General features: G+C 61.8%; 92 protein-coding genes, 3 tRNA genes and 2 pseudogenes. 64 read left to right on the top strand and 33 right to left on the bottom strand.

Annotated elements, in window-relative coordinates:
• Window positions 1-192, bottom strand: a 192-nt coding sequence (locus RCH91_RS13090) for a hypothetical protein (protein ID WP_306534746.1), incomplete at its 3' end; no start/stop codon positions are given.
• 318 nt (window positions 193-510) lie between these two features.
• Entirely contained in the window at window positions 511-1,566 is a 1,056-nt protein-coding gene (locus tag RCH91_RS13085) for a low specificity L-threonine aldolase (protein WP_306535401.1), read from the bottom strand.
• A gap of 273 nt (window positions 1,567-1,839) precedes the next feature.
• Here RCH91_RS13085 and RCH91_RS13080 point away from each other — a divergent pair, with 273 nt between their 5' ends.
• The 11 genes from RCH91_RS13080 to pruA all read left to right on the top strand — a co-directional run bounded on the left by RCH91_RS13080 (window position 1,840) and on the right by pruA (window position 17,424).
• Window positions 1,840-2,595, top strand: a complete 756-nt coding sequence (locus RCH91_RS13080) for a basic amino acid ABC transporter substrate-binding protein (protein ID WP_306535400.1) — start codon at window positions 1,840-1,842, stop codon at window positions 2,593-2,595.
• Between the two features lie 3 nt (window positions 2,596-2,598).
• On the top strand, window positions 2,599-3,387 hold the full coding sequence (locus RCH91_RS13075; protein ID WP_373694392.1) for an amino acid ABC transporter permease: 789 nt from the start codon (window positions 2,599-2,601) through the stop codon (window positions 3,385-3,387).
• A gap of 10 nt (window positions 3,388-3,397) precedes the next feature.
• On the top strand, window positions 3,398-4,120 hold the full coding sequence (locus tag RCH91_RS13070) for an amino acid ABC transporter ATP-binding protein (protein WP_373694391.1): 723 nt from the start codon (window positions 3,398-3,400) through the stop codon (window positions 4,118-4,120).
• A gap of 82 nt (window positions 4,121-4,202) precedes the next feature.
• Window positions 4,203-5,591, top strand: coding sequence for a hypothetical protein (locus tag RCH91_RS13065; RefSeq protein WP_306535397.1), 1,389 nt, complete (start codon window positions 4,203-4,205; stop codon window positions 5,589-5,591).
• Between the two features lie 87 nt (window positions 5,592-5,678).
• Window positions 5,679-5,966 carry a hypothetical protein gene (locus RCH91_RS13060; protein ID WP_306535396.1) on the top strand — a complete coding sequence of 96 codons (288 nt, stop codon included), beginning with the start codon at window positions 5,679-5,681 and terminating at the stop codon, window positions 5,964-5,966.
• A 37-nt stretch (window positions 5,967-6,003) separates the two neighbouring features.
• Window positions 6,004-7,194 carry an ABC transporter substrate-binding protein gene (locus tag RCH91_RS13055; RefSeq protein ID WP_306535395.1) on the top strand — a complete coding sequence of 397 codons (1,191 nt, stop codon included), beginning with the start codon at window positions 6,004-6,006 and terminating at the stop codon, window positions 7,192-7,194.
• A gap of 697 nt (window positions 7,195-7,891) precedes the next feature.
• Window positions 7,892-9,199, top strand: a complete 1,308-nt coding sequence (locus RCH91_RS13050) for a TolC family protein (protein WP_306535394.1) — start codon at window positions 7,892-7,894, stop codon at window positions 9,197-9,199.
• Window positions 9,196-10,482 carry an efflux RND transporter periplasmic adaptor subunit gene (locus RCH91_RS13045; protein WP_306535393.1) on the top strand — a complete coding sequence of 429 codons (1,287 nt, stop codon included), beginning with the start codon at window positions 9,196-9,198 and terminating at the stop codon, window positions 10,480-10,482. The genes RCH91_RS13050 and RCH91_RS13045 overlap by 4 nt, the downstream gene beginning before the upstream one ends.
• 73 nt (window positions 10,483-10,555) lie before the next feature.
• A complete protein-coding gene (locus RCH91_RS13040) occupies window positions 10,556-13,660 on the top strand; it encodes an efflux RND transporter permease subunit (protein WP_306535392.1) in 3,105 nt (1,034 codons plus the stop codon).
• Between the two features lie 55 nt (window positions 13,661-13,715).
• Entirely contained in the window at window positions 13,716-14,057 is a 342-nt protein-coding gene (locus RCH91_RS13035; protein ID WP_306535391.1) for a P-II family nitrogen regulator, read from the top strand.
• Window positions 14,058-14,409: 352 nt separating this feature from the next.
• Window positions 14,410-17,424 carry an L-glutamate gamma-semialdehyde dehydrogenase gene (pruA, locus tag RCH91_RS13030; RefSeq protein WP_306535390.1) on the top strand — a complete coding sequence of 1,005 codons (3,015 nt, stop codon included), beginning with the start codon at window positions 14,410-14,412 and terminating at the stop codon, window positions 17,422-17,424.
• Between the two features lie 116 nt (window positions 17,425-17,540).
• On the opposite strand, the gene RCH91_RS13025 is transcribed toward pruA, so the two are convergent.
• Entirely contained in the window at window positions 17,541-18,851 is a 1,311-nt protein-coding gene (locus RCH91_RS13025; protein ID WP_306535389.1) for an ATP-binding protein, read from the bottom strand.
• Between the two features lie 342 nt (window positions 18,852-19,193).
• On the opposite strand from RCH91_RS13025, the gene RCH91_RS13020 reads away from it, so the two are divergent.
• From RCH91_RS13020 to nrfD, 11 genes are all read left to right on the top strand, one after another.
• Window positions 19,194-20,069 carry a branched-chain amino acid ABC transporter permease gene (locus RCH91_RS13020; protein WP_306535388.1) on the top strand — a complete coding sequence of 292 codons (876 nt, stop codon included), beginning with the start codon at window positions 19,194-19,196 and terminating at the stop codon, window positions 20,067-20,069.
• 6 nt (window positions 20,070-20,075) lie between these two features.
• On the top strand, window positions 20,076-21,002 hold the full coding sequence (locus RCH91_RS13015; protein WP_306535387.1) for a branched-chain amino acid ABC transporter permease: 927 nt from the start codon (window positions 20,076-20,078) through the stop codon (window positions 21,000-21,002).
• Window positions 21,003-21,014: 12 nt separating this feature from the next.
• Complete coding sequence (locus tag RCH91_RS13010; RefSeq protein WP_306535386.1) at window positions 21,015-21,785, top strand: ABC transporter ATP-binding protein; 771 nt, start codon at window positions 21,015-21,017, stop codon at window positions 21,783-21,785.
• A gap of 15 nt (window positions 21,786-21,800) precedes the next feature.
• The gene (locus tag RCH91_RS13005) at window positions 21,801-22,505 is read left to right on the top strand and encodes an ABC transporter ATP-binding protein (protein WP_306535385.1); all 705 of its coding nucleotides are present in this window, start codon (window positions 21,801-21,803) and stop codon (window positions 22,503-22,505) included.
• Window positions 22,502-23,392 (top strand): DMT family transporter, encoded by an 891-nt coding sequence (locus tag RCH91_RS13000; protein ID WP_306535384.1) that lies wholly within the window; start codon window positions 22,502-22,504, stop codon window positions 23,390-23,392. The genes RCH91_RS13005 and RCH91_RS13000 overlap by 4 nt, the downstream gene beginning before the upstream one ends.
• 105 nt (window positions 23,393-23,497) lie before the next feature.
• A complete protein-coding gene (locus RCH91_RS12995) occupies window positions 23,498-23,710 on the top strand; it encodes a GSU3473 family protein (RefSeq protein WP_306535383.1) in 213 nt (70 codons plus the stop codon).
• Between the two features lie 129 nt (window positions 23,711-23,839).
• Window positions 23,840-24,532 carry a peroxiredoxin-like family protein gene (locus RCH91_RS12990; protein ID WP_306535382.1) on the top strand — a complete coding sequence of 231 codons (693 nt, stop codon included), beginning with the start codon at window positions 23,840-23,842 and terminating at the stop codon, window positions 24,530-24,532.
• A complete protein-coding gene (locus RCH91_RS12985) occupies window positions 24,529-25,164 on the top strand; it encodes a carbonic anhydrase (protein ID WP_306535381.1) in 636 nt (211 codons plus the stop codon). Before RCH91_RS12990 ends, RCH91_RS12985 begins: the two co-directional genes overlap by 4 nt.
• Before the next feature lie 141 nt (window positions 25,165-25,305).
• Window positions 25,306-25,788 (top strand): cytochrome c3 family protein, encoded by a 483-nt coding sequence (locus RCH91_RS12980; protein WP_306535380.1) that lies wholly within the window; start codon window positions 25,306-25,308, stop codon window positions 25,786-25,788.
• Window positions 25,781-26,554 carry a 4Fe-4S dicluster domain-containing protein gene (locus RCH91_RS12975; RefSeq protein WP_306535379.1) on the top strand — a complete coding sequence of 258 codons (774 nt, stop codon included), beginning with the start codon at window positions 25,781-25,783 and terminating at the stop codon, window positions 26,552-26,554. Before RCH91_RS12980 ends, RCH91_RS12975 begins: the two co-directional genes overlap by 8 nt.
• A gap of 5 nt (window positions 26,555-26,559) precedes the next feature.
• Window positions 26,560-27,813 (top strand): NrfD/PsrC family molybdoenzyme membrane anchor subunit, encoded by a 1,254-nt coding sequence (gene nrfD / locus RCH91_RS12970; RefSeq protein WP_306535407.1) that lies wholly within the window; start codon window positions 26,560-26,562, stop codon window positions 27,811-27,813.
• A 164-nt stretch (window positions 27,814-27,977) separates the two neighbouring features.
• Here nrfD and RCH91_RS12965 read toward each other — a convergent pair whose 3' ends face one another.
• The 10 genes from RCH91_RS12965 to serS form a co-directional block, all read right to left on the bottom strand.
• Window positions 27,978-28,415, bottom strand: a complete 438-nt coding sequence (locus RCH91_RS12965) for a GSU0071 family protein (protein WP_306535378.1) — start codon at window positions 28,413-28,415, stop codon at window positions 27,978-27,980.
• Between the two features lie 471 nt (window positions 28,416-28,886).
• Window positions 28,887-29,540 carry an isoprenoid biosynthesis glyoxalase ElbB gene (gene elbB / locus RCH91_RS12960; protein WP_306535377.1) on the bottom strand — a complete coding sequence of 218 codons (654 nt, stop codon included), beginning with the start codon at window positions 29,538-29,540 and terminating at the stop codon, window positions 28,887-28,889.
• Between the two features lie 86 nt (window positions 29,541-29,626).
• On the bottom strand, window positions 29,627-30,544 hold the full coding sequence (locus RCH91_RS12955; protein ID WP_306535376.1) for an NAD(P)H-binding protein: 918 nt from the start codon (window positions 30,542-30,544) through the stop codon (window positions 29,627-29,629).
• Window positions 30,545-30,615: 71 nt separating this feature from the next.
• A complete protein-coding gene (tadA, locus tag RCH91_RS12950) occupies window positions 30,616-31,131 on the bottom strand; it encodes a tRNA adenosine(34) deaminase TadA (protein ID WP_306535375.1) in 516 nt (171 codons plus the stop codon).
• 23 nt (window positions 31,132-31,154) lie between these two features.
• Window positions 31,155-32,255 carry a hypothetical protein gene (locus RCH91_RS12945; RefSeq protein WP_306535374.1) on the bottom strand — a complete coding sequence of 367 codons (1,101 nt, stop codon included), beginning with the start codon at window positions 32,253-32,255 and terminating at the stop codon, window positions 31,155-31,157.
• Window positions 32,256-32,487: 232 nt separating this feature from the next.
• A tRNA-Arg gene (locus RCH91_RS12940) sits at window positions 32,488-32,564 on the bottom strand.
• A 7-nt stretch (window positions 32,565-32,571) separates the two neighbouring features.
• Window positions 32,572-33,063 (bottom strand): DUF2155 domain-containing protein, encoded by a 492-nt coding sequence (locus tag RCH91_RS12935; protein ID WP_306535373.1) that lies wholly within the window; start codon window positions 33,061-33,063, stop codon window positions 32,572-32,574.
• Between the two features lie 48 nt (window positions 33,064-33,111).
• A tRNA-Ser gene (locus RCH91_RS12930) sits at window positions 33,112-33,204 on the bottom strand.
• Window positions 33,205-33,230: 26 nt separating this feature from the next.
• A tRNA-Ser gene (locus tag RCH91_RS12925) sits at window positions 33,231-33,316 on the bottom strand.
• A 142-nt stretch (window positions 33,317-33,458) separates the two neighbouring features.
• Window positions 33,459-34,736, bottom strand: coding sequence for a serine--tRNA ligase (gene serS, locus RCH91_RS12920; protein ID WP_306535372.1), 1,278 nt, complete (start codon window positions 34,734-34,736; stop codon window positions 33,459-33,461).
• Between the two features lie 90 nt (window positions 34,737-34,826).
• Here serS and RCH91_RS12915 point away from each other — a divergent pair, with 90 nt between their 5' ends.
• Window positions 34,827-35,876: a CapA family protein gene (locus tag RCH91_RS12915; RefSeq protein WP_306535371.1), complete on the top strand. Its 1,050-nt coding sequence runs from the start codon at window positions 34,827-34,829 to the stop codon at window positions 35,874-35,876.
• A gap of 22 nt (window positions 35,877-35,898) precedes the next feature.
• Window positions 35,899-36,435, top strand: coding sequence for an RNA 2',3'-cyclic phosphodiesterase (gene thpR, locus RCH91_RS12910; RefSeq protein ID WP_306535370.1), 537 nt, complete (start codon window positions 35,899-35,901; stop codon window positions 36,433-36,435).
• Window positions 36,436-36,509: 74 nt separating this feature from the next.
• On the opposite strand, the gene dnaJ is transcribed toward thpR, so the two are convergent.
• The 5 genes from dnaJ to hemW form a co-directional block, all read right to left on the bottom strand.
• On the bottom strand, window positions 36,510-37,619 hold the full coding sequence (gene dnaJ / locus RCH91_RS12905; protein ID WP_306535369.1) for a molecular chaperone DnaJ: 1,110 nt from the start codon (window positions 37,617-37,619) through the stop codon (window positions 36,510-36,512).
• A 105-nt stretch (window positions 37,620-37,724) separates the two neighbouring features.
• On the bottom strand, window positions 37,725-39,641 hold the full coding sequence (gene dnaK / locus RCH91_RS12900) for a molecular chaperone DnaK (protein ID WP_306535368.1): 1,917 nt from the start codon (window positions 39,639-39,641) through the stop codon (window positions 37,725-37,727).
• A gap of 82 nt (window positions 39,642-39,723) precedes the next feature.
• Window positions 39,724-40,296, bottom strand: a complete 573-nt coding sequence (gene grpE, locus RCH91_RS12895; RefSeq protein ID WP_306535367.1) for a nucleotide exchange factor GrpE — start codon at window positions 40,294-40,296, stop codon at window positions 39,724-39,726.
• Window positions 40,297-40,316: 20 nt separating this feature from the next.
• Window positions 40,317-41,348, bottom strand: a complete 1,032-nt coding sequence (gene hrcA, locus RCH91_RS12890; RefSeq protein ID WP_306535366.1) for a heat-inducible transcriptional repressor HrcA — start codon at window positions 41,346-41,348, stop codon at window positions 40,317-40,319.
• Between the two features lie 108 nt (window positions 41,349-41,456).
• A complete protein-coding gene (gene hemW / locus RCH91_RS12885; RefSeq protein ID WP_306535406.1) occupies window positions 41,457-42,608 on the bottom strand; it encodes a radical SAM family heme chaperone HemW in 1,152 nt (383 codons plus the stop codon).
• A gap of 126 nt (window positions 42,609-42,734) precedes the next feature.
• Between hemW and RCH91_RS12880 the strand changes: the two genes are divergently transcribed.
• The 7 genes from RCH91_RS12880 (at window position 42,735) to ybgF (ending at window position 48,350) form a co-directional block, all read left to right on the top strand.
• Window positions 42,735-43,514, top strand: coding sequence for a carbon-nitrogen family hydrolase (locus tag RCH91_RS12880; protein ID WP_306535365.1), 780 nt, complete (start codon window positions 42,735-42,737; stop codon window positions 43,512-43,514).
• Between the two features lie 112 nt (window positions 43,515-43,626).
• The gene (gene tolQ / locus RCH91_RS12875) at window positions 43,627-44,301 is read left to right on the top strand and encodes a protein TolQ (protein ID WP_306535364.1); all 675 of its coding nucleotides are present in this window, start codon (window positions 43,627-43,629) and stop codon (window positions 44,299-44,301) included.
• Between the two features lie 10 nt (window positions 44,302-44,311).
• Window positions 44,312-44,731 carry a protein TolR gene (gene tolR / locus RCH91_RS12870; RefSeq protein ID WP_306535363.1) on the top strand — a complete coding sequence of 140 codons (420 nt, stop codon included), beginning with the start codon at window positions 44,312-44,314 and terminating at the stop codon, window positions 44,729-44,731.
• Complete coding sequence (locus RCH91_RS12865; RefSeq protein WP_306535362.1) at window positions 44,728-45,483, top strand: energy transducer TonB; 756 nt, start codon at window positions 44,728-44,730, stop codon at window positions 45,481-45,483. The genes tolR and RCH91_RS12865 overlap by 4 nt, the downstream gene beginning before the upstream one ends.
• Window positions 45,480-46,763 (top strand): Tol-Pal system beta propeller repeat protein TolB, encoded by a 1,284-nt coding sequence (tolB, locus tag RCH91_RS12860; protein WP_306535361.1) that lies wholly within the window; start codon window positions 45,480-45,482, stop codon window positions 46,761-46,763. The genes RCH91_RS12865 and tolB overlap by 4 nt, the downstream gene beginning before the upstream one ends.
• A gap of 108 nt (window positions 46,764-46,871) precedes the next feature.
• On the top strand, window positions 46,872-47,453 hold the full coding sequence (gene pal / locus RCH91_RS12855; RefSeq protein WP_306535360.1) for a peptidoglycan-associated lipoprotein Pal: 582 nt from the start codon (window positions 46,872-46,874) through the stop codon (window positions 47,451-47,453).
• An 81-nt stretch (window positions 47,454-47,534) separates the two neighbouring features.
• Window positions 47,535-48,350 (top strand): tol-pal system protein YbgF, encoded by an 816-nt coding sequence (gene ybgF, locus RCH91_RS12850; protein WP_306535359.1) that lies wholly within the window; start codon window positions 47,535-47,537, stop codon window positions 48,348-48,350.
• 51 nt (window positions 48,351-48,401) lie between these two features.
• Here the strand turns inward: ybgF and RCH91_RS12845 are convergent, their stop codons facing one another.
• Window positions 48,402-48,740 (bottom strand): TatA/E family twin arginine-targeting protein translocase, encoded by a 339-nt coding sequence (locus RCH91_RS12845; protein ID WP_306535358.1) that lies wholly within the window; start codon window positions 48,738-48,740, stop codon window positions 48,402-48,404.
• A gap of 240 nt (window positions 48,741-48,980) precedes the next feature.
• On the opposite strand from RCH91_RS12845, the gene nadA reads away from it, so the two are divergent.
• Together nadA and RCH91_RS12835 are read left to right on the top strand one after the other, a co-directional pair.
• Window positions 48,981-49,895 carry a quinolinate synthase NadA gene (gene nadA / locus RCH91_RS12840; RefSeq protein WP_306535357.1) on the top strand — a complete coding sequence of 305 codons (915 nt, stop codon included), beginning with the start codon at window positions 48,981-48,983 and terminating at the stop codon, window positions 49,893-49,895.
• Window positions 49,896-49,926: 31 nt separating this feature from the next.
• Window positions 49,927-50,460 carry a gamma carbonic anhydrase family protein gene (locus tag RCH91_RS12835; protein WP_306535356.1) on the top strand — a complete coding sequence of 178 codons (534 nt, stop codon included), beginning with the start codon at window positions 49,927-49,929 and terminating at the stop codon, window positions 50,458-50,460.
• 75 nt (window positions 50,461-50,535) lie between these two features.
• On the opposite strand, the gene RCH91_RS12830 is transcribed toward RCH91_RS12835, so the two are convergent.
• Window positions 50,536-51,426: a pentapeptide repeat-containing protein gene (locus tag RCH91_RS12830; protein ID WP_306535355.1), complete on the bottom strand. Its 891-nt coding sequence runs from the start codon at window positions 51,424-51,426 to the stop codon at window positions 50,536-50,538.
• Window positions 51,427-51,686: 260 nt separating this feature from the next.
• Here RCH91_RS12830 and RCH91_RS12825 point away from each other — a divergent pair, with 260 nt between their 5' ends.
• The 4 genes from RCH91_RS12825 to RCH91_RS12810 are packed head-to-tail and all read left to right on the top strand — an operon-like array spanning window position 51,687 to window position 58,634.
• Window positions 51,687-53,141: a PLP-dependent aminotransferase family protein gene (locus RCH91_RS12825; protein WP_306535354.1), complete on the top strand. Its 1,455-nt coding sequence runs from the start codon at window positions 51,687-51,689 to the stop codon at window positions 53,139-53,141.
• Window positions 53,138-56,614, top strand: a complete 3,477-nt coding sequence (gene mfd / locus RCH91_RS12820; protein ID WP_306535353.1) for a transcription-repair coupling factor — start codon at window positions 53,138-53,140, stop codon at window positions 56,612-56,614. The genes RCH91_RS12825 and mfd overlap by 4 nt, the downstream gene beginning before the upstream one ends.
• Window positions 56,615-56,671: 57 nt before the next feature.
• A complete protein-coding gene (locus RCH91_RS12815) occupies window positions 56,672-57,613 on the top strand; it encodes a peptidylprolyl isomerase (protein WP_306535352.1) in 942 nt (313 codons plus the stop codon).
• Between the two features lie 55 nt (window positions 57,614-57,668).
• Window positions 57,669-58,634 carry a peptidylprolyl isomerase gene (locus RCH91_RS12810; RefSeq protein WP_306535351.1) on the top strand — a complete coding sequence of 322 codons (966 nt, stop codon included), beginning with the start codon at window positions 57,669-57,671 and terminating at the stop codon, window positions 58,632-58,634.
• An 83-nt stretch (window positions 58,635-58,717) separates the two neighbouring features.
• Here the strand turns inward: RCH91_RS12810 and RCH91_RS12805 are convergent, their stop codons facing one another.
• Window positions 58,718-59,611, bottom strand: a complete 894-nt coding sequence (locus RCH91_RS12805; RefSeq protein ID WP_306535350.1) for a DnaJ C-terminal domain-containing protein — start codon at window positions 59,609-59,611, stop codon at window positions 58,718-58,720.
• Window positions 59,612-59,773: 162 nt separating this feature from the next.
• On the opposite strand from RCH91_RS12805, the gene hemG reads away from it, so the two are divergent.
• The 3 genes from hemG (at window position 59,774) to RCH91_RS12790 (ending at window position 64,330) form a co-directional block, all read left to right on the top strand.
• Window positions 59,774-61,183, top strand: a complete 1,410-nt coding sequence (hemG, locus tag RCH91_RS12800) for a protoporphyrinogen oxidase (RefSeq protein WP_306535349.1) — start codon at window positions 59,774-59,776, stop codon at window positions 61,181-61,183.
• A gap of 210 nt (window positions 61,184-61,393) precedes the next feature.
• Complete coding sequence (locus RCH91_RS12795; protein WP_306535348.1) at window positions 61,394-62,221, top strand: PstS family phosphate ABC transporter substrate-binding protein; 828 nt, start codon at window positions 61,394-61,396, stop codon at window positions 62,219-62,221.
• Window positions 62,222-62,230: 9 nt separating this feature from the next.
• Window positions 62,231-64,330, top strand: coding sequence for a diguanylate cyclase (locus tag RCH91_RS12790; protein WP_306535347.1), 2,100 nt, complete (start codon window positions 62,231-62,233; stop codon window positions 64,328-64,330).
• Between the two features lie 51 nt (window positions 64,331-64,381).
• On the opposite strand, the gene def is transcribed toward RCH91_RS12790, so the two are convergent.
• The 12 genes and pseudogenes from def to rpmH form a co-directional block, all read right to left on the bottom strand.
• A complete protein-coding gene (gene def, locus RCH91_RS12785; protein WP_306535346.1) occupies window positions 64,382-64,888 on the bottom strand; it encodes a peptide deformylase in 507 nt (168 codons plus the stop codon).
• A 4-nt stretch (window positions 64,889-64,892) separates the two neighbouring features.
• Entirely contained in the window at window positions 64,893-65,459 is a 567-nt protein-coding gene (locus RCH91_RS12780) for a glycine cleavage system protein R (RefSeq protein ID WP_306535345.1), read from the bottom strand.
• A 224-nt stretch (window positions 65,460-65,683) separates the two neighbouring features.
• Complete coding sequence (locus tag RCH91_RS12775) at window positions 65,684-66,034, bottom strand: phage holin family protein (RefSeq protein WP_306535344.1); 351 nt, start codon at window positions 66,032-66,034, stop codon at window positions 65,684-65,686.
• A 334-nt stretch (window positions 66,035-66,368) separates the two neighbouring features.
• Window positions 66,369-66,743 (bottom strand): annotated as a pseudogene (gene ybgC / locus RCH91_RS12770) (tol-pal system-associated acyl-CoA thioesterase); the annotation flags it as partial.
• A gap of 63 nt (window positions 66,744-66,806) precedes the next feature.
• The gene (locus tag RCH91_RS12765) at window positions 66,807-67,547 is read right to left on the bottom strand and encodes a glycine zipper family protein (protein WP_306535343.1); all 741 of its coding nucleotides are present in this window, start codon (window positions 67,545-67,547) and stop codon (window positions 66,807-66,809) included.
• A 222-nt stretch (window positions 67,548-67,769) separates the two neighbouring features.
• Entirely contained in the window at window positions 67,770-68,429 is a 660-nt protein-coding gene (rsmG, locus tag RCH91_RS12760; protein WP_306535342.1) for a 16S rRNA (guanine(527)-N(7))-methyltransferase RsmG, read from the bottom strand.
• Between the two features lies 1 nt (window position 68,430).
• On the bottom strand, window positions 68,431-70,305 hold the full coding sequence (gene mnmG, locus RCH91_RS12755) for a tRNA uridine-5-carboxymethylaminomethyl(34) synthesis enzyme MnmG (RefSeq protein ID WP_306535341.1): 1,875 nt from the start codon (window positions 70,303-70,305) through the stop codon (window positions 68,431-68,433).
• A 150-nt stretch (window positions 70,306-70,455) separates the two neighbouring features.
• Window positions 70,456-71,829 carry a tRNA uridine-5-carboxymethylaminomethyl(34) synthesis GTPase MnmE gene (gene mnmE / locus RCH91_RS12750; protein ID WP_306535340.1) on the bottom strand — a complete coding sequence of 458 codons (1,374 nt, stop codon included), beginning with the start codon at window positions 71,827-71,829 and terminating at the stop codon, window positions 70,456-70,458.
• Between the two features lie 7 nt (window positions 71,830-71,836).
• Window positions 71,837-73,444, bottom strand: a complete 1,608-nt coding sequence (yidC, locus tag RCH91_RS12745) for a membrane protein insertase YidC (protein ID WP_306535339.1) — start codon at window positions 73,442-73,444, stop codon at window positions 71,837-71,839.
• A 19-nt stretch (window positions 73,445-73,463) separates the two neighbouring features.
• On the bottom strand, window positions 73,464-73,673 hold the full coding sequence (gene yidD / locus RCH91_RS12740) for a membrane protein insertion efficiency factor YidD (protein WP_306535338.1): 210 nt from the start codon (window positions 73,671-73,673) through the stop codon (window positions 73,464-73,466).
• A complete protein-coding gene (gene rnpA / locus RCH91_RS12735) occupies window positions 73,667-74,017 on the bottom strand; it encodes a ribonuclease P protein component (protein WP_306535405.1) in 351 nt (116 codons plus the stop codon). Before rnpA ends, yidD begins: the two co-directional genes overlap by 7 nt.
• Before the next feature lie 56 nt (window positions 74,018-74,073).
• Window positions 74,074-74,223, bottom strand: coding sequence for a 50S ribosomal protein L34 (gene rpmH / locus RCH91_RS12730; protein WP_306535337.1), 150 nt, complete (start codon window positions 74,221-74,223; stop codon window positions 74,074-74,076).
• Window positions 74,224-74,501: 278 nt separating this feature from the next.
• On the opposite strand from rpmH, the gene dnaA reads away from it, so the two are divergent.
• The 24 genes and pseudogenes from dnaA to RCH91_RS12610 all read left to right on the top strand — a co-directional run.
• The gene (gene dnaA, locus RCH91_RS12725) at window positions 74,502-75,854 is read left to right on the top strand and encodes a chromosomal replication initiator protein DnaA (protein ID WP_306535336.1); all 1,353 of its coding nucleotides are present in this window, start codon (window positions 74,502-74,504) and stop codon (window positions 75,852-75,854) included.
• A 224-nt stretch (window positions 75,855-76,078) separates the two neighbouring features.
• Window positions 76,079-77,200 carry a DNA polymerase III subunit beta gene (dnaN, locus tag RCH91_RS12720; protein ID WP_306535335.1) on the top strand — a complete coding sequence of 374 codons (1,122 nt, stop codon included), beginning with the start codon at window positions 76,079-76,081 and terminating at the stop codon, window positions 77,198-77,200.
• A gap of 94 nt (window positions 77,201-77,294) precedes the next feature.
• Window positions 77,295-78,380: pseudogene (recF, locus tag RCH91_RS12715) on the top strand (DNA replication/repair protein RecF); the annotation flags it as partial.
• A gap of 10 nt (window positions 78,381-78,390) precedes the next feature.
• Window positions 78,391-80,778 carry a DNA topoisomerase (ATP-hydrolyzing) subunit B gene (gyrB, locus tag RCH91_RS12710; RefSeq protein ID WP_306535334.1) on the top strand — a complete coding sequence of 796 codons (2,388 nt, stop codon included), beginning with the start codon at window positions 78,391-78,393 and terminating at the stop codon, window positions 80,776-80,778.
• Between the two features lie 96 nt (window positions 80,779-80,874).
• Window positions 80,875-83,439, top strand: coding sequence for a DNA gyrase subunit A (gene gyrA, locus RCH91_RS12705; protein WP_306535333.1), 2,565 nt, complete (start codon window positions 80,875-80,877; stop codon window positions 83,437-83,439).
• A 74-nt stretch (window positions 83,440-83,513) separates the two neighbouring features.
• Window positions 83,514-85,091, top strand: a complete 1,578-nt coding sequence (locus RCH91_RS12700; protein ID WP_306535332.1) for a HEAT repeat domain-containing protein — start codon at window positions 83,514-83,516, stop codon at window positions 85,089-85,091.
• A 41-nt stretch (window positions 85,092-85,132) separates the two neighbouring features.
• On the top strand, window positions 85,133-86,140 hold the full coding sequence (locus RCH91_RS12695; RefSeq protein ID WP_306535403.1) for an NAD(P)H-dependent glycerol-3-phosphate dehydrogenase: 1,008 nt from the start codon (window positions 85,133-85,135) through the stop codon (window positions 86,138-86,140).
• 37 nt (window positions 86,141-86,177) lie between these two features.
• Window positions 86,178-88,472 carry an ATP-binding protein gene (locus RCH91_RS12690; protein WP_306535331.1) on the top strand — a complete coding sequence of 765 codons (2,295 nt, stop codon included), beginning with the start codon at window positions 86,178-86,180 and terminating at the stop codon, window positions 88,470-88,472.
• Window positions 88,469-89,995 (top strand): response regulator, encoded by a 1,527-nt coding sequence (locus RCH91_RS12685; protein ID WP_306535330.1) that lies wholly within the window; start codon window positions 88,469-88,471, stop codon window positions 89,993-89,995. The genes RCH91_RS12690 and RCH91_RS12685 overlap by 4 nt, the downstream gene beginning before the upstream one ends.
• Window positions 89,996-90,018: 23 nt before the next feature.
• Complete coding sequence (locus tag RCH91_RS12680; RefSeq protein ID WP_306535329.1) at window positions 90,019-91,119, top strand: ATP-binding protein; 1,101 nt, start codon at window positions 90,019-90,021, stop codon at window positions 91,117-91,119.
• 3 nt (window positions 91,120-91,122) lie between these two features.
• Window positions 91,123-92,808 (top strand): ATP-binding protein, encoded by a 1,686-nt coding sequence (locus tag RCH91_RS12675; RefSeq protein WP_306535328.1) that lies wholly within the window; start codon window positions 91,123-91,125, stop codon window positions 92,806-92,808.
• A gap of 6 nt (window positions 92,809-92,814) precedes the next feature.
• Window positions 92,815-93,738 carry an ATP-binding cassette domain-containing protein gene (locus RCH91_RS12670; RefSeq protein WP_306535327.1) on the top strand — a complete coding sequence of 308 codons (924 nt, stop codon included), beginning with the start codon at window positions 92,815-92,817 and terminating at the stop codon, window positions 93,736-93,738.
• Window positions 93,738-94,493, top strand: coding sequence for an ABC transporter permease (locus RCH91_RS12665; protein ID WP_306535402.1), 756 nt, complete (start codon window positions 93,738-93,740; stop codon window positions 94,491-94,493). The genes RCH91_RS12670 and RCH91_RS12665 overlap by 1 nt, the downstream gene beginning before the upstream one ends.
• 88 nt (window positions 94,494-94,581) lie before the next feature.
• Window positions 94,582-95,652: a radical SAM/SPASM domain-containing protein gene (locus RCH91_RS12660; protein ID WP_306535326.1), complete on the top strand. Its 1,071-nt coding sequence runs from the start codon at window positions 94,582-94,584 to the stop codon at window positions 95,650-95,652.
• 158 nt (window positions 95,653-95,810) lie between these two features.
• Window positions 95,811-96,833, top strand: a complete 1,023-nt coding sequence (hemE, locus tag RCH91_RS12655; RefSeq protein WP_306535325.1) for a uroporphyrinogen decarboxylase — start codon at window positions 95,811-95,813, stop codon at window positions 96,831-96,833.
• 77 nt (window positions 96,834-96,910) lie between these two features.
• Window positions 96,911-97,114 (top strand): SlyX family protein, encoded by a 204-nt coding sequence (locus tag RCH91_RS12650; RefSeq protein ID WP_306535324.1) that lies wholly within the window; start codon window positions 96,911-96,913, stop codon window positions 97,112-97,114.
• A 13-nt stretch (window positions 97,115-97,127) separates the two neighbouring features.
• Window positions 97,128-97,955, top strand: a complete 828-nt coding sequence (locus RCH91_RS12645) for an alpha/beta hydrolase (protein WP_306535323.1) — start codon at window positions 97,128-97,130, stop codon at window positions 97,953-97,955.
• A gap of 71 nt (window positions 97,956-98,026) precedes the next feature.
• The gene (hemH, locus tag RCH91_RS12640; RefSeq protein WP_306535322.1) at window positions 98,027-98,980 is read left to right on the top strand and encodes a ferrochelatase; all 954 of its coding nucleotides are present in this window, start codon (window positions 98,027-98,029) and stop codon (window positions 98,978-98,980) included.
• 3 nt (window positions 98,981-98,983) lie between these two features.
• Entirely contained in the window at window positions 98,984-99,172 is a 189-nt protein-coding gene (locus tag RCH91_RS12635) for a hypothetical protein (protein ID WP_306535408.1), read from the top strand.
• 7 nt (window positions 99,173-99,179) lie between these two features.
• Entirely contained in the window at window positions 99,180-99,998 is an 819-nt protein-coding gene (locus RCH91_RS12630) for a MoxR family ATPase (RefSeq protein WP_306535321.1), read from the top strand.
• Between the two features lie 190 nt (window positions 99,999-100,188).
• Window positions 100,189-100,326, top strand: coding sequence for a hypothetical protein (locus RCH91_RS12625; protein WP_306535320.1), 138 nt, complete (start codon window positions 100,189-100,191; stop codon window positions 100,324-100,326).
• Between the two features lie 4 nt (window positions 100,327-100,330).
• Window positions 100,331-101,122, top strand: coding sequence for a DNA repair protein RadC (radC, locus tag RCH91_RS12620; RefSeq protein ID WP_306535319.1), 792 nt, complete (start codon window positions 100,331-100,333; stop codon window positions 101,120-101,122).
• Window positions 101,119-101,994, top strand: a complete 876-nt coding sequence (locus RCH91_RS12615) for a DNA methyltransferase (RefSeq protein ID WP_306535317.1) — start codon at window positions 101,119-101,121, stop codon at window positions 101,992-101,994. Before radC ends, RCH91_RS12615 begins: the two co-directional genes overlap by 4 nt.
• A gap of 47 nt (window positions 101,995-102,041) precedes the next feature.
• Window positions 102,042-102,121, top strand: an 80-nt coding sequence (locus tag RCH91_RS12610) for a transposase (RefSeq protein WP_306534530.1), incomplete at its 3' end; no start/stop codon positions are given.

Below are 102,121 nucleotides of genomic sequence, written 5' to 3'. Positions count from 1 at the left end.
CGAGAAGAGCCCCTTCACCATGGAGCCGAGCAGCATGACTGCCGGGATGGTCTGGAAGGCGATGACGGCGGCGCCCAGGGCCAGGAACAGCGGAGCGAGGAATCCGCCTTCGTCGGCGGCTGCGCCGCTGGCGGCAAGGGCTGAAGAAGCGGTTGCTATCGTAACGATCAGTGCGTTGGCTATGGCTTTCATGACATCCTCCTTGTTTTTCGGTGAGAACTGGTTGCTTTGTATTTTTTAATTGCACCGGGTGTGCCATGTGCGTGGCAAAAAGTTTATATTTTATAACTAGCTGTAATGGCTAATTTATTTGTTTCGGACTTCGGGCGGGTCATGCGTAGTGAGAGGGTGAATGTATAGGGAAGGCATACAGAAGCGGGAGGGGTAAACTCCCCCTCCCGGGGGACAATTCACTCAACACATTGATATTACGAAATAATAAATATCGAACCGAGTGCCTGAAAAAAGAATACGCTTGATGAATAAAAACGGCAGGAGCTTTGGGAGCGGTCAGCCTTCACAGGTAGCTGACGCGAGGAGGTCGGCCGCCAGGAGATCCACGTCCTCCTCGGTCGTCTCCCAGGAGCACATGAAGCGGGCCCCGCCGGAGCCGATGAAGGAATAGAAGTGCCATCCCCGCTCCCGGAGCCCGGCGGCCACCTCCGGAGAAAAGTCGGCGAAGACCGAGTTGGCTTGACGGGGGAAGCGGATGTCCACCCCGGGAATCTCCCGCAGTCGGGCCTCCAGCCGGGCGGCGCAGGTGTTGGCGCTGGCCGCCCGGGTGAGCCAGGCCCCGCTTTCAAGCATGCCGATCCACGGTGCAGCAAGGAAACGCATCTTTGAGGCGAGCTGCCCCGCCTGCTTGCAGCGGTAGTCGAATTCCCGGGCCAGGTCGCGGTTGAAGAAGATGATCGCCTCCCCCACCGCCATGCCGTTCTTGGTGCCGCCGAAGCAGAGGACGTCCACCCCCGCCTTCCAGGTGAGCTCGGCCGGTGCCGTCCCGAGGGCCGCAACGGCGTTGGCGAAACGGGCTCCATCCATGTGGACCTTCAGATCAAGGCGCCGGGCCAGTTCCCCAACAGCCTGGAGTTCCTCCACCGTGTAGAGGGTGCCAAGCTCCGTGGCCTGGGTGACGCTCAGGGCCTTGGGCTTCGGGTAGTGGATGTCGACGCGGCGTTTCACCGTGTGCTCCACGGCCTCCAGGTCCACCTTGCCATGTTCCCCCGGCACAAGGAGAATCTTGGTTCCGTTGGAGAAGAATTCGGATGCGCCGCACTCGTCGGTCTCCACGTGGGAGGTCTCGTGGCAGATGATGCTGTTGTAGGAATGGCAGAGGGAGGCCAGGGCCAGGGAGTTGGCGGCGGTTCCGTTGAAGACGAAAAAGACCTCGCAGTCGGTCTCGAAGAGATCCCGCAGCAGCCGGCAGGCCTTCTCGGTCCAGGGGTCGTCGCCATAGGAGCAGGCATAGCCCCTGTTGGCGGCCTCCATGGCCTGCCACGCTTCAGGGCATATCCCCGCGTAATTGTCGCTGGCAAACTGGTAGCGGCGCTCGGTGGGCTTGCTCATGGCGGTCTGTCTCCTCTGAAACTGAGATTGTATTATGCCGGGGGGTTATGGCGCTGAGTCGTCTCACGGATTCGCTCGGGGTCCGGCCGAAGTGATGTATTTTTGAACAAGTTTGATACTCTTAAACATTCTCCTGAAAAAAGTAAACGAAAATGGTTTCAGGGCCGAATTTGCCCACCAAAAAGATTGACATACCGCCAAAATCCATATAATTGTGGCCACATTTAAGCCTGACTAAAATTGATTTGACCAATTTACACCACGGGAGGAAACATGAAAGTACTCCGTCGCGCCCTGACACTGATCGCCCTGGCCGCACTGACCATCGCCACAGCCGCGCCGCTGCATGCGGCCGCCGCACGGTCCATCACCGTCGCCACCGACGCCACATGGCCTCCCATGGAGATGGTGGACGCCTCCAAGAAGGTCGTCGGCTTCGACATCGATTTCATGAACGCCATCGCCAAGGAAGCAGGCCTCGCCGTCCAGTACAAGAACACCGCCTGGGACGGCATCTTCGCCGGCCTTGGAGGGGGGCGCTACGACGCCATCATCTCCTCCGTCACCATCACGCCTGAACGGCAGAAACAGTTCGACTTCTCCGACCCCTACATCAACATCGGCCAGATCCTCGTGGTCCCCAAGACCGACGTCAAATCCAGTAAAATCGCAGACCTGAAGGGGAAGAAGGTGGGGGCCCAGATCGGCACCACCGGCGCCTTCGAGATCAAGAAGGTTCAGGGTGTCGAGCTCAAGAACTACGACGAGATCGGCCTCGCCTTTGAGGACATGGCCGCCGGCCGCATCGCCGGCGTGGTCTGCGACGAGCCCACCGCCGCCCACTACGCCCTCCAGAAGGCCGAGTACAAGGCCAAGTTCAAGATCGTCGGCAAGCCGTTCACCCAGGAGGCCTACGGCATCGTGGTGAAGAAGGGGAACAAGGCCCTCGTTGACCAGCTCAACAAGGGGATCAAGGCCGTCAAGGCCAAGAAGGTGGACGAGCAACTCCGCAAGAAGTGGCTGCGGTAAATGATGGTCCACGACGGGAAACGGCCCGCCATCGTTGAGGTGGGCGACGGAGCCGCCATTCCGAGCAAAAGCGACATCGGTCTTTTCACCGCATGGCGCTTTGCCTTTTTCGGCGCTGTCATCCTTCTGGCCTATCTGGCCCTGTCAAAGCCCGATCCCTACCAGACTATTCTCACGTTCATCCCCGACGGCATCCTGGTCACCTTCCAGGTTACCGTCGGCTCCATCATCCTCGCCCTGGCCATCGGCCTCGTGGCCGGCCTGGGGCGCATCTCCTCCAACCGCTTCATCAACGGCATCGCCTCACTCTATGTGGAAGTCATCCGGGGCATCCCGCTCCTGGTCCAACTCTTTTACCTCTACTACGCCCTGGGACGCTTTGTCCATGTCCCCGACATCGCCAGCGCCATCATCGCCATGGCCGTTTGCTACGGCGCCTACATGGGCGAGGTCTTCCGGGCCGGCATCCAGTCCATCCCCAAGGGGCAGATGGAGGCGGCCCGTTCCCTCGGCATGACCAAGGCCCAGGCCATGCGCCACGTGATCATCCCCCAGGCCTTCAAGGTGGTTCTTCCCCCCATCGGAAACGAGTTCATCGCGCTTCTGAAGGACTCGTCCCTGGTATCCATCCTGGCGGTGGCCGACATCCTTCGCCGGGGGCGAGAGTTCGCTTCGGAAACCTTCGCCTACTTCGAGACCTACACCGTCATCGCCCTCATTTACCTGATCATCACCCTCTTCTTCTCGAAACTCATCGGCATCATGGAGGAACGGATCAATGCCGGCAACTGACGGTCGCTGCATGGTCGAAGTCCGGGAGGTGGTAAAGCAGTTCGGGCAGCTCCGGGCCCTGGACCGGGTCAGTTTCGACGTCCGGGAAGGGGAGAAGGTGGTCATCATCGGCCCCTCGGGCTCCGGGAAGAGCACCCTGCTCCGCTCCATCAACAGGCTTGAGGAAATCGACGGGGGACGAATCATCGTTGACGGCATCGACCTCTGCGACCCCAAGACCGACATCAACACAGTCCGCGAAGAGGTGGGGATGGTCTTCCAGTCCTTCAACCTCTTCCCTCACAAGACGGTGCTGGAGAACATCACCCTGGCCCAGCTGGTGGTGCGGAAACGCTCCCGTGAAGAGGCTGGCGAGAAGGCCATGACCCTGCTGCGCAAGGTGGGGCTCGCCGAGAAGGCCGACGCCCACCCCGGCAAGCTCTCCGGGGGGCAGCAGCAGCGGGTGGCCATTGCCCGCTCCCTGGCCATGGACCCGAAGCTCATGCTGTTCGACGAACCCACGTCGGCCCTGGACCCGGAGATGATCGGCGAGGTGCTCGACGTCATGAAGAGCCTCGCCCGGGAGGGGATGACCATGGTGGTCGTCACCCACGAGATGGGGTTCGCCCGGGAGGTGGCCGACCGGGTCATCTTCATGGACGCGGGCCGCATCGTGGAGGAGGGGACCCCGGAGCATTTCTTCAACAGCCCGTCCCACGACCGGACGAAACTGTTTCTCAGTCAGATTCTTTGATTATGCCGGGGCATGCGCCACGGGCGCGTGTCTAATAATCACTGTAACACTTGCAATCACATCACACAGAAGGAGGAAGTACATGGGAATCACCAAGAAGACGCTTATGATCACGGCATCGGCCGCCCTGACCGTTGCCACCGCCGTCCCGGCCCTGGCCCTGGAGAACGAGTTCCACGGGATGTTCAGGCTCAAAGGGGTAGTCAACAATTTCAATGCAACACCTGTCATCAATAGCCCTGAAGGTTCCCCCTACGGCTTCTACCTCCCCGCAGGCATCGACAAGGACGCGCCTACGGCCACGTACCTCGAGCAACGTGCTCGGCTCATGTACATCGCCAAGGCCAACGATGACCTGAAGCTGGTCACCCACTTCGAGATCGACTCCCGCTGGGGTGACGCCTCGTACACAAACAGCCGGAACAAGGGCGGAGCCATCGGGGCAGACACCGTCAACCTTGAGACCAAGAGTGTCTACCTGGACTTCAACTGCCCCATCACCGGCGCCAATGTCAAGGTTGGCATGCAGCCCTACGACGACGCCTTCAAGGGGGTCCTCTTCGGCGCCGACATGGCCGGCCTCCTCGTGTCCCGCTCCTTCGGCCCCCTCGACGCCTCGGCCGGCTTCTTCCGGTTCGACGACAGCGGGCTCCCCGGCAAGAGGGCCCGGGACATGGTGGCAGCCACCGCCAGGTACGCCGTAACCAAGGACATCAAGGTCGGTGGCGCTTACTACTTCATTGGCGACGACCGCAGCGAAACCGATACATTCGTACGGGACTACCTCTTCCAGCAGCAAGGCGAAACTAACACCTTCCACAACCTGGGCATCAACGCCGAGGCGAACCTCGGCCCGGTAACCATCGACGGCTTCTTCCTCTACCAGTTCGGAACCCTTGAAGATATCGCTGCCATCAGTGGTCGCGACCGCGATGTCAGTGCCTTTGCCGGTAACGTAGGCGCCCGGGGCAAGATTGGCCCCGGCACCGCCCGGGCCGAGTTCCTCTACGTCTCCGGCGACACAGGGGGGGGAAGCTCAACTAACTCTTTCCAAAGCATTCAGGACGAGCATGGCTTCTACAACGGCAACCTGCAACTCCTCTTCCGCGATGCCTATGCCATGACCATCGACAACGCCGTTGTCTACACCTCCAACAACAAGGACCAGGGGGTCATCGCCGGCTTCCTCGGCTACGACCTCCCCATCACCTCCAAGCTCTCCTCGAGCTTCAACGCCGGCTTCGCCTCCGTCGCCAAGGAGAACAGAAACACCACCCTCGACACCTCCAACGGCAAGTACCTGGGCACCGAGGTGAACGCCTCCGTCGACTACAAGCTCTTCGACAACATGACCGCCAGCGTCCGGGGCGCCTACGTCATCCTGGGCGACTATTTCAACGACGTGGCAGAAGGCGGAAAGGACCCCGACGACCCCTACATGGGTTCCGTCATCCTCAACTACGCGTTCTAATTGTTTCGCCGCAGCCGGGGGAGGAACCCTCTCCCGGCCTCACGGTAGAAGACTCCATCATCAGGACACCAACAGGAGGTTTTGTATATGAAAAAACTGGCCCTTATGCTCATGACTGCCGTAGCCCTCTCTGCCACGGTCCCGGCCATGGCCCAGGAAATGACCAAGGAAGAAAAAGATATGTGCCTCCTCGCCTCCAAGAACTGCGCGGGCGAGGTTGACACCCTCCAGAAGAAGGTCAAGAAGCTCCAGGCCGAAATCAAGAAGGGGAAGAAGGTCTACAGCGCCGAGGAACTGAAGAAGCTGGAGCAGAAACTGAAGGAAGCCAACGAGATGGTTGACGTGCTGATGAAGCAGGGTGGCGGCGGCAAGTAGCCGTTCGCCTGATCCTTAACGATCAAGGAGGATATTTATGAAGATGAAAAAAATCGGTTCCATGCTGATGACTGCCGCCGTTGTGGCCACCCTTGGGGCCGGCGTCGGCTGCAAGAAGAAGGAAGAGGCCCCCGCCGGTGCCCCGGCCGCTGCGGGCGATACCGTGAAGATCGGCTTCCTCGGCGCTCTCACCGGCGACGTGGCCATGTTCGGCAAGCCGACCCTCGACGGCATGAAGATGGCCGCCGAGGAGGTGAACGCCGCCGGCGGCGTCAACGGCAAGAAGATCGAGATCGTGGAGGCCGACAACCGCGGTGACAAGCAGGAAGGGGCCTCGGTCACCCAGAAGCTCATCAGCCGCGACGGCGTCGTGGCCATCGTGGGGGATCCCACCACCGGCATCACCAAGGTTGCCGCCCCCATCGCCCAGAAGGCCCAGGTGGTCCTCCTCTCCGCCGGGGCAACCGGTCCCGGCGTCGTGGAGACCGGCGACTTCATCTTCCGCAATACGCTTCTGGACAGCGTCGCCATCCCCGCCTGCATCGACTTCTTCGCCAAGGACATGGGGTACAAGAAGGTGGCGGTCATGACCTCCGACAACAACGACTACTCCGTGGGCCTCTCCCAGACCTTCCGGGACGCCGCCAAAACCAAGGGGATCGAAATCGTTGCCGACGAGAAGGTGAAGGACGGCGACAAGGACTTCAGCGCCCAGATCACCAACATCAAGGCCAAGAAGCCCGACGTCATCTTCTTCTCCGGCTACTACACCGAGGGTGCCCTCATCATGAAGGAGGCCCGGAAGCAGGGGATGAAGGCCAATATGTTCGGCGGCGACGGCCTCTTCTCGCCGAAGCTCATCGAGCTGGGGGGGAGCGCGGTTGAAGGAACCATGGCGGCCCTGGGCTTCTCCCCGGAGCAGGCATCTCCCGTGACCGCCAAATTCGTGGAGGCCTACAAGAAGAAGTTCAACGGCGCCGAGCCGGGCCTCTTCGACGCCCAGGGGTACGACGGCGTCATGATGATCGTGGACGCCATGAAGCGGGCCAACAGCACCGACCCGAAGGTGTTCAAGACCGCCCTCGCCCAGACCAAGAACTACGAGGGGGTTTCCGGCACAATCACCATCCGCGCCAACCGCGAGCCCATCAAGACCCCGCTGGCTCTTCTGGAAGTCAAGGGCGGCAAGTACGCCCTGAAGGCCAAGGTTCCGGTCAAGCTGGACTAAGCGGGTTCACCTCTTTTTGCACAAACAATGACTCCCCGTGGGAAATCACGTCTCGCGGGGAGTCATTGTTTTTCAAGGTGATTGCATCACTTCTCCGCTTGGACGTAAGGTCTCGCGAGAGCTTCCCGTTCCGGCTTTGCACTTGCCTATTGACATGCTCAACAATGCCCGATTATGATCTTTCAACTAATGAAAGCGTTACCTGAGCATATGCAACCAACCCTGCTTCAAAAAATCATAGCCGTTGTGCTCCTCATGGCTGTTATAGCCATCGCAGGCAATGGTCGCTGCTTCGCTCAGGATGTAGACCATTCCCTTCAAGCATCATACGGCAAAGCCGACAGGACTGCTCTCAAAGGGAACTGCGGCGAAGAAAGCCCCTGCAGCCACGATGATAACGGAGCCACTGCAGACCATTGCGGCGCCTGTTTTTCTTGCCCTTGTCATGCCCCTTTGAATATGCACGGGACACAGATTGCATATTCCCCCACTATTGCCAGCATGTCTTTTCATGACTACCTCAGCACCCCATCCGACGTTTATCGCTCCATCTTTGTCCCCCCGCAGAACCTTGTCTAATACGCTGAAGTAACAGCCCTCACCGCTGTTCGAGGATTCTTGCGTCCTGCGCCTGAATTCCTGCCGCTTCAGCATCCCCACAATTCAATCAGCAAAAAGTACTGCAAGGAGGTCTGACTTGACACGAGCATATCGTTTCGTGCCGGGAGCGGTCCATCTGCTCTTGGCGTTCCTGTGCCTTGCCCCCCGTGGGGCTTCTGGCGAAGTACGGTCGTTGACGCTGCCCAAGGCAGTCGAGTACGCCCTGGCAAACAATGGTGAACTGAAGGCGCTGCGCGCCGAAAAAGAGGTGGCCCGGGCAGGTCTGGAGCGCGCCGTGCTCTTTCCCAATCCCACCCTGGAACTGGCGGGCGATACCGGTGCACTGACCGGAAGCTCTGACGAAAGCACCGTCTCCATCGGGCTTTCCCAGGAATTCCTGACCGGCGGCAAGCGCGCCAAGCGCCTGAGTGTCGCCGAACGGGAGACGGAGGCGGTCCATCACCAGATCGCCGACCAGGAGCGGCTGCTCACCCTGGAGGTGAAGAGCACCTTCTACGAGCTCATGCTGGCGCAAAAGCGGCGGGAGCTGGCGCAGCGAGCCATCGACCTCAACGGCAAGCTTCTGGAGATAACACGGGAGCGTTTGGCTGCGGGCGACATTCCGGAGCTTGAGGTGAATCTTGCCCGGGTCGAAGTGGCCCGAAGCGAGGGGAGAAAAATCGGGGCCGAGCGCGAGTTCAGCCCGCTTCTGGCCAGGCTGCGGACCCTGCTGGGGTTCCCGGTCGGTGACGATGTCAGTTTCGACGGTACCCCCGAGCGGCGGCCGCTTGCAATTACTCCCGACGAACTCACACGTCTCGCCCTGGAGAACCGGCCCGACCTGAAGACGTTTGAGGCGACCCGCGCCAAAGGGGACGCCGCAGTTGAGCTGGCAGAAACAGAGCGTATCCCGAATGTGACCCTTGGAGTCGGCTACACCCACGAGCGGAGCGTGGATGCCACCGGCGTTGAGGATGAGAAGACCAGCGACAACCTCCTGGGGGTGAAAATCTCCATCCCGCTCCCCCTCTTCGACCGGAACCAGGCCGGCATCCGCGAGGCCCGGGCCAGGAAGCTGAGCGCCGAGAATCGCCTGGAGTTCGCCCGCACGAGCGTGGCACGTGAGATCGAAGGAGATTACGCCCGGCTTGCGGCGGCCGAGAAAGCCCTCGACCTCTACGCCACCGGCATCCTCCCCCAGCTTGAGGAGAACCTGAAGCTCGTCCAGGAGGCCTACCAGCTCGGCGAGGTCGGCATTCTCTCGGTCATCGAGGAGCAGAAGAAATACATCGAAGTCCACGACGGCTACCTCGTCGCCCTTGCGGACCGGCAGATTGCCCTGGCGCGGCTCGAAGCCTCGGTGGGAATCGACTTTCAGAACAAAACCAGCGGAGGTGCGCAGTGAAACGCAAGGGGATCATCATCGGCATCATCATCGCTCTCGCCCTGGGCGGGGGGATTGTGTACAGGTTTACCCATCTGACCACCGGCGGAGGCGAACACAAGGAAGAAGCGGGACATAACGAGGCCGGCCATAAGGAAGAAAAAGCCGGCGGCCATGAAGAAGGCAAGGAACATACGGAAGAGAAAGAAGGCCATGAAGGTCACGACGAGCATGGCGAGACCGGCAGCGTCAAGATGACCGCCGAGGTGCAGAAGCAGAATGGCGTGGTCGTCACGCCGGCGAAAAAACAGCGCCTGGCGGGGGTCATCAGCGCCACCGGCAAGGTGGAAGCCAATGCCGACCGCATCGCTCATGTTTCACCGCGCATCTCAGGCAAGATCGTCGCCGTCAGGGCCTCGCTGGGGGACAGCGTTGCCGCTGGTCAATCCCTGGCGACCCTGGATAGCGTTGAACTGGGGGAAGCCCTCAACCGCTACCGCCAGTCAAAAACGAAACTCGCCCTGGCCCAATCAAATATGGACCGGATCAAGGCCCTGGTGGAAAAGAAGATCGCCGCCCGCAAGGATATCTTTCAGGCAGAGACCGATTACAAGACCGCCCAAACCGAGCTGCATACCGACGAAGAGCGCTTGTTGCTGTATGGCATTTCTACGTCTGAACTTAAAGGAGACAGCCAAAAAAAGCCGCTCCTGCCGGTCCGCTCCCCCATCGGCGGCATCATTACCGAAAAACATGCCATCGTCGGCGAGCTGGCCGACCCTTCCACGAGCCTCTACACGGTTGCTGACCTCTCGTCGGTCTGGGTGCTGGTGGACATCGGCGAAAGGGACCTGGCCAAGGTGCGTAAGGGGCAGCCGGCAACGGTCACGGTCGGCGCATACCCTGACCAGAAGCTGAAAGGTCGTATCACGTACATCGCCGACCTGGTTGACGAAGCCACCCACACGGTAAAGGCACGAGTCGAGGTTGCCAATCCCGGCCGCAAGCTGAAACCGGAGATGTTCGCCACCGTCGAATTGGCGCTGGCGGGTGACGCACCGCCGGTTCTGGTGGTTCCCGAAGATGCCATACAGGATCTGGATGGGAAAAAGGTGGTGTTCATCGCGGAAACTGAAACTGAATTCGCGGCGCGCCAGGTCCAGGCGGGCCGGGCGGCAGGCGGCATGGTCGAGATTGTTTCCGGGCTGCAGGAAGGTGAGCGCTACGCGGTCAAGGGGGCGTTCATTCTCAAGTCGGAAATAAAGAAGGGTGAAGTGGTTGACGAGCATGGCCATGGGAAGTGATCTGTAGGGGCGCTGCTTGCCGCGCCCTGATTGGGCGAAGCAAGCGCCGCCCCTACCTGGGGGAGAAAAAACGATGCTGGAAAAAGTGATTGCCTATACGTTACGGCAGAAAGGGATGGTCATATTCCTGTCGTTGCTGATTGTTGCGTTCGGATTGTACTCATATCTGCGACTGCCGATTGATGCCTTTCCGGACGTCACCAACATTCAGGTTGAAGTGGTAAGCCACGCCGATGGCCTGTCGGCAATAGAGATTGAGAGAAATGTAACCTATCCGATCGAGATGGCCATGCGCGGCCTCCCCGATATCGAACAGATGCGTTCGGTCACCAAGTTCGGCCTGTCGATTGTCACCATTGTATTCAAGGACACGGTGGATATCTATTTTGCCCGGCAGCTGGTGTTCGAGCGACTGGCGGAGGCGCGGGAAAAGGTTCCCAAGGGGGTCGAGGTCGCCATGGGGCCCATCGGCACCGCCATGGGCGAGATCTACCAGTATACGCTTGAAGGGAAGATGCCCGATGACCCGCAGCAGAAGATTGCCTACCTTACCAACCTGAGAACCATCCAGGAGTGGATTGTCACGCCGCAGTTGAAAAGTGTTGCCGGCGTAAACGAGATCAACTCCTTCGGCGGGTACTTCAAGCAGTACCAGGTGATTGTGTCACCGGAGAAGCTGCTGAAATATGCCATAACCGTGGATGATGTCTATTCCGCCATCGGCAACAACAATGAAAACGTCGGCGGCAACCTCCTCGAACGGGGCACGGACCAGTACATCGTCCGCGGGGTCGGTTTGATAAAGGATGTCAGCGACATAGAAACCATTGTCCTGAAATCTGCCGGTGGGACTCCGACGTATATCCGCGACGTCGCCCAGGTAAAGGTCGGCGAGGCAGTCCGGATGGGGGCCGCCATGAAGGACGGCAAGGATGAATGCGTCGGCGGCATCGTCATGATGCTGCGCGGCGAAAACAGCCGCGACGTTGTGCGCCGGGTTGCGGATAAAGTCAGGGAGATGAATGAAAACAATGTGCTCCCCGAAGGGATCAAGCTGGTTCCCTTTTACGACCGGAGCGACATTGTGAAGGCGAGCGTCAGCACGGTCAACAAGGCGCTGCTGGAAGGTTCCATTCTGGTGCTGATCGTGCTGTACCTTCTGCTGAACAGCTTCCGGGGCAGCTTTGTCGTCCTTATAGCCTTGCCCCTTTCGCTGCTGGCGACATTCATTGTCATGAAACTTGTCGGCATAACCGCAAACCTGATGTCCCTCGGCGGGCTGGCCATCTCCATCGGCATGATCATCGACACGACCATCATCCAGGTGGAAAACGTCCAGCGACATCTGAGCGAAGAGGGGGGGCAACATCCCAAATTGCTGACCGTGCTGAAAGCGGTCATGGAAGTCAGAAAGCCGAGCATCTTCGGCGAGCTTATCATCGCCCTCACCTTCATCCCCATTCTTTCCCTGGAAGGGATCGAAGGGAAGATGTTCAGCCCGCTGGCCATAACAGTGGCGATTGCACTGCTTGCGTCTCTGTTCCTCTCAATATTCGTTATTCCGGTCCTCTGCATCCTCTTCCTGAAACCGCACCCGGAAAAAGAGAGCTTCATCATGAAGCATGCAAGCAGGCTCTATCTGCCGCTGCTCGACTATGCCATGAACACGAAACGCGTGGTTCTGAGTGTTGCCGGAGTTCTCCTGATTGCCTCGCTCTTTCTGGTAACACGGCTGGGAACGGAATTCATCCCCATCATGGATGAAGGCTCGTTTGACATGGATGTCGCCATGCTTCCCGGTGTTTCCCTGGCAAAGGCGATGGAGGTGAATCAACTGGCCGCGGCAAAGCTGATGCAGTTTCCCGAACTTGATACTATCGTGGGACGAACCGGTCAGACCGGGGTCGCCCTGGACACCAGAGGGTCGGACAAGACCGGCTATGTGGGGATCTTCAAGCCAAAGAGCGAATGGAAACGTGATATATCGAAAGAAGAGCTGACCAATGAGATGCGGGAGTCCCTGGAATCGGTTGCGGGAATAAACTTCGGCTTCAGCCAGCCGATCCAGTGCCGGATTGACGAACTTGTCGCCGGAACCCGGGCGCAGCTGATTCTCAAACTGTTTGGCGAAGATATCACCGTGCTCAGTGAAAAATCGGCCGAAATCGCCAAGGTTCTGTCCACGGTAAAGGGCGGTACCGATCTGAATGCGGAAAAGGTTACGGGGCAGCCATACCTGACCGTCAACATCGACCGGGCGAAAATTGCCCGGTATGGCCTTAATATCAGCGATGTGCAGAAGGTTATTGAAATTGCCGTGGCCGGTAAAGCGGCATCACAGCTGTACGAAGAAAACCGCAGCTTCGATATCACTGTTCGCTTGCCGGAAGAAAAAAGGAACTCCCTGGAAGCGATCAAGAATCTGATGATTACCACGAAAACCGGGATCAATGTTCCGCTCGAACAGCTGGCAGAGGTGGAAATGATCGAAGGCCCGGCTCAGATCAGCCGCCAGGACGGGGTGAGAAGAATCGGGATCGAGATGAACATTACCGGCAGGGATATCGGCAGTTTCGTTGCCGAGGCAAAACAGAAGATCAAAGAGAATGTCAAACTGCCGGCAGGTTATTATCTCACCTGGGGCGGGCAGTTCGAGAACCAGCAGCGTGCCATGAAAAAACTGATGATCATCGGACCCGTTGCCATCGGCTTGATCCTGCTTCTGTTGTACGTCACCTTCAGGTCAATCCGCCTGGCGCTTCTGGTCATTTCCAACCTCCCCTTTGCCTTGATCGGCGGCGTCTTTGCTCTCTTCATCTCCGGTCAATATCTGTCCGTTCCGGCGTCAGTGGGGTTTGTCGTCCTGTTTGGCGTTGCTGTCCTGAACGGGCTTGTCCTGGTTTCGCGCATCTCGCAACTGCGCGATGAAGGCCTTGAATTGCAGGAGGCAATCAGGAAGGGGAGCCTTGACCGGTTGCGCCCGGTACTGATGACTGCATCCATCGCGATTTTCAGCTTGATGCCGATGCTGCTGGCCAGCGGAACCGGCTCTGAAATTCAGAAACCGCTCGCTACGGTTGTTGTGGGAGGGTTGGTAACCTCGACCCTGCTTACGCTGTTGATTATTCCGTCAGTGTACAGCTGGTTTGAAAAGAGAAGAGTCGAGGAAGAGATGTAATTGAATCTGCCTTTGAGGGCATCTCACAACAAAAGGTCAGGCCAAGGAGAATTTTATGAAAGAGATAAAAGCCATAATAAGACCATCGAAATTATTGGAAGTATCCGAGGAACTTCATGAAATTGAAGGACTGCCGGGAGTGACCGTGTCCGAAATAAAAGGATTCGGCAAAGGCCGAGCCAAAAACGCACAAGATAAAGTTACTTACGAGATGGTTGAGTTAATTCCGCGCATACAACTGGAAGTCGTTGTCGATGATGCGATGGTTGATGATGTTGTCAACGTGATCCAGAAATATGCCCATACCGGCAATACCGGTGATGGGAAAATATTCGTATCTACTGTGGATGAAATAGTAAAGATCCGAACAAATGAAAGGGGCAGAGATGCTCTTTAGCCGAACTGGTAACGGAAGCGTTCAGGTATAGAGAGGGTCTTACAGATATTTTCTTCCCAAAGGGGGACGTTAGAGCGTCCCCCTTTGTTGCATACGCTCGTTGAACCGCCGCACGTGAGCCTTGGCCAACTCCGTCCCCCCTGCCCATGCTGCCACGGTCATCTCCGCCAGGGCCATGTGAAGCTCCTCTCCTTGAATATCCGATTCTGCCTTGCCGTGCGAAACATGAGATTTCCTTCCCGTTGCATCATCATGATACAGAACTACAATGGTTGAACCGTCATGACACTTCAGACAAGTCGCCCGACACGACGGTCCATTGCCTCACAGGAACGGGGAAAAGGAGCGCGCAATGCTTAGCAGCGAACTGAACGCACGGATCATCGGACGCGGCAAGGAATTTTTCGGCAGCATCTCCGGCGAGAAACCCTCCCTCTTCAACAAGGGGGCCTGGATGGGCAAGGCCATGGACTGGAGCATGCAGAACGAGCAGTTTAAGATCCAGATGTTCCGGTTCGTGGACGTGTTCCCCTCGCTTACCACCAGCAGGCTCCTGACAGAACACATCCGCGAGTATTTCGGCAATGAAGAGGCAATGCCCCCGTTCATGTCCACGGGGGCCAAGGTGGCAGGGATGCTCGGCTCCTTCGGCGTTGCCGTGCTGAACAAGGTGCTCACCTCCAACATCGAGGAGATGGCCCGCCAGTTCATCGTGGGGGAGACCACGAAGGAAGCGGTGAAGAACCTGGAAAAGCTCCGCAAGGACGGCTTCGCCGCCGTGGTGGACGTTCTCGGCGAGGCGACCCTCTCCGAAGAGGAGGCCGAGGCCTACACCAATACCTACCTGGAGTTGCTGGAGGCCCTAAAGAAGGAGCAGGGGAGCTGGAAGGGGCTGCCCGGGAAGGGGGGCGATCCAAATCTCGACTGGGGCCACGCCCCCAAGGTGAACGTGGCGGTGAAGCCGACGGCCCTCTACTGCCTGGCCAACCCCCAGGATTTCGAGGGGTCGGTGGTCGCCATCCTGAACCGGATGCGCCGCATCTTCCAGAAAGTGGTGGAGCTGAACGGCTTCCTCTGCATCGACATGGAATCGTACCGCCACAAGGAGATCATCCTGGAGGTCTTCCGGCGCCTGAAGCTTGAGTACCGGGACTATCCCCACCTGGGGATCGTGCTCCAGGCCTACCTGAAGGATACGGACAAGGACCTGGACGACCTCCTGGCCTGGGCGAAGGAGCAGAAGGTCCAGATCTCCATCCGCCTCGTGAAGGGGGCCTACTGGGACTACGAGACGGTCAAGGCCAAGCAGAACGACTGGGATATCCCGGTCTGGACCATCAAGGCAGAAAGCGACGCCGCCTTCGAGCGCCAGGCCCGCAGGATCCTGGAAAACCACCCGATCTGCCACTTCGCCTGCGCCTCCCACAACATCCGCTCCATTTCGGCGGTCATGGAGATGGCGAAGGAACTGAACGTGCCTGATGAGCGCTACGAGTTCCAGGTCCTCTACGGCATGGCAGAGCCGGTCCGCAAGGGGATCCTCAAGGTGGCGGGGCGGATCCGCCTCTACGCTCCCTACGGGAACATGGTGCCGGGGATGGGGTATCTGGTGCGCCGGCTCCTGGAGAACACCGCCAACGAATCGTTCCTGCGCCAGAGCTTTGCCGAGGACGCCCAGATCGAGCGGCTCCTGGAAGACCCGGTCGTGACGGCGGAGCGGGAGCGGGCCGCCCGGGCGGCGAAGCCCAAGAAGGAGCGGAAAGGCCCCGGCGGGCTCCCCGCCTTCTATAACGAGGCGATGGTGGACTTCACCCGGGCCGATCACCGGGCAGCCTTCCCGAACGCCATCGCCCAGGTGCGGACCCAGTTGGGCAAGACCTATCCCCTCTTCATCAACGGGAAGGAGATCCGGACCACCGACCTCATCCCCACCGTGAACCCCAACAGGCCCTCCGAGGTCCTGGGCCAGATCTGCCAGGCCGGGACGAAGGAGGTGGGGGACGCCATCGCCGCCGCCAAGGCCGCATTCCCGGCATGGCGCGACACCGATCCCCGGACTCGGGCCGAGTATCTCCTCAAGGCGGCCCAGGCGACCCGCAAACGCGCCTTCGAGCTCTCGGCCTGGCAGATCCTGGAGATCGGCAAGCAGTGGGACCAGGCCTATGCCGACGTGACCGAGGCCATCGACTTCCTGGAATATTACGCCCGTGAGATGATCCGGCTGGGAGAGCCCCAGCGGGTGGGACACGCACCGGGAGAGCTGAACCACTACTTCTACGAGCCCAAGGGGGTGGCCGCGGTCATCGCCCCCTGGAACTTCCCCCTGGCCATCAGCATGGGGATGGCGTCGGCGGCCATCGTCACCGGCAACTGCGTGGTCTTCAAGCCGTCGGGGATCACCTCCATCATCGGCTGGCACCTGGTGGAGCTCTTCCGGGAGGCGGGGCTCCCCGAGGGGGTCTTCAACTACACGCCGGGGCGCGGTTCGGTCATGGGGGATTACCTGGTGGACCACCCGGACGTGAGCCTCATCGCCTTCACCGGCTCCATGGAGACGGGGCTGCGGATCATCGAGCGGGCCGCCAGGGTCCATCCGGGCCAGGCCAACGTGAAGAAGATCATCTGCGAGATGGGGGGGAAGAACGCCATCATCATAGACGACGACGCCGACCTCGACGAGGCGGTCCCCCATGTCCTCTACTCGGCCTTCGGGTTCCAGGGGCAGAAGTGCTCCGCCTGCTCCCGGGTCATCGTTCTGGACGCGGTCTATGACAAATTCATCGAGCGGCTCGTATCCATGGCCAGGGCCACCAAGATTGGCCCCTCCGAGGACCCGGCCCACTACATGGGGGCCGTGGCCGACGACAAGGCCCGGAAGAGCATCAGGGAGTACATCGAGATAGGGAAAAAGGAAGGGCACCTCCTCTACGAGAGCCCGGTGCCGGCCGGCGAGGTGTACTACGTCCCCATGACCATCATCGGCGGCATCCGGCCCGAGCACCGTATCGCCCAGGAGGAGATCTTCGGCCCGGTCCTGGCGGTCATGCGGGCCAGGGACTTCGACGAGGCAATCAACTGGGCCAATTCCACCAAATTCGCCCTCACCGGGGGGATCTTCAGCCGCAGTCCCGAGCACCTGGCCAAGGCCCGGCGGGAATTCCGGGTGGGGAACCTCTACATCAACCGGAACAACACCGGCGCCCTGGTGGAGCGGCAGCCCTTCGGCGGCTCACGCATGTCCGGGGTCGGCACCAAGGCGGGGGGGCCCGACTACCTCCTCCATTTCATGGACCCGAGGGTGGTCACCGAGAACACCATGCGACGCGGCTTCGCGCCCCACGAGGAGGATGACGACTGGGTGGAGTAAAACAGGGCTTTGCGGGGGGCGGGAGAAATCTCGGCCCCCCTTCTCATCCTGAAAACGGCAGTTGCCGTAAGCCCTTCGGAGCGAAGAAGGGCTTACGGCAACCGCCGAATATAGGATTATTCCGGTTGCCTGAGCAGATATTTGAAGGCCGGGATCAGCCGTAGCATCTTACCATCCGCCGAAAGTTCTTCCTCTTCCTCATAGGTGATGATCTCACCACACTCCAATCCGGTTTCATCCAGGGCTTTGATCAGAGAACGCAATTCGCGGTTGCGTGTTCCTTCGTCACCCATGGCATGCACGACCTGGATCAACTGCGTGATCTTGCCACCGGTACAGCAGGCGAAATCAACCTCAAGGCCATTACCGGTCTTGTAGTAGTAAAGTTCATGGCCTTGGCGTTTCAGCTCCAGATAGACCTGGTTCTCCAGCAGATGTCCAAGATTTTCACTGAAGCTGAATCCCACGGCACCGGCCATCCCTGTGTCAATAGCGTAGACTTTTTTCGGGCTTTTGATTTGTTCCTTCACGGAAAACGCAAAGGAATCGAGGGTGAACAGCAGATAGGCATCGCTGAAATACCCCAGATACTCCTTCACGGTTTTATCGTTGAGGCCCACCAGCGCCGCCAGCTTGTTGAAGCTGTAGAGAGAGGAGATATTCGACGCCAGGTAGAAAAATAGATTCTCCAGATCGACGGCCTTCTTGATGGAAAACCGGGGTGCTATATCCTGGTAGAGGATGTTTCTGGCGTACATCACCAGAATCTCTTTTTTTGTTGCCGGCAAGTCCACAGCGCTGGTTTCCGGGAACCCGCCAAAACGAAGGTAGTCGTCGAGAAGTTTGCGCAGCCGGTTACGATGCCTGGTCACTGCAACTGCATCGGAGATGTTCAGCCCATTGGCTGCGATAAACTCCGGGAACGAAAACGGATACACCTCCACCGGCATCGCCCGACCAGAAAGAAGGGTGATGAACTCAGAAGTAAGAAGGTGCGAGTTGGACCCGGTGACGATGAACTTGATACCCTGCTGCTCGTACTTTGCCTTGACGAAAACCTGCCATTCAGGGAAGAAATGCACCTCATCGAGGCAGCAGTAAACCGGTCCCACCGGTGCAACCAGCTTCAGATAGTCATCATACGCCCGTTCAAGGTAAGAGACATCGGCGCGGTGACGGCTGAACTGGGGATTTTCCAGATTGAGGAAGAGTATGTTCCGGGGGGGGACCCCTTTGTCGCGTATCAGGTGGTTAATCGTCTGCCGCACCAGGGTGCTCTTGCCGGATCGACGCACACCGACCAGAGCGATAATGTGGGGCAGTTCCAGATAACCCTTTACCTTATTGAGAATGCTGCGTGAGACCCCTTCCTGGTAGAGAGTCCCATCCCAATGGGGATTCTGGTCAACAATTACAGACTCAAACATATTAACTCCGAACTAAACGTGTATAGTTCGTATTATAGCGCGAACTGAATACATTTCAAACAGAATTGTCAACCCCACCAAGTTGATCTGCATTGTTTAGAGCATCCTGTTACTACTGAGGGGCGGGAGAAATCCCGCCCCCTTGTTTTTCCGTGAAACCATACTAACATTTCAAAATATCAACAAATTCCCTATCGAAACGCTTGCACAATCTTTTTTTCCTGTGGTATACAGGTCAGACCTCTTGGGGCTACCTGTCTCCAACCGCCCGATGCCCCGCCTCTTCTGCAGCACCCCCATTACCGTAATCGAAACAACGTCTCGCACCGCAGAGAGGAACCCATGCTCCTGCAACAACTTATCAACGGGATAGCCCTCGGCAGCACCTATGCGCTCATCGCCCTGGGCTACACGATGGTGTACGGCATCATCACCCTCATCAACTTCGCCCACGGCGAGATCTTCATGGTCGGGGCCTTCGTGGGTCTCTTCCTCGTGACGGTCCTCAAGCTCAACATCTTCGTGGCCATGGCCGGCGCCATGGTCTTCTGCATGGTCATGGGGGTGGTGATCGAGCTGATCGCCTACCGTCCCCTGCGGAAATCGTCCCGGCTGTCGGCCCTCATCTCGGCCATCGGGGTCTCCATCTTCCTCTCGACCCTGGCCCTCATGGTCTTCGGGGCCGATGCCAAGGGATACCCCGACGAGGCCTTCCCCGTGCGGCAGATCAACATCGCCGGGGCGGAGATCTCAACGCTCCAGCTCCTCATCATCGGCGTTTCGGCATCTCTCATGCTGGGCCTGGAATTCATCGTCAAGAAGACTAAAATCGGCAAGGCGATGCGGGCCACCTCCGAGGACTACAACACGGCGGCCCTCATGGGGATCAACGTGAACCGGGTCATCTCCTTCACCTTCGCCCTCGGCTCGGCCCTTGCCGCGGCGGGCGGGGTTCTGGTGGGGCTCCTCTTCAAGGCCGCCAGCTTCAACATGGGGCTCATGGCGGGGCTCAAGGCCTTCTCGGCCGCGGTCCTCGGGGGCATCGGCTCCATTCCCGGCGCCATGCTCGGGGGGCTGCTGCTGGGTGTGGCAGAGGTCATGGGAGTGGCGGCCGGCTACTCCTCCTACCGGGACGCCATCGCCTTCGCCATCCTCGTCCTCGTGCTCCTGGTGAAGCCCACGGGGCTCCTGGGGCAGAAAATCCAGAAAAAGGTGTAACGATCCATGGCTGAGGCCCTGCAGAATATCGTCAACCTGGTGGACCCCTACCTCCTCCAGATCCTGGTCAACATCGGCATCGCCATCATCATGGCCCTGGGGCTGAACATCATCACCGGCATCACCGGCCAGCTCTCCCTGGGCCACGCGGCCTTCATGAGCATCGGCGCCTTCACGAGCGCCCTCATCACCATCAAGCTCGGCCTCCCCTTCGGCCTGAACCTCCTCCTGTCGGGGATCGTGGCCGCCGCTATCGGAGCAGCCATCGGCTACCCGATCCTGCGGCTCACCGGCGACTATCTCGCCATCTGCACCCTGGGCTTCGCCGAGATCGTGAAGGTCGTCTTCCTCAACCTGGAAATCACCAACAAAGCCCTGGGCCTCTCGGTCCCCCCCCTCAAGTCCGCGATTCCAATGCCTTTCTACGTCTGGGGGGTCGCCATCCTCTCCATCGTCCTCGTCTGCTTCATGAAGGAGTCCCGCTTCGGCCGGGCCCTCAAGGCGATCCGGGACGACGAGATCGCCGCCGAGGCCATGGGGATCAACATCGCCCGCTACAAGGTCCAGTCCTTTGCCATCGGCTCCTTCATGGCCGGGGTGGGGGGCGGGCTCTACGCCCATTTCCTCAGCTACATCAACCCATCTGACTTCGGCTTCCTGAAGTCCGTCGACATCCTGAGCATGGTGGTCCTCGGGGGTCTCGGGAGCATCGCCGGGACGGTCTTCGGCGCCTCGGTCCTGGCCGCGGCCCCGGAGTTCCTCCGCTTCATGTCCCAGTACCGAATGCTCGTCTACGGGGGGCTCCTGGTTTTCATGATGGTCTTCAGACCCAATGGCCTCCTGGGCGGGGTCAACTTCACCGACCTGGTGCTCCGCGCCATCGGCAGAAAGCCGGCCACGGCCGAAATCGCCGAGAGACACCAGAAAAACTAACGGAACCGAACCATGTCGCTTCTGCAACTCGATAACGTAACGATCCGCTTCGGCGGCCTGGTGGCCGTGGACAGCGTCAACCTCACCGTGAACCAGGGGGAGATCCTGGCCCTCATCGGCCCCAACGGCGCCGGCAAGAGCACCATGTTCAACCTGATCACCGGCATCTACACCCCCACGGAGGGGACCATCTCCTTCAAGGGAAAGCAGGTAAGCGGCAAGAAGACCCACGTGATCGCCGCCGCCGGCATCGGCCGCACCTTCCAGAACATCCGCCTCTTCGCCGAGCAGTCGGTGCTGGACAACGTCCTCATCGGCGCCCACACCCGGGGGAAATGGGACCTGACCGGCGCACTCATGAAGATTGCCCCCTGGGTGAAGAAGGAAGAAGGAGAGCTGACCGAGTGGGCCATCGAGTGCCTCAAGCAGGTGGATCTTGCCCACCGGGCCTACGAGATGGCCGTGAACCTCCCCTACGGCGAGCAGCGGCGCCTGGAGATCGCCCGGGCCCTGGCCCTGAAACCCGACATTATCCTCCTGGACGAGCCGGCAGCCGGCATGAACCCCCAGGAAAAACAGGTGCTCCTGGAGATGGTGATGAAAATCCGGGCCACCGGCGTCACCGTCTTCCTGGTTGAGCACGACATGAAGTTCGTCATGGGGCTCTCGGACCGGATCGTGGTCCTCGACTACGGGGTGAAGATCGCCGAAGGGAAGCCCGAGGAGATCAGAACGAATCCACAGGTCATCGAAGCGTACCTCGGCAAGGCGGCAGCCCACTAATTCAAGGAACCATCAATGCTTGTCGTCGAAAACCTCTCCGTCAACTACAAGGCCATCAAGGCCCTCGTGAACCTCTCCTGCCGCGTGGACCAGGGGGAGATCGTGGCCCTCATCGGCGCCAACGGCGCCGGCAAGACCACGACCCTCAACACCATCTCCGGCATAGTGCCGGCCGCAGCGGGGCGCATTCTCTTCGAGGATGAGGACATCACCAAAGTTCCCCCCCACCAGATCGTCACGCGGGGGATCTGCCAGGTCCCCGAGGGTCGGCGGGTCTTCGCCAAGATGAGCGTCCTGGAAAACCTGGAGATGGGGGCCTACATCCGGAGCGACCGCAAGGGAATCGCCGAGGAGATGGAGCGGATTTTCCACCTCTTCCCCCGCCTGGCGGAGCGGAAAAAGCAGCTGGCCAAGACCCTCTCCGGCGGTGAGCAGCAGATGCTCGCCATGGGGCGGGCCCTCATGTCCCAGCCCCGGCTTCTCCTTCTGGACGAGCCCTCCATGGGGCTGGCGCCGATGCTCGTGGAGAAGATCTTCGAGATCATCCAGGAGATCAACAAGACCGGCACCACCATCATGCTCGTGGAGCAGAACGCCCACATGGCCCTTTCCATCGCCCACCGGGCCTACGTGCTGGAGACCGGCCAGGTGGTGCTCCAGGGGCCGGCCAGGGAACTGGCGGACAATCCCGAAATCAGAAAGGCCTACCTGGGAGAATGACCGACCAGAAGCCCATCATCAACCCCTACCTGGCCGTCCTGGTAGGGGTTTTTGCCGTCTCCTTCTCGGCCCTCTTCGTGCGCCTGTCAAGCGCGCCGGCCATGATCATCGCCACCTACCGGCTCCTCTTCACCTTCCTCCTCCTGGCCCCCTTCTCGGCCCACGAGCGGTTTGCCGGCGTTCGCCAGATGTCCCGCCGCCAGATAGGCCTCTCGGCGGCCAGCGGGGTCTTCCTGGCACTCCACCTGGTCACCTGGTTCATCTCCCTCCAGTACACGAGCGTCGCAAGCTCCGTGGTCATTGTCACCACCCAGCCGGTCTTCGTGGTTCTGGGCTCCTGGCTCTTCTTCCGGGAGAAGGTCCCCCGACCCGCCCTCCTGGGGATAGCCCTGGCCCTTTCCGGCAGCTTCGTCATCGGCGCCGGCGACTTCCAGGTGGGGATGCGGGCCTTTGTGGGCGACCTTCTCGCCCTGGCGGCGGCGATCTTCGTTTCCGGCTATCTCCTGATCGGGCGAAGACTACGGGGGAGCGTGGCGCTCAACGGCTACACCTTCGTCACCTACGGCTCCAGCGCCCTCGCCCTCGTGGCGGCGAGCGCCCTGGCCCGGGTCCCCTTCTACCCCTACCCGTCCCGCGACTGGCTCCTCTTCCTGGCCCTGGCCGCCGTCTGCACCGTCCTCGGCCACACGGTCTTCAACTGGGTGCTCCGTTACGTACAGGCTTCCGTGGTGTCGGTGAGCATCCTGGGCGAGCCGATAGGCGCCATCATCTGGGCCGCCATCTTTCTGGGGGAAAACCCGACCCCGCGCCAGCTGGCCGGCGGAGCCCTCATCTTCACAGGCCTTTTTCTCTTCACCCGGGTTACGGCCCGCCCCGTGAAGGAATAACCATTCTCTGCCTCCCTCCCCTCCCATTTGACAGACGACCTCTCGCTGCTAAAATGTGACCATAGTCGACCATTCCGACCGAACTCTTTGCAGGAGGTGGCACGGATGCTCATACGGGTCAAGTATCAGGACAACACCTATGACATGGTGAAGGCATGGCGTCTCGAAGAGTACATAGCCGCGGGGAAGATTTCCGCCTTTCACCGCGGTGACGGCTGGGTGTCCGTCGGCCGCGACCAGCTCCGCCACAGCGGCGACAAGGTCTACGCCGGCCCCGAGCGACGGCAACGGGAAAACAATCTCTCCCGGGCCGCCTGACCGAAATCCGCCGATGACCGGTGCCCGCGGGGCGCCGTTTGCACTTTTCAATCCAGGCCGACACCGGACGACTCCGCGGCAGAGCGCGGACAAGGAACGCGCGTTTCGGCCCTGCCCGGGAGGCGGCCCATGAACGGCAACGAGGCGACCCTCACCATTGAGCTTCAGAAGGATCTTGACGCGCTGCGACAGGGATACCTGGAACATGCGCCCCCCGACGTCGTCGCCACCATGGGGAAGGCTGCAGAAGAACTCATCCGCTCGGGGATCGTGGAACGGACCGTGCCGGTGGGTTCCCCTGCCCCCGACTTCGCCCTCCCCAATGCCGTGGGGCGGGAGGTGCGCCTCTCGGCCGTGACAGCCCGGGGCCCGGCGGTGATAACTTTCTACCGTGGGGCCTGGTGACCGTACTGCAGCCTGCAGTTGCGGGCCTATCAGAAAATACTCCCCCAGATAAAGCGCCTCGGAGGAGAACTCCTCGCCATATCCCCCCAGACCCCGGACAAGTCCCAGGCCACCCTCCTCAAGAACTTCCTCGAATACGAGGTCCTGAGCGACGTGGGGAACCGCGTCGCGCAGAGTTTCGGCCTCGTCTACCCCTTGGGCGCCGAGGTGCGGCGGATCTACCTGGGTTTCGGCGTCGATCTGGCCGAGTACAACGGCGACGATTCCTGGGAACTCCCCCTCCCCGGTACCTTCATCATCGACCGGACCATGACCATCCGGCTGTCATTTGCTGATGCAGACTATACTCGACGCCTGGAGCCCGCCGCGATCCTTGACACCCTCCGGGTCATTCGCGATGAAGGGGGTGCCCCGTGATTACCACACTCCTGGAAGGAAACCGGCGCTTCGTGGCCGAAACGTTCGAGAAGGAGAAGGAGTTGTTCTCCGAACTGGCCCGGGGGCAAAAACCCACGGTCCTCTGGATCGGCTGCTCCGACTCGCGGGTGCCGGTCAACACCATCACCCAGACAAAAGCCGGTGAGGTCTTCGTCCACCGCAATGTGGGAAACATCGTCGCCGCCAACGACTGGAACCTTTCCGCCGTCCTCGAATTCTCCATCAACCATCTCAAGATTCCCGACATCGTCATCTGTGGCCACTATGGCTGCGGCGGCATTCAGGCCCTCGACGAGGATAACACCGACGACAAGTACATCCCCATCTGGCTCATCAATGCCTACAAGGCGAAGGAGCGGGTCGACGAGAAGCTCCGGGCCCTCCACATCGACATCCCCACCGAGCAGCGGATGAAGCTGATCGTGGAGGAGAACGTCCGCCTCCAACTGGAACATCTGCGGGAATACCCCTTTGTCCGCAGGGCGGTGGTGGACGGCAAACTGACCCTCAACGGCTGGGTCTACGACATGGGTAACGGCGAGATAAGGATAGTCGCCACTGAGAGTGCCGCACGGTGCGGTGTCGTGCCCGGCGATCGCAGAAAAAAATAACGGCGTTATTAATTTTTACAAAGACACTCAAGAATATATTGCAAACTCCTTACTTCATTTATAGTATAGATAAAACATTGTATCATTATACGGATACAGCAACTGTAGCCCTGTGCACACCCAGTCAAGGAGGCCATCCCGGTGAAAAGTCATGTCTGGCGCCCCCTCTTCGTAGCAATCGGTCTTGTCCTGCTCATTATTGTGGTAAGGTCCTTCCTGGTACCCGATGATTTCGGCGTCTGGGAGCGGGGTTACATGTACGGCTTGCATCGCAAGGGAAACGAGGCGGAGTGGAAGAAGGTCACGGTCAAGTACCGGACCAAGGCGTACTGCAAGGAGTGTCACGCGGAAAAGGTGGAGAGCATCGACCGCTCGCCCCACGGTATTATCCCCTGCGAGAACTGCCATGGTCCGGCCATGAACCACCCCGAGGATCCGCCGACCCTCACCATTGACCACAGTCGCGAGCTCTGCATCCGCTGCCACGCCAAGCTCTTCACCCCGTCCAGCGGCCGGTCAAAGATCCGCGGCATCGATCCGGTGACCCACAACCCCGGGGCCGAGTGCAGCCTCTGTCATGATCCCCACCACCCGAATCTGGAGGCACTGAAACGTCATGAATAGACGAGAGTTTCTCAAACGGAGCATCGTGGTGGTCGCCGGGATGGCGGTGCCGACGGCGGCCCTGGAACTGATCGACCCGAAGAAGCTTCTGGCGGCCAAGCCGGAATTACGCTGGGTCTTCCTTGTCGACACGCACAGTTGCGTGGGATGCGGCTTCTGCGTGAAGGCATGCAAGATCGAGAACGAGGTCCCCTACGACGCCAACGTGACCCGAACCTGGGTTGAGCGGTACGTCATCACCAAGGATGGCAAGACCCACATCGACTCGCCCAAGGGGGCCCTCAACGGATTCACCTCCAAGAAGATCGACATCGGCCAGGGGCACACCAAGGAGATCAAGGATGAGGAGATCGTGCAGTCGTTCTTCGTCCCCAAGCTCTGCAACCAGTGCGAAAATCCCCCCTGCGTCCAGGTCTGCCCCGTTGGTGCCACCTACCAGACCGCCGACGGGGTGGTACTCGTGGACCGCACGTGGTGCATCGGCTGCGGCTACTGCATCATGGGGTGCCCCTACGGAGTCCGTTTCTTCCATCCGGTCTACCGTGTGGCGGAGAAGTGCAACTTCTGTTATCACCGCATCTCCAAGGGGATGAAGACGGCCTGCGTCGACGCGTGCCCCTTCGGTGCCCGCAAGGTCGGCAACCTGAGGGATCCCAATGACCCGGTGACGAAGATCATCATGACCGAGCGGGTCGCGATCCTCAAGGAGGAGTACGGCACCAAGCCGCAGGTCTACTACCTGGGTCTTTCCAAGGAGGTCAGATAGCCATGATGGTGCACGGAGAAGCCTGGACCATAAAGGAGTTCTTTACCTACCCGAACGAGTACATCTACTGGACCATCCAGATCGTCATGTATCCCTTCATGACCGGCCTGGTGGCGGGGGCCTTTGTCCTCTCATCCCTCTATCACGTCTTCGGGGTCAAGCAACTGAAGGACATCGCCCGTTTTTCCCTCGTCTTCTCCTTTGCGCTGCTGCCGACGGCGATGATGCCGCTCATGCTCCATCTGCAGCAGCCCCAGCGGGGGATCGAGGTCATGATGACCCCCCACTTCACCTCGGCCATCGCCGCCTTTGGCATCGTTTTCTCCACCTATGGGATGATCGTGGCAGCGGAGCTCTGGTTCGTCTATCGCCAGTATTTCGTGCAGACGGTTCACGAGCTGAAGGCGAAGCCGGACAGAACCGCCTGGGAATCGATCCTGATTCCGCTCTATTCGGTCCTGACCATGGGGGCCTGGGACATCAGCGAGCACGCCCTGGAAAAGGATGAGAAGGCAGTGAAGATCCTGGCCGGTATCGGGATCCCCGTTGCCTGCTTCCTCCACGGCTATGCCGGCTTCATCTTCGGGTCGGTCAAGGCCAACGCCCTCTGGATGACCCCCCTCATGCCGGTCATCTTCATCTGCTCCGCCGTGGTGTCGGGAATCGCCCTCTGCATCATCACCTATGTGGTCTGCATGGAGTTGAGGAAGCTGATCTTCGCGTGGAAGCGCAAGCAGAATCCCGACCTTCCCTCCACGGAGGAACTGAAGAGCGTCGAGGTCAACGTGGTGACCATGACCGTCAAGTACCTGATCATGTTCCTGATCCTGGCAATTACGCTGGAACTGCTCGACCTTATCTTCCGCGGCTATACGGCGGTGAAATCCTGGGATATCCTGCGCAGCGTCATCTACGAAAAGGACTTCACCAAGATATTCATTCTCCAGTACGGCTTCGGCAACCTGATCCCCTTTATCCTCCTGCTCATGCCGCGGCTCACTATCCGCAGGGCGGTGGTCGGAACCCTCATGGTGCTGCTCGGAGTGTTCATGATGCGGTGGAACGTCGTCATCGGCGGCCAGGCTTTCTCGTCCTCGTTCGCCGGTTTCATGGAATACCATCTCCCGATCTGGCCCCACGACATGGAGACCTTCAAGGAGGGTTTTTTTGGCGCTCTCATGGTAGCCGTCACCCCCTTTGTCCTCTTCTTCTGCCTTTCCCGGATTCTGCCGGTCTTTGGCCAAAAGGGTGGCCACTGACGCCATTGGACTGTTTCGCTGAAAACGGGAGGTGAGATCCGCAATGGCGATGTCGCCTGCCGTTTTCCGTTCCACGCACCAAAGGCTCCCCGTCGAACAACGGGGACAAAAAAAGGGCGACCATAGGCCGCCCCGGAGAAAGGAAGTGTGTCTATCAGATAGCGTCAGGCCAACGTCTTGGCCTCACCCTCGACGATCTCGATGATCTCCCGGTAGATGGCGATCATGACGCCGATCTCGCGCCACTTCTTTGCCACCATCCGGATCAGGGAGCAGGCATGGACCAGGGTGCCGGAGAAGATGAAGATCCCGGCGATGCGGGAATCCTCATTCCCCATCATGTAACAGGACACAACCCCCACGGTGATCATGGAGGCAAACCAGGCCAACTCGGGGCCCTTGAAGGGATTCTCCATGAGTGTCAGGAAATCCACGTAGTATCGGGAGAGTCCCCGCACCTTTTTGAGGAATTCCGTCAGCTCGTCCCCTGCATATTTCAAATATGCATAGGAGATGAACCGCTCCGCAGCCGACTTCCTCCCTGTCTTCATCCGCTCGTTCACGTACTTGTCGATTGCCTCGTCAATGACTGTCGTGTCCATAAGCCCACCCCTCTGTCTACTTTTCTCATACAGTGCGCAAAATGAGTCGGGATCATTCCTTCCCCAACTGGCCGTAAGTGCAATGGATTGGCCCGGTCGTGCTCCAGTTCCATCCCTTTCGTATCCACTTACCCAAACATTTTACACATAGTGTGCCAACTGCTTCATTTTTCACAGTTTGCGGCAATTTTTCAGGGGTTTACATAAGATCAGACTATCTGGCTTACATGTATAATATTTTACTACTCTTTTCGCCTCATGCGCGGAGATCATGGGATATTTTTTCTGAAGACCAACGGGACTCAGTTCTACGGGGGTGATACCGGAACGAAGGAAGAGTGGCCTTGACGTGGCAATTTTTGCATTTGTGCAACAAGTCAGTCATATTTTCGTCGTTATGCGACGAAGAGGAACAATCTGCCGGAAGGGAGCAGGTGCTGCCTACCATTCCGGCAGGAGGTGAAGTTTCGCTCAAGCCATGTCGATGACCGCCTTAACCGCCTTCTCGATCCCCTCGGCAGCCTCGGAGATGCGGTTGGCGAGCATGTAGGCCGGTGTGCTGACGATCCGGTTCTCCCGATCCACCACGAACTCCGTGACGGGACAGTTGACATGTTCGCTTCCAGTTGCGGTAATGGCAGACGCAGTGCCGGCATCTGTACCGATGGTGACCTTGGGTCTGTAATCTCGGCCAAGGGTGGCGGCAATAAGAGTCGGAGCGATGCAAATGGCTCCGATGGGCTTCTTCGCCGCGGCCATCTCCCGGGTGAGTCGGGCGACTTCCGGATGAATGGACGCGTCAGCTCCCTTCTCGGCAAAATTGCAGAGATTCTTGGCCGCCCCATAGCCGCCGGGGAAGATGACGGCATCCAGGTCGGCCGCCGTAACCTCGGCTATGTTCCTGATCCTCCCCCGGGCGATTCGGGCGGACTCCACAAGGGTGTTGCGGGTTGCGCCGGTCTCCTGGGAGGTGAGATGATTCACTTCGCGGAATTCCATGTCAGGGGCCAGGCAGACCGCCTCGGCACCGTTACGGTCGATGGCGAGCATGGTTAAAACCGCCTCATGAATCTCGCTGCCGTCGTAAACGCCACAGCCGGAAAGGACAACACCGATCTTCTTCATACATTCCTCCTTGCTTTTGATAGCGGGATGTCGGAACCCGTAAATGTCTGAGCAGAATCGAGGGAGAACGTGCCCCCACGGTGCAACTAAGTGTAATCACTCCCTCCCGCTTCCGCAAGAGCGATTTTCACTGCCTCGTCGTAGGGGGTGAGTGGAAAGGGAATCAGCTCGCGAATCCGGCTGTCACGGCAGACAACCTCGTTCCGGAGACCTTCGATAAGGGGAATGGCGATGGAGGGGCGCACTGGCGTCACGAGCCCCACCCAGTAGGAGGAAAGCTTCGGCGTGAGGATAGGAAGCGAAAGGATCATGGTGAACTTGTTCTCGACCCGGCCGAACCTCTCCATCATCTCCCGGTAGGTGAGGACATCGGGGCCGCCGATGTCGAAGGTTTCGCCGGCAGTCCGCTCATCCCGGAGACAGCCCGCCAGATAGCGGATCACGTCTCCAACGGCGATGGGCTGACAGCGGGTAGAGACCCAGCGGGGAGTGATCATGATCGGGAGCCGCTCCACGAGGGCACGGATCATCTCGAAGGAGGCTCCACCGGCGCCGACGATGATAGCGGCCCGAAGGGAAGTGGTCTTGAAGGTCCCCTTGCGCAGAATGCTCGCCACTTCAAGACGGCTTGCCAGATGCTCAGAGAGGTTGTCTCCGGTTTCGCCAAGCCCCCCCAGATAGATGGCCCGCCGAAGCCTGCCCCGGTTGCCGGCAGCCACAAAATTCTCTGCCGCCTCCCGGTCCCGTCGTTCGAATCCAGCCCGCCCTCCTCCCATGGAATGGACCAGATAGTAGGCTGTGTCGATACCGGCAAAGGCAGCGTCGAGACTTGCCGGCTCCAGGAAGTCTCCCACGGCCCGCTCCGCACCATCGGGAAGGGGTGCGTCGGCCCGCCGCACGAGGCAGCGGACCCGGTATCCATCGGTGGACAGCCGACTGACGAGGCGCTTGCCGATAAATCCGGTCGCTCCTGCTACGAGAACGGTTCCTTCGCCGGGGTCCATGGTACCTCCGCACTGGAGCAGTGACGCTAAGGCTACGCCTTAATTGTACACACTCCTGCGCGAAGGCAAGGTCAGATATTCCGTTTAGCCATCTCCCGTGCCATTTTTTTCCGCGTGCGCAGGTCGGTAAAAAAGCCGCTCAGAATGGCGGCACACTCCTCTTCACGCACCCGCGGGGTGAGCTCAACCTTGTGATTGAGCCTCCTGTCGCCGGAAAGGTCGTAAAGGGAGCCGGCCGCTCCACCCTTCGAGTCGTAGCAGCCAAAGACCACCCGGTCGAACCGGGCGAGAATGATGGCCCCCATGCACATGAGACACGGCTCCAGGGTCACGTAGAGGACGGCCCCGGTGAGCCGCCACTGATCGAGACGTTTCGCAGCCTGACGGATGGCGATCATCTCGGCGTGGGCGGAAGGGTCCCGTTTCCCTTCCCGAAGATTGTACCCCCGGCCCATGACCACGCCATCCTTCACGATGACCGCACCGATGGGGACCTCGCCCCGGTCGGCGGCCTTCTTTGCCTCCCGCAGGGCCTTCCCCATCCAGTAGATGTCGTCGTGAACTGCCTTGGCTTTTCGGCGAACCATCCTATCCGATTCCTCTTTGGCGCTTATTGATACTGGATGTACAGGGGCTTCGGATTAAGCTTGAGCACTTCGCGGGGAGTCATGAGCGGATCCCCCTTCTTGGTGTCATTGTGGTAGAAGAGCTTGAAACCGGCATACTGTACCGGCTCAGACACGATATAATCCTCATACGAATCCCGCTTCAGCGGAGGTGCTCCCCAGCCGTCCATGTGCATGACGACTTGTACTTCGGGCCGCAGGGAGATGTTTCGGGCATTGGTGACGCCGTTGCGGGTGAAGCGATGCACCGTCAGCACTTTGGGAGGAAGGTTGTGGGTCTTCACCAGATTGCTGAGATATCCGGTGACGTAGTTGATGTCCGCAGCGTCATAGGTGCCGATTCTGGTCCCCGGTTTAGCCCCGCTTTTGACGAGGTTGAATTCGGGGTCGATCCCCAGATGCACATCCGGATTTTTCAGGATCCACTCGAAACGCGGCAGGAGCGTCCTGATATCCTCATGCCCCGTCTGGATATCGATGAACATGAGGGCCTTTGCCTCCCGTGCCCAGCCATGCACCTGGTTCACCACATCGTCCGGCATGACCATGCGGTATTTTCCGCTCTTCCCCGGCTCTCCCTGGGCCACCACCGCAATAAGATGAAGGGCCGGCTGAACCGTAATCGCAGGATCGGCCTTTTCCCAGCGGCCCGCCTCTTCCTTCAAGCGCCGCAGCATCTCATCCTTCTGGTATTCGCCCAGCGCCCCCATTCTTTTTGACAGTGGGTTACCGTAATAGGCCACAATCCGTTTACCGGGAAGAATCGCCCCCGGCAGCGATGGGGGACTATGCACGGGCCACCCAGACCGCGTGGCGAATTCAGGATCTTCACCCGCCCTGTATTTGGTGGCGGGTGCCGGCGCCTTGGCGCTGGTGATGGCGTCAAAACGCGATACCGTCGGTTCAGGGGGAGGCACGTCGTTGCTGTTACTTACTGACTCGGTCACGACCGTGTCATCGGGCCGGGCATCCGACTGATGCGCCTTGTTGAACTTGCATCCCGCCAGCCCCAGCGACAGCGCAAAAGTGGCACACAGCACGAGAACGAGGCAACGATAGGTAACGAATGGAAGGATAGATTTCACAAACTGCTCCGACAAGAGATTTATGCAACTACGGAATGATATTCCCATTATCAATGGAAAGCAGGATTTATACCATTATTAAAACCTGAAGAAAATGGTTCTGCCAAGCCAAATTCATCAGCCGAGGGGAAGAGCCTTTCAAACAGAAAAAGGACATGCTTGTATCCGACCAGCACTTTTCCTTGAAAAAAGTAAAGGGGCTACAGCACATGCTGTAACCCCTCGATTTTGTTGGCGCGCTCGGAGAGATTCGAACTCCCGACCCTCAGATTCGTAGTCTGATGCTCTATCCAGCTGAGCTACGAGCGCGTATGGTTCAACTGGCGGGGATGAAATCCACCAAGGTGAAACCGTATTTCGGGTGGTTGAACGAGTGGGTGGTCGGATACAGGGAAAAGAGCCACCCTTTGAAAACCTCTTTACCCCCCTCAATGATTCGGATCTGCGCAGCAGGGTTCTTCGGCTCATTGGACTGGGATGTCAGGGTCGTTCCATCCATGGTAAAGTGGGGAAGGAACGTGTCCACAACAATTGAAAGCCCCGAACCGGGAATGGCGAAATCGGAGCCGATATTCACCGTGTAGATGGTTTCCTTGTTGGCGTCTTTGTCGGTGACAGCAATCTTGACTGCTTTCCACTTACCTTTGACACTTTCGGGTACGACGATGACCGATTCCTTCTTCTTCGTCGCCATCTCGCCATGGGGTGATGCCATTCCCTCAGGCTTCGGCTCTTCCTTTTTACTGCAACCGGAAATAGCAGCCGTTACAACGACGATAACGGCCAACAGCCTGACAACCGAACCCACAACGCCTCCTCAATCCTATCGCGCCGGCCTTGCCGTCGCGCAATCAACTGGCGGAGAGAGAGGGATTCGAACCCTCGATACCGGTTTCCCAGTATACTCGCTTAGCAGGCGAGCGCCTTCGACCTACTCGGCCATCTCTCCCATTAATGCACAAATCTTAAAATATATGGCGGAGGAGGTAGGATTCGAACCCACGGAACTTTCGTTCAACGGTTTTCAAGACCGCCGCCTTAAGCCACTCGGCCACTCCTCCGGGAGTCCAGCCGATTCCATCAAGCCCGCCCCCGTCCGGCTTGAGCAGGGCGGAGTATTCCTCTCATGCTCACTCCGACAATACGGAACGTACTGTTTAACACACTTTACCGAGGTGCGCAATTATTTTTTGCTTCGCCTGCTCAGGCTGCAGACCCTATGACTGCACGACCTCCCATGTAGGGTCTGAGTACCTCGGGAACCACAACGGTTCCATCTTCCTGCTGGTAATTCTCGAGAATTGCCACCAGGGTCCGACCAACCGCCAGTCCGGAACCGTTCAGGGTATGGACAAATTCGGGCTTGGCTTTGTCGTCATCACGGAAACGAATCGACGCCCGGCGGGCCTGGAAGTCCTCGAAATTGCTACACGAGGAGATCTCCCGATAGGTGTCCTGGGCGGGAAGCCACACCTCGATGTCATAGGTCTTGGCGGCAGAGAATCCCATGTCACCGGTGCAGAGTTCCACCACACGATAGTGGAGCCCGAGCTGGCGGAGCACCTCTTCGGCGTGGGCCAGGAGTCGCTCCAGCTCGCCATAGGAGGTGGATGGATGGGCGAATTTGACCAGCTCCACCTTGTTGAACTGATGTTGCCGGATCAACCCCCGCACGTCCTTGCCGTAGGAGCCCGCCTCCTTCCGGAAACAAGGGGTGTAGGCGGTGTAGGAGAGGGGGAGGTCGCTCCCCTTCAGGATCTCGCCCCGATGGATGTTGGTCACCGGCACCTCGGCGGTGGGAATCAGGTAGTAGTCGGTGCCTTCCATGCGGAAGAGGTCTTCCTCGAACTTGGGGAGCTGGCCGGTGCCGGTCATGCTCTCGCGGTTCACCATGAACGGCGGGAGGGTCTCCACGTAGCCGTGGCGCTCCGTATGGAGGTCGAGCATGAAATTGATGAGGGCCCGTTCCAGGCGCGCTCCGGCGCCCCGGTAGAGGGTGAAGCGGGCGCCGGTGAGCTTGGCCCCCCGCTCGAAATCGAGGATGCCGAGTCCTTCCCCGATCTCCCAGTGGGGCTTGGGGGTGAAACTGAAGGGGGGGGGCTCTCCCCATTTCCGCACTTCCCGGTTGTCGACCTCTGACGTGCCGATCGGCACCGATTCGTGAGGGATATTGGGGATCGTCAGGAGAACCCCCTGGAGTTCGTCATCGACTCCCCGGAGCTCCTCGTCAAGGGTCTTGATTTTGGCGGAGACTTCGCGCATCTCGACGATGCGTGACTGGGCCTGGCTCTTGTCCTTGATCCGGCTGATCTCCTCGGAGGCGGCGTTACGCACCGCCTTGAGAGCTTCCGCCTCCCTGAGGAGCTCGCGCCGGCGGGAGTCCAGCTCCCGGAAACTGCCCAGGGTCACCGCGCCGCCGCGGGTGGCAAGACGCTGTTCGACGGACTCGAGATTTTCCCGCAGGTATTTGGGGTCAAGCATGGATAATTCCTTTACTTTTCAGGCATTAAAGCTATAGTTCTTAACACTCGTGCCCCCAAGAGTCAACCGTTTTTCCCCCACGGAGCCGCCATGCGCCAGGCCCGGCAGATCGTTGCCGCCATAACCCTCCTCCTCGCCGTCCCGGCCTTCGGCGCAGAGGGAATCGTCGTCACCTGCGTCGGCGACATCATGCTCGCCGGCAGCGCCACCCCCACCCTCGCCCGGACCGGCTACGACTACCCCTTCGCCAAGACGGCCCGGGAACTGCGGCGGGGGGACATCGCCATCGGGAACCTGGAAGCCCCCCTCACGGAGCGGGGAGACGAATACCGGGACAAAACCTACCGCTTTCGTGCAGAGCCTGCCGCAGCGGCGGCATTGAAACGGGCTGGCTTCTCGGTCCTCACCCTGGCCAACAACCACATAATGGATTACGGCGACGTGGGGCTCCGGAACACCCTGGCAACCCTCGCCCGCCACGGTATTGCCCACACCGGCGCCGGTTCTTCACTGGCCGATGCCCGCCGGGAGGCGGTGGTCATGGCGCGGGGGAAGCGGGTCGCCTTCCTCGCTTACTCCCTCACCTTTCCGGCCGAGTTCTACGCCGGCGCGAAGCGGGCCGGCACCGCCCCCGGCTATGCCCCTCATGTGCGGGAGGATATCAGGAGGGCAAAGGCAAAGGCCGACTACGTGGTGGTGTCGTTTCACTGGGGAGAAGAGCGGACGGAATTTCCGAAGCAGTACCAGATTGAGACAGCCCGGCTGGCCATCGACGCCGGCGCCGACGCCATCATCGGCCACCACCCCCATGTGCTCCAAGGGATCGAATTCTACCGGGGAAAGCCGATCCTCTACAGCCTCGGCAACTTCGCCTTCGGCAGCCGGAGCACCGCCGCCGACCGGAGCGTCATGGCGCGGCTGACCCTCACCGATGACGGGTGCGCGGTGGAGCTGATCCCCCTGAACGTGCTCCATGGGGAGACCCGCTTCCAGCCCACGATTCTCACGGGGAAAAAGGGGATGGAGGTCATGGAGCGCCTGAACCGGCTGTCGGAGCCCTTCGGCACGGTGATTTCCGGTTCGGGCGGTCGCTTCACGGCCAGGGTCTCCGGAAACGACCAGCGCATCGCTGCCCGCTGACGGGGCGGAAAGGAGATCTGTCATGCGCCTGTTCGTGGCAATCGATCTTCCCGACGACATCAGGCAATCGGTGGCAGACACCTGCCGGGGACTGCCCGGCGTACGGTGGCTGCCGCCGGACCAGCTCCACCTGACGCTGCGGTTCATCGGCGAGGCTGACGATGCCGTCGACGCGGCCATCCGCAGCGGCCTTGCTATAATCACGTCCCCCGCCTTCCCCCTCTCCCTCCAGGGGGTGGGCTGCTTTCCCTCCCCTCGGCGCCCCCGGGTCCTCTGGGTGGGGCTCAACGGCGGGGAGCCTCTCATGCAGCTTCAGCGAGAGGTGGAGACGGCGGTGGTGACGGCCGGGATTCCGCCGGAAGAACGCCCCTTCTCCCCCCACATTACCCTGGCCCGCCTGAAGGATCATCGGGAGGGTGACGTGGCGCCCTTCCTGGCGCGAAATGCCTCCTTCCAATGCGAGCCGTTCACCGTCGACGCATTCCACCTCTATTCAAGCATCCTCACGGCAAAGGGGGCCATCCACCGGCGGGAGGCGAGTTATCCCCTTGCGGGGTGAGCGGGATCAGCTGAAGAGCAGGAAAAAGAGCGGCCGCTATCCGGAGGAGATGGCGGCCGTAGTCGTTGAAAGGGTCAGCTGAAGAGATCCATGACCTTGTCGAAGAAGTTTTTCTTCATGGGGTGGGCGTCTTCGCCGCTGATGCGGGCGAATTCATCCAAAAGCTCCCGTTGCCGCTTGTTGAGGTTCGTGGGGGTCTCCACCTTGACGACCACCATCTGGTCGCCCCGGCCGTATCCCTGGAGCTGGGGAACGCCTTTGCCCCGCAGCCGGAAGATCCTCCCCGACTGGGTCCCCTCGGGGACCTTCATGGAAACCTTCCCGTCGAGGGTCGGCACCTCCATCTCGCACCCCAGGGCCGCCTGCACGAAACTGATGGGGATCTCGCAGATGACGTCATTCTCCTCCCGGGTGAAGATGGGGTGCTCCTTCACGGCAATGGCTATGTAGAGATCGCCGTTTCCTCCCCCCTTGGCCCCCTGCCCCCCCTCGCCGGTCATCTTGAGGCGGGTGCCGGTCTCGACCCCTGCGGGCACCTTCACCGAGAGGGTCTTGGTGTCGCGCACCATGCCGTTCCCCCGGCAGGTTGGGCAGGGGTTTTCCACCACGCGCCCCTCGCCGTTGCAGTGGCTGCAGGTCTTGCTGACACTGAAAAACCCCTGCTGGAACCGCACTTGGCCGGCCCCGCGACAGGTGGGACAGACCTTGGGCTCGGTGCCGGGCTTGGCGCCGCTGCCGCCGCACTCGCCGCACCGCTTGCCAAAGGGGACCTGGATCTCCTTCTCCACCCCGAAGGCGGCCTCCTCGAAGGTGAGCTCCAGGTTGTACTGGAGGTCGTCGCCCCGGCGGCCGCGAGTTCCCCGGGGGCGGCCGCCGAAGATGTCTCCAAAAATGTCGCCAAAAATGTCGCCGAAGGGGGTGCCGGCGCCGAAGCCGCCGGAGGAAAAACCGCCCCCCCCGAGGCCGGCGTGGCCGAACTGGTCGTACTGGGCCCGTTTCTGGGAATCGGAGAGAACCTCGTAGGCCTCGGTGATCTCCTTGAACTTCTCCTCGGCCTCCTTGTCCCCGGGGTTCTTGTCCGGGTGGTGCTGGATGGCCAGCTTGCGGAATGCCTTCTTGATCTCGGTGTCCGAGGCGTTGCGGTGGACTTCGAGGACCTCGTAGTAGTCGCGTTTTTCTGCCAAGGGATATCCTTTGGGGCAAACGGCTCAGGGCCAGGGGCACAAAGGGAGGTCTACCGCATCCCCCCTTCGCCCCTGGCCCCTTAGCCTTCAGCCAGTGATGTTTGATTACTTCTTGTCGTCTTTCACTTCTTCGAAGTCGGCGTCCACCACCTTCTCGCCGCCCTTGGCGCCGGTGTCGCCAGCGGCCTCGGCGCCGGGCTCGGCTGCACCCTCGGCCTGGGTCTTGGCGTAGACCGCCTCGGCCAGTTTGTGGGATGCCTGGGTCAGGGCGTCGGTGGCCTGCTTGATGGCGTCCAGGTCGTCACCCTCCATGGCCTTCTTGAGGGCGGCCGCGGCCTCCTCGATCTTCTTCTTCTCGTCGTCCCCGATCTTGTCGCCGTACTCCTTCAGGGACTTCTCGGTGGAGTAGACGAGGGAGTCAGCCTGGTTGCGGGCCTCGATCAGCTCGCGCTTCTTCTTGTCCTCGGCGGCGTGGGACTCGGCATCCCGGACCATCTTGTCGATCTCCTCCTTGGAGAGGCCGGAGGAGGCGGTGATCCGGATCGACTGCTCCTTGCCGGTGCCGAGGTCCTTGGCCGAAACGTGGACGATACCGTTGGCGTCGATGTCGAAGGTGACCTCGATCTGGGGAACGCCGCGGGGTGCCGGCGGGATGCCGGTCAGCTCGAAGTTCCCCAGGGTCTTGTTGTCGGAGGCCATCTCGCGCTCCCCCTGGAGGACATGGATGGTGACCGCCGGCTGGTTGTCGCTGGCCGTGGAGAAGACCTGGGACTTCCGGCACGGGATGGTGGTGTTCTTGTCGATGAGCTTGGTCATGACGCTGCCGAGGGTCTCGATCCCCAGGGAGAGCGGCGTCACGTCCAGCAGGAGCACATCCTTCACGTCCCCCCGAAGAACCCCCCCCTGGATGGCGGCACCGACGGCCACCACCTCGTCGGGGTTCACCCCCCTGTTGGGGACCTTGCCGAAGATCTCCTGGACCCGCTTCTGGACGGCCGGCATCCGGGTCATGCCACCCACGAGGATCACCTCGTCCACCTCGGAGGGGGAGAGGCCGGCGTCCTTGAGGGCGGTGCGGCAGGGGCCTTCCAGCTTGTCGAGGAGCTCGGCGCAGAGGGCCTCCAGCTTGGCCCGGGAAAGCTTCAGGGTCAGGTGCTTGGGCCCGGTGGCATCGGCGGTGATGAACGGCAGGTTGATGTCGGTCTCCATGGAGGTGGAGAGCTCGCACTTGGCCTTCTCGGCCGCCTCCTTCAGGCGCTGGAGGGCCATCTTGTCGCCCCGCAGGTCGATCCCCTGGTCCTTCTTGAACTCGTCGGCGATCCAGTCGATGACCCGCTGGTCAAAGTCCTCGCCGCCGAGGAAGGTGTCGCCGTTGGTGGACTTCACCTCAAAGACCCCGTCACCCAGTTCCAGGATGGAGATGTCGAAGGTACCCCCGCCCAGGTCGAACACGGCGATCTTCTCGTCCTTCTTCTTGTCGAGGCCGTAGGCCAGGGCCGCGGCTGTGGGCTCGTTGATGATCCGCAGGACGTTGAGCCCCGCGATCTTGCCGGCGTCCTTGGTGGCCTGGCGCTGGGAGTCGTTGAAGTAGGCCGGCACGGTGATGACCGCGTCGGTGACCGTCTCACCCAGGTAGTCCTCGGCGGTCTTCTTCATCTTCTGGAGGATGACGGCCGAGATCTCGGGGGGTGAGTACATCTTCCCCCGCACATCCACCCAGGCGTCGCCGTTGTCGGCCTTGACGATCTTGAAGGGGGAGATGGAGATGTCCTTGCGGACCTCTTCGGTGTCGAACTTGCGGCCGATGAGGCGCTTGATGGCGAAGAGGGTGTTCTCCGGGTTGGTGACCGCCTGGCGCTTGGCCTGCTGCCCCACCAGACGCTCGCCGCTTTCGGCGAAGGCCACCATGGACGGTGTGGTGCGGCTCCCCTCGGAGTTGGCTATGACAACGGGCTCCCCACCCTCCATGATGGCAACGCAGGAGTTGGTGGTACCCAGGTCGATACCGATGACTTTGCTCATGTAACTGTTCCTCCTTTAGTATGTCTCTGAGACAGAACCTAGTAATCGCCCCGGTGAAATGCAAGGGGGCGACGGAAAAAATCTACTTGGACACCGAAACCATGGCAGGGCGGATCAGCCGCTCGTTCAGGAGATACCCCTTCTGGAATATCTCAACGACGCTGTTGGCCGGCACATCGGCGTTTTCCACCTGGCACATGGCCTGGTGGACCGCCGGGTCGAAGGGGGTCCCCTTGTCGGCCTCCACGGCCGTGACCCCGAACTTCTTCAGGGTCGACTGGAGCATCCCCAGGGTCATCCGGACCCCTTCGATAACCGCCGAAGCGCTCTCTTCGCTGGCGTGCTCCAGGGCCCGCTCCATGTTGTCCACCACCGGGAGGATCTCCATGATGATGCTCTCGTTGCCGTACTTGAGGAGCTCTTCCTTCTCCTTCTGGGTCCGCTTCCGGTAGTTATCCAGGTCGGCCCGCTCCCGGAGGAACTTGTCCCAGTTGGCGGCCGCCTCGGCCTCCTTGGCGGCCAGGGCCTCTTCCAGCTCCTTTACCCGGTCGGCACCGACAGCGGGTGCCGTGTCAGGCGCCGGGGCCGCGGCTTCGGCGACGGGTTCTTCGGTATTGTGCGCTCCCCCGTGGGAGCCGTGCTTTTTCTTGTCCACGATTGTCTGTCCTTTCTTCTCTACTCGTCTTCCAGCAGCCTGCTCACGAGCTTTGCGGTGTAGTCGACGATGGGTATCACCTTGCCATACCCCATCCGGGTCGGGCCGATCACCCCGAGGACGCCGAGGGTGTTTTTTCCCGACACATAGGTGGAGGTGATGACGCTCAACCCCTCCATGTGGCTCAGGTGGGTCTCTGAACCGATGAAAATCTGGACCCCCTGGGCCGAGATACAACGGTCCAGCAGGTCCACAAGCTGGTTCTTCTCCTCGAAAGCCCGGAAGACCTCCTTCATGCGCCCCACGTCGGCGAATTCGGGCTGATCCAGGATGTTGGTCTGCCCCTCCATGAATATCTCGGCACCACTCTCCACGATGGTCTGTTCCGAGAGCCTGAGCGCCCGGGAGAGGAGCGTATCGTAGAGGACCTTCTCGTTCTGCATCTCCTCAAGAATCCGGGTCCGCACCTCGGCGATGGGGTGCCCCTGGAGGAGTTCGTTCAGATAGTTGGACATCCGGACCAGGTCGGTCGCGGAAAAATCCTCCTCCGATTCGATCAGCCGGTTCTGGACCGCACCGTTCTGGGCCACCAGGATAGCCAGGATGCGACGTCCCCCCAGCTTCACAAATTCCATGTGGCGGAGAATGGTGGAGGAAAAGCGGGGGGCAAGGACGATCCCCATGTAGTGGGAGACCGACGACAGCAACCGGCTCGTCTCGTGGAGAACCGCACCGATGTCGCGACCCGCACCGCTGTAACACTTGCGTATCCGCTCCCGCTCGGCCTTATCAATGCGCCCCACCGCCAGGAGCGAATCCACATAGAAACGGTAGGCCTGATCGGTGGGAACGCGGCCGGCAGAGGTATGGGGAGAGGTAAGAAACCCCATCTCCTCCAAGTCGGCCATGACGTTGCGGACCGTGGCCGGCGAGAGGGTAAGGCCGTGACGTCGGGCGACGGCCCTGCTCCCCACCGGTTCGGCGGTCACAATATAATCCTCGATGATTGCCTCAAGGATCTGCTTGTTTCGCTCTGAAAGCCCTTCTCCCATACCGACCCCACAAAGAAGATTAGCACTCAGACAGGGTGAGTGCTAACTGGGGTAAAGGTAACAACGCCCCTTCGCTTTGTCAAGGAGATTTCCGGCAGTACGAACCGGTCAGAGAAAGGCCCCAAAGACGCGGTTGGAGAGGATCACCCCCCGGCGGGTGAGGCGCAGATGCTCTCCCTCACGGATGAGAAGACCGGCTGCGCAGAGCCGTTCGAGAGCGGCACCGTGGACCTCCGCCAGCGATGCGCCGAATTCCGCGCGGAACCGCTCTTCCTCAACCCCTTCGAGCATCCTGAGCCCCAGGAAGAGCCACTCGGCCATGGCGTCCCGCTGCACCAACGGGGTCCTGTCGATCTCGGGAAGTACCCCTTCCGCCAAGGAGCACCCGTAGGTGCCGAGGTCGTCCGGGTTGCGCCAGCGGATGCCGGGATGAGGCTCCCGCAGGAACGAGTGAGCTCCGGCGCCGAACCCCAGATAATTCCCCCGCCGCCAGTAGACCTGGTTGTGGCGGGAGCGGCATCCCGGGAGGGCGAAGTTGGCGATCTCGTACTGGTCGTAGCTGGCCGCCGTCAAAAGCTCCGCCGTCTCCTCGAACATGGCGGCCGCAACCTCCTCGTCCGGGAGCATCAGCGCCCCCTGGTCCTCCAGGCGGGCGAAGGGGGTCCCCTCCTCCACCGTGAGGCCATAGGCGGAGATATGATCCGGACGAAGCTTCACCACCTCCCGGAGTTGCTCCCGCCAGTGATTGATGTCCTGGCCCGGGAGCCCATGGATCAGGTCGATGCCGATGTTGTCGAAACCGGCCCGGCGGGCCAGGGCAAAGGCCTCCCGGGCCTCCCGTGCGGTGTGAACCCGACCAAGGCGGGCCAGCATCCGGTCATCGAAGGACTGGACTCCGAGGGAGAGACGGTTCACTCCGGCGGCCCGGTAGCCCGCAAGGGATGCGGCGGTGACGGTGCCAGGATTGGCTTCGAGGGTAATCTCGGCCAAGGGATCGAGCCTGAACAGGCGGGAGGCCTCTTCTATGACGTTTCCGACGAGGGACGGCTCCAGAAGGGACGGAGTTCCTCCCCCCAGGTAGAGGGTGGTGGCGCCCAGAGGATGCGCCAGAACGCCAGCACGAACCTCCATCTCCCGAAGGAGGAGCGCCGCGTATTTCTCGATGCCGAGGGGAGCGTCGTCCGTGGAGGTAAAGGCGCAGTAGAGGCACTTGCGCACGCAGAAGGGAATGTGGATATAAAGGGCGGTCGTATCGTCCATCATGCCGATGATACGCCAGCTTTTGCGTGGAAGTCCAAACATCTTTGGTTGAAAATGGCCGGGGATGCCGTTACACTGAACGGCGTTTGGCAGGCGCACCCCAAAGGGCCCGGAGGGAGATCGGCGATGACGCGTACCGTGAAGGCAGGAGCCGTCCAGTTCACTATCAGAGTCGGCAACGTGGACGCCAATGTCCAGTACGTGGAGGGAGCACTCCGTCGGCTTGCCGCCGAGGGGTGCACCCTGGCAGTCCTTCCCGAGATGTGGGACACGGGCTATGCCTACCGGGAGCTCAATGAACTGGCAAAGCGGACCTCCGAGGTAGTGACGAAGCTGGGCCTCCTCTCCCGGGAGCTGGGCATGGTGATCGTCGGGAGCTTGCCGGAGCCCCACGGGGAAAAGGTTTTCAATACCGCCTACGTGCTGGACCGGGGTGAGCTGGTCGGTTCCTACCGCAAAATCCACCTCTTCTCCCTCATGGGTGAGGACCGCTCCCTGGACGGCGGCGATCGCTGGCTGGTGGTGGATACCCACGTGGGGCGCATCGGGGTCTTCATCTGCTACGACCTCCGGTTTCCGGAGCTGGCCCGGCGGCTGGCGGTGGAGGGGGCGGAGATCCTCGTGGTGCCGGCCGAGTGGCCCAAACCCCGGGACGAGCACTGGCGGGCGCTCCTGAAGGCCCGAGCCATCGAGAACCAGCTCTTCGTGGTGGCCGCCAACTGCTGCGGGATCCAGGGGAAGCTCGACTTCTTCGGCTCAAGCCTCATCATCGGTCCCAAGGGGGAGCACCTTGCCGAGGGAGGGTACGAACCGTGCGAGATCAGCGCCACCCTCGACTTTGGAGAGATGGATTCCTGGCGCCGGCAGATCCCCTGCTTCACGGACCGAAAGCCCGAATTTTACTAGGATTAACCCGCCTCGCAGCCTGCCGTCTTCCGGAAAACGGTTGACGTGGCAGCCGGCCGGGACTATTGTTCAGCCATTGCAGACTCATTAAGCTCCATCGGAGGTTCATGCCGTGTTACACCTTGCGGGGACCGGTCTCGTCGTCAAGCTGGTTTTGATCATCCTGATCTTTTTTTCCGTCGTTTCCTGGGCGATCATCTTCTTCAAACTCCTCCAGGTCTACCGGGCCAACAGCGAATCGGAGCGCTTCCTGGATTTCTTCTGGAAGACCAAGCGATTCGACGCTATCAACTCCCAGCTTGACCGCTTCACCAACTCCCCCCTCACGGTCCTGTTCAGCGAGGGGTACAGTGAGCTGAAGCGCCTCGTGGAGAAGGGGGATCAGCAGGAGGAGCTGGACATCATGAGCACCGAGCTTGGCGGCATCGAAAACATCACCCGGGCCCTGCGCCGCGCCACCACCTCGGAGATCACCCGTCTGGAGAAATACGTGACGTTCCTGGCCACCACCGGTTCCACCACCCCCTTTATCGGCCTCTTCGGCACGGTCTGGGGGATCATGAACGCCTTCAAGGGGATCGGCGAGACCGGCTCGGCATCCCTGGCCGTAGTGGCCCCCGGCATCTCCGAGGCCCTCATCGCCACCGCCATCGGCCTGGTGGCCGCCATCCCGGCGGTCATGGCCTACAATCACTTCCAGCACAAGATCAAGGTCCAGATCGCCACCATGGACAACTTTTCCACCGAGTTCCTGAACATCGTCCAGCGGACCGTCGCCAAGAAGTAGGAGCCACCCCATGGAACTCGGCAGCAGGAACAACAGCGACCGCGGCACCATGTCGCAGATCAACGTCACCCCCCTGGTGGACGTGATGCTCGTGCTCCTCGTCATCTTTATGGTGACGGCGCCCATGATGCAGCAGGGGGTCCAGGTGAACCTCCCCAAGGCGGATACCAAGGCCATGGCCACCAAGGAGGAGGCGGTAATCGTCTCAGTCGACAGAAACGGCAAGATCTTCATCAACGCCACGGAGGTAGCCCCGGGGGACCTCCAGGCCAAGCTCGCCACCATGGTGGCCAACCGGACGAAGAAGGAGGTCTTCCTGAAGGCCGACCGGGACGTCCCCTATGGTGATGTGGTGCGGACCATGGCCGAGATCAAGGGTGCCGGCATCGAACGCCTCGGCATGATGACGGAGCCAGCCCCGACAAAATGAGCCGCACCCGCTCACCACGAGATACCGGCCTTGGGTGGGGCTTAGCCGTTTCCTGTGCCGTCCACGTCTCCCTTGCCGCCTTCGTCCTCCTCCACCGCTTCTCCTCCCCTCCCCCCCTGGAGGCACCTGTCTACTACGTGGATGTCGTGAACCTGCCGGTGGCATCACCCCAGGCGGGGAGCCCCGTGACGGGCGGCAGCCCGCTCCCCGCGGCGCCGCCCCCACCACCGAAGCCTGCGGAGATGGCGCTTCCCCAGAAGCACCCCCCAACGAAGGCCGGCACACACAAGAGCGCTCCCCCCCGGGAAAGCGACACCGGCAAGGACTTCGAGGAGCGGATGGCCAAACTCCAGCGGGCCATTGAGGAACGCCGCCAGGAGGCAACCCTCGATGCCCTGCGGAGCAAAACGGCAGGGAGCGGTCGCCAGCCGGAACGGGTGGGAACCCCCGGCGGCACCGGAAAAGAGGCCGGGAGCGACTACGCCAGCTACATCCAGTCACGGCTCACGGACGCCTTCCAGTCCACCATCGCCCACCAGAGCAAGGCACCCGAAGTGGTGGTCAAACTCACCATCGACGCCGGCGGCCACATCACCCGCAAGCGGATCGAGCGTTCAAGCGGCGACCGGATCTTCGAGGAATCGGTCTTCAAGGCCATAGCACGGGCCGAAAAAACCTTCGTCCCGCCTCCCGGCGGAGGCGAGTTCGAGTACGGCTTCATCTTCAAGCCCCAGGGAGTGGGAAAAAAATGACGCGACGTCTCCTCATCACCATCATCCTCATGCTGATTCCGGCACTGCTCCATTCCCAGGAAGGGTACCGGGAAGTGACGGCCTCGGGCGCCCACAAGCTGACCCTCACCGTCGACGCCCCCCGGCGCCTCGGCGGTTCCGAGGCCTCCAGAGTGGCCCATGAGACGGCCGAGGCGCTCCAGTTCGACATGGTCCTTGCCGGCCCTTTCACTGTCACGGCTCCCCCTGCCACTGCGGCCGCCACCGGCATCAGGCCGGGAGAATTCGACTTTGCCCCGTGGCGCGGCGCCGGGGTCGATCTCCTGGTCAAGAGCGGCTACACCGTTGCGGGGAACGCCATGACCATGGAGTTCCGCCTTTACAACGTCACCCAGGGGAAGGAGATCCTGGCCAAGCGCTACTCGGGCCGCCCCGGTGACGTCCGGCGGATCGCCCACACCTTCTCGGACGACATCATGGAGGCCCTGACGGGGCAACGGGGTCCCTTTACGGGAAAGATCGCCTTTGTGTCCACCCGCTCCGGCGCCAAGGCGATCTTCCTGATGGACTACGACGGCCACAACGTCCAGCAGCTCACGAAGAACCGCTCCATCAACCTGAACCCCGACTTCTCCCCCAACGGGAAGGAGATTATTTTCACCTCTTACCGACAAGGAAACCCTGACCTCTTCCGGCGCGAACTCTTCAGCGGCGCCGAGGCACGTATCTCCTCCTACCGTGGGATAAACGCCACCGGGGCCTGGTCCCCCGATGGCAAATCCATCGCCCTGACCCTGAGCAAGGACGGCAACTCGGAGATCTACACCATATCCCGGGACGGAAAGAATGCGCGGCGGCTCACCAACACCAGTGCCATCGAAGTCTCCCCTGCATGGTCCCCCGATGGCCGCAAGATCGTCTTCGTCTCCGACCGGCTCGGCAAGCCCCAGATTTTCATCATGAACGCCGACGGCTCCGGCATCCGGCGTCTCACCACCAGCGGCAGCTACAACGTGAGCCCCCGCTGGTCCCCCAAGGGGGACAGGATCGTCTACTGCCGCCAGGAGGGGGGGTTCCAGGTCTACGCCATCAACCCCGACGGCTCCAACGATACCCGTCTCACGAACGAGGGGAGCAACGAGCATCCCCGGTGGTCTCCCGACGGCCGTTTCATCACCTTCAGCTCCACCCGTGGAGGCCCCGAAGGAATCTACGTCATGCGGGCCGACGGAAGTGGCCAGACACGGGTCTCCCAGGGGAAGGCGAAGGACTCCCACCCTACCTGGTCGCCCCGTTGGTAAGGTAAGCATTGAAAATGGGAAACCGTCCTATATAATGGACGCAGTTTTCGGTGTCAGTGCGAAAACACGCCGCTGCACGCCATTGCCATCACAAAGGAGAAGATACCCATGCGCAAAAACACCCTCGGACTCGTTAGCCTGATCTGCTTCAGCCTTGCCGCGGCAGGTTGCGCCAAGAAGGAGATGGTCAAGACAGAAGAAACCGTTCCGCCGGTCGTTGCTCCCAAGACCACCACGCCGGCCATTCCTGCTGCCCCGCCGGCCAAGACAGAGCCGATCGTGGCCCAGCCCATCTCGGAGGCCGCCGTCACGGCGGAGAGTACCCAGCCGGCCACGGCCCTTGATACGGTTGTGGCAACCCTGGAGCGGATTTTCTTCGATTTCGACTCCTTCGTCCTCTCCCAGGACGCCCGGGACGTCCTCTCCCGCAACGCCGAGTACCTCCTCAAGAAGCAGCCGACCGCCCGGGTCCTGCTGGAAGGGCACTGCGACGAGCGAGGCTCCGACGAGTATAACCTGGCCCTCGGGGAGAAGCGGGCCAAGGCGGCCCGCGACTACCTGGTGACCCTCGGCGTTGCTGGCAACCGGCTCTCCGTCATCAGCTACGGCGAAGAGAAGCCCCTTGAGCAGGGGAACAGTGAGGAAGCCTGGGCAAAGAACCGCCGAGCCGAATTTCTCATCGTCAAATAGGTCTGTCGTCCAGGAAGACGGGAGGGGAGCCGGCAACGGCTCCCTTTCTCTATTCCCGGACTCCGAACAACGGAGGTACCCATGAAGATCGCGAAGAAAATGTCCCTCGTCGTGCTGCTGGCCCTGGCCGGGTGCGCAACACGCACTGACCTGGACGTGGTGAAACGGGACAACGAGGAACTGAAGAGCCGGATCTTCCGGCTTGAGAAGGACGTGAGTGGAGTGCGGACGGAGGCCAGGTCCAGCATAGAGACAACCCTGCAGGACTTCGAGAAGGAACGGTCCGGAGCCCGCAGGGGACTAGCCGACCTCCAGGCGGCCATGGACGCCATGAAGGTGGACCTGCAGGTGATGGCCGGAAAGGTTGACGACCTCTCCCATGCCACCAAAAAGCCGGCCGACGAGGTGGGCCTCCTCAAGGAAGACCTGGAGCGGCGCCTGACCACCCTGGAGGAACGGCTCGCCGGGGTCCAGAAGAAGGTGACGGACATGGAGACGGTTCAGGCCAAGCCCCCCGAGGCAGCGACCCCCGAGGCCCTCTACCAGAAGGGGCTGGAGGCCTACCGGAGCAACAACTACCCAGTGGCCCGGGAGAGCTTCGCCCGGTTCCTGGAGCAGCACCCGAAGCACGACCTGGCGGCCAACGCCCGCTACTGGTCGGGAGAGGCTTACTACAGCGAGAAGAAATATGAGCAGGCGATCCTTGAATTCCAGGAGGTAATCAAGAATTTCCCCGGCAAAGAAAAGGTTCCTGCGGCCATGCTGAAACAGGCTGCCGCCTTCAACGAGATTGGCGACGTGAAGAGCGCCCGCTACGTGCTGCGAAAGCTTGTTGACGAGCACCCTGCCACCGAGGAGGGAAAGCGGGCCAAGGAAAGACTCAAGGCTCTCAAATAAAGAAAGGCGGGTGTGAACCCGCCTTTTTCGTTACTGGTATGTTCGGACGCCTCAGACCGTCTTCGACTGGTCGCCCCCCTGCTGCTGGGCCTCTGGCTTTTTCCCTTCCGGGGTCTCCACTGCTGCCTGCTCCTCGTAGGCCTTCACCTCCGCAGCCAGGTCGCGCTCTGGCGTCGCATCCGCAGCCTGAGACTCCTTCTCAGCCTTTTCCTTCTCGTCGAGGTTCCTCACCTCTTCGGACAGGTTCCGCTGGAAATCGTCGGAGGCCCGCTTGAACTCGGCCAGCCCCTTCCCCAGGGAACGGGCGATGTCGGGGAGCTTCTGGGGACCGATAACGATGAGCGCGATGACGAGGATGACGATCAGCTCCGGCATGCCGATTCCAAACATTTTTGTATACCTCCCGTGACGGGGGCCGAAGCCTCCGGCCCGCCTGTCCAATACTCTGTTCCGCGGTCAATCCCGACCGCAGGGATGTGAAAATAATAGAGTGTGGGCCGAATTGTGTCAAGCCTGCCATGCCGAGGCCCCGCCCATGGGCGGGTAAAGGGTTTGACATCGGCCCGGACGTTGATTTAGTATCACCCCATTTCGCCCCGTATACGGGCGAGCGGGAAAGGAAACACGCCCATGCAGGCCGAAGACATCAAACAGGAAATCAGGCGGCTCCTCGCGGAGCGAAACGCTGTCCTCCTTGCCCACAACTACATGCGGGACGAGGTGCAGGAGATCGCAGACATCACCGGCGACTCCCTGGGACTCTCCCAGGAAGCGGCAAAGACCAACGCAGAGGTGATCGTCTTCTGCGGGGTCCACTTCATGGCCGAGTCGGCATCCATCCTCTCCCCAGGAAAGACGGTGCTCCTGCCGCGCCTCGACGCCGGTTGCCCCATGGCCGACATGGTGACGGTGGAGGGGCTCCTGGAGCTGAAGGCCAAACACCCCGGCGTCCCCGTGGTCACCTACGTGAACTCCTCGGCGGCGGTGAAGGCCGTGAGCGACATCTGCTGCACCTCGGCCAATGCCGTGAAGGTGGTGAACTCTCTCCCCGACCGGGAGGTGATCTTCGTCCCCGACCGCAACCTGGGGCAGTTCGTGGCGAAGCAGTCGGACAAGACCTTCCACTACTGGGACGGTTACTGCCCCACCCACGAGCGGCTCAAGGCCGACGTTGTGGCGCGCCTGAAGGAGCAGCACCCCGACGCCCTCTTCGTCTGCCACCCCGAATGCAACCCGTCGGTGGTGGCTCTGGCAGACCATGCCTGCTCCACGAGCGGCATGTACGACTTCTGCCGCAGGAGCCCGGCGAAACGGTTCATTATCGGCACCGAAGCGGGGATCCTCTACCGGCTCCGCCAGGAGAACCCCGACAAGGAGTTCATCCTCGCCTCGCCGGCCCTGGTCTGCCCCAACATGAAGCTTACCTCCCTGGAGGACATCCTGGAGGCCCTCACGACCATGGCGCCGGTGGTGAAGGTGCCGGAGGAAATCCGGGTGCCAGCCAAGCGGGCCCTGGACCGGATGATAGCCATACCGCGGGACTAGGAGCACTTTCACAAACCATCGAGGAAAATCCATGATCCGTTCCTTCCAGGGGATGCAGCCCCAGATCGACTCATCCGCCTTCATCGCCGAGACCGCCGTCGTCATCGGCGACGTGACCGTCGGCGCCGAGAGCAGCATCTGGTACAACGTGGTGGCCCGGGGAGACGTGAACTTCATCCGGATCGGCGCCCGGAGCAACATCCAGGACCTCACCATGCTCCATGTGACCCACAAGAAGCACGCTGACGACCCGGGTGCTCCGCTCGTCATTGGCGACGACGTTACCGTGGGACACAGCGTCACCCTCCACGGCTGCACGATCGAGAACGGCGCCTTCATCGGGATGCAGGCCATGGTCATGGACAAGGCGGTGGTGGGTGAAGGGGCGCTCGTGGGGGCACGGGCCCTCGTCACCGAGGGGACGATCATTCCCCCCCATACCCTCTGGGTCGGCGCGCCGGCCCGCTACAAGCGGGACCTGAACCCCGACGAGATCGCCTGGCTCAAGCGCTCGGCCGGCAACTACGTGAAGTACTCCCGGGAGTATCTGGACGACAGGTCGTAGCGCTCGTCAATGAAAAAGCCGGCCTCCCCCACAGGGTGAGCCGGCTTTTGTTTTATTGGAACCAACCGGGTGAAATCAGAATTTAAGAAACGCGAACCGGCCTGTCTCGGTCTGGCTAGCGCCATCGCCCGTCGCCTTCACCCTCCTCACCGTGCCTGCCTCACCTTCCCGCTCACCCTCCGCCACCACGGACTCATCGCCCAGTGCGCCGCGTTCCATGACCGCATTGGTGAAGAGCCCTCCACGCAGGATGGCGCTTGCCAGAACAGCCCCCCGCAGGTTGGCCCCCACGGCGTAGACCCCCGTCAGGTCGGCCCGCTCCAGATCGGCCCCTTCCAGGTTCGTCATGAAGAGACCGGCACCCGCCAGCTTTGCCCCCTTGAGGCACGCCCCCCTCAGGTTGGCCATTTCAAGGGATGCCCCCCGCAGGTTTGCCCCGTCGAGCCGGGCCCCCGCCAGATTGGCCAGGTAGAGGTCGGCATTGGCCAGGGAGGCGTTGCGCAGATCAAGACCGGCCAGGTTCATTCCCCGCAGATTCGCTCCCGACAGGTCGCGGGTCGAACGGAGGACCTCGCGCACCTCGTCGGGACCGGGCCGCCATCCCCCGATTCGCTTCGGCTCAACCGGCACGGCCGGAATCGCGGCCACAATCACCGGAGCCGCCGCGGTTTTCTCGGAGACCTTGCCCTTGTCTCCCCTCTTGGCTGTTCGGGCCACCTTTGCGGTTTTCACCGTCTTCTTCCTGGCGTGGCCGTGCCCCGCAACGCCCCGCCTGCTTACGAGGCGCACGTACTCCGCATAGGGAAGGGCCGGCTTTGCAGGGGAAGAGACGACAGCGTCTCCCGCCGGCACCGTATTTTTCTCCCCGCGGGAGGAAGCGGCGGCCGGGGTACCACTGCCGACGGAAACGAGAAGACAGAGTATGGTGAACGGAATTCCCAGACGACGGAGTGCGCGGTGCTTCATGGACGACCTTTCCTCTCGGACGGAGTTGGAATGGGGGAACGGGCCACACCATCGGCAGCCACCGTGTCTCCCCTTTTTCCGTATCGGTCATTTTCCCCGGGGCTTGAGCCTTTTTTTCGCAAAAAGCAGAGCGTACACCTCCTGATGCGCCGTCGGCAAAGGATCTGTATCCAGGCCAGGCTTGTTTTTTCAAAACTGTACTGGTATCGTACCGGGACATCCTATCCCCCTCCACCTCCAACGCAGTCACAGGAGATTCCATGAAGACCTCGACAGCACACGGCAGGGGGAAAATACCCCTCTACGAGTCGGTGGCGAGCCGGATCGGTCAACTCATCGACGAAGGAACCTTCCGCTCCGGCGACCGTATTCCGTCGGTTCGGGCCTTGGGGCGACAGTTCCAGGTGAGCCTCACCACGGTCATGGAGGCGTACACCCTCCTGGAGGACCGGGGGGTCATCGAAGCGCGACCCCAGTCGGGCTACTACGTCCGCCCCCGTTTCCCCGGCACGGCGGAGCCGGAGATGACGGCTCCCCCCTCAAGCCCCACCACCGTCAGCACCGGCGAACTGGCCATGATGGTGATGCGCGACACCCGCAACCCCGACCTGGTCCCCCTCGGCGCCGCCATCCCCAACCCTGAGCTGTTGCCCGTTGACCGGCTCAACCGGATGCTCTCCTCCGAGACCCGCCGCTTTCCCGTGGCGAGCGTCTCCTACGACATCCCGCCCGGGTGCGAGCGACTGCGGGTGCAGATCGCCCGCCGGATGCTGGCGGCCGGCTGCGCCGTGACCCCTGACCAGATCGTCACCACCTCCGGATGCATCGAGGCGGTGCTCCTGAGCCTGCGGGCCGTCTGCCGGCCGGGAGACACGGTGGCCGTGGAGTCGCCGGTTTACTACAATTTCCTCCAGGTTATCGACCTGCTGGGGCTCCGGGCACTGGAAATCCCCACTCACCCCCGCACCGGCATGAGCATCGATGCCCTGCGCTACGCCATGGATCACACACTTATCAAGGCATGTCTGGTGGTGGCCAACTTCAACAACCCCCTCGGGAGCCTCATGCCCGACGACCACAAGCGGGAGCTGGTGGAGCTCCTCGGCGGTCGCGGAATCCCCCTCATCGAAGACGATATCTACGGCGACCTGAGCCTATCGCCGGAGCGCCCCCGGGCCGCCAAGGCCTTCGACACCAGGGGGCTCGTCCTCTACTGCACCTCGGTGACCAAGACCGTGGCCCCCGGCTACCGGGTGGGGTGGGTGGCGCCGGGGCGCTTCCAGCGGGAGGTGGAGCGGCTCAAGGCGGTGACCACCATCGCCTGCTCGACCCCCACGGAACTGGCGGTAGCCGAGTTCCTCGCCAACGGCGGCTATGACCACCACCTGCGGCGCATCCGGCGCATCTACGCCCGGCAGCTCTCCCTCATGGCCGAGGCGGTGGGGCGTTTCTTCCCCCCCGGAACACGGGTGACCCGACCTGCGGGGGGGTTCGTCCTCTGGGTTGAGTGCCCACCAGCCGTCGACTCGCTCCTCCTCTACGAACAGGCCCTCAAGGCCGGCATCACCATCGCCCCGGGACCCATTTTCTCGGCCACCGGCAAGTACCGCAACTGCATCCGGCTGAACGCCGCCTGGTGGGACGAGCGGGTGGAGCGGGCCATCGAGACCCTGGGGAGCCTGGCCGCCGCCATGACCGGAAGGGAGACGAAATGACCCTCGCCGACACCCAGCTCATCAGCCGCATCGCCGACCGCCTCACCCCGGACACCGGCCGGGTAACCCTCACCGGCCTCGGAGGATCGGCGCCGGCCTATCTCCTGGCCCGTCTCATGGCAACGACGGAGCGCCCCCTCCTCGTCATGGCGCCGGACGCGGAAAGGGCCACGGAGCTCTGCATCGAGCTCCGCTTCTTCAGCGGACGCCCCGACACCATCCTCTCCTTCCCCGCCTGGGACGCGGCCCCCTTCGAAAAGGCATCGCCCCACGCCGACGTGACCGGCCAGCGACTGGCAACCATGCGCCGCCTGGCGGACCGCAAGGCGGCCGCCGTGGTGACCACCCCCGAGGCCCTCAGGCAGCGGGTGCTCCCCCGGACAGTACTGGACAGCGCCTCCCTCTACTTTCTCCCCGGCGAGGAGAGCGACCGGGAAGAACTCCTGGCCAAACTCGTCACCCTCGGCTACCTGAACGTGCCGCTGGTGGAAGACCGGGGAACCTTCGCCGTGCGGGGGGGGATCGTCGACATCTTTCCGCCGGGTTTCGAGCAACCGGTGCGGATCGAGTTCTTCGGCGACTTTGTGGAGACGATCCGGACCTTCGATCCCCTCTCCCAGCGCTCCCTCTCCCCCCTGGAGGAGCTCCTCCTCCTCCCCTCCCGGGAACTGGTCCTGACCGAGGCGGTGCTGAAGGGCGCTGCCTCCCGCATCAAGAACCGCTGCGACGAGCTGGAAATATCCCCCGTGGCCCGGCGGGAGCTTCTGGAGCAGCTCCAGCAGGGTCTATACCCGGCAGGGGTGGAGTGGCTCCTCCCCCTCTTCCACCCGCAGCTGGAGACCCTCTTCGACTACGCCGGCGATACCGTCAGGGTGGTTCTGGACCCGGCAGCCGTGGCCGAGGAGGACGGGCGGCTCGACGGCGAGCTGGCGGCGGCCGAGGCCCGGGCCCGGGAGCAGGGGAACCTCTTCGCGGCGCCGGCGGAGTTCTTCCTTTCGGCCCCGGAAACGGCCGCACGGATCGGCGCGGGACGGCTCGTGACCATCCCCTACCTGACGGTGACCGGGGAGAGCGACGGGTCCGAGACCATCGCCGTGGACATCCAGGAGAACACCGACCTGAAGGTGGACGTTTCCTCCGACAGCGAGCGGGTGCTGAAGCCCCTGGTGGCACGGCTCAACGGCTGGCTGGAGGAGCGGCAGCGGGTGATTGTCGCCTGCCACCAGCGGGGCCAGGCCCAGCGCCTCTACGAGCTTCTCTCCCACTATCCCCTCCCCCTGAACATCTCCGACCGCCCCTTCCCGGCCGAGCGGGAGCGGGACGACGGCAAGGTGGACGTGGTCATCGGCGACCTCTCCCGGGGATTCAGGCTCCCGGAAGGGAAGCTCGTGGTCATCGCCGAGGAGGAAATCTTCGGCCGCCGCCAGAAGCGGCGCGGGGTCTCGGAGCTGCGCAAGAAGCAGATCATGACCTCCCTGGCCGAGCTGAAGCCCGGCGACTACATGGTCCACCTGGACCACGGCATCGGCATCTACCGGGGGCTCCAGCACATCTCCCTCAGCGGCTGCGCCGGCGACTTCATCCTCCTGGAGTATGCGGGGGGTGACAAGCTCTACCTCCCCGTGGACCGTCTCAACCTGGTCCAGCGCTACGTGGGGGCCGAGGGGCTCGAACCCCGGGTGGACAAGCTGGGGGGGACCTCCTGGGAAAAGGCCAAGGGAAAAGCCCGGGCCGCCGTCCAGGAGATGGCCGGGGAGCTCCTCCAGATCTACGCCGCCCGCCAGCTCCACGAAGGTCACCCCTTCTCCCCCCCCGACGACCTCTACCGGGAGTTCGAAGCCTCCTTCGCCTACGAGGAAACCTCGGACCAGATGGCGGCCATCACCGACGTGATCAGCGACATGACAAGCCCGAAGCCCATGGATCGCCTCGTCTGCGGCGACGTGGGGTACGGCAAGACCGAGGTGGCCATGCGGGGCGCCTTCAAGGCGGTCATGGACGGGAAGCAGGTGGCGGTGCTGGTCCCCACCACGGTCCTGGCCCAGCAGCACATGGAGACCTTCAGGGCCCGCTTAGGGGCCTACCCGGTCACCGTGGAGATGCTCTCCCGCTTCCGCACGGCCAAGGAGCAGAAGGAGATCCTGGAAAAGGTCAAGAGGGGGACCGTGGACATCATCATCGGCACCCACCGCCTCCTGCAGAACGACGTCACCTTCAAGGACCTGGGACTCCTCATCGTGGACGAGGAGCAGCGCTTTGGCGTCACCCACAAAGAAAAGCTCAAGAAATACAAGGCGATAGTGGACATCCTCACCCTCACCGCCACCCCGATCCCCCGGACACTCTACATGTCCATGATGGGGATCCGGGACCTCTCCATCATCGACACCCCGCCCGTGGACCGGCTGGCGGTGAAGACCTTCGTAGCCCGCAACTCCGACGATCTCATCCGCGAGGCGGTCATGCGGGAGCTGCGCCGCGGCGGGCAGATCTTTTTCGTCCACAACCGGGTCCAGTCCATCATGAACTGGGCCGAGCACCTGCGCCGTGTTGTCCCCGAGGCAAAGATCGCCGTGGGGCACGGCCAGATGGACGAAGGGGAGCTGGAGAAGGTGATGCTCGGCTTCATGCATGGGGAGACGAACCTGCTGCTCTGCACCACCATCATCGAGTCGGGGCTCGACATCCCCAACGCCAACACCCTCATCGTGGACCGGGCCGACACCTTCGGCCTGGCCCAGCTCTACCAGCTCCGGGGCCGGGTGGGGCGCTCCAAGCAGCGGGCCTACGCCTACCTTCTCATCCCCGGCGAGGGGGCCATCTCCTCCGATGCCCGGGAGCGGCTCAAGATCATCCAGGAGCTGACGGAGCTGGGGGCCGGCTTCCGGCTCGCCACCCACGATCTGGAGATCCGTGGCGCCGGCGACATCCTCGGAGCCAAACAGTCGGGGAACATCGCCGCCGTCGGCTTCGACCTCTACACGGAGCTCCTGGAGGAGGCGATCCAGAACCTGAAGGGTGAGGAACGGCTGGAGCGGGTGGAGCCGGAGATCAACCTCCGCATCCCCGCCTTCGTCCCCGAGGATTACGTCAAGGAGCCGAACCAGCGTCTCATCATCTATAAGAAGCTCACCCAGGCCGAGAACGAGGAGGAGGTGGACGAGGTGATGGCAGAGCTCGTGGACCGTTTCGGCAAGCTCCCCTTGGCCGCCTCGTATCTGCTGGAGGTGATGAAACTGCGGATCCACTTCAAGCGGTTCCTGGTCACCATGGCCGAGTTCGACGGCAGGCGCCTCTGCCTCACCTTCCACCAGAAGACGCCGGCCTCCCCCGACACCATCATCGGCCTCATCCGCGGGAACCCGAAACGGTACCAGTTCTCACCGGACTTCCGGCTCACTGCGGAGCTGGCCGACACCTCCTTCGAGGGGGTCCTGGAAGAGGCCAGAAATCTCTTGAAAAGGCTTGGGTGATGTGCTAGCTTCCGTAAGATTGTTCAATACTTAATGAACCTGCAAAGGAGTTTCAGCGTGAAAAGAACAGCGGTTCTGACGATCCTCTCGGCCACCCTCTGGGCGGCCGCATTCACCGGCTGCAAAGGGAAGACCGAAACCGGTACGGCAACTGCCCCTGTCAAGAAGCAGGGGGAGGTCATCGCCGAAGTGAACGGCGACACCATCACCACCGGCGACTTCCAGAAGGAGTTGGAGAACCTCCCCCCCTACCTAAAGCCCATGGCTGACACGCCGGAGGGAAAGAAGGAGCTCCTCGACACCATGGTGGTCCGGGAGCTGATCCTCCAGCAGGCACGAAAAGACGGCCTCGACAAGGGCCCCGAAGTTGCCGCCAAGCTGGAGGAGCTCAAGAAGCGGGTCGTGGTGGAGGCGTTCCTCAAGAAAAAGGTGGAGGAGCACGCTTCTGTCTCCGACGAGGAGATGAAGAAGTTCTATGAGGAGAACAAGGAGAAGTTCAAGACCGGCGCCCAGGTCCATGCGAGCCACATCCTCATGAAAAGCGAGGAGGAGGCCCAGAAGGTTTTCAAGGAGCTCAAGGAAGGGGGCAACTTCGAGGAGCTTGCCAAGAAGCACTCCGTCGACTCGGCTGCGGCCAAGGGGGGCGACCTGGGGTGGTTCAGCAAGGGCTCCATGGTCCCCGAATTCGAGAAGGTGGTCTTCGGCCTCAAGGAAGGGGAGACCTCCGGCATCGTCAAGACCAAGTTCGGCTACCACATCATCAAGCTGACCGGGAAGCGCCCGGCCGGCGTCCGCTCCTTCGACGAGGTCAAGGAGCAGCTCAAGGCGGCCATCCTCCCGAGCAAACAGCAGGAGGTCTTCCAGAAGCTCAAGGATGACATCAAGAAGGACGCCAAAATTTCCATCAAAGAGGATGTCCTCAAGGGTATCGGCGATACCGCCGCTGAGGAAAAGCCCGCATCCACCGGCGCCGAAAGTGCATCAACCAACAAGAAGTAAGCGTACCGGGGGTGCCTGAAAGCCGGCACCCCCGTGCCCCCACCCGACAGACACCATGATCAAAGCCCTCATCACAAGCACCCTCATTCTCATCGCCACCCTCCCCACACCGTCGCCCGCCGAGGTGGTCAATCGGATCGTTGCCGTCGTCAACGACGAAATCATCACCTCCTACGCCGTCGAGAAGGAGAAGGGGATTATCCTCAAGGAGGCGGAGCGCCAGCAGCCACCTCCCGACCCCCAGACCCTCGTCCGGCTGGACGAAACGGCCCTCAACCGGCTCATCGACAAGAAGCTCGTGGAGCAGAAGGTGCGGGAGCTGGACATTCGGGTGAGCGAAGAAGAGGTCCGTCAGTCCATCGAGGACGTGAAGCGGCAGAACAAGCTCTCCCAGGAGGCCCTCGTGTCGGCCCTGGCCAACCAGGGGCTCTCCTTCGACCAGTACAAGGTCCAGATCCGGGAGCAGCTGGAGCGGCTGCGGCTGGTGAGCCAGGAGGTGCGGTCGAAAATCCAGGTGGGCGAGCGGGAGATGCGGGAGTACTACGAGGCGAACCAGAACCGGTTCGGCGGCGAAGACAACTTCAAGGCGCGCAACATCTTCTTCAAGCTCGACGACAAGATGCCGGCCGACCAGGTAAAGAAAGTGATGACCACCGCCCTGACCGTCCTCCACGAGGCCCGCGCCGGCAAAGATTTCGCCGAACTGGCCCGCCAGTACTCCGACGAACCGGGGGCCAAGAAGAGCGGTGGGGATCTGGGGACCTTCCGCAAGGGGGACATCCTCCCCGAATTCGAGGAGAGCCTCACGAAGATGCAGCCGGGCGAGGTGAGCGACCTCATTTATGTCACCGGCGGGCTCCATATCGTCAAACTTGAGGAGCGCTTCACCGGCACCGCGAAACCCTTCGAGCAGGTGAAGGCCGAAGTGGAGGACATCCTCTACCGGAAGAAGTCCGAGGAGCGCTTCAACCAATGGGTGACCGATCTCCGCAAGGGTGCAGCCATCGAGATCAGACAGTGACTGGTCACTGAATACGAGAGAACCAAAAAAAGCCGGTGCACCTTCGCACCGGCTTTTTTTGGTTTCAATCCCCAATTCCGCCTCTACAGCCCTTTTGCCCTCAACTCCTCCACCAGCGCTTTCTGCTCGGCGGTGAGCCCCTCGGGCACCCCTACCCCGATCCGGACATAGAGATCTCCCCTTCCCGCCCTCCCCATGTGGGGGAAGCCGAGCCCCTTGAGGCGCACTTTTGTCCCCGGCTGGATCCCGGCCGGCACCTTGATCCGCTTGGTCCCCTCCATGGTCGGCACGTCAAGGGAAGCACCAAGGGCGGCGTCGGAGAAGCGGATCTGCCGCTCCACCACGATGTCGTCCCCCTCCCGGGTAAAGTGGGGGTCGCTCCCCACCTTGATGATCAGGTAGAGGTCGCCGGTGGGGCCGCCGCCAGAGCCGAATCCCCCCTTCCCCGCCACCCGGAGCCGGGCGCCATCCTCCACACCGGCCGGGATCTTGACGGCAAGCTCTTCCCGTTTCCCGTCCCGCATGAACGCCACCCGCTTCTCGCCGCCGTCGTACGCCTCCCGGAAAGTGACGGGAACCTCCATGGTGAAGTCCTCGCCCCGCCGGCGACCGCCATAACCGAAGCCCCCCTGCCGGAAGCCGCCGGCGCCGCCGAAGATGCGGGAGAAGATGTCGTCGGTGCCGAACCCCATGTCCTTGAAAATGTCCCCCACGTCAAACCCGCGGAAGATATCCTCCTGGCTGTAGCGCTGATGGAAGCCGCTGGAGCCGAACTGGTCGTACTGGGCCCGCTTCTGGGGATCGGAGAGGACCGCGTAGGCCTCGTTGATCTCTTTGAACTTATCCTCGGCGGCTTTGTCGCCGGGGTTTTTGTCAGGATGGTACTTAACGGCGAGCTTCCGGTAGGCCTTCTTGATCTCCGCTTCGGTGGCCCCCTTCTTCAGGCCGAGCACCTCATAGTAATCGGTATGAGCCATCTGTTATCCTTTCCTTGGGTCTTTGGTGAATGTAAGCGCTCCCGGCAAACCTGTCAACCGGTCAACTGAAGGGCGCGGCATTGTTTACGTTCTTGACAGCGGTCCATGCAGGGTCTATCAATGACACCAAGTAAACCATTCATTCAGCGGCGAGGAGCAGGGATGAAGAAAGTTATCGTGGTGGGTGGCGGCATCTCGGGGCTCGCAACGGCGTTTTTGCTGCGCAAGAAGGGCGGGGAGGCCGGCATCGAGTTGGACGTGACGCTCCTGGAAAAGGAGACGCGGGTCGGCGGCAAGATCTGGAGCATCAAGGAGGAAGGATACCTCTGCGAATGGGGGCCCAACGGCTTCCTGGACTCCAAACCCCAGACCCTCGACCTCTGCCGGGACCTGGGGGCCTCGGAAAGGCTCCTGCGGAGCAACGACAACGCCCGCAAGCGTTTCATCTATACCGGGGGTGCCCTGAACCGGCTGCCGGAAAACGGTCCCATGTTCCTCAAGAGCGGACTCATCTCGTGGCCCGGCAAGCTCCGCCTCGCCATGGAGCCCTTCATCCCGAAGCGCACCGACGGCGTCGACGAGACCCTCGCCTCCTTCGGCCGACGGCGTCTCGGCGAAGAGGCCCTGCAGAAGCTCATCTCCCCCATGGTGTCGGGGATCTTCGCCGGCGACCCCGAAACCATGTCGCTACGCTCCTGTTTTCCCCGCATCGCGGAGCTAGAGGACGAATACGGCAGTCTCATAAAGGCCATGATCAAGCTGGCGAAAAAGAAGAAGCAGGAGGCTGCCCAGGGGAAGGCGGTATCGAGCGCCGCAGGCCCCGGTGGTGTCCTCACCTCCTTTCGGGGGGGGATCCAGGAGCTGACCGACATCCTGTCAGAGCAGCTCGGCGCGGAGAGCGTCGCCACTGGACAGACCGTCACGGCACTCTCCAAGGGTGGTAGCGCCCCCTGGCGGCTTCGGACCGAAAGCGTCGACATCGACGCCGACGCAGTGATCCTCGCCTCCCCGGCCCATGCCACGGCCGGCATCGTCAGCGGCGTGGACGCCGCCATGGCCCAGGTACTGGGAGAGATCCCCTACGCCTCCATGACCGTGGTCTGCTTCGGCTACGAACGGGAGCGGATCGCCTGCGACCTGAACGGCTTCGGCTACCTGATCCCCAAGGGTGAAGGGATGAACACCCTTGGCACTCTCTGGGATTCCAGCATCTTCGAGAACCGGGCGCCGGAGGGGAAGGTGCTCCTGCGGAGCATGCTCGGCGGGGCCTGCTTCCCCGACTACGTGAAGTTTTCCGACGCCGAGGTGATGCAGCGGGTCAGGGGAGACCTCCAGGCCACCATGGGGATCACGGCGGAGCCAGCCTTTGTCAGGATCTTCCGCCATCCCCAGGCCATCCCCCAGTATACCGTGGGTCACGCCAAGCGGCTTGCTGCCCTCCAGGAACTGGTATCGCCTCATCCGGGGCTCTTCCTCACCGGCAACTCCTACCGGGGTATCGGCCTCAACGACTGCGCCGCCGCCGCCAACCGCACCGCCGACGAGGTGGTGGCACACCTGAAGGCCCGCTAGCTTTTTATTGAACCGAACATCTGACGTAAAAAGGCCGTATCTCTGGGTACGGCCTTTTTACGTCCTTAAAACGAACACCATGAGTTTTTCTGCAAAACAGAGGAAAACGTTCCGATCTGCATAAAACAGTCAGTTGGGTAAAAATTACTGGCGGAAAACTTGCATATAAATTAGCAGTATATCTTATTTTATGCATGGGAGTCGTGGATAATGAAAGCAATGTTGAGCCCGGTATGGAGCGTGTTTGTGATGATGCTGAGTTGCATATTCGTCGCCAATGCCGGTGCGGCTGAGCCCCTCGTCCTTGCTGGTTCAGGGTCGAACCTTTCCGCTGTCAAGCAGCTCATCAAAGGGTTTAGCAGGGTCCACCCCGGGATAAAAATTGCCGAGCCGACAAATATTGGCTCCAGTGGCGCTATCCGTGCAGCATTTGACGGTGCCGTCTCCATCGGGCTCGTTTCCCGCCCCCTGCGCACCGACGAAAGGGGGCTCGGTCTTGCCTATACACCCTTTGCCCGGACGGCGCTCGTTATCGGTGCACACTCCGGCGTCGTGAACGAGGGGATATCCTATGACGACCTCATCAGCATCTACCGGGGAACCAAGACGACATGGAAGAATGGTCGCACGATCATTGTGCTGACACGGGAGCCGGGAGACAGCACCATCGATGTCCTGGAACAGAAAGTCCCCGGCTTCAAGGCTGTTTTCGACGACAGTATCAAGGCCAACCGCTGGTCGGTCCTCCTGAAGGACGATGTCATGAACCAGAAGCTTATTGCGACGGCGGATGCCATCGGTTTTTCGGATATGGGGGCAATCACCTCACAGAAACTGAATATCAAGGTCCTGAAGGTAAACGGCATCTACCCCTCGGCGCAGAATGTGACCAGTGGTGCCTATCCACTCTTCAAAACCCTTTCCTTTGTCTACCGCCCGGAGAAAATCACTCCGGCCATGAAGACGTTTATGGCGTTCGCGCGGTCAGCCGAGGGGAAAAAGATCCTGAGCAAAAACGGGTACGTACCCAGTCAGTAAAGGATCGTCATGCCCTCCAACGACACACAAATCAATCTGGTGCGGTATCTCTCCCGGCGGCTCTATCCTCTGTCGTTGGGGATCTGCTGTCTGATCAGCCTTGTATTTCCTGCCACCTTCTTCTTCATTGAATACAACGGGCACAAACGAACAGCCGGTTTATACGCCCAGAACACTGCCGACCATCTGAAGGCACTCATCGACGAAACCTCCCTCTGGAAATACCAGATCTACCGCTTCACCGAGCTTACGAGGGACCTTTCCACCGGTAAAGAGGTTATTTCCATTGATGTTTTCGACGCCAACGGTTCCCCCATTGCCAATTACCGTTACGCAAGCCACAAAGCAAATGCGTGGTGGAACCGCTGGGCCCCCGTTGGCGAAGGTTTCATACTCTACAACAACCAGCGGGTGGGAAGGGTGGAAATCCGCATATCCCAGAGGGCCCTTTTGATCAAGAGTACAATGCTGCTGATCGTCTGCTCATCGATCGGTGCACTGCTTGCTTTCCTTTCCTATTACTTCCCCATCAGGGTGGTGCGGCGGCAGGAGGCCGAGATTCAGACGCTGTTCGATAACGTTCGGCGAGGAGGTGAAGAGAGCGAACGATTACAGCACGTGGCCCAGGAATCCGAGAAGCGTTTCCGGGACCTGGTTCAAGGACTCGACGCCATCGTGTGGGAGGCTGATCCGGTAGCCGGTCGGTTCACTTTTGTGAGTCACCAGGGTGAGGTCTTGTTTCTCATTCCTGTCGACCAGTGGCTGGTTGCGGCTGATTTCTTCATGGATCAGATACATCCCGATGACCGGCAACGGGTTGCGGAAGCATACCAGAGGTCGGTGGCGAAAGAGGCTGATTGTCAGATCGAATACCGGCGGCAGGCGGTGAACGGGTCGGTTGTCTGGGTGAGGGACAATTTTCGGGTTGTCAGCGATGAGGAGGGGCACAAGCAGCTTCGAGGGGTGATGGTCGACATTACCAGGAGGCGGCACGACGAAGAGACACTCCACCAGGTAAACGAGGAGTTGAACCAGTCGGTTCACACACTGGAGCAGCGCAACAAGGAAATATCCAACCTGCACGAGATGGGAGAGATGTTCCAGCTCTGCCGCAATCTCGACGAGGCGTATCGTGTCATCGTCGTGACGGCGGACAAGCTCTTCCCCGGCGAGTCAGGCGCCCTGTTCATGCTCAATCCCTCGCGCAACCTTCTTGAAAGTACCTGCGAGTGGGGCCCCACCAGTGGTCATGAACGGCTGTTCGCCCCCGATTCATGCTGGGCGCTCCGCAGGGGACGGATGCACGTGGCGGCAGGCGGCAAGGGGAGCATCGCATGCAAGAACACCGCCTGCGGATTGTCCCATGAATGCATCTGCATCCCCATGACAACGCAAGGGGAAACAATCGGCGTCATTCACTTTGAAGGTGCAGCAACGGGAGAGTCTACCATTGGGACGACCGATGGCCTTTCCGATGGCAAATACCAGCTGGCCGTGACGATGACCGAGCACGTGGCTCTTGCCCTTGCCAATCTTCGGCTTCGGGAGACCCTGCGCAACCAGTCGATCCGCGATCCCCTCACCGGTCTGTACAATCGCCGCTACATGGAAGAGACCCTCGCACGGGAGATATCCCTCGCAGAACGAAAGGGGACGTCCTTCGGAGTCATCATGATCGACCTGGACCATTTCAAGAATTTCAACGACACCCATGGCCATGATGCGGGTGATACGCTCCTGAAGGAATTCGGCGCCTTCATACTTCGCCATATCCGGGAGTACGACGTCGCCTGCCGCTATGGTGGCGAAGAATTCACCTGCATCCTTCCCGATGCGACCATGGAAAACGCCATGGAGCGTGCCGAAGAGTTGCGCAAGCAACTTATGTCACTACACGTCGAACATATCGGCCGTACGCTGGAACTGGTCACCATGTCCGTGGGGGTTGCGGTTTACCCGGACCATGGGGGAAATGGCGCGACCCTCATAAAGGCCGCCGATGATGCCCTCTACCGGGCGAAAAAAGAAGGACGCAACCGGGTCAATGCTGCACGTGGAGGAGAAACCAAGGCTGGAGGGATCGCAGGCCACCTGTCCAATAGCCCTTGATAGCGCGCGATGTGCCCTTCCATGCTGATGGAGTCCGACTGGTGGTGATGGCTACCGGTAGTTTTTCCTCCGGAAGAGCCCCGTCTTCAGCGACACGATCCGGTCCAGGAAGAGTATGCCGTCCAGGTGGTCCATCTCGTGCTGGATGGCCACGGCTTCGAAGCCTGTGGCGGTGATCTCCCGCGCGGTCCTCTCCCCGTCCTGGAAGCGGACGGTGATGGTCGTGGCCCGCTCCACGTCGCCGGTGTAGTCGGGGACACTCATGCACCCCTCGCGCATGATGGCCGCCCCTTCCCGATGGATTATTTCAGGGTTTACCATGACGAGAAGGCCGTGGTTGTTCTCCTTGCCGTGGCGGCTTGCGGAGACGTCCACGACGCAGACCCGGAGGGTGACGCCGATCTGGGGGGCGGCGACCCCCACGGAGCCGGGACCGGCCCCCATGGTGTCGAGGAGATCGTCAATGAGCCCCCGGATCTCGTCGTCGATGACCGTGACGGCGTTGCTGACCTTCTTGAGAACGGGATGGGGATAGTGGAGGATGGTCTGTGCGGGCATGGCGTCAGAGGGAAACCGGGGTGATGGACCGGACCGAAATCTCCACGTTCAGTTCCTTCTTGATCTCGTCGAGCATCGCCGCCACGTCCTCCACAGCAATCCCCTCCGGCAGGGCCGCTTCCAGCATCAGGACGTAGACCGGCGCCTCCTTGGTGCCGATGAGCTTGGTGTTCAGGTCGGTAATGTTCACCTTCCGCTCGGCCAGCTCCTTCGTCACACGGTAGACGATACCCGGCTGGTCGGAGCCGTAGACCGAGACCATGCAGAGTTCCCCCTCCGGGGCCTGGTAGGCCACCTCGTCAAGGGAAAGGGACCGGGCCGCCACCGTCAGCCCCATCTCCTCGGCGACCCCCCTGAACTCATCCAGAAGCTTACTCTTGCTAAAGGGCTTCATGTGAGAAACGATGAGGATCATGGAGAACTCGCCACCGAGCATGGTGGAGCTGGAGTCCTCGATATTGCAGCCGAGCCGGTAGAGGACCCCGGCAGTGCCGGCCACGATGCCGGGGCGGTCTTTGCCCACAACGGTGACGGCGAAGTGGGCAAGGGAATCTTTCTGGGGTTTGGTCATCTTGGTTCCTCCCACGGGAAACGTGCGTCCGGCGAAGGGTTGTGCCTCGGCGGGTCCTCAATCTATACCAGATGCGGCATGGGATGGCAAGGCGGCTGGGGGCGACGCCGTTCGGGCTACGCACGAACATCGGGCGCACCTGCCTGCCGATGCAGATCAGTGGCATAGCCGGCTTTCACGGCCCATGGGCGCCACATCCTCCCCAGCCGAGGGCTGCGATCGGGTCAGTCGCTGGCAGGCCCAACGATGAGGTTGAGCACGAAGCTGATGAGGCTGAAGACCAGCGCCCCCAGAATGGCGCTCCAGAAGCCGGCGACGCTGAATCCGGGAACGATCCAGGCGGCCAGGGCGAATACGATGCCGTTCACCACGAAGGTGAAGAGCCCCAGGGTGAGGACCGTGACCGGCAGGGAGAAAAAGGCGATGATCGGCCGGAGTACCGCGTTGAGGAAACCCAGGACAAGGGCAGCGACGATGAGGTTGCCGGTTCCCGTGACGCTGATTCCGGGGACCAGGCGTACCACGGCAAAGAGGGCCACGGCGTTGACGATGAGCTTCAGGACAAATGCGAGCATAGTGTTATCCTCCCTACCGGTCGTTCAGCCCCAGACGCTCCCGGGCCGTCTCCACGAGACAGTCGAAGACCATCTCCCGGCTCTCGATGAAGCGCGGCATCTCCGTGTTCATGATATCTTCCAGCATGTTCAGGACACGGCCGTCATTGGTACCGAGCTCGTTCATGACTACCTCCATCATCGGGAGCACCTCGTAAAGATCGTCCCGGTTGAAGGGTGCGGGGTCCGGTTTCCCCCGGAACTTTGCACTGTGACGGTTGACAACATCTTTGCGGTACTTGTAGTAGAGGTCCGACGCCTTGAGGGCGACCCCCGTGGCCTCGGTCGCAGGGCTGAGAACCCTCAGGAGCGCTTCGGGAAGCCGGCGGGGTTTCATCCCCGGGCCGACGCAGACGAGGGTAATCCGGCCGTCGACGAGGACTTTTCCGTCCTCGCCCCGCACCACCCGCTGTCCCAGGGTGAAAGAGGTCTTTCCCACCTCGAGCACCTCGCTCTCCACCCGGAGCAGGTCGTCGAGCACCGCCGGCGCCCGGTAGTCGATCTCCATCCGCACCACCGGGAAGATCCACCCCTTCTCGGCCAGTTCACGAACCGAAAGGCCTCGCTCACGGAGGAACTCGCACCTGCCCCGTTCGAAAAAGCCCAGGTACCGGGCGTGGTAGACCACTCCGCCGGCGTCGGTGTCTTCGTAGTAAACACGGAACTCCATCATTTCCTCCCACAGCAAAAAAAAGAGGCCCGCGGCCTCTTTAAGGACGGCACCGCAGCGCCGCTACTTGAACTTCAGGATCACACTGTGAATCTCGCCGGTCTCCCGCTCCCGGAGCTGCAACCTCAGATCCCGGGCCGTATCCGCCTCGGCGGGGAAGAAGAGGAAGCCGCTGGCAATGCTCCCGGCCGGGAGGGTTTTCCCCTCAAGACCCTTTGCCCGGATATCCTCAATGATGGTCCGCTCCCGTTCGCCCGAGGTTCCCCCCTTCACACCGCCGGCAACGGCCCCTCCTGCACCGCCGATGGCGGCTCCTTTGCCTATCGCCTCGCCGATGTTGTGACCAGACACGATGCCAACGGCAGCCCCGAGAATGGCCCCGCCCACGGCCCCGAGAACGGCTCCTTTCCCTGCCTCGCTGCCGAAGAAGGAGGCAAACTGGGTCGACTTTTCGATCCGATCGAGAGCCGTCACGTTGGGGACCACCTGGAAATAGAGGTTCTTCTCGTTCACCAGGAAGGTCTGGTTCGTCACGATCTCCAGATTCTTCGTCCCCTGATTGGTCATGACCAGTTGAACCGGGATCAGGCCGGTCCCCTTGATGTCGAAACCGAAGGCATCCTGAGCGGCACCCTTGTCGTCAAAGGCCTCGCCGCCGATGGTAACGCCGCTTACCACAAGCCGGTTCACGTAATCCTCGGCAGGGCGGAAGCCGACGTACTGGCTCCGGTAGGGGGTACAGGCCGAGATTAGCATTAGGGGAACCAGCAGGATGGCGCCTCGCTTGAGAATTGTTTTTTTCATGGTCATTCACTCCTTGTGTGACAGTGTCAATGGTTTCACCAAAGAGCTTATCACCCTTCTGCGCCGGCGCAATGGTCGCTAATGGTTTCAATCTGCCCAAAAAAGCGGCATTCATATTTCGGTTTTGAGGGGATTTTTTCGGGGGAGCCGAGCACGGATATAGCTTTTGATCCAAAACAGGTCAGGCGCGAATCTGGTGCGAAATTGGTGGGGAGGAGCATTCTACCCTTCGCGCCGCCCCATGACGATGAGGCATCGGTGATCACCAGACAGCGGAAGAGGGAATTCCATCACCTCACGGAGCTCCACGCCGAGGCTTGCCAGGGCCGACCGGGAGGTTTCAGCCTCGTCACGACCCGCCTGCCCCTTCATGGCGACAATGCGTCCCCCCGGAGCGAGGAGCGGGAGCGACATGCGTACGAAGGTGGGAATATCGGTGAAGGCCCGGGAAACGACCCAGTCGAAGTGCCCCGCGAACCGCCCCGCCAGTTCCTCACCCCGGGCGTGGATCGCCATGAAGTGGTGCAGGCCGAGAGTCCGTCCCACATGGCGCTGGAAGATCACCTTCTTCTCCACCGCATCCACCGACACGGACTCGCTGCTGGGATGGACTATGGCAAAGGGGATAACGGGAAACCCGCCGCCGGAGCCGAGGTCCAGAAGCCTTCCCCCCTTGTGGACCACCCGGCAGAGGGAGAGGGAGTCCACGAAGTGCTTGAGGGCAATCTCCCGCTCGGTGGTGATGGCGGTCAGGTTAATCTTGCGGTTCCACTTCCTGAGTTCTGCGGCGAAGAGGGCGAACCTCCCCACCTGGGCAGGGGTTAGCTCCACCCCCAGCTGGGCCGCACCGCGCACGAGGAGATCCTTTGCGTCCTGGTTCATGCTACCCCCGGGCCTTGAGGGAGAGGGCCAGGATCCCCACCGCCGCCGGCGTCACCCCCTGGATGCGGGAGGCCTGCCCCAGGGTGTCGGGGCGGAACGTCGCCAGCTTCTCCCGCACCTCCGCCGACAGGCCGGGGATGGCGGCGTAGTCGAAATCGGCGGGAATGGCGGTCCCCTCCAGCTTCCGGGCCCGCTCCACCTGGTCCAGCTGCCGCTCGATGTACCCCTGGTACTTGATCTGTATCTCCACCTGCTCCCTCACGGCAGGTGGCACCTCCGCCGCCTGGGGGTCGATCCGGCGAAGCTCCTCGTAGGTGATGTCGGGACGCCGCAGGAGCTGCTCGTAGGTAAGGGCGTTCTGGAGATCGGTCATGCCGAAGGCGGCCAGAAACGAGGGGTCGGCTTCGGACGGAAGAAGCTTCGTCCCCTTGAGCCGCGCAAGCTCGGCACCGATCCGCTCCCGCTTCTCCAGAAACCGCCGGTACTCCCCTTCCGGCACCAGCCCTGCCCCGTGACCTCTTTCCCGCAGCCGCAGGTCCGCGTTGTCCTCCCTCAGGAGCAGCCGGTATTCGGCCCGGGAGGTGAACATCCGGTACGGCTCCCGGGTGCCGAGGGTGACAAGGTCGTCGATCATGACGCCGATGTAGGCCTCGCTCCGGCCGAGGACGAGGGGCTCTTCTCCCCTCACCCGAAGGGCAGCATTAATCCCCGCCATGAGGCCCTGCCCCGCCGCCTCTTCGTAACCGGAGGTGCCGTTGATCTGGCCGGCGTGGTAGAGGTTGCGGACCCGCTTCGTCTCCAGCGATCCATGGAGTTGGATCGGGTCCACGTAGTCGTACTCAATGGCATAGGCCGGCCGCATGATCTCCACCTGCTCCAGCCCCTCGATGCTCCGGTAGAAGGCCCACTGGATGTCGATGGGGAGCGAGGTGGAGAGACCCGAAGGGTAGTATTCCACAGTATCGCGCCCCTCAGGCTCCAGGAAGGTCTGGTGGCGGTCCTTCTCGGGGAAGCGGACCACCTTGTCCTCAATGGAGGGGCAGTAGCGGGGGCCAACTCCTTCGATGATCCCGGCGTAGAGTGGGGAACGGTCGAGGCCCGAGCGGATGATGTCGTGGGAGCGGGGGTTGGTGTAGGCGATGTAACACGGCACCTGGGGCTGGTCGATCCGCTCCGTGGTGAAGGAGAACGGCACCGGCGGTTCGTCCCCGTACTGGGGTTCCAGGCGTGAGAAGTCGATGGTCCGGCCGTCGAGACGGGCCGGAGTACCGGTCTTGAGACGGCCGACCGCGAAGCCCAGCTCCCGGAGCTGATCCGAAAGCCCCACTGACGGCAGGTCCCCTGCCCTTCCTCCCGGGTAGTTGGTGAGCCCCACGTGGATGAGCCCCCGCATGAAGGTGCCGGTGGTGAGAATGACGGTGGTGCCCAGATAGCGGACCCCGACCTTGGTATCAACGCCCCGCACCTCTCCGTCGTCCACGACGATACCGGTCACCTCGGCCTGCTTGAGGGAAAGCCGCTCCTGCTGCTCCATGACGTGCTTCATCCGCAGGCGGTAGAGCTGTTTGTCGGCCTGGGCCCGGGAGGCGCGTACCGCCGGCCCCTTGCGGGTATTGAGAATGCGGAACTGGATGCCGGTGGCGTCGATGTTTTTCCCCATCTCGCCGCCGAGGGCATCGATCTCCTTCACCAGGTGTCCCTTGGCGAGCCCGCCGATGGCCGGGTTGCACGACATGAGGGCGATGGCGTCGAGGTTGATGGTGAGAAGGAGCGTTTCGCACCCCATCCGGGCCGCCGCCAGGGCCGCCTCGCAGCCGGCGTGTCCGGCCCCCACCACAATGACATCGTATCGCTTATCGTAGTTGATGAATCCCATCTCTTCTGCGTGACCTCGTCCCTGTTTCACAGGGAGCATTAATGGATACGGTATCCCAGAGAATTCAACAGCAATGACAACCAGTTAGAAAATTTGTTCCACGTGAAACATCTGCCGTTTCGATGCCAGCCCTCCCCTGTTGTGCCCAGACTACTTCCCGATACAGAACCGCTGGAAAATCATGTCAAGGATGTCGTCGGGGGTCGTTTCTCCGGTTACTTCCCCAACGGCGGTGAGGGCATCCTTCAGGTCGACGGCCAGAAGTTCGGGGGGGTGACCACTGGCAAGATTGGCAATAATAGCCGTAATCCGCTCCCGGGCCTTTGCCAGGGCATCCCGGTGCCGGGCCTGGGAAAGGGCCACATATTCACGGCTGTCGATGGCGCGGCCGTGGATGAAGGTATCGAAGATAGCTCCCTTCAGATCGTCGATACCGACGCCGGTGGCTGTGGATATGCTTACGATGCCCAGCTTCCCCAGTTCGCCGGGAACGTCCAGACGGAGAGGAAGGTCTGCCTTGTTCAGGACAACTATCACTCGCTTTTCAACAAGGGCGTCGAGAAGCATCCGGTCGTCCCCATCGAAGGGGCGCGAACCGTCGAGGACAAAGAGGATCAGGTCGGCCTGGGGTATCTTCTCCAGGGTCAGCCGCACCCCTTCCTGCTCGACAATATCCTCGGTCTCGCGGATCCCGGCGGTATCCAGCATCCGGAGCGGCAGCCCCCGGACGTTCACCACCTCCTCGATGATGTCGCGGGTTGTGCCGGGAACCGACGTCACGATGGCCCGCTTCTCCTGGAGGATCGTGTTGAGAAGACTCGACTTTCCAACGTTGGGCTTTCCGGCGATAAGGACCGACACCCCCTCGCGGAGCACCCTCCCCTCGTCAAAGCCGTCCAGAAGCTCATCGATGCGACCGAGAGCCTCCCGGGTCTTCTCCTCGATCTCCCCCTGGGAAGCGGGATCGATCTCCTCTTCGGGAAAATCGATAAATGCCTCGACAAGGGCGAGCCCGTGCCGGAGACCATCGCGCACGGCATCGAGTCTTCCGGATAGTCTCCCTTCCCGCTGGTGCTGGGCCAGGGAAAGGGCCGCCTCGGTCTTGGAGCGGATGACATCGATGACCGCTTCGGCCTGGACGAGATCGATCCTCCCATTCAGAAATGCCCGCCGGGTGAACTCCCCCGGCTCGGCCAGCCGTGCGCCGCACCGGAGCACCGCGTCCAGGACCCGCCGGGTGACCAGGTACCCGCCGTGGCACTGGATCTCCAGCACATCCTCACGGGTGTAGGAACGGGGTGCCCCCATGAGCACCACCATGACCTCGTCGACAGTATCGGTCGTATCGGGGTCGGTCACGGCGCCATAATAAAAACGGTGACTCTCGAAGTCACCGTTCACGTTCCCCCGCCGCACAAGCCGCCGGGCGATGGCGGGGGCATCGGGGCCGCTCACCCGGATGACGCCGATCCCCCCCTCACCCACCGGCGTGCTGATGGCCGCTATGGTATCTTCCACGTACACGGAAACCCTACTTGGCCTCGGCGGCGGCGATGCTCTTGTTGATGTAGGACTGCTGGATGATGGTCAGGACGTTGTTCACGAGCCAGTAGAGGACGAGCCCCGACGGGAAGTTCAGGAACATGAAGGTGAAGACCACCGGCAGGGCCATCATCATCTTCTGCTGCATGGGATCCATCTGGGACGGGGTCATCTTCTGCTGGATGACCATGGTGATACCCATGATGATCGGGGTCACGTAGTAGGGATCCTTCCCGGCCAGGTCCTGGATCCAGAGCATGAACGGCGCGTGCCGGAGCTCGATGGAGAACATGAGGGCCTTGTAGAGGGCGAAGAAGACCGGTATCTGGACGATCATCGGGAGGCACCCTCCCACCGGGTTCACCTTGTGGGTCTGGTAGAGCTCCATGATGGCCTTGTTCATGGCGTCGCGGTCATTCTTGAACTTCTCCCGCAGCTCGGCCATCTTCGGCTGGAGCTTCTGCATCTCCTTCATGGATTTGTAGCTGGAATGGGTGAGAGGGTAGAAGAGAATCTTGAGAATAACCGTTATTATGATGATGGAAATGCCGTAGTTGTGCACATACTGGTAGAAGAACTTGAGGCTCTGGAGAAGCGGCTTGGCCAGCATGGCAAACCAGCCGAGATCGATGGCCCGCTCGAGACTGTTCCCCTGGGACTTGAGGATGTCCAGGTCCTTGGGACCGAAGTAGAGCCGATAGGCAACAGCCTTCGTCTCACCCGGGTTGAGTGAGAGATCTGGCGCGGTGATGACGTTTTCCAATATACCCCGGGGTGTGCTCCGGACGGAGGCGGAGGTGATGCTCCCCCCCTGGGCCATGACCGCCGAGAGGAAATACTTGTCGGCGAAGCCGCTCCAGAGGGGAGCGCTGTAGCTCTTCCCCTGGCCGGCAAGGTCCTTGATCTTCTCTTCCGTAAGCTTGTCTTGGGCAAAGGTCGCCGGTCCGAAGGTCTCGAAGCGGGTCTCCTTGGCCCGGGGAACCGAGGGATAAGTCATCAGGGTCTGGAAGGCCGCGCCAGCCCGGGCCATTCCTGAGTTAGCCACCTGGTATGCCATGTCGATGCCGTAGTTACCCCCCTGGAAGGTGTAGACCTTGCGAACCGTTACCCCCGCCGGGGATATCCAGGTAAAGGACAGATCCTTCTTCTCCCCCGCCGCTACGGTCAGGGTCTCGGCGCTTGGCACAAAGAGAGCGGACGGATCAAGGCCAATCCCGGCTGCCCGGGTGGAAAGGGTGTAAAAAGACGGGTCGCGCTCGTCCACCAGGGTAACGGGTTTGCCATGGGGATCAGCAGTTTCCCGGTACTTTTTCAGGACAAGGCGGGTAAGGCTCCCCCCCTGGGTCGAAAAGACCGCCGTATAGTCGGGTGTCTCGACAGCAATCTCCTTCTGCTGGGCGCTGACCGCGGCTACGGGAGCTGGCGCAAGGGGCGGAGCTGCCGGAATCGGCGCAGGGGCCGCAGCGGTATGGGCACTGGTCACCGCCTGCTGGGGGGTGGGGGCCGGAGCCTCCTTCTTCGGCGCCGGGAAGAGGGCCGTGTAGCCGTAGAAGAAGAGAATAGAGAGAACAACCGCAATCAAAGCCCTTTTTTCCATGACAGCTCCTGATGGATGATTACTTGACGGGATCGTAGCCACCGGGGTGGTACGGATGACACTTCATGATCCGGACGGCACTGTACCAGAGCCCTCTGAGAAGGCCGTGCCGCATGAGCGATTCCTTGGCGTAGGTTGAACAGGAGGGATAGAAACGGCAGGTGGGCCCCGTAAGGGGCGAGAGGTAGCGCTGGTAGATGCCGATGATCTGGATGAGAATCTTCAGCATGATCGTGTGACGCCCGCGAGGCGCTCCACCACCCGGTCCAGCTCCTGGCAGACTCCCCGGTAGTCGAGCTCCTCAGCTCCCCTCCGGGCGATAACGTTGATGTCGAGAGGAGGAAAGAGTACCTTGTGCAGACGATAATACTCCCGCACAAGGCGCTTTATCCGGTTACGGGTCACCGCATTGCCCACTTTGCGGCTTACGGTGATGCCTATCCGGCACGTGGCTTCCGGGCCGGCTGCACAAAGAACGAGGAAACAGGGGGTGCTGATCTTTCGCGCCCCGTCAGAGAGCCTGAGGAAATCAGCCCGCCTGAGCAGGCGCTCGTCTTTGGTGAACGTGAACAGAGGGGACTCCCCCGCTCCGCCGGCAAGCCTTCGAGTATCGGAAGGCGAACGGAGGATTATTTGCTGGCGATGGTCACCGCCAGACGCTTACGCCCCTTGGCGCGGCGACGCTTGATGACGAGTCTGCCGTTCTTCGTGGACATACGGACACGGAAGCCATGGGTACGCTTCCGGGATGTATTGCTCGGCTGAAAGGTCCTTTTCATATGCTATCTCCCTGAATCAGTGACATTTTGCTGGTTATGCAAAGAAGTATCTTTAATCACAGAGCCCTTTGTCTGTCAAGCATAAATTTACTTCCCTACGGTACATTTGGCCTTGCAAACGCCCCCTTCCTCTGCTAGTCTCCTCTATCCTGAGGCCGCATCCAGCATGCGCGCATCATCCTGATTTCCGCTCTTAACAGTTCAATTTCACTACGTAAATCCGGTTATCAACATGTGTTGAAAAACATGTGAATAACTGGTCCCCGAGATTATCCTCTATGGAAGACGTTTGGCTCCAGGCACAATCCAATCTGGCCAAGGTGCTCACGCACCAGACCTTCACCACCTGGATAGAGCCGATCAGGTTCGCCGGAGCCCAGAAGAACACCCTCCTCCTGGAGGCGCCCAACCAGTTCATCAGGGACCGGGTCAGGGAGAGCTATCTTCCCATGATCCTCGAATCGGTCCGCTCCCTCACCGACTCCCACTTTCAGGTTGAGCTTCAGGTGGCGGTGCGGCAACAGGAAAAGGGACCTAAAAGCCCCCGCAAGAGCCGCTCCGAGGACGAACTCCAGACGGGCGAGACGGAAAAAATCCCGCCCGCCGAGTTTTCCACTAACCTGAACACCAAGTACACCTTTGACACCTTCGTCTGTGGCGGAAGCAACCAGTTCGCCCACGCGGCGGCCCAGTCGGTGGCCAACAACCCGGCAGGCAAATACAATCCCCTCTTCATCTACGGCGGTGTGGGTCTCGGCAAGACCCATCTTTTGACGGCCATCGGCAACCAGGTCCTGGCCAACAACCGCAAGGCCCGGGTCTGTTTCTACACCTCCGAAAAGTTCATGAACGAGCTCATCAACTGCCTCCGCTACCAGAAGATGGACCAGTTCCGGAACAAGTTCCGCAAGATGGACCTGCTCCTCATCGACGACATCCAGTTCATCGCCGGCAAGGAGCGGACCCAGGAGGAGTTTTTCCACACCTTCAACGCCCTCTACGAGTCCCATAAGCAGATCGTGGTCACCTCCGACAAGTTCCCCAAGGACATACCCGGCCTGGAGGAGCGGCTCCGCTCCCGCTTCGAGTGGGGTCTCATCGCCGACATCCAGCCGCCTGACACCGAGACCAAGGTCGCCATCCTCAGCAAGAAGGCGGAAGTCGACGGCATCCGGCTCCCCGACGACGTGGCGCTCTTCCTCGCTTCCAGCGCCAGCACCAACGTGCGGGAACTGGAGGGTATGCTTATCCGCCTGGGGGCCGTAGCGAGCCTCACGGGGAAGAACATCACCCTCGACATGGCCCGGGAAGTCCTCAAAGACATCATCGTCGACAAGACCAAAGAGATCACGGTGGAGATGATCCAGAAATACGTGGCCGACCACTTCAACCTCAAGGTGGCGGAACTCAAGTCAGACAAGCGGCTCAAGGCCCTCGTGGTACCCCGCCAGATCGCCATCTATCTCTGCCGCGACCTGACCAAGGCGTCGTATCCCGATATCGGAGACAAGTTCGGAGGAAAGGACCACTCCACCATCATCCATTCGGTCAAGAAGGTGGACAGACTCCTCTCCCAGGATTTCGAACTGAAAAATACCGTTGAGACCCTGCGCAAGGGGCTGTTGAGTTGAGCGGGATAACCCTGTGGATGGAGACACCGGTTGTGAACAACCTCCCGGCGCCCGCCCGGCTGCCAGGGGAAAACCCCGCTTCGATCAACAGTGGGACCGAGAAAAAAACGCAGCCGACACGGTGAGTTGCCGGGTTATCCCCGAATCCACACCTCCTATTGTTATTACTAAGCCTTTAAACATACATAACCATACTATTCTACATCTGTTGACAAGGAGGAACGATGGAATTCAAGATCGACAAGGACACCTTCTCGCGGGCTCTCCAGAAAATTCAGGGTATCGTCGAAAAGCGAAACACCATGCCGATCCTCTCCAACGTCCTTATCGAGGCCCATGCCGACCGGATCGAGCTGACGGCCACGGACCTGGAAGTGGGGATGAAGAGCTCCTACGGGACCACTGTCACCCGGGAGGGACGGATTACCGTGTCAGCCAAGAAGCTTCACGAGATCGTCAAGGAGCTTCCCGAGGAGGTCATCTCATTTTCCACCAAGGAGAACGACTGGGTCGATATCCGCTGCGGCAAGGCCCACTTCAGCATCGTCGGCCTCTCCCCGGAGGAGTTCCCCTACTTCCCCAAGGTGAACGAGGAGAGTCTTATCCGGATCGAGGGAGCGCTCCTGGCCGACATGATCGAGAAGACCGCCTACGCCATCTGCTTCGACGAGACCAAATACAACCTGAACGGCATCTTCGTGAAGGCCACCGTTGAGGATAATAAACCTATTCTCCGGATGGTGGCCACCGACGGACACCGGCTTTCCATTGCCGAACGGGAGTTCCACGGCGCCGTGGGGCCCGAGATGGCCAAGGGGGTCATCTTCCCCAAGAAGGGTATCTTCGAACTCAAGAAGATCAGCGAAGAAGCGACGACCGAAGAACTGGCCTTCGGTTTCATGGACAACAGCGCCGTCATCAAGAAGGGGAACACAGTGGTGGTGATGCGGCTTGTGGACGGTGAGTTCCCCGACTACACCCGCGTGGTGCCGGTGGCCAACGACAAGATCGTGACCGTTGCCCGGGATCCGTTTCTCCACTCCCTGCGCCGGATGTCGATCCTCTCCAGCGAGAAGTTCAAGGGAATCAAGATGGAGATCAACGGCGAGCAGATGATCATCTCCTCCAGCAACCCGGAGCTGGGCGAGGCGTCGGAGGAACTGGAGGCGGCCTACAGCGGCCCTCCCCTCTCCATCCGCTTCAACGCCAAGTATCTTCTGGACGTCCTTGCCGTCCTCAACGAGAGCGACGTGGCGCTGGTGCTGCGCGACGAGCTGTCGCCGGCCATCGTGAAACCGGCCGGCACTGACGGCTTTACCGCGGTGATCATGCCGATGCGCCTGTAGAAAACGGTAACCGGCATGCCACGGAAGGCGAAGGCCGCTCCCCGGGAGAGGCCTTTTGCCGTTCTTTCGGCTGCAGATCACCATGTTCGTGACGAGGATCCAGATAAGTTCCTTCCGGAATATTGCCGAGGCGGAAATCAGCTTCGACCGGCGCTTCAACGTCCTCCACGGCGCCAACGGCCAGGGGAAGACCTCGGTCTTGGAGGCCATCTACCTGCTGGGAACCATGAAGTCGTTCCGGCTGGCCAAGACCCCTGATCTCGTCACCTGGAACGCTCCCTACGCACTCCTGCGGGGGTGGGCCGAGCGGGACGGGGTTGGCAGGGAGATCGCCCTCTACCTGGGCAGGGAGGGGCGAAAGGCCCGGGTCGACCAGAAACCGGTGACGCGGCTTGCCGACTTCTTCGGCAACGTCAATGCCGTGGTCTTCTCCCCCGAGGAGATCGCCATGGCCCGCAGCGGCCCGGATCTGAGGCGCCGCTACCTGGACCGGGCCATCTTCGGCGGGGATCTGGGGTACCTGCTCCTCCACCACGAGTACCACCGGCTCCTCAAGCAGCGCAACGCCCTCCTCAAGCGGGGAACCCGGGAGGGGCTGGAGGTCTGGACCGGCCAGCTGGCCGAGGCGGGGACCCGGCTCATGGTGAAGCGGATGGGGTATCTGGCCGAGATCGAGCCCCTGGTCCGACGGTTCTACCGGGAGATAGCCGGCGGCCAGGAGGAAGCGGGCCTTGCCTTTCGTCCCCATCTCACGACCCCCGAGCAGGTTAGCCGGGAGGGAACCGGGGCCCTGCTGGCGCTCTTTGGTGCCCACGAGGCGGAGGAGCTCCGCCGGGGAACCACCGTGGTGGGCCCCCACCGGGACGACGTGGACTTTGTCCTGAACGGCCGGGTGATCCGCAACCACGGTTCCCAGGGGCAGCAGCGCAGCTTCGTTCTGGCCCTCAAGATGGCGGAGATCGAGTACCTGGAGCGCCTCAACGGAGCCCCGCCGGTGCTCCTCCTGGACGACATCTCGTCGGAGCTGGACCCCCAGCGGAACGCGAACCTCATGGCGTTCCTCCGGGAAAAGCGGATGCAGGTCTTCATCACCACCACCGATGTGTCAACCCTCCGCCTGGAGGGGATTGCAACCCACGCGTCCTTCCACGTTTCACGTGGAACGGTGACGCCTTCATAGAGGGAGAAGTATGGCAGACGAACTGAACAACGACTACGGCGCAGACAAGATCAAGGTCCTGGAGGGGCTCGAGGCGGTCCGCAAGCGCCCCGCCATGTACATCGGCTCCACCTCGGCCCAGGGACTCCACCACCTGGTCTACGAGATCGTCGACAACTCCATCGACGAGGCCCTGGCCGGCTACTGCAACGAGGTGAATGTCACCATCCATCTGGACGGCTCGTTGACGGTGGTGGACAACGGCCGCGGCATCCCCACCGACATGCACCCGACGGAAGGGAGGCCGGCGGCGGAGGTGGCCCTCACGGTCCTCCATGCCGGCGGCAAATTCGACAACACCTCCTACAAGGTCTCCGGCGGCCTCCACGGGGTCGGCGTCTCCGTCGTCAATGCCCTGTCCAAGAAACTGGAGCTGGAGATCCGCCGCGATGGCAAGGTGTACCACCAGTCCTATGCCTTCGGCGCCCCGTTGACCCCCCTGGAAGTGGTGGGAGAAACCAAGAAGCGGGGAACCAAGATCAACTTCCTTCCCGACGACACCATCTTCGAAACCACTGACTTCTCCTTTGACGTGCTCTCTCAGCGGCTCCGGGAGCTGGCCTTCCTGAACGCCGGGGTCCGGATCACCATTGCCGACGAGCGGGAAGAAGGGAAACACCACGACTTCCACTACGAGGGTGGAATCGTCTCCTTCGTGGAGTACCTGAACAAGAACCGCACCCCTCTCCACCAGAAACCGGTCTTTTTCAAGGGCGAGAAGGCCGGCATCGAGATGGAGATCGCCTTCCAGTACAACGACTCCTACGACGAGAAGGTCTTTTCTTTCGCCAACAACATCAACACCCACGAAGGCGGCACCCACCTGGTGGGGTTCCGGGCGGCCCTGACCCGCACCATGAACACCTATGCCGGAGCCAACGAACTCCTCAAGAAGGAGAAGGTCTCCATCTCCGGCGAGGACCTGCGGGAAGGGCTCACGGCGGTTATCTCCGTCAAGATCCCCCAGCCCCAGTTCGAGGGGCAGACCAAGACCAAGCTGGGAAATTCGGAGGTGAAGGGGTACGTGGAATCCCTCATGAACGAGCGGCTGGCGGTTTTCCTGGAGGAGAACCCCAAGATCGCCAAGGACATCATCGGCAAATCCATCGAGGCGGCCCGGGCCCGGGAGGCGGCCCGCAAGGCCCGGGAGCTGACCCGGCGCAAGGGGGCCCTGGACATCTCCAACCTCCCCGGCAAGCTGGCCGACTGCCAGGAGCGGGACCCCGCCCTGTGCGAAATCTATCTCGTCGAGGGTGACTCCGCCGGCGGCTCCGCCAAGCAGGGGCGCGACCGGAAATTCCAGGCGATCCTCCCTTTGAAGGGGAAGATCCTCAACGTGGAGAAGGCCCGGTTCGACAAGATGCTCTCCTCCCAGGAGATCGGCACCCTGATCACGGCCCTTGGTACCGGCATCGGCAAGGACGACTTCGACGTGGCCAAGCTCCGTTACCACCGAATCATCGTCATGACCGACGCCGACGTGGACGGCTCCCACATCCTGACGCTGCTGCTCACATTCTTCTTCCGGCAGATGCCGGAGGTGGTGGAGCGGGGGCACCTCTACATCGCCCAGCCTCCCCTCTACAAGGTGAAGCGGGGGCGCAAGGAACTCTACCTCCGCAACGAGGCGGCCATGCAGGCCTACCTCCTGGAGGAGGGGACCGAGGACATGGTCCTCTTCCTGGAGAACGGCGAGAAGAGCTACGCCGGCAAACAGATCATTCCGATCCTCAAGCAGCTGGGGGAATACCGGACTCTCCTGGACAAGGTGGTGCGGAAGGGACTCAACGAGGAACTCGTCCGGGTCTTCCTGCGCCTCGGCGTCAAGGCCGGCATCGAGGACATGGAGCAGCTGGTGCCGTTTCTGGGGAACATCTCCCAGGTGTACGACGGCGGCGACTTCAGCCCCCTGGACGACGGGCGGGTCATCATCCGGCTCGGCAACCTCCGGATCGCCCTGGACCAGCACACCCTCGACCTTATCGGCTCCTACGAGTACGGGCTCCTGGTGGAGAGCCACCGGAAGGTCCGGGAGATGTTCGGCGCCGGCCGGGCCGTGGTCTCCAGCGAAGGAAAGGAGCTGTTCGACACCATCCGCGGACTGGACCTCCTCACCTTCTTCATGGACAGCGCCAAGAAGGGGCTCTCCATCCAGCGCTACAAGGGTCTCGGCGAGATGAACCCGGAGCAGCTCTGGGAGACCACCATGGAGCCCACCAACCGGACGCTCCTGCAGGTGAAGGTGGAGGACGCCATCGAGGCCGACACCATCTTCACCATACTCATGGGGGACCAGGTGGAACCCCGCCGGGACTTCATCGAGCAGAACGCCCTGAACGTGTCGAATCTGGATATCTAATAAAATCAGGCAGAAGGCCGAAGGCTGAAGGCTGAAGGGAAGAAGCACGACCTTTAGTCCCTGCCCTGGGCCCCTAGCCGTTTCTGAGGTTCATGAATGCTTGAACATACCCTGAACAAGACTGCCGTCAATATCGAAGACGAGATGAAGCGCTCGTACATGGACTACGCCATGAGCGTCATCATCGGCCGGGCCCTCCCCGACGTGCGGGACGGGCTGAAGCCGGTGCACCGGCGCTGCCTCTACGCCATGTACGACATGAGCAACGACTGGAACAAGCCGTACAAGAAGTCGGCCCGGGTGGTCGGTGACGTGATCGGTAAGTATCACCCCCACGGCGACGCGGCGGCCTACGACACCATCGTCCGGATGGCCCAGGATTTCTCCCTCCGCTACCCGCTGGTGGACGGCCAGGGGAACTTCGGTTCCGTGGACGGCGACTCGCCGGCGGCCATGCGGTACACCGAGATCCGGATGGAGCAGCTGGCCCATGAGCTCCTGAACGACCTGGACAAGGAGACCGTGGACACGGGACCCAACTACGACGGCTCCCTCACCGAGCCCCTGGTGCTCCCCTCCAAGTTTCCGAACCTCCTGGTGAACGGCTCCTCGGGCATCGCCGTCGGCATGGCCACCAACATTCCCCCCCACAATCTCACGGAGGTGATCGACGGGATCATCGCGGTCATCGAGAACCCGCAGCTCACCTTCGAGGAGCTCCTGGCCCTGGTCCCCGGCCCCGACTTCCCCACCGGCGGCTTCATCTACGGCCGCGAGGGGATTCTCCAGGGGTACCGGACCGGCCGCGGCATCGTGCAGATGCGGGCCCGGGTGTCCGTGGAGACCCACAAGAAGACAGAGCGCCAGTCCATCATCGTCACCGAGATCCCCTACCAGGTGAACAAAGCGAACCTGATCACCAAGATCGCCGAGCTGGTGCGGGAGAAGAAGCTGGAGGGGATCAGCGACATCCGGGACGAGTCGGACCGGGACGGGATGCGGATCGTCATCGAGCTGAAACGGGACGAGGAGCCCCAGATCATCCTCAACCACCTCTACAAGCAGACCCAGATGCAGACCTCCTTCGGCATCAACATGCTCGCCATCGTGGCGGGGAGGCCCCGGGTCCTGACCCTGCGGGACGCCATCGGCCATTTCATCGACCACCGCCGCGAGATCGTCACCCGCCGCACCATCTTCGAGTTGAAGAAGGCCGAGGCCCGGGCCCACATCCTGGAAGGCCTCAAGATCGCCCTGGACTGGCTCGATGCGGTCATCGAGCTGATCCGCGCCTCCAAGAACCCCGATGAAGCCAAGAACGGCCTCATGGCCGGCAACTTCTCCGACCCCAATTTCCTGCGGAAGATGGGGATCGAAGGGGCCTCGTTTACCGCCAGCGTCCAGCTCTCGGACAAGCAGGCCCAGGCGATCCTTGAGATGCGCCTCCAGCGTCTGACGGGCCTCGAGCGGGAGAAGATCCTCAACGAGTATGCCGAGATCCTCAAGTACATCGCCCGGCTGAAGGAGATCCTCGCCTCCGAGGCGGAGATCCTCGCCATCATCATTGGCGAGCTGCGGGAGATAAAGGAGCGGTTCGGCGACGAGCGTCGCACCGAGATCGTGGACCGGAGCGCCGAGATCTCCCTGGAGGACACCATCGTCGAGGAGGACGTGGTGGTCACCGTCTCCCACACCGGCTACATCAAGCGGACCGCCGTCTCCCAATACCGCTCCCAGCGCCGGGGAGGGAAAGGAAAGACCGGCATGAAGACCAAAGAGGAGGATTTCGTCGAGCATCTCTTCGTCGCCTCCAGCAAGGACTTCATGATGTTCTTCACCGACTCGGGCCGGGTCTACTGGCTCAAGGTCTACGAGATCCCCGAGGGGGGCCGGGCGACCCGGGGCAAGGCCATCGTCAACCTCCTGAACCTCCAGGCGGGCGAGCAGATCACCGCCATCCTCTCGGTGAAGGAATTCGACGAGGTGCGGAACATCATCATGGCCACCCGCCTCGGTGTGGTGAAGAAGAGCCCCCTGCGGGAGTACGCCAACATCCGGAGCGGCGGCATCATCGCCGTGAACCTGGACGACGGGGACAAGCTCATTGCCGTGGCCCTCACCGACGGTAAGCATGACGTGCTCCTGGCGTCGAAGAACGGCAAGTCGATCCGCTTCCACGAGGCGGATGCCCGTCCCATGGGCCGGGTCTCCCGCGGGGTGCGGGGGATGAGCCTGGAGGACGACGACGTGGTGATCGGCATGGAGATCATCAACCCCAACGCCACCGGCTCCACCATCTTCACCGTCACCGAGAACGGCTTCGGCAAGCGGACCGAGCTGGACGAGTACCGGGTCCAGAGCCGCGGCGGCAAGGGGATCATCACCATCAAGACCACGGAGCGCAACGGCTGCGTCGTCGACATCATGCAGGTGACCGACGAGAACGACCTGATGCTCATCACCGATCAGGGGAAGATCCTTCGGATTCCCGTGGCCCCCTTCTCGGTCATTGGCCGCAACACCCAGGGGGTGAGGCTCATGACCGCCGAGCAGAACGAGCGGATCGTGGCCGTGGCCAGGCTGGCCGAGAAGGACGAAGGGGACGAGGCGCCCGACGAGGGGGGCGATGACCTCCCCGAGGCGGAGGTCGTGGAAGAGTAACCGCGACGGCCGCAGACCCGTGACCGGCGGCGTTATTGTGCCGGTCCCCGGTCGCCGGTCCCCGGTTCCTGCATATGAAAAGTCACCGCAGCAGTATTGATACGAGCCTCCGGGAGCGCCATACCATCCTGAACCTCCTGGGGCAGCTGACGAAGGAGAGCGTCAGCGCCGACGAGCTGACGGAGATCGGAACCACCCTCCGGGGGGCGGGCCGCCGTGCCCTTTCTCCCCTCTTCCGGCGCCTCTGGCGGGAGAAGAACGGCGCGGTCATCTCCCGGTACACGACTCTCCTCAGTTACTTCGAGGACGACGGGTGGCTGGACCAGCTCATCCAGATCACCCTCACCCGCAAGGACCTGGAAGAGCAGGGGAGGTCGGCCCTGATGCTCGCCCTGGCGGGTTACGGGGTTGACGTCTCGGTTCCCCCCTTCACGCCGGTCATGGACGGGGCCGGCGGACCCCTTCGGGCCACTCTTCCCCGGCTCCTGGACCGGGGCGAGGAGGGGCTCATCGTCTTCATGGAGGATTTCGCCGCCTACGCCCCGGAGGCCCAGAAGGCCATCGTCCGTGAGCTTTGCTTCGTGGAAGACTCCCGGGTGGTGGATATCTTGGGGGTTCTCCTGGGGTTCGACGAGCCGGAGACCCGCCGGGAGGTGATCGAGGCCCTCGGCAGGGTCAGGTTTCCCGGGGCCGCACGTATTCTCCGGCGCTACCTGGGCGAGGCCCCGGACGACTACCGCCCCCTGGCCGAACGGAGCCTGCGGCGGCTGGGTTTCCTGGGCCTCGATACGGATGATTGGCATGAGGAGCCGCAGTTTCCGTTTCACACTACCTGGGTAAGCCCACCGGATGCCTCGGGAATCAGGTGCCTCCTGGTGACCCGCTGGACGGGGCTCGAACATATCGACATCCTTTTCATGGAACTTCACGAGACCGACGGGATGCGGGACGCCTGGGGGTGGAGCGGCCTGTCGCCCGATGAATATGGGGAGATCCTCCGGGAGAACGCCGTGGAGGACACCCTGGTGCCGGTGGACGCCGACTACGTGGCGGAACTGGTGGGGGATGCCCTGGAGCGGAGCCACGTAGTCGGCTTCTACCTCCCCCCCGAGTTCTATGTGCGGCAGCGGATCCTGACGGGCCTCGATTTGACCCCCCGCCCCTACGTTCCCCGCTTCGAGGGGATGGACCTGGCGGCGGCCGACGACCCGGGGCTCGTGGCCGAGGGTGTCGGGCTTCTGGACGACTGGTTCTTCGACGGGTGGTTCTTCTTCGACAACCGAACCCGGCTGTTGGCCGACGAACTGGAGCGGCTGGGCGACGAACCCTTTGCCCGGCAGGACGACATGGCCGTCGACCGCTTCCTGGAACGGTGGTGCCGCGATGAGGTCATCCCCCGCATGGAACGGATCGTCCGACGGCTCTTCCTCACGGCAGACCTCATGGTCCGCGCCGGCCGGGAGGAGCGCCTCGTGGCGCAGACCCTGGCCGTGGCGGTGAGCCTCTCCCGGGGCATCGTTCCGGCCCACCGGCACCCGTTTCTGCGCCGCTGGCTCCTGGAGCTGATCGGGATGGTGCGGGAGGCCCGGGCCGAAGGGTACGCGTTCCCGGCCAGGGCCTGGGACGACGAGGAAGACGGGGAGTGGGACTGACTACGGCTGAGATGGAGAGCGACGAGAGCGAGGAGTTGTCCATGAGCGAGAAAATCGGAGTCATCGGTGCAGGCAGCTGGGGAACGACCCTTGCGAACCTCCTTGCCAAAAAGGGGTTGGACGTTACGCTCTGGGCCTATGAGGCGGACCTGGTGGAAGAAATGCAATCGACCCGGGTGAACTCCCTCTTTCTTCCAGGGATTACCCTCGCTCCGGGGCTCCACTTTACCTCCTCCCTGGAAGAGGCCGCCACGGGGAAAGAGGTGGTACTTCTCGCCTCCCCCTCCCAGGTCATGCGAGGGGTGATCGCGAAGCTCCTGCCGTTCCTCGCCCCCGGGGTGACGCTCGTGAACGCCTCCAAGGGGATCGAGCTCGACACCCTCATGACCATGGACCAGGTCTGCGCCGCCGTTCTCCCCCCGGAGAACGGCGGGCGCTTCTGCGTCCTCTCGGGGCCAAGCTTTGCCCGGGAAGTGGCCCAGGAGATGCCGACGGCGGTAGTGGCGGCCGCCGCCGATCCGGCCGTGGCCGCCCTGGTTCAGCGTCTCTTCACCGCCCACTATTTCCGGGTCTACACCAATAGCGACGTGGTGGGGGTGGAGATCGGCGGCGCCCTCAAGAACGTCATTGCCCTGGCCGCGGGGATTTCCGATGGTCTGGGTCTCGGCCACAACACCCGGGCCGCCCTCATCACCCGGGGGCTCGCCGAGATGAACCGCCTCGGTCGCGCCATGGGAGCCGATCCGGCCACCTTTGCCGGGCTCGCCGGCATGGGGGACCTGGTCCTCACCTGCACCGGCGACCTTTCCCGCAACCGGACCGTGGGGGTGAAGCTCGGCCAGGGGATGCGTCTTGCCGAGATCCTCGGCGAGATGCGGATGGTGGCCGAGGGGGTGAAGACCGCCGAGTCCGCCTGGCGGCTCGCCGGCCGGATGGGGGTCGATATGCCCATCACCGAGAAGGTCTATCAGGTTCTCTACGAGGACAAGCCGGCCCGCCAGGCGGTCCTTGAACTCATGACCCGCGACCCGAAGGCTGAACGGGGATAAGGACGAACGTCCCCGGCCACCCGGCGGAGGGTATGCCATGAATCTGCGCCTCACGATCCGGAACAAGCTCTTTCTGGCCATCCTCCTCATTCTCTTCGTTTCCTACGCCATTCTCATCCAGACGACCGTCACCAGCATCAACGCCTCCCTCGAAGACACCCTCGCCAAGGAGCTCTCCGAGAATCTCCGCTATGCCAAGGATCAGTACTTCGCCCGGGCCGAGCAGATGAAGTATTCCCTTCTCCTCCCCGCCTCCGCCCTACCGGTGAAGGAGCGGATCGGGAGAATGGACAGGGCCTGGCTCCAGGACGCGGCCTGGCGTTGGCGGGCGAGCCTCCCCTTCTCAGAACTCTTCCTCTTTGTGGACCCGCAGGTGAGGGTCATCGCCGGCGGAGGCAGGTCGGTTCCGGATAACGCCCGCGAACTGTCTTCCATCGTGGAACGGGCCCTGCGGGAAAAGCGGCCGGTCTACGCCACCGAACTGGTGAGCGAACGGTTCCTCTGCAGCGCCGGCATCGGCGATTTCTGCACCAATCACCCCTATGACGACGGCGAAGGAGTCATGATGATCACCGTCGTCGTCCCGGTGTTCGCCGAGGGAGGCACCCCCCTGGGCGCCATCGTCGCCGGCGATGTCATCGACCGGGACGTGAAGCTGCCGAGCCGGGTCCAGGAGGTTTTCGGCAAGCAGGTGCTGGTGGCCGTCACCCGGGGGGGAAGGCTCGCCCCGGCCAGCGTCAACCCGGCCTTCCCCTACCCCGCCGACATCGCTCCCGATATCCTCGACAGGCTGGAGCGGGGACTGCCGTTCGGCGGCGACGCCACCATCGGGGGGAAGGTCTACAAGACCGCCTTCGACCCCATCACCAACAGCCGCGGCGACTACGTTGGCTCCCTCTACGTGGCCCTTTCCCGCGACGACTTCAAGGGGATCCTCCGGGACAGCCTCAGAAACATCCTCGCATCCGCCGCCATCGGGATTGTTCTCACCTTCTTCACGGCCCTGTACGTGGCCCGCCGGTTGACCATGCCCCTTAATCAGCTGGCGGACGGGGTGCGGATGATTGAGAGTGGAGACCTGCGGCAGCGGGTGGACGTCACCGTCGCCGACGAGGTGGGGGAGTTGGCCGATGCCTTCAACCGCATGGCCCGCAGCCTTGAGGAGCGGGACCGGACAATCCGGGCCACGGCCCACGAACAGGCGGAGTTGAATCGCCGGCTCCAGGAGATGAATGAACTTCTCGAAAAGCGGGTCAGCGAACGGACCGCCGCTCTGCAGGTGGAGATGGGGCGTCTGGAGGCAATTCTCACCGGCATGGCCGAGGGGATTGCGGTTACCGACCGGGAGGGGAGGATCATCCTCTTCAATCCGGCGGCCCAGCGGATTTTCGAGATGGTACCCCACCGGGTGGTGGGGCGTCCCCTGGAGCAGGTATGCGCAACCGGAGAATTTTGTTCGCTGGTTGATTACATCCACATCATGAGAGACAATGAAGACTTGACCCCCCGACAGGACGTGGAGCTTGTCGTGAAGGGGAAGAAGTTGAAGATCAACCTTTCTCCCTTCACCGACATGGGTGGTATCCTGGCAGGGGTGGTCATGTCGGTGCGGGACGTGACGGCCGAAGAGGAGGTGGACCGGGTGAAGACCGAGTTCATCTCCACCGTTTCCCACGAGCTCAAGACTCCCCTCACCTCCATCAAGGGGTCGCTCCAGTTTATCCATGACCGGGGGAAAGGATTCAGCGAAGTGGAGGGAGAGCTTCTCGCCGTTTGCCTCCGCAACACCGACCGGCTGATCCGGCTGGTGAACGACATCCTCGACATCGCCCGGATCGAATCGGGGCGGCTGGAGTTTTCCCTTGCACCCCAGGAGGTGCGGACCCTGGTCTCCCACTCCATCGAGGAGCTGACAGGGTTTGCCAGGGAGCACGAGGTTGCCGTCGAGAACCAGTGCGGCCAAGAACTGCCGCCGGTCTACGGCGACCGGGACCGCCTGGTGCAGGTTCTCACCAACCTCCTCTCCAACGCGGTCAAGTTCTCTCCCCGGGGGGAGCGGGTGGTTGTGACGGCGGAGCATACCGCCAACTACGTGGCAATTTCCGTGGCCGACCGGGGTCGCGAGATTCAGTGGTCCGACCGGGGAAAACTCTTCAAGAAATTCCAGCAGCTCGACAACTCCGACCGGCGTCAGCACGGCGGAACAGGGCTGGGCCTTGCCATCTGCAAGGAGATCGTCGAGCACCACCACGGCAGGATCTTTTACAACGAGGGGGTCGGAGGGGGGAATGTCTTCACCTTCACGGTCCCCGTGTGCGAGGAGCACCCATGAACGACGTCAGGATCCTCATCGTCGATGACGAAGCGGACATCGCCCTCATCCTCAAACTCCAGCTGGAGGACGCCGGCTACCGCACCGCCCGGGCCAGGGACGGTCTCGAAGCCCTGGAGGTGCTGGCCCGGGAGCGCTACGACCTGATCCTCCTCGACATCCGCATGCCCCGCCTGGATGGGATAGAGGTGCTGGAGCGGATCCGGCGCGACTGGCCCGACCTGGTGGTGGTGATGATGACCGCCCATGGCAGCGAGGACATCGCCGTGGAGGCCATGAAGAAGGGGGCCGTGGACTACATCTCCAAGCCCTTCTCCTCCGACGACATGAAGAAGCGGGTGGAGCGGGCGATCCAGTACAACCGGACCCGGCTGGAGAACGAGCGGCTCCAGCGGGAGGTGGAGGAGGAGCGCCGCAAGATGGAGGCGATCCTCCATGGCATGGCCGAAGCCCTCGTGGCCGTGGATCGCCAGGGGCTCGTCATGAGCGTCAACCGCACGGCCGAGGAACTCTTCGGGGTGGCAGCGGCAGCGGTCTATTCCCACCCGGTGGAGGAGCTCGTCACTGCCGCCATCCCGGCGGACCGGCTCCCCTGCCGGGTGGTGCTCGCCACGGGGGAGCCGTGCCTCGACGTGGCCTACGACCTGCGCCTGCCGGGGCGGGTCGTGCCGGTCCTCTCCAGCGCCGCCCCCCTGGTGAACGCCGCCGGGGAGATGATCGGGAGCGTGGAGATCATCCGCGACATCTCGGCCCTCAAGGCCCTGGAACAGGAGCGGGAGGATTTCGTCAGCATGCTCTCCCACGACCTCAAGACCCCCATCACCGCCATCGTCGGTTCCATCGACCTGGTGAAGGAGGGACGGCTCGGCCCAGTGAACGCCGAGCAGAAGATGTACCTTGAATCCGCCGTGGAGAGCTGTGCCGAGATGGTGGACATGATCGACACCCTCCTGGACGTCCACCGCTTCGAGGCGGGGCGGATGGTGACGACCCTGGGGGACGAGGAGTTGGGGCCGCTCCTTCAGCGGACCGTCGACCGGTTCGAGCCGGTTGCCCGCAACGGAGGCCTTTCCCTCACTATCACCCTCCCCCACGAGCCGGTCACCTTCCCCGTGGATCGGAAGAAATTCGCCCGGCTCATCGGCAACCTCATCTCCAATTCCCTGAAATTCACCACCGACGGTGGCATCGAGGTGCGGGCAGAGGTTCTGGACGATGTCGCGACGGTGGCGGAGCGCATTCCCGCCGGCTCCTACCCGCCGGAGAGCCTCCCCCGGCAGGGGCGGTACCTCCTCGTGGCGGTGAGCGACACCGGGGCGGGAATTCCGGCCGATTCCCTCGTCACCATCTTCGACCGCTTCGTCCAGGCCCGCAACCGCAAGCTGGGAAAGGCGAGCGGTACCGGCCTCGGGCTTGCGTTCTGCCGCAAGGTCATGGATGCCCACCATGGGTTCATCTGGGCCGAGAGCGAGCAGGAGAACGGCAGCACCTTCCTGATGCTCTTTCCGCTGGGGATGGACTGACCACTACCGGGGGACTTTCGCCCATGAAGCTGCCCTACCAGACCATGCCTCTCAGAATCGTGGCTTACTACGCCCTCTTCGCCGGGCTCTGGATCCTTTTTTCGGATCGGCTGCTCCGGTTCATCGTCACGGACCCGGAGCGCCTAACGGATCTCCAGACGGCAAAGGGAGGGCTCTTCGTGGCGGTCACCGCCCTCCTTCTCCACGTGGTGATCCGCCGCTTCGTGGAGGAGGTGAACCGCAAGGAGGAACTCCTGAAGGAGCGCAACGAGGAGCTCTGCATGGTGGAGGAGGAGCTTCGCCAGCAGCTGGACGAATCCGAGTTGAGCCACCACGAACTCCGGGAGAGCGAGGAGAATTATCGGCTCCTCAGTGCCGAACTGGAGAAGCGGGTGAGGGAGCGAACCGCGGCGCTGGAGCGGGCCAACCGCGAGATGGAGTCCTTCAGCTATTCGGTCTCCCACGACCTGCGGGCGCCCCTTCGCCATATCGACGGCTTCAGCCGGGCGCTCCTGGAAGATTGCGCGGGGCAACTCGACCTCCAGGGGAAAGGGTACCTCACCCGGATCTGCGCCGCGGCCAACCGGATGGGGCAGCTCATCGACGACCTCCTCCAACTGGCCTCCGTGAGCCGCAGCGACCTGCAGCGGCGTTCCGTCAGTCTCAGCCTCCTTGCCCGAACCATCGCCGCCGAACTGGCGGGGACAGACCCGGAGCGCGACGTCTCCTTCACCATCGCCGAAGGGGTGAAGGGGGACGGCGACCCCCTCCTTCTCCGGATCGTCCTAGAAAACCTCCTGGGCAATGCCTGGAAATACACGGGGAAGAAGCCCCGCGCCGTCATCGAGTTCGGGGCGGTCGAGGGGGAGGAGGGGCGGGCTTTCTATGTGCGGGACAACGGGGTCGGCTTCGACATGGCCTATGTGGACAAGCTCTTCAACCCCTTCCAGCGGCTCCACGCCATGGACGAGTTCGAGGGGACCGGCATCGGGCTGGCAACGGTGCGCCGGGTGGTGGAGCGCCACGGCGGACGGGTCTGGGCCGAGGGGATGCTCGGCACCGGAGCTACCATCTATTTCACCCTGGGAGAAACTCAACCCCCTGCAGACGGCGACGAGGGATAGGCGATGGATGAAAAACAGCTGAGAATACTACTGGTTGAGGACTCCGAGGACGATGCCCTTCTCCTCCTGCGGGAGCTGAAACGGGGGGGGTACGCGGTGGAGTTCGAGCGGGTGCAGACCCGGTCCGCCATGAAGAAGGCCCTTGCCTCCCGGCAGTGGGACATCGTCATCTCCGACTACCGGATGCCGCGGTTCACCGCGCCCCTGGCCCTGGAAACCCTCAAGGAGAGCGGCCTCGACCTCCCCGTCATCATCGTCTCCGGCAAGATCGCCGAGGACATGCTCGTGGACGCCATGAGGGGCGGTGCCAACGACTACCTCATAAAGGGAAACCTGTCGCGGCTGATTCCCGCCATCGAGCGGGAGATCCGGGAGGCGGCGGAGCGGCGCATCCGGCGCCGGGCCGAGCGGGCCATCCGCCAGGGGAAGATGGAGTGGGAGGCGGCCTTCGATGCCGTTTCGGACCTGGTCCTCCTCACCGACCCCTACAGCACGATCATCCGCTGTAACAACCGGGCGATCGAGTACTTCAACGCCACCTATAGCGACATCCTTGGCCGGAACATTACCGAGCTCTTCTACGGAAGCCCCGATGCCGAAGAGAGCATCTTCTCTCAGTGTACCGATCTCAAGCCCGACGACGGGGATGTCCACTTCCCCAAGCTCACGGGATGGTACAAGGCCTCCTGCTTCCCCATGCACCCCACCGAGCATGAGCACGGCTTCGTCTACGTCATCGAGGACGTCACCAAGCGGCGGAAAATGGAAGAGGAGAAGGAGCTCGCCACCCAGGAGCTTCTCCGGAGCCGCCAGGCCCTCAGGGAGAACCTGGAGGAGGTGAAGCGGGCCAACATCGAACTGGGGCGCCTGAACGCCGCCAAGAACACCTTCATCGGCATGGCCTCCCACGAGCTGAAGACCCCCCTCACCTCCATCATCGGGGGCTTGCAGTTCCTTCTCCACTACAGCGGCCTGGCAATGACCCCGGAGCAGAAGGAGATGATGGAGTCGGTCTACGAGGGGGTGACCCAGCTGCGGGGGATCGTGGACGATCTCCTCTCCATCTCCCGTATCGAGACCAAGGGGTTTGCCGTCAACAAGCGGATGGTGAATCTCCTCACCGTCTGCCGGGAGGTGCGCCAGACGCTCCTCCTTCCCCTTTCCGAGCGGGACATCGAGGTCTCCATCGCCGAGGACACCTGCAGCATCCCGGCCGACGAGGGGTTCTGCCGGCTCGTGACGCGAAACCTCCTGGAGAATGCCATCAAGTTCACCGCGGACGGGGGACGGATCACCATCAGCGGGCAGCTCACGTCCCTGGACGACCTCCTCCCCCTAGCCGATTCGCTCCGCCCCTTCTACCGGGAGTTCCCGGCCACCATCGAGGGGCATCCCGCCTTCTACCGGCTCGACATCGCCGACACGGGTATCGGCATCCCCCCCGAGGAGCGGGTGAGAATCTTCGAAAAGTTCTACGGCGTCGGCGACATCGCCTACCACTCCTCCGGCAAGACCGGCTTCATGTCCAAGGGGTCGGGGCTCGGCCTCTCCATCGTCAAGGGGATCATGGACGCCCACGGCGGCATGGTCTGGGTGGAGCCGGGGGAGGACGGCACCGGGAGCGTCTTCTCCCTCCTCTTCCCCATGGACAACACCTGCGTCATCCCCCGCCGCGACGGGGAACGGTAGGCCCCCATGGCAGCCCTCTCGCTTCACGGCCTCACCAAGCGCTACGGCTCCCTCACGGCCGTGGACTCCTTCTCCCTGGAGGTGGCCCGGGGGACCATCTTTGCCCTCCTGGGCCCCAACGGCGCGGGGAAGACCACCATCATCCGGATCCTCACCACCCTCCTTCGCCCCGACGCCGGCACGGCCCACGTGGAGGGGTTCGACGTGCGGCAGCAGGGGCAGGAGGTGCGGCGCCTCATCGGCGTGGTCCCCCAGGACAACAACCTGGACCGCTACCTCACCGCCCGGGAGAACCTGGTGATGCAGGCCCGACTCCACGGCATGGGGCAGGCCGAGACCGGCCGGCGGGTGGATGAGCTTCTGGAGCTGGTGGGGCTCTCGGGGCGCCGCAACGACTTCCCCGACACCTTTTCCGGCGGCATGCAGCGTCGTCTCGTGGTGGCCCGGGCCCTGGTCCACCGGCCGCGGGTCCTCTTTCTCGACGAGCCTACCACCGGCCTCGACCCCCAGTCCCGCCGGGCCGTCTGGGAGTACATCGAATCCCTGAAGGATTCCATGACCATCTTCCTCACCACCCACTACATGGACGAGGCCGACACCCTCTGCGACCGGATCGTCATCATGGACCACGGCAAGGCCCTGGTGGACGGCAGCGCCGCCCAGCTCAAGGAGCGGATGGCCCACGCCCACCGTTACGAGCTCCAGTTCCGGGCCAACGCCGACCGCTACGAGGCGATCCTGGCGGGCTTTTCCTTTGTCCGGTCCCTCCAGCGGACCGGCGACCTCTTCCGTCTCTCCCTTGCCGGCGAGGAGTACCTGAAGCCCCTCATGGACGCCATCGGCACCGACGACATCCGCAAGGTCTGCCTCCGGGAGCCGACCCTGGAGGATGTGTTCATCGAGCTGACGGGGCGGGAGGTGCGGGAATGATGTTAACAGGCGCCTTTTCCATCTGGAAGCGGGACATGCTGGTGCTGCGCCGCAGCCTCTTTTCGGAGCTGGTGGCGGTGGTCGCCTCCCCCCTCACCTTCTACCTGGCCTTCGGCTTCGGTCTGCGGGGGTACATCGCCGACGTGGAGGGGGTTCCCTACACGGTCTTCATGGCTCCTGGGCTCATCACCATGACCGCCGTCACCGCCGCCTTCGACGAGAGCGCCTGGAGCATGTGGTTCCACCGCAAGGTTCAGCGGACCATCGAGGCCTACCGGGTCACCCCCATCACGGTCTACGACATCGTCATCGGCAAGATCATCTCCGGCTTCACTCAGGGTGCCCTCAAGGGGGTGGCTGTGGCCGCGGCCATCTTCCTCCTGACCGGGGTGCGGTTCAACCCGGCCCACCTGGCGGGATACCTCTCCTTCATCGTCCTCGGCTCCATGGTCTTTTCCTGCGCCGGCACCGTCTGCGGCACGCTTCTCGACAAGCCCGAGACCATCGGCAAGGTCCAGGCGGTGGTCATCATGCCCCTCATCTTCCTGTCCGGGGTCTTCTTCCCGGTCTCCTCCTATCCCGAGGCCCTGCGTTCCGCCGTCATGGTCATCCCCACCACGGCCCTCTTCGAGGGGTCGCGTCGGGCGCTCCTGGCGGGTGCTCTCGACGGGGGGCTCATCGCCATCCTCGCCGCCACCGCCCTGGTCGCCTTCGCCGCCACGGTGGCCATCTTCAACCGGAAGATGGCGGAGTAGCCCCGACCCTCCGCGGAGCTAAACTTCTTGTGCTGCCGACACTATTCATAGTACGATTTACCGGATTGCCACACGAAACGGAGAACCCATGGCCGAAGAATTCATACCCAAGTGGGTTGCCTGGGAAACCACCCAGAAGTGCAACCTCAAGTGCGTCCACTGCCGCTGTTCCTCCGACCTGACCTCCTCTGAGGGGGACTTCACCACCGAAGAGGGGAAGAAGCTCCTGAAGGAGATCGCCGACTTCTCCAAGCCGGTGGTGGTCCTCTCGGGCGGCGAGCCCCTGATGCGCACGGACATTTTCGAACTGGCCGAGTACGGCACCTCCCTGGGGCTGCGCATGTGCATGGCCACCAACGGAGCACTGGTCACCGACGAGATCTGCGCCAAGATGAGGAAGGCCGACATCAAGATGGTCTCCCTCTCCCTGGACGGAAGCAGTGCCGCAGTCCACGACGACTTCCGCCAGTGCCCCGGCTCCTTCGACGGGGTGGTGCGGGCCGCGGAGATCTTCCGCAGGAACGGCCAGAAGTTCCTCATCAACTCCTCCTTCACGAAAAGAAACCAGCACGACATCGCCAATACCTTCAAGGTGGCCAAGGGTCTGGGCGCCACCGCCTGGTACATGTTCATGATCGTCCCCACGGGCCGGGGAGAGGAGATCATGAACGAGCTCATCTCCAAGGAGGACTACGAGGAGATCCTGGAGTGGCACTATCAGCAGGAGAAGCTGGAGGACGAGATCCTCATGCGCCCCACCTGTGCCCCCCACTACTACCGGATGGTCCCCATGCGGGCCAAGGAGGAGGGGATCAAGTTCGAGCGCCGGTCGCTGACCTTCTCCACCGGCGGCGGCAAGGGGTGCATCGCGGCCCAGACCATCTGCCTCATAGATTGCTTCGGCAACGTGAAGCCCTGCTCCTACTTCCACCGCACCGCCGGCAACGTGAAGGAGACCCCCTTCCGGGAGATCTGGGAGAATTCGGAGATCTTCAAGGATCTGCGCAACTTCAAGGCCTACAAGGGGAAGTGCGGCGAGTGCGAGTTCATCAACGTCTGCGGCGGCTGCCGCGCCCGGGCCGACGCGGTGTATGGGGATTACATGGCGGAGGAGCCTTTCTGCAACTACGTGCCGATACGCCTTCAGAAGAAGGCGTAGGGAACGCGCTCTTTACGCCATCTTGGCGCCGTCCTCGTCACCCCGTTGTGCGGCGTAGCGCTGCTACGCCTCCGCCGGGGTTCCTGCGGGTGCACCAATCTGACGCAAATATCGCGTTCCGGGTTTTGAACCGGTTTAAAATTCCAAGGAGGATTTTTATGAATAATCGTTTTCTCGACGCCTGCTGGGGCAAGCCCGTTGACCGTACCCCCGTGTGGCTCATGCGCCAGGCAGGGCGCTATCTCCCCGAATACATGGCGGTGCGCTCCAAGTGCACCTTTCTGGAGCTCTGCAAGACCCCGGAACTGGCCGCCGAGGTGACCATCCAGCCGGTGGAGATCCTGGGAGTCGACGCGGCGATCCTCTTCTCCGACATCCTCACCCCGGTGGAGCCCATGGGGCTGAAGCTCGACTTCGTCCCAGGCCCGGTCTTCGAGAACCCGGTCCGGACCATGGCCGACGTGGAGCGGCTCAGGATTCCCAACCCGGAAGAGGATGTTCCCTATGTCCTCGATGCCATCAAGATCCTCCGCAAGGAGCTGGCCGGCCGGGTGCCGCTCATCGGCTTCGGCGGCGCGCCGTTCACCCTGGCCTGCTACATGGTGGAGGGGAAGGGCTCAAAGGACTGGGCCACCATCAAGCGGATGATGTACGCCGCCCCCGATGTCTACGCCGCCCTCATGGAGAAGGTGACCATGATGGACATGGAGTACCTGAACGCCCAGATCCGGGCCGGGGCCCAGGCGATCCAGATCTTCGACACCTGGGGCGGGGTCCTCTCCCCCACCGACTACGAGAAGTACGTCCTCCCCTACACCGTGAAGCTCATCAACGGCCTGAACCGCCAGAACACCCCGGTGATCCACTTCGTCAAGGGGTCCGGCACCATGCTGGAGACGGTGCAGAAGGCCGGCGGCGACGTCATGGGGCTCGACTGGCACGTGAACCTGGGGAAAGCCCGGGACACCCTCGGTGCCGGCATGGCCGTCCAGGGGAATCTGGACCCTACGGTCCTCTATGCGCCCAAGGAGGTCATCGAAGCCGAGGTGAAGCGGGTTCTCGACGAGAACGCCGGCCGCCCCGGACACATCTTCAACTTGGGGCACGGCATCCTCCCCACGGTGCCGCCGGAGAACGCCATCCACATGGTTGAGTGCGTGCACCGGTTGTCGCAGAAATAGGAAACGCGGAGAGAGTAATCGGAAAAGGGAGCGAAGCAGGCTCCCTTTTCCTTTTTCCCGTAGAGAAAGAGGTGTCCATGGAGAATCGCATCACCGACCTGGAGATCCACGTCACCCACCTGTCACGCACCGTGCACGAGCTGAACGACGTGGTCTACCGCCAGCAGCAGACCATCGACCGGCTGGAGGCGGAGCTGAAGGGGCTCCGGCAACAGGTTCTGGCCGAGGCCCCGTCGCCGGTGGGAAAGCCGGAGGACGAAGAGCCGCCCCCCCACTACTGACCGGCCAGCCGCCATGAACCTCCTCAGACTCCTCATCCTTGGTGCGGTGGTTTACGCCGCCTATGGGGCCCTCTGTTTCCTTCTCCAGCGCTCCCTCATGTACCCCGGCCGGGCCATCGACGTTGGCAGGCAGCCCCCCCTCTCCCCAGGCACGGTTCCCCTTCGGCTCGAAACGGGCTTCGGTAAGATCGAGGCGTGGTTTCTGCCGCCCAAGGGAATGGAGGCGGGGAGTAAGAGGCCGGTGTTCCTCTTCTTCCACGGCAACGGCGAGGTGATCGATTTTCTCCCCGATGAGGCCGAGGAGTTTCGGGCCATGGGGGTGGGGGTGCTGCTGGTGGAGTACCCGGGGTACGGGCGTTCGGAGGGAACGCCTTCCGAGGAGAGCATCACCGCCGCGGCGGTGGCGGCCTACGATGCCGTCATCGGCCGCAGCGACGTGGATTCCCGCCGGGTGGTCGCCTTCGGCCGGTCCCTGGGGGGCGGCGTGGCCTGCGCCCTCGGCCGAGAGCGTCCCCTGGCAGCCCTCATCCTCCAGTCACCCTTCACCTCCACCCGACCCTTTGCCCGGCGGATGCTCCTGCCGGGGTTCCTCGTGCGGGACGTCTTCGACAACCGCCAGGCCCTTGCCGCCTATCCCGGGCCGGTTCTCGTCCTTCACGGCATCCACGACGACATCATCCCCGTCGGCCACGGCCGGGAGCTGGCCCGGGCAGCCCGGCGAGTGCGCCTCGTGGAGCTTGCCTGCGCCCACAACGACTGTCCCCCCGACCGGGGAGAGTTCCGGGGGATCGTGGCCGGATTTCTCCGGGATGAGGGGATTCTCGAGCCTCTTACTCCTTGACCGGCCCGGGGTAATGGGGTATCTGGAAGGGGACGCCGCAAGACCGACCCTATACCGTTAACGAGGCGACCATGTCAGAAAAAACCGCCGTCCTCCTCCTGCAGATGGGGGGTCCCGACTCCCTGGACGCCGTGAAACCCTTTCTCGTCAACCTCTTCTCCGACCGGGACATCATCCGGATCGGCCCTTCCTTCCTACAGCCCTTCATCGCCCGGCTCATCGCCAAGAAACGGGCCCGGCCGGTGGAGCACAAGTACGAGGAGATCGGCGGCAAGTCCCCCATCCGGGAGCTGACCGAGGCCCAGGCCGGAGCACTGGAAGAGGTCCTGGGGGATGACTACCGCTGCTTCGTGGCCATGCGCTACTGGAAGCCCACCACGGTGGAGGCCCTGGCGGCCATCCGGCGGGAAGGAATCACCCGGGTCATCGCCCTCTCCCTCTATCCCCACTATTCCCGGGCCACCACCGGTTCCAGCGTGAACGAGCTGAAGCGGGTCCTGGCACAGGCGGGCGCCTCCTTCGACGTCACCTATGTGGACCGGTTCTACGACCACCCCCGCTACATCGAGGCCCTGGCCGAGAAGATCCGGGAGGGGCTCGACGCATTCCATCCCCTGGCCGAGGTGCAGATTCTCTTTTCGGCCCACTCGCTTCCCCAGTCCTTCATTGACGAGGGGGACCCCTACCTTTCCCACATCGAGGAGACGGTGCGGCTCGTCATGGAGCGGTTCGATGGGGTTATCTACCACCTGGCCTTCCAGTCCCGGGCCGGGCCGGTCAAGTGGCTGGAGCCCTCCACCGAGGAGATGCTGGAGCACCTGGCGGCCCACCAGGTGAAGAACCTCCTCATGGTCCCCCTCTCCTTCGTGTCGGACCACATCGAGACCCTCCACGAGATCGACATCGAGTACGCCATGCTGGCCCACAAGCTGGGGTACGCCAAATTCCGGCGCTCCCCCTCCCTGAACAGCTCCCCTCTCTTCATCGACTGCCTGGCGGATCTGGTGCGGAAGGCCGGGGAGTGAGCCGTGGCAGATGGTGAGATGAAAACCTGCGCGGTCTGCGGGGGGGTATTCACCCCAGGCCAGGAGCGCACCCCCTACGAGGAGGCGGGGGAGTGGCTGGCGGCCGAGCTCTGGAACGACGCCGGCACCCTCTGCCCCCAATGCCTGGACAACCGGGCTAAACTCGCGATGATGTACGTTATCGACAGGTGAATTGACCATGGAACAGACAACAATAGATGGAATTTCCCTCTCCCTGGCCGGGCCGGTGAGCCTCTCCCTGAAATGGGTCGGCCAGGATGAGCTTCTCCAGCAGCTGCTGGCCGCCTGGATGGTCATCGACGACCGGGACATCCCCTTCAACCCCCGCCTCATCGGCAAGCCGGGGGTGGGGAAGACCACCCTCGCCTATGCCGCGGCAAGGCGCCTGGGTCGTCCCGTCTACCTCTTCCAGGCCACCATGGATACCCGGCCCGAGGACCTCATCATCACCCCGGTCATCGGCCCCGACGGGAAGATCCAGTACGCCGCGTCGTCCCTGGTGTCGGCCATGGTCAAGGGAGGAGTCCTCATCCTCGACGAGGGTAACCGCATGAGCGAGAAGGCGTGGGCGTCCCTGGCGCCGCTCCTGGACGACCGGCGCTACGTGGAGTCGATCATCACGGGGCTGCGGGTTCCGGCCCACCGGGATTTCCGGATCGTGGTCACCATGAACGAGGACTCCTCGACTTTCGAGGTCCCCGAGTATATCCACTCCCGCCTCCAGCCCCAGATCTTCATCGACTTCCCCGAGGCCGACGAAGAGCTCATGATCCTCAAGGAGAACCTCCCCTTCGCCCCGACCCGCATCCTGAAGTACGTGGTCGACTTCCTCCAGCGGGCCCACGCCGCCGACGAGCTCTACTCGGTCCGCGACGGCATCAACATCGCCCGCTACGCCCTCAAGATGATGGCCGCCACCGAAAAGGACGCCGCCGAACTCCTCCCCCTGGCCGTTGAGCGGGTGCTGGGGGACGAGGCGCTGCGGTATCTGAAGTGAACGGATCTACGGTGCCCTTCGGAAAAATGTTTGCCTATAGGAATGAGTTGGTCTATTTTTCTTAATCTGTTTTATTATATCGCCCTTGGCAGTACGCATGCCCTAACCTGATCACAGGTATGCCGATTCCAGGGGCTTTTGATTATTGAGGGATGAACTAATGACATGCCTCTGCAAGATCCCTTCTGATATGGCCGTCAACCTTGGCTTCGACGCCATCCTCGATATCTTATTTGTCTTTTCATCCTACGTGGACGGCTTTCTGTTCCCTGACAGGGCCTGTCAGAACGACCAAGCCGAAGCCGAGCTACCGCTCGATATGGGTTAATCCGATGCAGCACGGAAATCATACATCCAAGGGCATCGTCTCATGGCCGGAAGATGAACGGCCACGGGAGCGGCTATTGTCGCGGGGCGCGCAAGCGCTGACGGATGCGGAGTTGGTGGCGATCCTTATCCGTGTCGGCTTCAAGGGAACCAGCGCTGTTGAACTTGGACGGCAGTTGTTGCAGCAATTTGGTTCACTGCGGGTGATGGTGGAAGCGCCAGTAATCGCGCTGCTGGACGTGAAAGGATTGAAAGGAGCTAAGGCGGCGCAGTTGCTGGCGGCAATGGAAATTGCGCGGCGCGTGGCTATTCCCACCAAACGGAGCCAGTTGGTTATCAAGAGCACGGTAGCGGCGGCCGAGTATTTGCGCGACCGGATGCGGGGAATTTCTGAAGAGCACTTTCGGGTTCTTTATCTGAACCGCCGAAATGCGCTTCTGGATGACGCCTTGATTGCTCAGGGCTCGGTGGACGCAGTGCGCCCGCCTCTTCGGACCATCGTGGCGCGGGCGCTTCAGGTGAACGCCTCGGCCTTGATTGCTGCCCATAATCACCCGTCCGGAGCTGCCAATGCGAGCGAATCGGATCGTCTGCTGACCCAGGACCTGATAGCCGCTTGCCGTCCGATAGGCTTGAAACTCCTTGATCATGTAGTCGTAGGCGAGGAGGCGACTTTCAGCTTCGCCGACTCCGGCCTGCTGGATGAGCTTGAGTTGCTGTGCATGGCGCCAGCGACTTCTACACGTCAACAACGAATCGCAACACTCCCTGAACTGATGCCTGAAAGGCCCTTATGAACGACGAACAACGACTTGAAATTATCCGGCTGCTACAGCAAGGGGAAGAACTTTCCCCGGAATGGGCGCGTATCCTGTTCCCGCCGGAGAAGCGCGAATATGAACTGGTCTATCACGGGAAGGAGCGCGAGGAGGACATCCTCGCCGATACCCTTGCAGTGCCGCTGCAAAAGGTCCGCACCTTTGGCCGTAACGGCGATGGCTGGCACAACCACCTAATCTTCGGCGACAACTTGCAGGTGATGAAAAGTCTGCTGGAGCGGAAGAAAGCTGGCCAGCTCCGTAATGCTGATGGCACTGACGGTGTGCGCCTCATTTACATTGACCCGCCATTTGCGACTATGAAGGAATTTCAAGGAAGTGCAGACCAAAAAGCATATCAGGACAAAGTGATAGGAGCGCGTTTCGTTGAATTCATCAGGAAGCGCCTTGTACTGTTGCGGCAATTATTAACCCCTGATGGCGCTATCTATGTCCACTTGGATTGGAAGAAAACTCATTATGTCAAAGTCGTAATGGATGAGGTCTTTGGAGAAAATCATTTCCGCAACGAGATTATCTGGCATTATCCAGGAAGAGAGATGCATATATCGAATAAGTTCAATGCAAAGCATGACACTTTGCTGTTCTATGCCAGATCAAAAGAAACCCAAATCCGCATGGATCAGGTGGCTATTCCTTACGACAGAGACGAGCGATTGAAAGGATTGCGAAGAAAAGTCCATCTTGATACAGATGATCGGGAGTGGGTCTGGGAAACACGAGGGCAAGCAGCTGGCCAAGAACCTTACAAGAGATACTTGGACGAGATCATAGCAAAAGGACGGCCACTTAGTGATGTCTGGTCTGACTTGCAATTTGACGTATCCTGAAGACAATGGACACTCCCACTTGGTAAACTACCGAGAGGGAGGGGAACATGAAGAAGCAGCAACGTTACACGCCAGAGTTTCGAGCAGAGGCGGTCAAACTGGTAACAGAGCAAGGGCTGTCCCAAAA

The organism is Geobacter sp. (genome assembly GCF_030834625.1).
GTDB lineage: Bacteria > Desulfobacterota > Desulfuromonadia > Geobacterales > Geobacteraceae > Geobacter.
The sequence above is the reverse complement of the archived record's forward strand: the minus strand, read 5'-3'. Positions and strand labels throughout refer to the sequence as shown.

Bases quoted from the DNA above. Each gene is read 5' to 3' on its own strand.
- RCH91_RS13085 (WP_306535401.1), bottom strand. From the start codon at position 1,566: ATGAGCAAGCCCACCGAGCGCCGCTACCAGTTTGCCAGCGACAATTAC.
- RCH91_RS13080 (WP_306535400.1), top strand. From the start codon at position 1,840: ATGAAAGTACTCCGTCGCGCCCTGACACTGATCGCCCTGGCCGCACTG.
- RCH91_RS13075 (WP_373694392.1), top strand. From the start codon at position 2,599: ATGGTCCACGACGGGAAACGGCCCGCCATCGTTGAGGTGGGCGACGGA.
- RCH91_RS13070 (WP_373694391.1), top strand. From the start codon at position 3,398: ATGGTCGAAGTCCGGGAGGTGGTAAAGCAGTTCGGGCAGCTCCGGGCC.
- RCH91_RS13065 (WP_306535397.1), top strand. From the start codon at position 4,203: ATGGGAATCACCAAGAAGACGCTTATGATCACGGCATCGGCCGCCCTG.
- RCH91_RS13060 (WP_306535396.1), top strand. From the start codon at position 5,679: ATGAAAAAACTGGCCCTTATGCTCATGACTGCCGTAGCCCTCTCTGCC.
- RCH91_RS13055 (WP_306535395.1), top strand. From the start codon at position 6,004: ATGAAGATGAAAAAAATCGGTTCCATGCTGATGACTGCCGCCGTTGTG.
- RCH91_RS13040 (WP_306535392.1), top strand. From the start codon at position 10,556: ATGCTGGAAAAAGTGATTGCCTATACGTTACGGCAGAAAGGGATGGTC.
- RCH91_RS13035 (WP_306535391.1), top strand. From the start codon at position 13,716: ATGAAAGAGATAAAAGCCATAATAAGACCATCGAAATTATTGGAAGTA.
- pruA (WP_306535390.1), top strand. From the start codon at position 14,410: ATGCTTAGCAGCGAACTGAACGCACGGATCATCGGACGCGGCAAGGAA.
- RCH91_RS13025 (WP_306535389.1), bottom strand. From the start codon at position 18,851: ATGTTTGAGTCTGTAATTGTTGACCAGAATCCCCATTGGGATGGGACT.
- RCH91_RS13020 (WP_306535388.1), top strand. From the start codon at position 19,194: ATGCTCCTGCAACAACTTATCAACGGGATAGCCCTCGGCAGCACCTAT.
- RCH91_RS13015 (WP_306535387.1), top strand. From the start codon at position 20,076: ATGGCTGAGGCCCTGCAGAATATCGTCAACCTGGTGGACCCCTACCTC.
- RCH91_RS13010 (WP_306535386.1), top strand. From the start codon at position 21,015: ATGTCGCTTCTGCAACTCGATAACGTAACGATCCGCTTCGGCGGCCTG.
- RCH91_RS13005 (WP_306535385.1), top strand. From the start codon at position 21,801: ATGCTTGTCGTCGAAAACCTCTCCGTCAACTACAAGGCCATCAAGGCC.
- RCH91_RS13000 (WP_306535384.1), top strand. From the start codon at position 22,502: ATGACCGACCAGAAGCCCATCATCAACCCCTACCTGGCCGTCCTGGTA.
- RCH91_RS12995 (WP_306535383.1), top strand. From the start codon at position 23,498: ATGCTCATACGGGTCAAGTATCAGGACAACACCTATGACATGGTGAAG.
- RCH91_RS12975 (WP_306535379.1), top strand. From the start codon at position 25,781: ATGAATAGACGAGAGTTTCTCAAACGGAGCATCGTGGTGGTCGCCGGG.
- nrfD (WP_306535407.1), top strand. From the start codon at position 26,560: ATGGTGCACGGAGAAGCCTGGACCATAAAGGAGTTCTTTACCTACCCG.
- RCH91_RS12965 (WP_306535378.1), bottom strand. From the start codon at position 28,415: ATGGACACGACAGTCATTGACGAGGCAATCGACAAGTACGTGAACGAG.
- elbB (WP_306535377.1), bottom strand. From the start codon at position 29,540: ATGAAGAAGATCGGTGTTGTCCTTTCCGGCTGTGGCGTTTACGACGGC.
- RCH91_RS12955 (WP_306535376.1), bottom strand. From the start codon at position 30,544: ATGGACCCCGGCGAAGGAACCGTTCTCGTAGCAGGAGCGACCGGATTT.
- tadA (WP_306535375.1), bottom strand. From the start codon at position 31,131: ATGGTTCGCCGAAAAGCCAAGGCAGTTCACGACGACATCTACTGGATG.
- serS (WP_306535372.1), bottom strand. From the start codon at position 34,736: ATGCTTGACCCCAAATACCTGCGGGAAAATCTCGAGTCCGTCGAACAG.
- RCH91_RS12915 (WP_306535371.1), top strand. From the start codon at position 34,827: ATGCGCCAGGCCCGGCAGATCGTTGCCGCCATAACCCTCCTCCTCGCC.
- thpR (WP_306535370.1), top strand. From the start codon at position 35,899: ATGCGCCTGTTCGTGGCAATCGATCTTCCCGACGACATCAGGCAATCG.
- dnaK (WP_306535368.1), bottom strand. From the start codon at position 39,641: ATGAGCAAAGTCATCGGTATCGACCTGGGTACCACCAACTCCTGCGTT.
- hrcA (WP_306535366.1), bottom strand. From the start codon at position 41,348: ATGGGAGAAGGGCTTTCAGAGCGAAACAAGCAGATCCTTGAGGCAATC.
- hemW (WP_306535406.1), bottom strand. From the start codon at position 42,608: ATGGACGATACGACCGCCCTTTATATCCACATTCCCTTCTGCGTGCGC.
- RCH91_RS12880 (WP_306535365.1), top strand. From the start codon at position 42,735: ATGACGCGTACCGTGAAGGCAGGAGCCGTCCAGTTCACTATCAGAGTC.
- tolR (WP_306535363.1), top strand. From the start codon at position 44,312: ATGGAACTCGGCAGCAGGAACAACAGCGACCGCGGCACCATGTCGCAG.
- RCH91_RS12865 (WP_306535362.1), top strand. From the start codon at position 44,728: ATGAGCCGCACCCGCTCACCACGAGATACCGGCCTTGGGTGGGGCTTA.
- tolB (WP_306535361.1), top strand. From the start codon at position 45,480: ATGACGCGACGTCTCCTCATCACCATCATCCTCATGCTGATTCCGGCA.
- pal (WP_306535360.1), top strand. From the start codon at position 46,872: ATGCGCAAAAACACCCTCGGACTCGTTAGCCTGATCTGCTTCAGCCTT.
- ybgF (WP_306535359.1), top strand. From the start codon at position 47,535: ATGAAGATCGCGAAGAAAATGTCCCTCGTCGTGCTGCTGGCCCTGGCC.
- RCH91_RS12845 (WP_306535358.1), bottom strand. From the start codon at position 48,740: ATGTTTGGAATCGGCATGCCGGAGCTGATCGTCATCCTCGTCATCGCG.
- nadA (WP_306535357.1), top strand. From the start codon at position 48,981: ATGCAGGCCGAAGACATCAAACAGGAAATCAGGCGGCTCCTCGCGGAG.
- RCH91_RS12835 (WP_306535356.1), top strand. From the start codon at position 49,927: ATGATCCGTTCCTTCCAGGGGATGCAGCCCCAGATCGACTCATCCGCC.
- RCH91_RS12830 (WP_306535355.1), bottom strand. From the start codon at position 51,426: ATGAAGCACCGCGCACTCCGTCGTCTGGGAATTCCGTTCACCATACTC.
- RCH91_RS12825 (WP_306535354.1), top strand. From the start codon at position 51,687: ATGAAGACCTCGACAGCACACGGCAGGGGGAAAATACCCCTCTACGAG.
- mfd (WP_306535353.1), top strand. From the start codon at position 53,138: ATGACCCTCGCCGACACCCAGCTCATCAGCCGCATCGCCGACCGCCTC.
- RCH91_RS12810 (WP_306535351.1), top strand. From the start codon at position 57,669: ATGATCAAAGCCCTCATCACAAGCACCCTCATTCTCATCGCCACCCTC.
- RCH91_RS12805 (WP_306535350.1), bottom strand. From the start codon at position 59,611: ATGGCTCATACCGATTACTATGAGGTGCTCGGCCTGAAGAAGGGGGCC.
- hemG (WP_306535349.1), top strand. From the start codon at position 59,774: ATGAAGAAAGTTATCGTGGTGGGTGGCGGCATCTCGGGGCTCGCAACG.
- RCH91_RS12795 (WP_306535348.1), top strand. From the start codon at position 61,394: ATGAAAGCAATGTTGAGCCCGGTATGGAGCGTGTTTGTGATGATGCTG.
- RCH91_RS12790 (WP_306535347.1), top strand. From the start codon at position 62,231: ATGCCCTCCAACGACACACAAATCAATCTGGTGCGGTATCTCTCCCGG.
- def (WP_306535346.1), bottom strand. From the start codon at position 64,888: ATGCCCGCACAGACCATCCTCCACTATCCCCATCCCGTTCTCAAGAAG.
- RCH91_RS12780 (WP_306535345.1), bottom strand. From the start codon at position 65,459: ATGACCAAACCCCAGAAAGATTCCCTTGCCCACTTCGCCGTCACCGTT.
- RCH91_RS12775 (WP_306535344.1), bottom strand. From the start codon at position 66,034: ATGCTCGCATTTGTCCTGAAGCTCATCGTCAACGCCGTGGCCCTCTTT.
- RCH91_RS12765 (WP_306535343.1), bottom strand. From the start codon at position 67,547: ATGAAAAAAACAATTCTCAAGCGAGGCGCCATCCTGCTGGTTCCCCTA.
- rsmG (WP_306535342.1), bottom strand. From the start codon at position 68,429: ATGAACCAGGACGCAAAGGATCTCCTCGTGCGCGGTGCGGCCCAGCTG.
- mnmG (WP_306535341.1), bottom strand. From the start codon at position 70,305: ATGGGATTCATCAACTACGATAAGCGATACGATGTCATTGTGGTGGGG.
- yidC (WP_306535339.1), bottom strand. From the start codon at position 73,444: ATGGAAAAAAGGGCTTTGATTGCGGTTGTTCTCTCTATTCTCTTCTTC.
- yidD (WP_306535338.1), bottom strand. From the start codon at position 73,673: ATGCTGAAGATTCTCATCCAGATCATCGGCATCTACCAGCGCTACCTC.
- rpmH (WP_306535337.1), bottom strand. From the start codon at position 74,223: ATGAAAAGGACCTTTCAGCCGAGCAATACATCCCGGAAGCGTACCCAT.
- dnaA (WP_306535336.1), top strand. From the start codon at position 74,502: ATGGAAGACGTTTGGCTCCAGGCACAATCCAATCTGGCCAAGGTGCTC.
- dnaN (WP_306535335.1), top strand. From the start codon at position 76,079: ATGGAATTCAAGATCGACAAGGACACCTTCTCGCGGGCTCTCCAGAAA.
- gyrB (WP_306535334.1), top strand. From the start codon at position 78,391: ATGGCAGACGAACTGAACAACGACTACGGCGCAGACAAGATCAAGGTC.
- gyrA (WP_306535333.1), top strand. From the start codon at position 80,875: ATGCTTGAACATACCCTGAACAAGACTGCCGTCAATATCGAAGACGAG.
- RCH91_RS12700 (WP_306535332.1), top strand. From the start codon at position 83,514: ATGAAAAGTCACCGCAGCAGTATTGATACGAGCCTCCGGGAGCGCCAT.
- RCH91_RS12695 (WP_306535403.1), top strand. From the start codon at position 85,133: ATGAGCGAGAAAATCGGAGTCATCGGTGCAGGCAGCTGGGGAACGACC.
- RCH91_RS12690 (WP_306535331.1), top strand. From the start codon at position 86,178: ATGAATCTGCGCCTCACGATCCGGAACAAGCTCTTTCTGGCCATCCTC.
- RCH91_RS12685 (WP_306535330.1), top strand. From the start codon at position 88,469: ATGAACGACGTCAGGATCCTCATCGTCGATGACGAAGCGGACATCGCC.
- RCH91_RS12680 (WP_306535329.1), top strand. From the start codon at position 90,019: ATGAAGCTGCCCTACCAGACCATGCCTCTCAGAATCGTGGCTTACTAC.
- RCH91_RS12675 (WP_306535328.1), top strand. From the start codon at position 91,123: ATGGATGAAAAACAGCTGAGAATACTACTGGTTGAGGACTCCGAGGAC.
- RCH91_RS12670 (WP_306535327.1), top strand. From the start codon at position 92,815: ATGGCAGCCCTCTCGCTTCACGGCCTCACCAAGCGCTACGGCTCCCTC.
- RCH91_RS12665 (WP_306535402.1), top strand. From the start codon at position 93,738: ATGTTAACAGGCGCCTTTTCCATCTGGAAGCGGGACATGCTGGTGCTG.
- RCH91_RS12660 (WP_306535326.1), top strand. From the start codon at position 94,582: ATGGCCGAAGAATTCATACCCAAGTGGGTTGCCTGGGAAACCACCCAG.
- hemE (WP_306535325.1), top strand. From the start codon at position 95,811: ATGAATAATCGTTTTCTCGACGCCTGCTGGGGCAAGCCCGTTGACCGT.
- RCH91_RS12650 (WP_306535324.1), top strand. From the start codon at position 96,911: ATGGAGAATCGCATCACCGACCTGGAGATCCACGTCACCCACCTGTCA.
- RCH91_RS12645 (WP_306535323.1), top strand. From the start codon at position 97,128: ATGAACCTCCTCAGACTCCTCATCCTTGGTGCGGTGGTTTACGCCGCC.
- hemH (WP_306535322.1), top strand. From the start codon at position 98,027: ATGTCAGAAAAAACCGCCGTCCTCCTCCTGCAGATGGGGGGTCCCGAC.
- RCH91_RS12630 (WP_306535321.1), top strand. From the start codon at position 99,180: ATGGAACAGACAACAATAGATGGAATTTCCCTCTCCCTGGCCGGGCCG.
- RCH91_RS12625 (WP_306535320.1), top strand. From the start codon at position 100,189: ATGGCCGTCAACCTTGGCTTCGACGCCATCCTCGATATCTTATTTGTC.
- radC (WP_306535319.1), top strand. From the start codon at position 100,331: ATGCAGCACGGAAATCATACATCCAAGGGCATCGTCTCATGGCCGGAA.
- RCH91_RS12615 (WP_306535317.1), top strand. From the start codon at position 101,119: ATGAACGACGAACAACGACTTGAAATTATCCGGCTGCTACAGCAAGGG.